This window comes from Serratia sp. CY76391, assembly GCF_052166695.1.
Taxonomy (GTDB): domain Bacteria; phylum Pseudomonadota; class Gammaproteobacteria; order Enterobacterales; family Enterobacteriaceae; genus Serratia; species Serratia nematodiphila.
On record NZ_JBJNOJ010000009.1, the window covers coordinates 56,430 to 171,772 of the forward strand.

Genomic DNA, 115,343 nt, shown 5'->3' on the forward strand with positions numbered 1-115,343 from the left:
GATGGAGCTGGTGCCGGAAGATGCGCTGCTGCTGCAAGGCACGGAACGCAAACGCGTGCCGGTCGCCAGCCTGCGCCCCGGCGACGTGATTGAAATCGCGCCCGGTGGGCGCCTGCCGGCCGACGCCGAGCTGCTCAATCCGTTCGCCAGCTTCGATGAAAGCGCCCTGACCGGCGAATCGGTGCCGGTCGAGCGCCAACAGGGGGAGAAAGTGGCCGCCGGCAGCCTGTCCGTCGATCAGGCGGCGCAGATGAAGGTGATATCCGAGCCCGGCAAAAACGCCATCGACCGCATCCTGCAGCTGATTGAAGAGGCCGAGGAGCGCCGCGCGCCGATCGAACGCTTCCTCGATCGCTTCAGCCGCTATTACACCCCGGCCATTATGCTGCTGGCCGTCGCGGTGATCCTGGTGCCACCGCTGCTGTTCTCACAGCCGTGGGATACCTGGATCTATCGCGGCCTGACGCTGCTGCTGATCGGCTGCCCATGTGCGCTGGTGATCTCAACGCCGGCGGCCATCACATCCGGACTGGCGGCCGCCACGCGGCGCGGCGCGCTGATTAAAGGCGGCGCGGCGCTGGAGCAACTGGGCCAGATCCAAACCATCGCCTTCGATAAAACCGGCACCCTGACCGAAGGCAAGCCGACGGTGACCGACGTGCTGCCGATCGGCGCGCTCACCGAACAGCGGCTGCTGCAGCTTGCCGCCGCGGTGGAAGCCGGTTCACATCACCCGCTGGCGCAGGCGATCATCAACCGCGCCGCCGCAAGCGGGGCTGAGTTGCCGCTGGCGCAGGCGCGCCGCGCGCTGGCCGGCGTCGGTGTGGAAGGGATCGTGGACGGCAAGACCGTGCTGATCAGCGCGCCGGGCAAACTGGCGCCGGGCCTGCTCGACGCCCAATGGCAGAGCCAGGTAGACAAGCTGGAAAACGCCGGCAAAACGGCGGTGGTGGTGCTGGAAGACGGCGCGCCCATCGGCTTGCTGGCGCTGCGCGATACGCTGCGCGGCGACGCCAAGCAGGCGATAGCCGAACTGAACGCGCTGGGCATTCGCGGCGTGATGCTGACCGGCGACAACCCGCGCGCCGCCGCGGCGATCGCCGGCGAGCTGGGCCTCGACTATCGCGCCGGTCTGCTGCCGGAAGATAAGGTCAAAGCGGTCACCGAGCTGAGCGAACTGCGCCCGACGGCGATGATCGGCGACGGCATCAACGACGCCCCGGCGATGAAAGCCTCCAACATCGGCATCGCCATGGGCAGCGGCACCGACGTGGCGCTGGAAACCGCCGACGCCGCCCTGACCCACAACCGGCTGCTGGGCGTCGCGGAGATGATCCGCATCTCACGCGCCACCCACGCCAATATCCGGCAAAACATCACCATCGCATTGGGGTTGAAGGGGGTCTTCCTGATCACCAGCCTGCTGGGGCTGACCGGTTTGTGGCTGGCGGTACTGGCTGACTCCGGCGCCACCGCGCTGGTCACCGCCAACGCGCTGCGGCTATTGAGAAAGCGCAGCTAAGCTCTGAAACAAACACGGGCGCGGCATACCGCGCCCGTTATCATTTGGGGGAGGGAACTTTTAACTCGGCCGCGCCGCCGTTAGACGCCTTTACGCAGCAGATAACGGTATGGCACCTGTTCGGTCTCCTGCGCCACCAGCGTGTGCTCCATAAAGCGGCAGAACCCCGGGATATCGCGGGTGGTGGCCGGATCGTCGGCGATAATCAGCAGCGTTTCGCCGTTGTCCATATGGCGCACGGTTTTACGCACCATCATCACCGGTTCCGGACAGCGCAGCCCCAGCGCGTCGAGCGTCTGGTCTGCCTGGGCAAATAAGTCAGTCATGCAATTTTTCTCGTTCAAAAACGATCGGCGAACGCTCGCCGCATCTCATTAGCGCCTAGTTTACGCCGGTAGTTTTTCTGCGCAAGATGCGTTAACGTTTGCGTTAAATTTAACCATTGCATTGGTTGCGCAAACGCGTATCATGCCGCCGCGCAGCGTTTTTTGCTGTTTTGACAAGACACACTGGGTTCCCTCACCCCACTGCTAAAAAGGCTACAACATGTATTCGTTTACCGCACAGCAGCGCTTTACCGCGTTGGTCTGGCTTTCGCTGTTTCATATCGCCATCATTACCTCCAGCAACTACCTGGTGCAGCTGCCGATCACCGTTTTCGGCTTCCATACCACCTGGGGCGCCTTTACTTTCCCGTTTATCTTCCTGGCGACCGATCTGACCGTGCGCATCTTCGGCGCGCCGCTGGCGCGGCGCATCATCCTGGCGGTGATGGTGCCGGCGCTGTTCATCTCTTATGTGATCTCCACCGTCACCTATCAGGGAGAATGGCAGGGCTTTGCGGCGCTGAACAGTTTTAACCTGTTCGTGGCGCGCATCGCCGTCGCCAGCTTTATGGCCTATGTGCTCGGCCAGATCCTCGACGTACACGTCTTCAACCGCCTGCGTCAACGCAGCGCCTGGTGGGTGGCGCCGGCGGCGGCGATGTTCCTCGGCAACATCAGCGATACACTGGCGTTCTTCTTCATCGCCTTTTATAAGAGCAGCGATCCCTTCATGGCCAACAACTGGGTGGAGATCGCGCTGGTGGATTACAGCTTCAAGGTGATGATCTGCCTGCTGTTCTTCCTGCCGATGTACGGCGTATTACTGAACATGCTGCTCAAACGCATCGCAGCGCGCAGCGGCGGCCTGCAGCCGGGCTGAGTCGTGTTATTCTGGGCGGCCCTATCCTTTGGAGGCCGCTCATGACCCCAATCGTCCGCACCGCCACGCTTGAAGACATCCACCGCCTTTACCAACGCATCCCCGAATTCGGCGGCCTGCATAGCCTGGCCGATCTGCAGCGGCGCATCGGCGCCGCCCCCGCCAGCCTGTTGATCGCCGAGATAGCCGGGCAACCGGCCGGTTTCAAACTCGGTTATCAACGGCAGGAAACGGTGTTTTACAGCTGGCTGGGCGGCGTGTTGCCGGCATTTCGTCGCCACGGCGTGGCGCAGGCCTTGTTGGCCGAACAAGAGCGCTGGGCGCGGGCGCAGGGCTATCGCCAACTGACGGTCAAAACCCGTAACCGGTTCCGCGCCATGCTGACGATGCTGATCGCCCACCACTATCAGATTGTTCAGCTGGAAAAGAAAGGCGAAGTGGCTGATTATCGGCTATTACTGGAAAAAAACTTGTGACAACATCTGCCTTGCATTTCAACCTGGAATAGGTTGCGATACGACAGTGAATCCCTACCGGAAAGGAAGAAGGAAGCCCGATGCGTAAAGTAGCGAAATTGATGGGTATCAGCCTGCTGGCGCTTGGCCTCGCGGCCTGCGACGGCGAAACCAAAGACACCAAGGCGGCAACGGACGGCACGGCGGCCAGCGCGCCGGCCGGGCAGCAGGTGAGCCTGCTGGACGGTAAACTGGCGTTCACCCTGCCGGTCGGCATGGCGGATCAGAGCGGCAAGCTGGGCAACCAGGCCAACAACATGCATGTTTACGCAGACAGCACCGGCCAGCGCGCGGTGATTGTGATCCTGGGTGACAAGACCGCCGACAGCCTGGAGACCCTGGCCAAGCGCCTGGAGAATACCCAACGCGCACGTGACGCCAACCTGCAGGTGATCACCAACAAAGCGCTCGACGTCAACGGTGTGCCGCTGCGTCAGCTGGACAGCATCATCACCAGCGGCGGCGAGAAAGCCTATTCTTCCGTCCTGATCGGCTCACTGAACAACAACATGCTGACCATTCAGGTAACGCTGCCGGCGGACAATCAGCAGCAGGCGCAGACCGAAGCCGAAGGCATCATCTCCACCCTGAAGCTGAAGCAGTAATCCCACAAAGGGCCGGCTTGCCGGCCCTTTCGTTTTATGCCAGCGCCTGCGCCAGCAGGGTGATCGGATGTTCGCAGCGTTTGCTGGTGGACATTTCTATCTGCCATTTGCAGGTCTCGCAGTCGGTCACCACCAGATCCACCCCGCTCTCTTCTATCTGCCGGAACAGCGGCGCGCCGATGCCCTGCGACGTGGCGTAGTTCTCCGATTTGAACCCGTAGGTGCCGGCGATGCCGCAGCACTGCGAATCCAGCACCACCAGCTCCAGCCCCGGTATCTGCCGCAGCAGCTCCAGGGTGTAGGCGGTCCAGCCCATCTTCTCCATATGGCAAGGCGTGTGATAAGCCACCCGCAGCGGCGTGCGTTTCAGCGGCAGGCTGCGCCCCTGATTGATCAGGCGATAGAGATAGCGCGTCGCCAGCTCCACCCGATCGCGCACCGGGGTGGTGTCTACGTCCAGCAGATGAGGGTATTCGTCACGCAGGGTGAAGGTGCAACTCGACGAAGTGGCCACCACCGGAATGCCGCGTTCCAGCACCGTTTCATGCAGCGATTCGGCATTGACCCTGGCCTGCTTTTTGGCCTGCTCGATAAACCCGTTGGCGATCAGCGGCACGCCGCAGCATTTCTCGCGTTTCAGCAGCTGCACGCCGATATCCAGCGCGTTGAACACCCGGACCAAATCCTTGCCCAGCTGCGGGTGGTTATAGTTGACGAAGCAGCCGTGGAAGAACGCCACCTGCTCGGCGTAACGCTGCTGCGCCTGCGCCTGTTGTCGGTACCAGCGGCGGAAGGTGCCGAACGAGTATTTCGGCAGTTCACGCCGGTGATCGATCTTCAGCGCCTTGTCCAGCAGCTTGCGCACCGGTTTCAGCCCGGTGGCGGCGTTGACGATCGGCGCGAACGGCGTCGACAGCGATCCCATGATATCGGTGTGGCTGAGGATGGCGTCACGCAGCGTCGGCTTGCTCTGGGCAAAGTCGGCGCGGGCGCGCTGAATGATGTCGCCGATTTTGACATCGGACGGGCAGGCCACTTCACAACGCTTGCAGTTGGTGCAATATTTCAACGCCTCGTCGTACAGCGCCGGGTCTTTCAGCCGCAGCCGCTCGCCATCCGGCCCCGCCTGTTTCGGCCCCGGGTAGAGCGGGTTCACTTTGGCCACCGGGCAGTAGGTGGTGCAGACGGTGCATTTGATGCAGCTTTCAAAGCTGTGATCCTGATGCAGACTCATGCGTTTTCCTCCGCGGCGATCTGCTGCGCAACGTGCAGCGCACCGATCAATGACACGCCGGCGCCGCAGCCCTGCTGCAGCGGATCGTAGCCGCCGGCGACCGCACCGATGGCATACAGATTGTCGAACGGCATTCCCTGCTTCATCGCCCGCAGCCTGCCGTCGGTACGCACGCCAAACTGCAGATAAGGCTGTGGCGCGAACAGCTCGCGCCGGCTCCAGTCGGCGCGATCGGCGCGGCTGTGCACGTCCAGCCCGAAGATCGGTTCACGCACTTCATCGAAACCCGCCACCAGCCCGTTGCTGAAGAAGCTGCCGCTGGCCAGCACCACCTGCTGCGCCCCCAGCGGAATATCGCCGTGGTTGCGGGTATACAGGCCGGTGACGCGGCCGGCTTCACACTCGGCGCGCAGCACGCTGTCGCCAGGCATGAAAACGCCGCCCAGCTGCTGGAAACGCCGCCGCAGCGCCTGATGCAAGCGCATGCCGGGCACCGAAGGCGGCAACGTCGGCAGCAGCCGGATCGGCTTGCCGACCGCATCCTGCAGCACCGCCAGCGACGCGTCGTCCTCCAGGCCCAGACAGGCCGGCAGGAAGAGCGCCTCGGCCTCGCCCGCCAGCCGCCGCAGCTCTTCGGCCATCGGCGGCAGGCTTTCCATCAAATCCAGTACCCGGGCGATGTTCACCGCGCGGAACTCGCTGGGGTTATTGCGCAATCTGTCCAGCGCCGGCATGTGCAGATAGGCCACATCCGCCTCTACGCCGAGCTCCCGGCTCAGAGAGTCGGCGGCCATCTGCGGTTGGAAGTCGAGGAACCCTTCGATGCCGATCACCGCAATGCGCCGCCAGGGCAGTTGGCCGGTCAGCGGCAGCGTCGGGATCGCCTGCGGGCTGAGCCAGGTAGCGCGGCGCGTGCCGAGCGGCGTGATACGCAGATGGTTGTTCACCCCCTCGCCCTGCAGATTCAGCCCGCAGCGTTCCAGCAGCCGCTGCGCGGCGGCGGACAGCGCCGCCACCCGGCCGGGGCCAATCAGAGAATACGGATGCTGCGGCGCCTGTTGCGCCAGCTGCGGCAGCGCCGCCAGCGGCATCTCGACCGGCGTGCCGTCCGGCAATCTCGCCAGCAGATCGAGCGAGCCGGAGGAGAAGTAGAGCGCGCTCTGGCCGGAACTGACCACCGCACAGCGTTTGCCCTGTTCGGCCACGGCAATGGCGCAGCTCAGGCCCGCCAGGCCGCCGCCAATCACCACTACGTCAAATCGCATCATCCGCCTCCTGCTCTTTGTCTGCCTGGGCCTCAAGCCCGCATAATCCCTGATAAACCCAACTGGTAAATTCGCTCTCGCGCAGCGCATCGCCCCAGGCGATCGGCCGCACGCCTTTCCAGCGTTCGTTGAGGAACTGCGACAGCTGCGTGATGGATTGCTGCGGCGTGCTGACCTTGAAGCGCGTCAGCAGTCCGGCGGCGCGGCAGGCGCAGAGTTCACCCTGGCAGGTGCCCATGCCGACGCGGGTGCGGCGGCGCAGATCCACCAAGTTATTGACGGTCAGCGAATTGACCGCATAGCGCACTTCCCCGGCGGTCACCGCCTCGCACTCGCACACCAGGCTGGTGTCGAGCCGATCGGCCGCCGGCACCTGGCTGGCGCGATCGCCGTGCCGGTAAATCGCCGAGCCGCGGATGCTGGCGGGCAGAGAAACCACGCTGCGCACCGTTTCCTCCGCCGACTGACGGGATCCGGGCAGCGCGTCCTGCGCGGTGGTGCACGGACTATTTACGCCGAGCTTTTCACATACCTTGTCGGTGGCCCACTCCGCCATCAGGCGGTAGGTCATCAGCTTGCCGCCGGTGATGGTGATAAACCCTTCCAGCCCGTCGCGGGCGGCATGATCGAGCAGCACGATGCCGCGGCTGACATTGCGCCCGCTGGGATCGTCGTCGCTGGCCACCAGCGGCCGCACCCCGGCATAGGCGCGCAGAATGCGGGTCTGCGCCAGGGTGGGCGCCAGCAGCGCCCCCTCGCGGATCAGAATGTCCACCTCCTGCGGGGTCACCAGCATGTTGTCAATTTGGTCGTAGTCGATATGGGTCGAGGTGGTGCCGATCAGCGAGATGGTGTCGCCCGGCACCAGGATGTCGGCGTCCGCCGGTTTGCGGCAACGGTTGATCACCATGTTGTTGATGCGGTGACCGAGGATCAGCAGCGCTCCCTTGGCCGGGAACATGCGGATACGCAAATCGGCGTATTCGGCGATCTGCTGGCCCCAGATGCCGGCGGCGTTGACCACCACCGCTGCGTGCAGCTCATAGCGCCGCTGATTCTGATGGTCGTAAACGCGCACGCCCGTCACCCGATCGCCGCTGCGCAACAACCCGACCACCTGGTGGTAAGTCAGGATCTGCGCGCCGTGTTCGCGCGCATCCAGCATGTTGGCGGCGGTCAGCCGGAAAGGATCGACGGTGCCGTCCGGCACCCGCACCGCGCCAATCAGCGCCGGATTAGCCGCCGGCTCCAGCCGCAGCGCCAGCTGCGGGTCGATCGCTTCGGCGTCGATGTCGGCCTGGCGACAGGCGGCGATAAACTGTTGCTGATACTCCAGCGAGTCCTGCGGCAGGGTGATGAACAGCCCATCGGTGCGCTCGATACAGTGATGCGCGATGCGTTTCAGGATGCGGTTCTCTTCGATGCACTCGCGCGCCGACTCCCCGTCGGTCACCGCATAGCGCGCGCCGCTGTGCAGCAAGCCGTGGTTGCGGCCGGTGGCGCCGGTGGCGATGTCGTGACGCTCCAGCAAAATGCAGCGCAAGCCGCGCCGCGCACAATCGCGGGCAATGCCTGCGCCGGTGGCGCCGCCGCCGATGATGATCACATCCGTTTCGCCGCCGTCAAAATAGCTGCTCATGTCGCTCCCTCAGGATCGGTAGTTATGAGCCTATTGAGCCACGGTTATTAGGGTCTTTGTTTGATAAGGAACAAGAACGAACATGAAACGAAATAAAAATGTCCACAAAAAACCATCAATGTGATCATAATCACGATTTTTGGACGTTTTTCTATTTCATAACGTTAACGAATCGCTCAAAATCCGCCGTGGTTTCATGAAAGTGTAACAATTGCGCCATTCGTCACAGCGACACCAGGCGTATTTGTCGACAATGGCGCTCGTTATGGAACACAAAAACACCACATTCGATATCCGCTCAATCATCAAATGAACGTAAAAGGTCATATTGATGTGATAACAGATAAAGCCATCGGAGGCGCTCATGTTGAGTATTTTTAAGCCGGCCGCACACATCGCCCGTGTGCCGAGCGATAAGGTAGACCCGCTCTACCGTAAGCTGCGCTGGCAAATTTTCCTGGGGATCTTCTTCGGTTACGCCGCTTACTATCTGGTGCGTAAGAACTTCACCCTGGCCATGCCTTACCTGATCGAACAAGGCTTCAGCCGCGGCGACCTCGGCTTCGCGCTGTCGGGCATCTCCATCGCCTACGGCTTCTCCAAATTCATCATGGGTTCGGTCTCCGACCGTTCCAACCCGCGAGTGTTCCTGCCTGCCGGCCTGATCCTGGCGGCGGCGGTGATGTTGTTCATGGGCTTCGTGCCGTGGGCCACCTCCAGCATCGCCATCATGTTCGTCCTGCTGTTCCTGTGCGGCTGGTTCCAGGGCATGGGTTGGCCGCCGTGCGGCCGTACCATGGTGCACTGGTGGTCGCAGAAAGAACGCGGCGGCATCGTTTCCATCTGGAACTGCGCCCACAACGTGGGTGGCGGCCTGCCGCCGCTGCTGTTCCTGCTGGGCATGGCCTGGTTCAACGACTGGCACGCGGCGCTGTACATGCCGGCCTTCGGCGCCATCCTGGTGGCCCTGATCGCCTTCGCCCTGATGCGCGACACCCCGCAATCCTGCGGCCTGCCGCCGATTGAAGAGTACAAAAACGACTATCCGGACGACTACAGCGAAAAAGACGAAGAAGAGCTGACCGCCAAGCAGATCTTCATGCAGTACATCCTGCCGAACAAGCTGCTGTGGTACATCGCGGTCGCCAACGTGTTCGTCTACCTGCTGCGTTACGGCATTCTGGACTGGTCGCCGACCTACCTGAAAGAAGTGAAGCACTTCGCGCTGGACAAGTCTTCCTGGGCCTACTTCCTGTATGAATACGCCGGTATCCCGGGCACTCTGCTGTGCGGCTGGATGTCGGACAAAGTGTTCAAAGGTAACCGCGGCGCCACCGGCGTGTTCTTCATGACGCTGGTGACCATCGCCACCGTGGTGTTCTGGATGAACCCGGCCGGCAACCCGACCGTGGACATGATCTGTATGCTGGTCATCGGCTTCCTGATCTACGGCCCGGTGATGCTGATCGGCCTGCACGCGCTGGAGCTGGCGCCGAAGAAAGCCGCCGGCACCGCCGCGGGCTTCACCGGCCTGTTCGGCTACCTGGGCGGCTCGGTCGCGGCCAGCGCCATCGTCGGTTACACCGTGGACTTCTTCGGTTGGGACGGCGGCTTCATGGTGATGATCGGCGGCAGCATCGCAGCGGTCATCCTGCTGCTGCTGACCATGCTGAACGAGAAGAAACACCACGCGGAAATCGCCGCCAAGCGCGGTTAAGCGTCACACGACTTTTGCATGATTTAAAGGCCGCCCTGCGGCCTTTTTACTACCCTGCCCCCAACAACACGGAGAAAACGGAATGCGGACTCAAGTCAAAGCCCTGCTGACAGGGATCATTCTCGCCACCTCGATGGTCAGCGCCGCGCAGGCGGCGGACAAAGTGGTCATCGCCCACCGCGGCGCCAGCGGCTACCTGCCGGAACACACCCTGCCGGCGAAGGCGATGGCCTACGCGCAGGGCGCCGATTATCTCGAACAAGATCTGGTGATGACCAAGGACAACGAGCTGGTGGTGCTGCACGACCATTACCTCGATCGCGTCACCGACGTCGCCGAACGCTTCCCGGACCGCGCGCGTAAAGACGGCCGTTATTACGCCATCGACTTTACGCTGGCGGAGATCAAATCGCTGAAGTTCACCGAAGGCTTTGAAATCGAAAACGGCAAGAAGGTGCAGGGCTACCCTGGCCGCTTCCCGATGGGCAAATCCGACTTCCGCGTGCACACCTTCCAGGAGGAGATCGAGTTCGTGCAGGGTCTGAACCATTCGACCGGCAAGAACATCGGCATCTACCCTGAAATCAAGGCGCCGTGGTTCCACAAACAGGAAGGCAAAGACATCTCCAGCAAAGTGCTGGCGGTGCTCAAGCAGTACGGCTACACCGGCAAGAACGACAACGTCTACCTGCAGTGCTTCGACGCCAACGAGCTCAAGCGCATCAAGAACGAGCTGGAGCCGAAGCTGGGCATGGATCTGAAGCTGGTGCAGCTGATCGCCTATAACGACTGGCAGGAAACCTACGAGCAGAAAGCCGACGGCAAGTGGGCGGAATACGACTACGACTGGATGTTCAAACCGGGCGCGATGAAGAAAATCGCTCAGTATGCCGACGGCATCGGGCCGGACTACCACATGCTGGTGGTGGCGGATCAATCCAAGCCGGGTCACATCGTGCTGACCGACATGGTGAAAGAAGCGCACGCCAGCAAGCTGGCGGTGCATCCGTTCACCATCCGCGCCGATGCGCTGCCGAAGTACGTGACCGACGTGAACCAACTGTATGACGTGATTTACAACCAGGCCGGCGTCGACGGCGTGTTCACCGACTTCCCGGACAAGGGCGTGCAGTTCCTGCAGAAGCAGGGCCAGCACAAGTAATGCCAAGGGCGCCGCGAGGCGCCCTTATTATTTAATGGTTATTTCAGAGGAACATCTTGCGCAGGTAGTGCGGTACCGCATTATCGACGTTGGAGCCGATCACTTCCAGCTCCGGCAGCATGTCCTTCAGGCGCTGATGCGCGTCGCGCATGATGCAGCCCTTGCCGGCCATCGACAACATCTCCAGATCGTTCATGCCGTCGCCGAAGGCGATGCACTCTTGCAGCGTATAGCCGATGATCTTGGCCACTTCTTCCAGCGCATGCCCTTTCGACACGCCGCCCGCCATCACTTCCAGGCAGGTCGGGAACGAGAAGCTGACGTTGACCCTATCGCCCCAGCGCGCGTTGATGGCGTCTTCCACCTGCAGCAACCGCTCGTGATCTTCACAGGTGAAGTAAACCTTGCAGACGCCGTCGGTTTCCAGCAGGCCCGGCTCAAACAGCTGATATTTGAACACCGACTCCTGGAAGAACTCTTCCTGCTCCGGGCTTTCGCGGTTGGTAAACCAATCGTCGTTACGGTAGACGTTGGTGGTGATATCCGGATCGTCGTGCAGCATGCCGTACAGATCGCGGGCGATATCTCCGTCCAGGTTGTGGCTGAAAATCAGTTCGCCGGCGGTGTTGTGCACCCGTGCGCCGTTGGAGGTGATCATAAAGGCGCTGATCTCCAGGCTGTCGCGGATCTGCGCCACGTCGATATGGTGGCGGCCGGTGGCGAACACGAAATGCACGCCGCGCTGAGTCAGCAACTTCAGCGTTTCTTTAGCGTACGGCGACAGGGTATGGTCGGGAGACAGCAGCGTGCCATCTAAATCGGAAGCGACGACGTGATACATAGCGTTATGTTCTAACCTCTGATGGAGTTGTCGGCGGCAGCGCGCCGCCTAAGTGTTGAGCAAAGAAGCGCAGAATTGCGTTCAGTGCTTCGGCGCGCAGCGCGTCCCGCTCGAACAGGATCTCATGGCGTGCGCCGTTGATAACCCACGGGAGCCCCCCTTCGCAAGGGCGCCCCGCGTCTGACAGAGCCTGACAAAAAGCCTGGTGCGAACGGTTGTCGACTACCCGTTCTTCACCGGCCTGCAAAAGCAACAGCGGCGTGGTGATCTTCCCGGCCTGCGCGATAATCTGCCGGCCGGCGCGGATGCTCTCCCGCACCCAATGGTAGGTCGGCCCGCCCACCTGCAGCTCGGGGTAATCGGCATAATAACGCAGGCTGCGCCGGTAGCGCTCGCGGCTATGGGTCAACACGTTGACCACATAGGGCAACGGACGCCACTGGCCGGTGCCCACCGCGTAATAGTCGCGGATCGCCGGGCGGGTCTCCGCCCAGTCGAGAATGCGATCGGCCAGCCAACCCGGCATCGGCAACCGGATGCCGAACATCGGCGCGCAAAACGCCGCCGCGTCGAACGCCTGCGGCCGGCACTGCAGGAACTGCGCCAGGATCGCGCCGCCCATCGAATGCGCCAGCGCGAAGCGCTGCCGATAACCGCGCGATTCGACCTCGCGCAGCCACAGCTGTTCGAAATCATCCACGTAGTCGGCGAAGTTTACCACATGACCGCGGTGCGTATCCGCCAGTAAACGCCCGGAACGCCCCTGGCCGCGATGATCGACGATCACCACATCGTAGCCGCAGTGGAACAGATCGTAGGCCACCTCAGGGTATTTCACGTAGCTTTCGATGCGGCCGGGGCTGACCACCACCACCCGCTGATGTCGCGCAGAACTGAAGCGCACAAAGCGGATCGGCACGCCGTCCACGCCGCTGAATTCGCCTTCTTCGCGCTGCCGCCAGAAATCCAGCAGCGGCCCGGTGGCGAAGGCAGCGAACTGCGTTTCACGCGTTAACCAGTCATCGGAACTGAGAGTGAACGAGGTCATCGAGAGCGTTTTCCCTGTGGGGCCGGCGGAAAATGTGACCGCTGGCACAAGAAATCATACTAGCGTATTGTGATTCAATTCTGACAAAAACGGCGCCGCCTCGGCGCATTGTGGCACAAAACGACACTTTCAGGGAGCCGAAGCACCATGACCTTGGACTGGTGGTTAACCTATCTGCTGACCACGCTTATCCTGAGCCTTTCCCCCGGCTCAGGCGCCATCAATACCATGAGCACCGGCATCAGCCACGGCTATCGCGGCGCCGCCGCCTCGATCGCCGGGCTGCAGGTCGGGCTGAGCGCGCACATCGTGCTGGTGGGCATCGGTCTCGGCGCGCTGATATCGCAATCGCTGCTGGCGTTCGAACTGTTGAAATGGCTGGGCGCCGCCTACCTGGTGTGGCTCGGCATCCAGCAGTGGCGCGCCGCCGGCGCGCTGGATCTGCATGCGCTGGCGGGCAGCATGCCGCGCCGCCGTCTGTTCCGCCGCGCGGTGCTGGTCAACCTGACCAACCCGAAAAGCATCGTGTTCCTCGCCGCGCTGTTCCCGCAGTTCATCTTGCCCAATCAGCCGCAGGCCGAGCAGTATCTGGTGCTCGGCGTCACCACCGTGGTGGTGGATATTCTGGTGATGATCGGTTACGCCACCCTGGCGACGCGCATCGCCGGCTGGCTGAAGACCCCGCGCCAGATGCAGTTGCTCAACCGACTGTTCGGTTCGCTGTTCATTCTGGTGGCGGGGCTGCTGGCGACCGCCCGCAAAGCCTGACAAAAAAGGCCGGGCATCGCTGCTCGGCCTTGGGCATTTCACTGCGGTTAGCGGGTAAATATCAGATGTAACCCGAAGCCGGTAAACAGCACGCCCGCCACCCCGTCTATCCACTTGGCCAACCGCTGATAGCCGCGGCGCATCGCCGGCAGCGCAAACACCACCGCCACCAGGCTGAACCAGACGAAGGTCTCGGCGACGATCAGCAAGAACAGCCCCCAGCGCGCTCCGGCGCCGACGCTGTCGCCGACGAACAGCGAGAACACGCTGCCGAAATAGATCACCGCTTTCGGGTTGGACAGATTGGTCAGGAAGCCGCGAATAAAGCTGCGCCCGGCCTTCGGCAACGCCACCTGGGCCTCCGCCACCGGCGAAGCTTGCTGCGCCCGCGCGGAACGCAGCAGTTGCCACCCCATCCAGCACAGGTAAATGCCGCCGCCAACCATGATGATCTGATGCAACCAGGCCATCTTCTGCAGGATCAGGTGCAGCCCCATCAACGCCACGCCGGCCCACACCACGATGCCGAGCGAAATGCCGACCACGCCCATCATCGCCTCGCGGCGCGAGCGGCTGGCGGCGGTTTGCGACACGAAAAAGAAGTCCGGCCCCGGGCTCATCAGCGCAATCAGATGCACCAGCGCCACGGTGAGAAACAGCATCAGCATGATATATCGCCCTCAGTCTTCGTCATTGTCGAGATGGTCGCGGATCATCGCCATAAAGGGCGCGCCGAAACGCTCCAGTTTGCGCTGGCCGACACCGTTGACGCTCAGCAGATCGCCGGCCTTGATCGGCATCTGTTCGGCCATTTCCAGCAGCGTGGCGTCGTTGAACACCACGTAAGGCGGAATGTTTTCTTCGTCGGCGATCGATTTGCGCAGTTTGCGCAGCTTGGCGAACAGCTTGCGATCGTAATTGCCGCCGTAGGATTTCTGGTTGGCGCTGCTGCGCGACTTCAGGCTCTGAATGCGCGGCACCGCCAGCTGCAGCGCCACCTCGCCGCGCAACACCGGGCGCGCCGCCTCGGTCAATTGCAGCGCCGAGTGCATGGCGATGTTCTGGGTGATAAAACCCAGGTGGATCAGCTGACGCAGCACGCTGGTCCAGTGTTCGGTGGTCTGATCGCGGCCGATGCCATACACCGGCAGCTTGTCGTGGCCATATTCGCGAATACGCTGGTTGTTGGCGCCGCGCAGCACTTCCACGATGTACCCAAGGCCAAAGCGCTGGCCGACGCGATACACGCAGGACAGCGCCTTGCGCGCGTCCTCCAGCCCGTCGTAGCGCTTGGGCGGATCGAGGCAGATATCGCAGTTGCCGCAGTTCTCGTGCTTGCCTTCGCCGAAGTAGTTGAGCAGCACCAGGCGGCGGCAGGTTTGTGCCTCGGCGAACGCCCCCATGGCGTTCAGCTTGTGGCGCTCGATGTCCAATTGCTGCCCGGCGGGTTTCTCCTCCAGACAGCGGCGCAGCCAGGCCATGTCGGCCGGATCGTACAGCAGGATGGCTTCGGCCGGCAGGCCGTCGCGCCCGGCGCGGCCGGTCTCCTGATAATAGGATTCGATATTGCGCGGGATGTCGAAATGCACCACGAAACGCACGTTGGGTTTGTTGATGCCCATGCCGAAGGCGACGGTGGCCACCACCACCTGCAGATCGTCACGCTGGAACGCTTCCTGCACCTGGGCGCGGCGATCGTTGTCCAGCCCGGCGTGATAAGCGCCGACGCTCAGCCCGCGGCTTTGCAGGCGCGCGGTGGTGTCTTCCACCTTAGCGCGGCTGTTGCAATAGATAATGCCGCTCTTGCCGCGCTGATCCTGCACGAAGCGCCACAGCTGATCGAGCGGTTTGAATTTTTCCACCAGCGTGTAGCGGATGTTCGGCCGGTCGAAGCTGCTGACCTGCACCAGCGGGTCCTGCAGCGACAGCAGGCGCACGATGTCGCCGCGGGTGGCCTCGTCGGCGGTGGCAGTCAACGCGATCACCGGCATCGACGGGAAGCGCTGTTTCAGCTGACCCAGCGCGCGGTATTCCGGCCGGAAGTCGTGGCCCCACTGCGAGATGCAGTGCGCCTCATCCACCGCCAGCATCGCCGGCGGGCAGTGATCGAGCAGGTTGAGGAAGCTTTCCATCATCAGCCGTTCCGGCGCGATGTACAGCATCTTGATGGTGCCGTTGCGGCAACCAGCCATGACGTCCAACTGCTCCTCGCGAGTTTGCGTCGAGTTGTAGCAGGCGGCGGAAACGCCGTAGGCCAACAGCTGGTCGACCTGGTCCTTCATCAGCGAGATCAGCGGGGAAACCACCAGGGTCAGGCCGTCCATCACCAGCGCAGGGATTTGGTAGCACAACGACTTGCCGCCGCCGGTCGGCATCACCACCAGGCAATCCTGCCCGCCGATCGCGGCGTTGATAATCGTTTGTTGGCCCGGACGGAATTGCTGGTAGCCGAAGGTATCGCGCAATACCTGCTCGGCCAGCAACTCTCTGTTAATCACTGCTGCGGTTGACACACACTTCCCCATTTTTTCATCGGTACACACCCACCGGGTATGATTACATAATATCGTTCAGCATGACACCAACGCCCACCCGTGTCTGCCGGAAGTTGTAGTCGATCAGCGATTCGCCGTAGCCGCTGAACACCTGGGTATAGAAACGCACGTTGCGGGTGATCGGGTAACTCCAGCCCAGTTCCGCGCCGCCGTAGCCGCTGTTCCAGTTGTAGTGGCTGTCGACGCTGAACACGCTGTCGCCCCAGGCGTAACCGACCTTCAACCGGTAGTATCCCATGTATTTGGTGATGTCCGGGTTGTCGTCGTTGCTCGAGCTCTCCGAGAAGCGGAACCAGGGCTTGAGATCCACCTGCCAGTTGCCATTTTGCGCCATCAGCCGCGCATAGCCGCGATTCCAGCTGCGCGACGTAGGATCCGAGCGGCCGTTAGAGTGATGGTTAACGCCGATTTCAACATCGCGCAGCGTCCAGCCGGCAAAGCGGTAATCGGTCGCCCACCCCACGAACAGCTGCGGCTCGTAGTTGGTCTCGCGGAACGGCGAAGACTCGCCGCGGTTGGACAATTGCCACCAGGAGCGCTGAGTATAAGACGCGCCGAGCACCGAGTTGTCGCCGGCAATGCCCCGCCACAGCGGAAACGCCAGGCTAAGCTGGTATTTCACCTCGTCCTTGCGCGCCTTATCGGCCCAGTTGTACGTCTTGATGGCTTCTTTGTTGATATCGCTGGTGTCGGTGTACAGCAGGTAATTGGGATCGTAAGGATACAGCGTGAATGGATTATCGTGCTCCTGCAGCAGGTTGGCGATAATGCTGCCGCGCACCGCCGGCTTATCGTGAATCTGCTGCTCTTTGGCTTCCTCAGCCAATGCCAGCGCCGGCATCAGCAGCGTGGCGGAAACGATCCCTGACAAAATGCGCATAACCTCTCCTTACTCCAACGAAAAAGGGCAAGCCCGGAAAAAATCAGGCCATTTTACACACAAAGGAGGATTTACCGCAGCGCAGTCCGGTTTTATTGGAATAGTCTGGAAAGCAACAAAGGTTAAGCATAAAATCAACATTCCATTAACCTGGACTGACCAGTTAGCTCCCTTAAAACACAAAAGAAAAACGGAAACCCGCTATGTCGACCACTGCTCTGACCCTGGAAGCCGCCCGCCGCAAGATCGGCGAAATCTTTGTCTACCACATGCCGTTCAACCGCGAGCTTGGCCTGGAGCTGCGCCGCTTCGACGATGACTACGTCGAGCTGAGCTTCACCAACCAGCGCAAGCTGGTGGGCAATGCCGCGCAGGAAATTCTGCACGGCGGCGTGATCGCCGCGGTGCTCGACGTCGCCGCCGGGCTGGCTTGTGCCGGCGGCGTGCTGACGCGCATGGAACCGCTGATCGAAGAAGAGATCGCCGCCAAACTGTCGCGCATGGGCACCATCGATCTGCGCGTCGACTATCTGCGCCCCGGCCGCGGCGAACACTTCGTCGCCTCCGCCAGCGTGCTGCGCAGCGGCAACAAGGTCGCCGTCGCGCGCGTAGAACTGCATAACCACGACGGCCTGCATATCGCCACCGCTACCGCCACCTATCTGGTCGGCTGATGATTGTGTGCGGTGAGCGACTTCAGTACACTCACCGCATCTTACGTTCCCCACCAGAGTGACGTCATGGACGCAAAGCAAACGCGTCAGGGCATTTTCTTCGCCCTGGCCGCCTATTTTATGTGGGGCATCGCCCCGGCCTATTTCAAACTGATCCAGCAAGTATCCGCGGACGAGATCCTCACCCACCGGATCATCTGGTCGTTTTTCTTCATGCTGGCGCTGATCACGCTGGGCCGCAACTGGCCGAAAGTGCGCGCCGCCTGCCACAACCGCAAACGGCTGCTGTTGCTGGCGGTCACCGCGCTGTTGATCGGCGGCAACTGGCTGCTGTTCATCTGGGCGGTGAACAACCACCATATGCTGGAAGCCAGCCTGGGCTACTTCATCAACCCGCTGGTTAACGTGCTGTTGGGGATGCTGTTTCTCGGCGAACGTTTCCGACGCATGCAGTGGGTGGCGGTGGCGCTGGCGTTCACCGGGGTGCTGGTGCAGCTCTGGCAGTTCGGTTCGTTGCCGATCATCGGTCTGGGCTTGGCGTTCAGCTTTGCCTTCTACGGCCTGCTGCGCAAGAAAATCGCCATCGACGCGCAGACCGGCATGCTGATTGAAACGCTGTGGCTGCTGCCGGTGGCGGCGGGCTACCTGTTCCTGTTCGCCGACAGCCCCACCAGCCACCTGAGCGCCAACCCGTGGTCGCTGAATCTGCTGCTGGTCGCCGCCGGCATCGTCACCACCGTGCCGCTGCTGTGCTTCACCGCGGCGGCTACCCGGCTGCGCCTGTCGACGCTCGGTTTCTTCCAGTATCTCGGCCCGACGCTGATGTTCCTGCTGGCGGTCACCTTCTACGGCGAGACCGTCGGCCAGGACAAGCTGGTGACCTTCGGCTTTATCTGGGCGGCGCTGATCCTGTTCACCCTCGACGCGCTCTATACCCAGCGCAAGCTGCGCTGAGCCCGGCGCCGCCGGGTTACAGCCAGTTCTTGCGCTTGAAGTACAGGTAAGGGGCCAGGCCCGCCAGGATCATCAAGGTGATGGCGCCCGGGTAGCCGAACGACCATTTCAGTTCCGGCATGAATTCAAAGTTCATGCCGTAGCTGGAGGCCACCAGCGTAGGCGGCAGGAACACCACCGACACCACCGAGAAGATCTTGATGATGCGGTTCTGTTCGATATTGATGAAGCCCATCGCCGCCTGCATCAGGAAGTTCACCTTCTGGAACAGCGATTCGTTGTGCGGCAGCAGGGATTCGATGTCGCGCAGCACTTCACGCGCCTGCTCCAGCTGGCCGGTCGGCAAACGCGCCTTGCGCACCAGGAAGTTGAGCGCGCGCTGGGTATCCATCAGACACAAACGCACCTTCCAGCCGATATCTTCCAGCTCCGCCAGCGTCGACAGCGCGGCGTCGTATTCGTCGCCCTGATGCCCTTCCATGATCACCCGGCTGAGCTGTTCCAGATCGCTGTAGATGTTCTCTATCTCGTCCGCCAGCTGTTCAATCTTGGTTTCGAACAAATCCAGCAGCAGTTCGTAGGCGTTGCCTTCGAGCATGGTCTGGTTGCGGGCGCGCATGCGGTACAGGCGAAACGCCGGCAGTTCACGCTCGCGCAGGGTATACAGGCGGCCGTCACGGATGGTGAAGGCCACCGTGGAGTTGCCGGCGTGATCTTCCGCATCTTCAAAGTAGAAGAAGGAGTGGATATGCAGACCGTCTTCGTCTTCGAAGAAACGGGCGGAGGCTTCGATGTCGTCCAGTTCGGGACGCGTCGCCAGGCTTTGTCCCAGCTCATTCTGCACGCGCTCACGCTCGCCCTCTTCCGGCTCGACCAGATCAACCCACAGCGATGACGTGAGATCATCCGAGTCGTCCAGTTCCAGACGGGACAAGCGGCGGTTATCTAATTTAAAAGCGCTCAGCATGTGCCAAAACTCCGTGAAGGTAACGGGTGCGGACAACGCGTTGAAGCACAGAAACAGAGGGGATGCGTATCACCGATTTGTTTCAGACCATGAAGAGATCTGACTCATAGCGACGCTTTGCGGGGTCGCCGACAACCACGAAGGCTATCAGCAAAAACGGAGAGCCTTAGAAGTTATACCTGCGGCGCAGGTCAGTGAGCCAGTATCTACTGGGTGTGTCCAAGGCGTCTGTCCTCTATGATAATAGTGCGCGCATGTTACGCCGAGAAGAAAAAGCCTGTCAACACGTTAGGCGGGATAATTGCGCAACAAATCATCACGATGATCAATGGCAGAAATGGCGCTTAAACCGTACTGAAAAAGTCGCGGCGATCGCTTACCACCTCCCAGAATGTTGCTAAGATGACATCACCCTAATGGTACGACAAGCATGCGGATTTAAACGATGAAACAGATTACCGCCCATGAACTGACCGCGATGAGCGAACAGGCCGCCAGCGTGGCCCGCCTGCGCGCGCACCGCACCCTACACGAAGAGCTGAGCGACCCGGTGCAACGCCTGGCGATCGCCATGGAACCCGGCACCTATATCCGCCCGCACCGCCACCCGCAAACCTGGGAGCTGCTGACGCCGCTGCGCGGCCGTTTTGTCGTGTTACAGTTCAACGATGACGGCGTCGTGACGCAGCGCACCCTGCTCGGCGAAGAAACCAAAGTGCTGGAGATGCCGGCCTTTACCTGGCATGCGGTGCTGTCGGTCGATGCCGGCGGCGTGGTGTTCGAAGTGAAGCAGGGGCCGTATCAGGCGCTGACCGAAGAAGACTGCATGCCGTGGGCGCCGCAGGAAGGCGGCGAAGGCACCGAAGCGGTGATGCGCTGGTACGCCACCGCACAGGTCGGCGACCGCTACCCTCACTGATGGTGAACGATTGCAGGGGCTTGCCCCTGCAACGCCTCTCTCGTTAGACCGTTTCCAAACGCGCGTAGGCCGCCACCAGCCATTTGATGCCCTCGCCCGGGAAGGCGATCTGCAGCCGGCTGTGCTCGCCGCTGCCCTCCAGATTGACGATGGTGCCTTCGCCAAACTTGGGATGGCGCACGCGCTGGCCCAGCTTGTAACCGGTGTCGTTCTCGCTGATCGGCGTGCCCATGCGGCGGTGATTGACCGGGCGCGATACGCTGGCGCGCAGGCGCACTTCTTCCACGCACTCCTCCGGCAGTTCGCCGATAAAGCGCGACGGCCGATGGTAAACCTCTTTGCCGTACAGACGGCGCGTTTCGGCATAGGTCAGCGTCAGCTTCTGCATAGCGCGCGTTACGCCCACATAGGCCAGACGGCGCTCCTCCTCCAGACGGCCGCCTTCATCCAGCGACATCTGGCTCGGGAACATGCCCTCTTCCATGCCGACGATAAACACCAGCGGGAACTCCAGCCCCTTGGCCGAGTGCAGAGTCATCAGCTGCACCGCGTCCTGATAGGCGTCGGCCTGGCCTTCGCCCGCTTCCAGCGCCGCATGCGACAGGAACGCCTGCAGCGGCATCAGATCCTGATCTTCGTCCTGATAGCTGAACTGGCGCGTCGCCGTCACCAGTTCCTCGAGGTTTTCGATACGCGCCTGCCCCTTCTCGCCCTTCTCCTGTTCATACATGATGAACAGCCCGGAGTCGCGGATCACCCTGTCGGTCTGCACATGCAGCGGCATGTCGGCGGTTTCATGGGCCAACGATTCCACCAGTTCGATGAAACGCTGCAGCGCCGACGCGGCGCGGCCGGCCAACACCTTGTCCTGCATCAGCTCGCGCGTCGCCTGCCACAGCGTCAGCTGGCGATCGCGCGCCGCCTGGCGCACCACGTCGAGGGTGCGATCGCCGATGCCGCGCGTCGGGGTGTTGACCACGCGCTCGAAGGCTGCGTCGTCGTTGCGGTTGGAAATGAGGCGCAGGTAAGCCAGCGCATCCTTGATTTCCTGGCGTTCGAAGAAGCGCTGGCCGCCGTAGATGCGGTACGGCATCGCCGTCTGCAGCAGCGCCTCTTCCAGCACGCGCGACTGGGCGTTGCTGCGGTACAGGATAGCGCAGTCGTTCAGCGCCCCGCCGTTGTCTTGCCAGGTCTTGATGCGGTTGACCACGAAGCGCGCTTCGTCGAGTTCGTTGAAGGCGCAGTAGAGGGAAATCGGTTCACCTTCGCCGCCTTCGGTCCACAGGTTTTTGCCCATGCGCCCGTCGTTGTTGGCGATCAGGGTGTTGGCCGCTTTCAGGATGTTGCTGGTGGAACGGTAGTTCTGCTCCAGGCGGATGGTTTCCGCGCCGGGGAAATCTTTCAGGAAGCGCTGGATGTTTTCCACCTGCGCGCCGCGCCAGCCGTAGATCGACTGGTCATCGTCACCGACGATCATCACGCTGCTGTTGCCGCCCGCCAGCAAACGGATCCAGGCGTACTGGATGCTGTTGGTATCCTGGAATTCGTCCACCAGCACGTTGGTGAAACGTTCGCGGTAGTGGTTGAGGATATGCGGCTTGTTCAGCCACAGCTCGTGCGCGCGCAGCAGCAGCTCGGCGAAATCCACCAGCCCCGCGCGATCGCAGGCTTCCTGATAGGCCTGGTAGATGCGCAGCCAGGTGGCCTCCACCGGGTTGTTGTAAGTTTCGACGTGCTGCGGGCGCAGGCCCTCATCTTTCTTGCCGTTGATGTACCACATCGCCTGACGCGGCGGCCACTGCTTCTCGTCGACGTTCAGCGCCTTGATGATGCGCTTGAGCAACCGCAGTTGGTCATCGCTGTCGAGGATCTGGAAATCCTGCGGCAGGTTGGCCTCCAGGTGATGGGCGCGCAACAGACGATGCGCCAGGCCGTGGAAGGTGCCGATCCACATGCCGCCCTGGCTGGTGCCGATCAGATGTTCGATTCGGTGACGCATTTCCGCCGCCGCCTTGTTGGTGAAGGTCACCGCCATGATCGAATACGGCGAGCAGTTCTCCACCGACAGCAGCCAGGCGATGCGATGCACCAGCACCCGCGTCTTGCCGCTGCCCGCTCCGGCCAGAACCAACAGGTTGCTGCGCGGCGCCGCCACGGCTTCACGTTGTTTTTCATTCAGGCTGTCGAGCAGATCGGAGACGTCCATAGGCACCACTAATGGTTAAGGGAAAACCCGCCGGTGACGGGTTTTTCACTGGAAATTTATACAGAGTTCTGGCAGGGATTATAACAATGCTGTCAGCGATGCCAACTGCGAAATCTCAATATGCGGCAGCAGGCGGCTGTCGGCGGCCTGCATCAGACAGCGTTGCCGATCGTTGATCCAACAGGCCTGCAGCCCCGCGCGCAGCGCACCGGCGACGTCGGTAGTCAGATCGTCGCCCACGTGCAGGATCTGCCCGGGCTCCACGCCCAGCCGTTCGACGGCCAGGTGATACATGTCCTGGTACGGTTTGGCGCGCCCGTCCGGCCCGGATCGCAACACGAACTGGAAGTAACCGTCCAGGCCGCACTGTGCCGGATCGGCGTTGCCGTTGGTGATCGCCACCAGCGGGTAGCGCGCGGCCAGCGCCTTCAGCGTGGCGTGGGTCGCTTCCGGCACCTCGATGCGGCTGCGCCACAGCGCGAAGTTTTGCATCGCCGCATCGGCCCCGATTGCCGCTTCAGCGTCGCGCAGCCCCTGCCGGCTCAGCGCCAGATGAATGGCGCGCCAGCGCCACTGGGTGACGTCGTGGTAGATCTCCGGATCCTGCTCGCGCAGCTCCTGGCGCAGACGGTGGAAATCCGCCGACTGGAAGCCATTCAGGCCGGGATGGTAGCTCTGCAGGAAGGCCACCGACTGCTGCTCGGTTTGCCGGATCACCGGACGGTTGTCATACAGCGTGTCGTCCAGATCGAAAGTCAGCGCCGCCAGCGGGCGCAGCGGGCGATAAAAATGCATCAGGATTTCCCCCGTTTGGCGCGCGGATGCGCGGCATCGTACACGTTCGCCAGATGTTGAAAGTCGAGGTGGGTATAAATTTGCGTGGTGGTCAGGTTGGCGTGGCCGAGCAGCTCCTGCACCGCGCGCAGGTCGCCACTCGACTCCAGCATGTGGGTCGCGAAGGAGTGACGCAGTTTGTGCGGGTGAATATGGCTGTTGACGCCCTGTTTCACGCCCCATTCGGCGAACCGCTTTTGCACGTTGCGCGTCGAGATGCGCCGCCCCTGATTGGACAGAAACATCGCGTCATCCTGCGGCCCAAACAGATCGCGCATCGCCAACCAGTGTTCCAGCCAGGTGACGGCGGTGCGTCCGATCGGCAGTTTACGCTCTTTGCTGCCTTTCCCCATCACCCACACCTCGCCGGCCGCCATATCGACATGGCGGCAATCCAGCCCCACCAGCTCGGAGAGACGCAGGCCGGCGCCGTACATCACCTCCAGCATAGCGCGATCGCGTACCGCCAGCGGATCGTTGAGATCGATCTCCAGCAGTTGGTTCATTTCATCGACGTCGATATTTTTCGGCAGATGGCGACCGCTGCGCGGCGTGCGGATGCCTTTGGCCGGGTTGGCGTGCAGCACACCCTGGCTGACCAGCCAGTCGAGGAAACTGCGCAACGAAGAGAGCCGCAGCGCCAGGCTGGCGGACTGCAGGCCGGCGCGTTTGCTGCGCGCCGCCAGCATGCGCACCCGGGCGGCGTCCAGCGCCGCCCAGTCGGTGACGCCGATCTCCTGCGCCAGGCGCATCAGCGCCGCCAGCTGGCGCGAATAGCTGAGCTGCGTCAGTGTGCTGAGTTGCCGTTCTACCTTGAGATAACGCAGAAAAGCGTCCACCGGCTGCTGCAGGCTGGGCGCAATCGGCGTCATGCGCGTTCGATCCAGCGTTCCAGCAGTTCCGGCAGCATGCGCGCCAGTTGATTGAGCATTACCGTGCCCATGCCCTGCTGATAATGTTGCGTATCACGACTGCTGAAGATCACCATGCCCAGCTCGCCATCGTCGCCCAGCATCGACAGCGCTACCGAACCAATCTGGCCGATCTGTTTGGCCTGCGGCAACAGCAGCAGCAGTTCGGGGCCGTTCAGGCCGCCGAGGTAGTGTTGTTCGCTGCCCAGCCGCTGGATGCGGAACGGCTCGAACGCCGAACGCGTCAGCGCCAGATGGGTGAAATCGGAAGGCGCGCCGATATTCCAGCGCTCGGCGAACAGGCGCACCGTGGCGCCGGCCAAACCGAAGCCGCGCGCCCAGCGCTGCAGCCGGTTGAGCATGTCCTGCAAGCTGTCGGCGGTGGCCAGATCGGCCTGCAGGTGCAGCAGCCTGGCGAACAGCCCTTCGTTGGCGCTGGCCTGCTCCATCAGCAGCGTGATCTCTTCTTCCAGCCGTTCGATATGATTGCGCTGGCGGGCCAGATGCCATTCCACCAGCGAAACGGTGCCGCGCACCGGGTGAGGCACGCGCATCTGCTCAACCTGGCGCGCGTTGCGAATAAAGAAATCCGGGTTCTGCAGCAGGTACTGCATCACGGTGTCGTCATCCAGCGCCAGGCCGGCGACGCTCTGTTCTTCTACGCTTTTCATAGATGAATAAATCCGTCATAGACATGGGTTGCCGGACCGGTCATAAACAGCGGGTTGCCCGGCCCTTTCCAGCGAATATGCAGGCTGCCGCCCGGCAGTTCTACATGCACTTCTTCTGACAGCAATTCCTGTTGGATCCCCACCGCCACCGCCGCACAGGCGCCGCTGCCGCAGGCCTGCGTTTCACCGGCGCCGCGCTCATAAACGCGCAGCTTGATGTGATCGCGGCTGACCACCTGCATAAAGCCGATGTTGGCCCGTTCCGGGAAGCGTTCATGCCCTTCCAGCACCGGCCCGAGCAGCTCCACCTTGGCGGTTTTTACGTCGTCCACCTGCAAAACACAATGCGGGTTGCCCATCGACACCACGCCGCACAACACGGTATGTTCCGCCGCGCGCATGATGTAGGTCTTTTCAGCCTTGGCGGCGCGGAACGGCACCGCCTGCGGGTCGAAATTCGGCTCACCCATGTTGACGCACACCAGATCGTCGTCGGTGACGCTGAGCACCATGCGCCCGGTTTGGGTGCTGACGCGGATGTCGCGTTTGTTGGTTAGCCCTTTCAGCCGCACGAAACGCGCGAAGCAACGCGCGCCGTTGCCGCACTGCGCCACTTCGCTGCCGTCGGCGTTAAAAATTCGGTAGTGAAAATCCAGTTCGGGATCGTAAGGCGGTTCTACCACCAGCATCTGGTCAAAGCCGACGCCCAGGTGCCGATCGGCCAGCCGGCGGATCAGCTCAGGTGAAAAATAGACATTCTGTGTAACGGCATCGACCACCATAAAGTCGTTGCCCAGACCGTGCATTTTGGAGAACTGCATATCATACTCCGCTATCTGGACGCGCTATCCGTCTTGATTTTACGGCGGCGCTCGCCACCGCAAACAGGGTGTTACTGGTCAACCATCGACGGTTTTTGCTGAGAGCCAGACTGCTCCTGCTGGTTCTTTTGCACCTGATCGCCCGTTTGCACCGGCGGCTTGGCCGGTTTCTGGCTGGCGGGGTCGGCAGGCGGGAAGTAAAGCGGGCCTTTCAGACCACAGCCGGCGAGGCCGGTAACCAGAACTGCCATCAGCGCATAGCGTAGTTGTTTTTTCATTTGCATTAATGCCTGTAATTCATGCGTCCAAGGTCTCTATAATCGCAGGTGGATCATGAAAAGCAATAGGAATTGAATATGAACGACAGCGAGTTTCACCAGTTGGCCGACCAGCTGATGCTGAATATTGAAGAGACACTGGACGATTTTGACGGCGATGCGGACATCGATTACGAAACCAATGGCGGCGTGATGACGCTGAGCTTCGAAAACGGCACCAAAATCGTCATCAACCGCCAGGAGCCGCTGCACCAGGTGTGGCTCGCCACCAAGGCCGGCGGCTACCACTTCAACTACCGCGACGGCGTCTGGTTATGCGATCGCAGCGGGCAGCCGTTTTACCAACTGCTCAGCGAAGCGGCCAGCGCGCAGGCCGGTGAGGAACTGCATTTTTCCTGAGGCAATGCGGGGCTCGGCCACCGAGCCCTTGCGGCGTCAATGCAGCTGGAACTGCTGCTTCAGCGGCTGCGCGGCGCCGTCGGCCACCGTCACGCACAGGCTGGACAGCACGTTGCTGCGGAACGGGATCACCTGCGTGCGCCCGTCGAGCTGCACGATTTGATAGAACTGCGGCAGGTTGAAGTTGATGAAGCTCGAGCCGTAGGTGAAACGATCGTGCGATGAAGAGTAGAAGCGGCTGACGTCGCGCACCAGCTCCTCTTTACTGCCCTCGCAGTGGTGATACACCTCCACCCGATTCGACTCATCCAGAATATAGATGTTGAAACCCTTGTCGTCCGAGGTGTCTTCGAAGAAGAACTGGATGATCCCCTCGCTGGCGAAGCCATCCACCACCGGCGGCAGATGCACCTGATCGGTTTCCACCTTGATAGACAGGCCGTGCAGCTTGTTGTTGGAGATGGCGCCGTAAAACTCCACCGCATTCTCCAGCTTTTGCACCGATACGCTCAGGCGCTCGAAGAACAGCCCCCAGGTCTGCCCGGCGACGCGCACCGCCTTGAAGCGGCCGGGTTCCAGCCGGGTGCTGGACAGGCGCAGCTCGATGCACTCCGACACCAACTGCTGGATACGGGTGCGGATCAGGCCGCGCAGGTGCTGGCTGTAGCAGAACACTTCCACCGACTCCGGCGGCGCGGCGTCCTGATGCATTTTGCCGAGAATGGTTTTCAGCGCTTCCAGCACCGACTGCTCGCCGCTGAAATGCAGGGTGCGCACCTCGTTCCAGGAGTTGCGGTACAGCAGATCGATGCTGCCGACCAAGCATTGCTGTTGCTGACCGAAGCTGAACACGTCCAGCTTGCGGAAATCGAAGTGCACCACCTGATTGCGGAAGGCGGCGGTCGGATCGTTTTCCAGATTGACGATGATCGCCAGATGGCGAATTTCGCACGGGCTGTACAGCGCTTTCGGCGTCGGCGCCGGCAGGCGCAGCGGGAAGTGATGGGAAACGTCGGCCACCAGCTCCTGCAGCTTGGCGGTATCGCACAGGTTGCCGCTCTTGATGTGCAGGCGGGTCTGCGGCGTCAGCAGGCCATTAAAATAGGCCCAGGCCACCAGCTTGTTCAGGTAGCGGTTATATTCCAGCGGCTGATGGCTGACGATCGAATCCATAGCCGGCGCCTGATTGTACAGGTACCAGCCGGTGCGGTTGGCGCGGCCAACCGGCACGTGAATAAAGGTTAAATCGTTTTCCGACAGGTCCGGCGAAATCTGCGGGTTCACCAGCGTCACCTTGCCGGGCAGCGCTTCGAACGCCGCATACAGTTTGCGGGTCAGCACGCCGATATCCTGCGGGCTGGCGCTGACGCTGAGGTTATTGCGGCGGGCGAAACGGATCAGGTTGCGGTAGCTCTGCATCATCGCATCGAGCAACTCGTTATGCGCTTCGCGCACCCGCTCGATCTTCCAGTTGGCGCGATTGTCCAGCATCGCCAGACGCTCGTCGCTCCAGCCCCACTCGCTGACCAACTGGCTGAGGATCTCGCGCCGCCAGCCGACGCAGGCCTTGGCCAGCGACAGCTTTTCACACACTTTCAGGTAGAAACAGCGGCGGGCCAGATCGAGGCGGGTGGTGTCGTTGATGTCGGTCAGATAGCGAGTGACGCGCTCAAGCATCATGCAGTAGGCGTCGAGCCCGAAGCTGACGATCTCGCCCTGATGCAGGCGATGTTTGATGTCCGTCGCCAGCAGCTGGGTATTGGGGTATTCCCAGGAATAGGCTTCCAGCAGCAGGGTCTTCAGCACCGCCTTATAAGGCGAATCGATGCTCTTGTACAGCTGCCACAGGCTGGCGCCGAAGTACTCTTCCGCCGACAGCGAACTCAGGCCGCCGAGATCCAGCCACTCGTTCGGCGTCAGCGCGCCCTGCGCGTACAGCGACAGCACGTATTCATCGTAGTGCGCTTCTTCTTCGCCCGGCACCATGTTCCACAGGATACGTTTGCCAGCCAGGCGCACCGCGGTGCGGTAGAACTCGTCGAGCAACAGGATGTGCTGCGTCGAGCCGCAGTCTTCGCCGCCCAGGCTGCCACTTTCATTATGGCGGAAACGGTTTTCGTCGATCAGGAAGAAGCTGACTTCCACCCCCATCGAGGCGGCCCACTTCTCAAGCAGGCTGCATTTTTGCTGCAGGCGGGTGCGTTCTTCGTTGTCCAGCCAGGACTGGTGGCAGACCCAGATGTCGAGATCCGAGCTGCAGCTTTGGCCGATAGACGAGGTGCTGCCCATCGAATAGACGCCGGTGATCGGCAGCTCGCCGCTGGCCGGCTTATCAAACGGGCTGCCCCATTTGTCTTCTAAATCGTTCAGGTATTCTTGTTGAGTTTCATCAGGCGTGTAGAGGCAAATGCCGTGGGGAACGTTACCGTTCAGGTAACCCGGCATCAGCGGGTGGTGGTGGTGCAGTAAGGTGGGCAGCAGACTGTATACCCGTTGAAACGCGGGCTTCATAGCCGCCAGGGCGCGATCGACGCGTAGCTGATTGATCGCATCCAGTCTCTGCTTCAATGTCTCGATGTAGAGGTACAAGACGTCTCGCCTGATTATCCCGGTGTTTAGAAAAAAACCCGTATTCCATAAGCGCCGTTAGTGTAAGAAGAATATTTGGCGACTTATTGCTGGAAACGTGATCAATTTAACACCTTGCTGATTGACCGTAAAGGAGGTAACGCTTCACAATTATTGTAGCGCTTCCCTAAACGATTTACCCGCAGTGTTAACTGCCCCAAAGCACATCACACGTCCCTTTGATTCCGTTGTCCTTTTTCCGCCTCCGGCTTCTTGCACTGACAGTATTGGCTCTCAGTGGTAGGATGGATGGCGAAATATAAAAACGGTAACAAGCATGTTAGACAAAATTATTCGAATTGCCACCCGACAAAGCCCGCTTGCACTTTGGCAAGCACATTATGTGCAGCAACGTCTGATGGCCTGCCATCCCGGCCTGCAGGTCGAGTTGGTGCCGATGGTCACCCGCGGCGACGTTATTCTGGATACGCCGCTGGCGAAAGTCGGCGGTAAAGGCCTGTTTGTTAAAGAACTCGAGCTGGCGCTGCTGGAAGGCCGCGCCGACATCGCCGTGCATTCGATGAAGGACGTTCCGGTCGATTTCCCTGCCGGGCTCGGTTTGACCACCATTTGCGAACGCGAAGATCCGCGCGACGCTTTTGTTTCCAATCGTTTCGCCTCGCTCGATCAGCTGCCGCAGGGCAGCGTGGTCGGCACCTCCAGCCTACGCCGCCAGTGCCAGCTGCGTGAACGCCGCCCGGATCTGATCGTGCGCGACCTGCGCGGCAACGTCGGCACTCGCCTGGCCAAGCTGGACAACGGCGACTACGACGCGATTATCCTGGCGGTGGCCGGCCTGAAGCGTTTAGGTCTGGAGCAACGCATCCGCAGCCCGCTGAGCGCCGAAGAGTGTCTGCCGGCGGTCGGCCAGGGTGCGGTTGGCATTGAATGCCGTCTCGACGACAGCGTCACCCGCGCGCTGCTGGCGCCGCTGAACCATGCGGCCACCGAAACCCGCGTACGCGCCGAGCGGGCGATGAACACTCGCCTGGAAGGCGGCTGCCAGGTACCGATCGGCAGTTATGCCGAACTGGATGGCGACAGCCTGTGGCTGCGCGCCCTGGTCGGCGCGCCGGACGGCAGCCAGATGGTGCGCGGCGAACGCCGCGGCCCGGCCGCCGAAGCCGAGCGGATGGGCGTTGAGCTGGCGGAAGAGCTGCTGGCGCGCGGCGCGCGCGAGATCCTGAGCGAAGTTTATCAGGGAAATCCGCCGGCATGACCATTCTGGTAACCCGCCCATCGCCTTCGGGGGAGCTGTTAGTGAGCCGGCTGCGCGCACTCGGCCGGGTTGCCTATCATGCACCGCTGATCGACTTCGCCCCCGGCGGCGATCTGCCGAAGCTGCCGCAGGCGTTGCAGCAGCTTAGCGCCGGCGATCTGGTGTTCGTGCTGTCGCAGCATTCGGTGAGTTATGCCGATTCGGTTATCGGCCGCGCCGGGCTGAGCTGGCCCGCGCACCTGACTTATTACGCCATCGGCCGCACCACCGGGCTGGCGCTGCACCGCATCAGCAGCTTGCCGGTGGAATACCCGCGCGAACGCGAGATCAGCGAAACGCTGCTGCTGTTGCCGGCGCTGCAAAAGCTGGCGGGCAAACGCGCGCTGATTTTACGCGGCAACGGCGGCCGCGAACTGTTGGGGTCGACGCTGAGCGAGCGCGGCGCCGACGTCAGCTATTATGAATGCTATCAACGTAGCCCGGTGCACTATGACGGCAGCGAGCAAAGCGCCCACTGGCAGCGCGCCGGTGTGGATACGCTGGTGGTGACCAGCGGTGAAATGTTACAACAGCTCTATACTTTAGTTCCTGATTACTATCGTTCTTCATGGCTGCTGCGTTGCCGCCTGGTAGTAGTGAGCGAACGCCTGGCTACCCTCGCCCGGGACTTGGGCTGGCGTACGATTCGGGTAGCTGACAACGCCGATAATGACGCGCTGATCCGCGCGCTACAATAATCTGACTATGGGATGTGCCACTATGACGGAACAAAATACCCCATCCGCCCCGGTTGAAGAGCCAACCACCGCGGTTGAGAGCTCCCAGCAGCCAGCCGCTGCCAGCCGCAAAGGCAAGAACACCGGCCCGGTGCTCGGCGCGATCGCTATCGTGCTGGTCATCGCCCTCGGCGCGGGCGGCTATTACCACACGCACAAGCAGGCGCAACAGCTGATCGCCGCCAATCAGGCTCTGCAACAGCAGCTTGAAGGCGTAAAGCAGAGCCAACAGCAGGAAAGAAATGCGCTGGAAGGCCTGCTGCAGCAGCAGGGTAAAACCCTGGACGCCGCCGATCGCGAGCAGGCGAATCTGGCGCGCCAACTGAGCGAGCTGCAGGAAAAAGTGGCGACCATCTCCGGCAGCGACGCCAAAACCTGGCTGCTGGCGCAGGCCGATTTCCTGGTGAAAATGGCCGGCCGCAAGCTGTGGAGCGATCAGGACGTGACCAGCGCCGCCGCGCTGCTGAAAAGCGCCGACGCCAGCCTGGCGGACATGAACGATCCGAGCCTGCTCGACGTGCGCCGCGCCATTACCGAAGACATCAGCACGCTTTCCACGCTGACCCAGGTCGATTACGACGGCATCATCCTCAAGGTCAATCAGCTGTCCAATCAGGTGGATAACCTGCGCCTGGCGGACAACGACACCGACGAAGCGCCGATGGATCAAAACAGCAGCGAGCTCTCCGGCTCGATCGGCGAATGGCGGCAGAACCTGGCCAAGAGCTGGCGCAATTTCATGGCCGACTTCATCACCATCCGCCGCCGCGACACCAGCGCCGAACCGCTGCTGGCGCCGAACCAGGACATCTACCTGCGCGAGAACATTCGTTCGCGCCTGCTGGTGGCCGCACAGGCCATCCCGCGCCATCAGAACGAGACCTACAAGCAGTCGCTGGAAACCGTCTCCACCTGGGTGCGCGCCTATTTCGACACCACCGATCCGGCGACCAAGGCCTTCCTGGAAGAGCTGGACAGCCTGAGCCAACAGTCGATCTCGATGGATGTGCCGGATCAGCTGAAGAGCCAGCCGCTGCTGGAAAAAGTGATGCAGACCCGGGTGCGCAACCTGATGACCCAGTCCCCTGCCGCTCACCAGGAGGGTTAAGCCATGTTACGCGTGCTATTTCTGTTCCTGGTGGTGATCGCCAGCGTGGTGCTCGGGCCGATGTTGGCCGGGCATCAGGGCTATGTGCTGATCCAGACCGATAATTACAATATTGAAACCAGCGTCACCGGCCTGGTGATCATGCTGGTGCTGCTGTTCGTGGTGCTGCTAGCGATCGAATGGATCCTGCGCCGCACCTTCCGTACCGGCGCCCGCACGCGCGGCTGGTTTATCGGCCGCAAGCGCACCCGCGCGCGCCAGCAAACCAAAGCCGCGCTGATCAAACTGGCGGAAGGCGACTACAAGCAGGTTGAAAAGCTGATGACGCGCAACGCCGATCACGCCGAACAGCCGGTGGTGAACTACCTGCTGGCCGCCGAGGCCGCGCAGCAACGCGGCGATGACTTCCGTACCAATCAGTATCTGGAGCGGGCCGCCGAAGCCGCCGATACCGATCAGCTGCCGGTGGATATCACCCGGGTTCGCATCCAGCTGGCGCAGGGCGAGAACCATGCCGCGCGCCACGGCGTCGATCGCCTGCTGAACCAGGCGCCACGCCATCCGGAAGTGTTGCGCCTGGCGGAACAAGCCTATCTGCGCACCGGCGCCTATGCGTCGCTGCTGGAAGTGCTGCCGTCGATGCGTAAAATCGAACTGCACAGCGAAGAGCAGCTGCAGGCGTTGCAGCAACAGGCTTACATCGGGCTGATGAATCAGGCGATGGCGGACGAAGGCAGCGAAGGCCTGAAGCGCTGGTGGAAAGATCAGAGCCGCAAGACGCGTCACGAAGTGCCGCTGCAAATCGCGATGGTGGAGCACCTGATCGAATGCAACGACCACGAACTGGCGCAGGAGATTGTGCTCGATAGCCTGAAGCGCCAATATGACGAGCGCCTGGTGCTGTTGCTGCCGCGGTTGAAGTCCGGCAACCCCGAGCAGCTTGAGAAAGCGCTGCGTCAGCAGATGAAGCAGCACGGCGCGACGCCGCTGCTGAACAGCACGCTGGGGCAACTGCTGATGAAGCACGGCGAGTGGCAGCAAGCGGCCGACGCCTTCCGCGAAGCGTTGAAACAGCGCCCGGATGCTTACGACTACGCCTGGCTGGCCGATACGCTGGAAAAACTGCATCGTTCGGATGAAGCGGCGCAGATGCGGCGTGAGGGACTGATGTTGACGCTGAAACAGAACGGCGGCGAATAACGGCCCGCCCGGTAGAGAAAGCGTGGCCCCGGTGCCGCGCTTTTTTTGCCCGTTAGCTTGCTGAAGCGCAAAAAAAAACACTTGCCGCATGGCAAGTGTATAAAGAAGCAATCAGGTCTAGGACAACAGGGGCGGTGCCTCACTCAACGTTTTGCCCTGAGCGTGATGACGGGTTAGTCATCGTTCTCGTGGGCGATAGGCACCCTAAATCGGCTCTGCGTCATTCCCAGGGTTTATGAAGCCTAAGGCGAACATAAGAAATGGAATGAGCATCTACGCTATAGGTAATGCACTTGGCGTGCCAACTTTTATATCCAGGAAGGTCGCTATAAAAAAATCACCCAATTGATTGAAAATATTTAATTTTTATTTACCCCCTAGCTTTCTCTCAGCATGCCGTCCCCTGTCGTTCTTTACCCACGGCCGATCTGATGCTGTCGCCGCAAAACGACGACTTAAGCCAAAGCCACTTTTAATGTTTAAAATCAATGGATTATTTGTCTCAAACTGGCGACAACGTCGAACCACATTGTCGCTGAAAACCTACACACTTGCCGGTTGAGACAAAATGCCAATGTTCAGATACGCACAAACCCATGCAATGCTGCACGGGTTGGTCGCTATGCGTTTCGTCGCGGCGGGAAGAACTTACCCTCATAAACGGCGGACGTAAAAAAACCGACTTGCGTCGGTTTTTTTGAAAATGGTCAGCGAGAGAAAAATTACGCACATCCTGGATACGCGCTCTGCGGGCCGTTGCTAAAGCAACGTCGTCTCGCTTCGCGAGGCTCGAACCTCCTGCGGAGGTACTCATCCTCATAAACTGCAGGCGTAAAAAAACCGACTTGCGTCGGTTTCTTTGAAAGTGGTCGGCGAGAGAGGATTCGAACCTCCGACCCACTGGTCCCAAACCAGTTGCGCTACCAAGCTGCGCTACTCGCCGATTTGTGTTGCTCATACTACCCGATTTATCAGACCGTTGTCCATATAAATCTTATATTTATCATATATTTTGCGTGGTGCGAAGAGAGGGACTTGAACCCTCACGTCCGTAAGAACACTAACACCTGAAGCTAGCGCGTCTACCAATTCCGCCACCTTCGCACTGTCACAAAATACTGCTAAATCTTCACTTCATCAGGAAGTGGGGTGGCTAATGGGACTCGAACCCACGACAACTGGAATCACAATCCAGGGCTCTACCAACTGAGCTATAGCCACCATTACTACTTCTTCTTACTCACGCGGTAATATTACCACCGCAGCTCCTGCGCACAAACTTAATGGCGCGCCCGACAGGATTCGAACCTGAGACCTCTGCCTCCGGAGGGCAGCGCTCTATCCAGCTGAGCTACGGGCGCGTAGCGCCGTTGCGGGAGGGGATACTACGGATTTACGCCAATCCTGTCTAGTGCTTTTTCGCAGAAATGTTGCGTTTGATTACGCTTTGCTCACTCCTGCGCAGGAAAGCGCACTCCGTAGCCCCTTTTCACCGTTTATTGCCGTGTTTCTACCCGATTTTCAGCCGGATGACGTTTCTTATGCATGCCGAAAGCGAAGTAGCACAGGCTGACGCCCGCTAAGAAAATCGCCCCGACCAGCAGGGAAATCCGCGTATCCGGGTTGATTCCCATGCCGACCAGCACGCACACCAGAAAAGCGATGGTCAGATAGTTCACATACGGGAACATGATCGACTTAAAGCTGTGGTTTTTGATCGCTTCCTTGTGCGCGCGGCGGAAATAGAGCTGGCTTATCAGCACCACGAACCACGGCACCATGCCCGGCAGCACGCTGGCGCTGTAGACATAGACGAACACCTGCTCCGGATTCGGGATAATGTAGTTCAGCGCAGACCCCACCAGCAGGCAGCCGATGGTGACGGCGATGCAATTCACCGGCACGCCGCTGGCGGAAAGCTTAGTCAACGCCGCCGGCAGTTGGCGATTCTTGGCCAGGGCGTACAGCATGCGGCCGCCGCTGTACATGCCGCTGTTGCAGCCGGAGAGCGCGGCGGTCAAGACCACGAAGTTGATGATGCCGGCGGCGGCAACGATGCCGATCTTGGCGAAGGTCAGCACGAACGGGCTGCCGGCAGTGCCGATGCCGTTCCAAGGGAAAATGGTGACGATGACGAAGATCGCGCCGACATAGAAGATCAGGATGCGCCACAGGATATTGTTGATCGCGCGTTTCAGCGTCACCTGCGGGTTCTTGGCTTCCCCGGCGGTGATGCCCACCAGCTCAACCCCCTGATAGGACGCCACCACGATGCACAGCGCAAACAGGAAGCCTTTCCAGCCGCCGGCAAAGAAACCGCCGTGCGCCGTCAAATTGGCGAACCCGATAGGTTCACCGCCGTTGCCGAAGCCGAAGAAGATCACCCCCAGCCCCACCAGAATCATCACGATGATAGTGGTGACCTTGATCATGGCGAACCAGAACTCCAGCTCCCCATACAGGCGCACCGCCGCCAGGTTGGCCAGCGCCACCATCGCCACGGCAATCAGCGCCGGCACCCACTGCGGTATTTCCGGGAACCAGAACTGCACATACACCCCGATGGCGGTGATCTCAGAAATGCCGACGGCAATCCACATAAACCAGTAGCCCCAGGCGGTCAGATAACCGAAGTAGGGATTCATGTACTTATGCGCGTAAACGGCAAACGACCCGGCGACCGGCTCAAGGAACAGCATTTCTCCCATCGAACGCATAATGAAGAATACGAACAGCCCGGCGATGATGTAAGCCAGCAGCACCGATGGCCCCGCCCACTTCAGCGTACTGGCCGAGCCCATAAACAGGCCGACGCCGATGGTGCCCCCCAGAGCGATAAGCTCGATGTGCCGTGCCTCAAGACCCCGGTGTAGCCCTTGCGGTTTCTCTTTGTGTGCCATAAATCCTCAATAATTTTTCTCGGGTTGTGTTTGCCTGCCGGCCGCTGCCGGTCGTTATTGTCATTATTAAAAGAATAAATCATCCCCTGCCGATCGGACTGGCATCAACGGGTAGTCGGAGCGAAGTTACCGTGAGAAGGACATCGTTCAGCGCTGTCGCATCAGGCTTCAGCGGCCAGGGATAATTTCCGGGCGGTATCGTTTCGCATTTCGCCGCTATAAGCAAACCGCAATTTAAAACTTTATGGAATAAATGCAGCGGCGTTTAGGGCCGAGGGTTATAGATATGCGGGAGAAACGCGCAAAAGCAGATTATTGGTACAGCAGTCCGGAGCGGAACAGCACTTTCCACCCCGGATGATAGGTTACATCTTGCCGCTGTAGTAGTAGCCGACAAACTTCAACAGCTTCAACTGCCTGCCGATGCGGCTGGGTTGGCTGAGCAGGCGGTAGAGCCATTCCAGACCAAGGTTCTGCCACACCTTGGGCGCACGCTTCACATGCCCGGTAAAAACGTCGTAGGTGCCGCCCACGCCCATATACAGCGCCTGCGGATGCACCTTGCGGCAATCGCGCATCAGGATCTCCTGCTTCGGCGATCCCATCGCCACCGTCACGATAGCGGCGCCGCTGGCACGAATACGCTCGAACAGCGCCTCTCGCTGATCCGGTTTGAAATAGCCGTCCTGGCTGCCCACCAGGTTGACATTCCACTGGCTGCGCAGCTTTTGCTCGGTTTCCGCCAAGACTTCCGGCTTGCCGCCGACCAAGAAGACCGGCGTGCCTTCGCGGCCGGCGCGCTGCATCAACGCTTCCCACAGATCGGCGCCCGCGACGCGCGACACATCCGCCGCCGGGTATTTGCGGCGGATTGAGCGCACCATACTGATGCCGTCGGCGTACTTGTACTCCGCTTCATCCAGCAACGCATGCAGCGCCGGGTCCTCTTCCGCCTTCAGGATCTTTTCCGCATTCATCGCCACCAGCGTGCCCTGTTTGACCCGGCCGCCGTCGAACAGAAAGTCCATGCAATGCGCCATATCGCGAAAGCCCCACAGGCTGAAACCGCGCAGCTCATACTGCGGCACCGAAATCTTTGTTTCCATCGTTCTCATTACCCTTACAAAAGACCGTTGGCCCGAGGCGGAGACGCCAGCGCGCGGGCACGCGTCACTCTGGCCTTGATCAGCCCGGCGGTATCGAACAGCCAATACAGCAACTTCGCCAGCACCAGACAGGCGCCGAAAATGATGCAGAAGAACACCACGCGCGACACGAATGAGTCCACCCCTTCACGCGCCAACACGATCATGTTGAACACCGCGCCGAAGCAGAACCCCTGCAGAATGGCCGCCTTATAGCGGTTCGGCTCTGTTTTGCCCAGCTCATACAGCCAGTCGAACCACTTGATGATCATGCCCACCAGAATCGCGCCGAGCGGGATAAACAGCGCGCCGCCCATCACCACCAGCGAACCAATCAGCGTCGGCGAAATCGCCAGCCCGGAGTGGTTGTTCAGCACTTCCCAGGTGAAATAGTTGGCCGAGTTCAGCACCACGTCCGGCCGGCTCGGCCATAGCCAGGTTGGGATAAAGACGTAGAAATCACGCAAGATCGGCGCCAGGCCTTGGAAATCGATCTTGTCGTAATTTTGCAGCAGCAGCGCCAGGTTTTCCCACGGCGAGAAGGTATCGCGGGTCAGGTAGAGGAAGGTATAAAACGCTTCCGCGCCGCTGACGTCCAGGCTATAGCGCTTCAACGCCAGCCAGAACATGCCGACCACGCCGAATATGCCCGCCGCCGCCAGCATCCACAGCGTGATCCAGCCGCGCACGATGCCGATAAACAGGAACAACGCGAAAGCGATGATGATATTGGCACGGGTGCCGCCGACGATCACGTAGGTCAGAATACCGAACGCCACCGTCGCCACCAGGAACAAAAACCAGGCGCGCAGATCCTGCCGCAGGAAATAGACCACCAGCATCGCCGGAATGAAGAAGTAGAAGAACCGCTTGAGCGCTACGCCGGACACATCGCTGGAGAAGATCTGGCTGTAGGAATTGAGCTTGAACAGCAGGAAGCCGTTCTGCATGAAGAAGATCCCAACGGTACCGATCGCCACCAGCGCCAGCAGCACCCAGGTCATATGAGTCTCTACCCGGTTCATGGTAAACAGCGCCGCGCGCGGCTGAGTGCGGCGCTTGCGCAGCCGGGTCTTGTAGGTGACGTAATAGATGGCGTAAAACGCCGTCGCCGACAGCAGGGCGTACAGCAGAAACTCCACCGGCACCACCTCGACGTCAAACTGAAACACCAGCAGGCAGGTTAACGGGAAGCCGAAATAGAACGTCAACAAATACAGCAGCGAGAAGAAGACGTTGAAGTTAAAGCGCACGCGCCGAAACTCCTGGTAGGTCAGCGTCAGGATAAACGTCAGGCTGACCAGATAGACGACAAACAGGCCGCCGAATTGCGCCAACGTCATGAATGTTCTCCCGCCGCCAACGCCAGGGCTTGCTGCCAGCCGTCAACATAGTTCGGATTGAAGAAGGCGATCGCCTGTTTATCCACCGCCGCCAGCTGACGCTGCGCTTCGCGCACCACCGCCTCGTCCAGCGAATCGCCGTAGAACAGCACCGGCAGGTGCTGTTCCGCCAAATCCTGCCAGAACGGGTTTTGCCGGCTGAGCACAAAAGGCACGCCGAACTGAATCAGCAGGCACAGGGTGCCAATCCCCTGCTGGCGATTGAAAATGAAATAGCCCAGATCGCAGGCGCGCAGAATATTGAGGTAGTCCTCGAATGCCACCTGCTGCGTGAGCAGCTGCAGGTTTTTCTCGCCGAACAGCGGCAACCCGGCGGCGCGCACCTGCTCGATGTAAGCATCGTTATTGGCCGGATAACCCATCGGCAGGATCACGCGCACGTCGGCGCCGAACTGCTGATGAATCGCCTGCAGCGCTTCGATATGCCGATTGCTGCGATCGCCGGAGTTGCCCACCAGAATCGTCATCGGCCCGGCCAGGTTTTTCTCGACGTGAACGTCGGTCAGCGCCGGATCCATGCGGGTCGGGAAGTACAGCAGCGAGGCCGGCACCCGCGCATGGCGCTGCTGGTAGTGAATCACGTCGCCGCGAGTAGCAAACACATTCCCTACCCGCCCCTGCGCAATGCGGCGCAGCAGATAGAACAGCCGGAATTTCCAGCTGGTGGCGTCCTCATACAGATCGGCGCCCCAAATATGCCAACTGACCTGACGCGCCTTGATCTTGCCGCTCAGCAGCGCCAGCCACAGCCCCGGGTTGAACTGGCCGTGCAGGAAGAAACGCGTATCCCGATCGGCCTGGGCGCGCGCGATCACCGCCGCCGCCAGGCTTTTCTTGTCCGCGTAGGGCTCAATGTTCAGGGCGGGGAAATCTCCCAGTGTCGCCACATCCTTGGCCGCCACCATAAAATGCCGCGTCTGCTCAGCCGGCAGACGCGGCGCCAGCACGTCATTGAAGAAGCGCAGCACCGTCTGGTTATGATGCGGGATATCGGATCCCAGAACGTGAATCAGTGTGGTCATACTCGTCTACGATAGATAAGAAACACGCAGCTACAGAGCGTGAAATACACGATGTAGGTTGCCATATAGGCCTGAGCCGCCCCCAGCGCGCCGTGCCGCGGGATCAGCCAGTGTGAGAACAGCGTCAGCAGCAGAAACTGGCTGACTTCCGTCAGGATATAAAAGCGCAGCGACGCTTTGGCGATCACCAAATAGCCGAACACATAGGCCCCGACTTTCAGCACGTCGCCCACCAACTGCCAGGCAAACAGATCGCGCATGGCGACGAATTTGTCCGAGAACAACAGCCAGATGGCGAAATCACGCAGCAGCCATACCGTAAAGCTTGCCGCCGCTACCGCCGGCAGCACGAATTTCAGCGAGCGCACGATCTCCCGCGAGATGGCGCCCTTGTCCGTCAGCCGCGACAGCGTCGGCAGCAGATAGACGGTAAACGAGGCGGTGATGAACTGCAGATAGGCATCGGAAATGCTGCTGACGCCCTGCCAAATCCCCACCTCATCCCAACCGTAATGCGCAGCCAGCAGGTTACGCATCATCACGTAAGCCACCGGCAGCGTCACCGAGGTGATCAACGCCATGAGGGTGAATTTGCCAAGGTTGCCGGCCACGAGTTTGTCCCAACGCGGCGCCAGATAGCGCAGCGGCAGCGTTTTGCGCCGCCACAGCATCAGCCCGGCCGGCAACACCACCAACGCCGGCACCAGCGCCAGCCCCGCCAGCGCGCCTTCATAGCCCCCCAGCTTGAAGCACAGGTAATAAGCCACCACGCCAATCAGGCTGCCGCCGATCACCGCCAGCGCATTGCCCATCGCGTCGCGATAGCCTTTCAGCACCGCCATGAACAGGTTGGCGTAGGCGATGCCCATCTGAATGAAAGCGACGGCGCGCACCACATCGACGTAATCGGCATGCCCGAACAACCCGACGCTGATCGGTTCGGCGGCGAACAAAAACACCAGCGCCAGCAAGGTCGAAAAACCCAGCACGATGCTCGACGCGGTGCCCACCGCCAGGCGTAAACGCTGCGGATCCTGGTGGTACTCCGCCACGTATTTGGTGATACCGTTAAAAATGCCCGCGCCGGACAGCACGCCCAACACGGTGATCAACTGGCGGAAGTTACCCGCCTGCCCCACCCCGCTGGGACCAAACGCCACCGCCAGCAGTTTCACCACCAACAGCCCCACGCCGATTTTGATCAGCGTGGAGCCGGCGGTCCATATCGATGCTTTTGCCAACGACATATCAGGCAAAGAAGCTCAGGATGGTATTGATTACCGTACGCTGATTGACATCAGACATATTGTAAAACAGCGGCAAGCGCACCAGGCGCGCGCTTTCCTGCGTGGTGTAACGATCTTCGCCGGCAAAGCGGCCAAAGCGTTCACCGGCCGGGCAGTCATGCAGCGGAATATAGTGGAACACCGCCATGATTTCGGCTTCCTTCAGGTAGTCGATAAAGGCCGTGCGCTCTTCAATATCACGCAGCTTGATATAGAACATGTGCGCGTTATGCACGCAGTCGGCCGGGATTACCGGCAGTTCGATGCGGCCTGACCGGGCCAACGGCTGGAAGCTGTCGTAGTACTTCTGCCACAGAGCCAAACGGCGCTGGTTGATGCGTTCCGCCACTTCCAGCTGGCCCCACAGGTAGGCGGCCTGCAGGTCAGACATCAGATAGCTGGAACCGATGTCGCGCCAGGTATATTTGTCGACCTGGCCACGGAAGAACTGACTGCGGTTAGTGCCCTTCTCGCGGATGACTTCCGCCCGATCGACCAGGGCCGGATCGTTCACCAGCGTCGCGCCGCCTTCGCCGCCGGCGGTGTAGTTTTTGGTTTCATGGAAGCTGAAGCAGCCGATATGGCCGATGGTGCCCAATGCCTTGCCTTTGTAGGTCGACATCACGCCCTGCGCGGCATCTTCCACCACGAATAGGTTATATTTCTTCGCCAGCGCCATGATGGTATCCATCTCGCAGGCAACGCCGGCATAGTGCACCGGTACAATCGCGCGGGTTTTATCGGTGATCGCCGCTTCGATTTTGGTTTCGTCGATGTTCATGGTGTCCGGACGCAGGTCGACGAACACCACTTTGGCACCGCGCAGCACAAAGGCATTGGCGGTGGAAACGAAGGTAAAGCTCGGCATGATCACTTCATCACCCGGCTGGATATCCAGCAGGATGGCGGCCATTTCCAACGACGCGGTGCAGGAAGGCGTCAACAACACTTTCGCGCTGCCGAAACGCTGTTCCATCCACTGCTGGCAGCGACGGGTGAAACCGCCATCGCCGCACAATTTTCCGCTGCCCATGGCAGCCTGCATATATTCCAGTTCAGTGCCAACAACCGGTGGAGCGTTAAATGGAATCATGTCTACCTCTGTATAGCCAGTACGCGGTGCTTTCAATCACGGCACCCTGTCGTTGATAGAGTCGTAATGCGGCGATATTGCCTATCTGGGTCGCGACCCGCAGGCGCTGCATTCCTTGCCGCCGACACTCGGCGATCGCCGCCGTCATCAGCCTGGCGCCCACGCCCCGGCCGGATGCGCCGGGGAAAGCCGCCAACAGGCCGATGCGCGTTTCCTGGCCGCCAATGTCACGCAGGCTGACAAATCCCTCTGGCCGCCCCTGTTCGTCCAGCGCCAACAGGCACTGATGATCGAAAGTGCCCAAAACGGCCTTTTCGATCCACAAAGCATAAAACCGGCCGCTGTCATCAGGTTGATACCAGGGCGTACGAAAGCGGCTGACGGTGAACGCCTGAGCCGCCGCGGCACGCAATGCCGGGATATCGGCCTTTGTCGCCAGGCGGGAAGTCTGGGCGACGGAACCCGGTTCAACCGCGTGATCGTGCTCAAGAGCCAGAACCAGATCGACTTCGCCCTCAACCAGGCGAAATCCCAAATCAGCCAGGCCGTCCGCCAACGCAAGGTGCTGCGCGGGGACTTTGGCCTGCACCAGGGTATAAGCCGCCAGATCGGCTTCGGCAAGCGCCGGAGCCGAGGAGGAAAAGCTGAGTTTCGCGCTGTCTAGCGCGAAAAACTCGCTTTCCCACGACAAAGGCTCAATAGTGGCGTGGACGCGCATGCAGCAGATCCAGCAAATACTTGCCGTAGCCCGTTTTGGACAATGAAGTGGCGGCGCGTTTCAGCCCCTTGTCATCCAGCCAACCGTTGCGCCAGGCAATCTCTTCCAGGCAGGCGATTTTAAAGCCCTGGCGTTTTTCTACCGTCTGCACGAAGCTGCTGGCTTCCAGCAAGCTGTCGTGAGTCCCGGTGTCCAACCAGGCGAAACCGCGCCCCAACAGTTCGACGGTCAGTTCACCGCGCTCCAGATACATCTGGTTGATGCTGGTGATTTCCAGCTCGCCGCGCTCGGAAGGCTTCACCTGCTTGGCAAACTCCACCACCTGATTATCGTAGAAGTACAGGCCGGTCACCGCCCAATCGGATTTCGGTTTCTTCGGTTTCTCTTCGATCGACAGCGCACGGAAATTGTCGTCAAACTCCACGACGCCAAAGCGTTCAGGATCCATGACCTGATAACCGAACACGGTGGCCCCTTCGGTGCGAGCCGCGACGGTTTTTAATTTCGGGCTGAAAGACTGGCCGAAGAAGATGTTATCTCCCAATACCAGGCAGCAAGAATCGCCGTTGATAAACTCCTCGCCGATCAGGAACGCCTGCGCCAACCCTTCCGGCTTAGGCTGCGCAGCGTAGCTGAGATTGACGCCGAACTGTTCGCCGTTACCCAACAAACGCTCGAAGGACGGCAGATCTTCCGGGGTCGAGATGATCAAAATGTCGCGGATCCCCGCCAGCATCAGTACCGACATCGGGTAATAGATCATCGGCTTGTCATAAATCGGCAGCAGTTGTTTTGACACGCCGCGCGTGATCGGATGCAGACGCGTACCGGAACCGCCGGCCAGAATAATACCTTTCATACTTACTCCAAAACCCGCCGCACCGCCACAAAGCGACGCGGCGTTAAATTAATCTGACAACCCCAAACGCTCACCGGCATAAGAACCGTCTTGCACCCGGCGCCACCAGGTTTCGTTAGCCAAATACCAGGCTACCGTCTTGCGAATGCCGCTTTCGAACGTTTCCTGCGGCCGCCAGCCCAACTCGCGATCGATCTTGCCGGCGTCGATGGCGTAACGCATATCGTGGCCGGGGCGATCCTTCACGTAAGTGATCAGATCGCGGTAGTGCGCCACGCCCTGCGGTTTGTTTGGCGCCAGTTCTTCCAGCAGATCGCAGATGGTCTGCACCACTTCGATATTCTTGCGCTCGTTATGGCCGCCGATATTGTAAGTTTCGCCCACCACGCCTTCGGTCACGACCTGATAAAGCGCGCGCGCGTGATCTTCAACATACAACCAGTCACGCACCTGCGCGCCGTTACCGTATACCGGCAGCGGTTTGCCGGCTACCGCATTCAGGATCACCAACGGAATCAACTTCTCCGGGAAGTGATAAGGGCCGTAGTTGTTCGAGCAGTTGGTCACGAGGGTCGGCAAACCGTAGGTGCGCAACCAGGCACGTACCAGATGATCGCTCGACGCCTTGGAGGCGGAATAAGGACTGCTCGGCGCATATGGCGTGGTTTCGGTGAACAGATCGTCGGTGCCGTGCAGATCGCCGTACACTTCGTCGGTGGAGATATGATGGAAGCGGAAAGCCTGCTTCTTCTCCGCCGCCAACGGCTGCCAGTAATGGCGCGCCGCTTCCAGCATCGTGTAAGTGCCAACCACGTTGGTCTCGATAAAGGCCGCCGGGCCGTCGATAGAACGATCGACGTGGCTTTCCGCCGCCAGGTGCATCACCACGTCCGGCTGATAGCGGGCAAATACCCGATCCAGCTCGGCACGATCGCAGATGTCGACCTGCTCGAAAGCATAGCGCTCGCTGTCGGCCACCACCGCCAGCGACTCGAGGTTACCGGCATAGGTCAGCTTATCCACCACCACCACGCTGTCGCCGGTGGCCTCGATGATGTGCCGCACAACTGCGGAGCCAATGAAACCGGCACCACCGGTAACTAAAATACGTTTCAACGCCATACTCCTTTGGTATCAACAACCCATGTTTGTTTTACATCTTCCGGCCGGATGGCCTTGAACTGTTGGTGATCGACCAACATCACGATCACATCGGCCTGCTGCAACGCCTCAGCGATTGGCGTCAACGTCACATGGCCCGCCAGCGACTTCGGCAACTGTTCGACATTCGGTTCCACCGCCAGCGTTTCGCCGACGTGCCATTCGGCGATCAGGTGCGCCACTTCCACCGCCGGGCTTTCACGCAAATCGTCGATATTCGGCTTGAAGGCCAGCCCGAAGCAGGCAATTTTCACCTCGGACGCGCGCTTGTCGGTGGCGGCCAGGCAATCGGCCACCGCCGCTTTCACCCGGTCGACCACCCACAACGGTTTGCCGTCGTTCACCAGACGTGCGGTGTGGATCAGACGCGCCTGCTGCGGGTTTTGCGCCACGATAAACCACGGATCGACGGCAATGCAGTGGCCGCCTACGCCCGGCCCCGGCTGCAGAATATTCACCCGCGGATGGCGGTTCGCCAGGCGGATCAGTTCCCAGACGTTGATCCCCTGTTCGGCGCAAATCAACGACAATTCGTTGGCAAAGGCGATATTCACGTCGCGGAAGCTGTTTTCCGTCAGCTTGCACATCTCGGCAGTGCGTGAGTTGGTGACTACGCATTCCCCCTCGAGGAAAATCTTGTACAGCGCGCTGGCTCGTTCCGAGCACTTCGGCGTCATGCCGCCGATCACGCGGTCGTTTTGAATCAGCTCTACCATCACCTGCCCCGGCAACACGCGCTCCGGGCAGTAGGCGATATTCACGTCCGCCGCTTCGCCCGCTTGCTGCGGGAAGCTGAGATCGCTGCGCGCCTGCGCCAACCAGTCCGCCATTTGTTCAGTGGCGCCCACCGGCGAGGTGGACTCCAGGATCACCAGATCGCCTTTTTTCAGCACCGGCGCCAGCGATTTCGCCGCGGCTTCGACATAGGCCAGATCCGGCTCGTGATCGCCCTTGAACGGCGTAGGCACCGCGATCAGGAACGCATCGGCCGCCAGCGGTTTGGTCACCGCCCGCAGGAAACCGCCGTCGACGGCGTCCTTGACCACTTTGTCCAGATCCGGCTCGATGATATGGATCGCGCCGCGGTTAATGGTATCTACCGCATGTTGGTTAACATCTACACCCACCACTTTTTTCTTGCGGGAAGCAAACGCCGCCGCCGTTGGCAAGCCGATATAACCCAGGCCGATAACCGAAATAGTGTCAAAACTCATAGTGTCACCTGATGATTCTTTAAAGCTTCGAGGATACGCTGACAGGCATGCCCGTCGCCGTATGGGTTGTGCGCCCGGCTCATCGCGTGATATTCGCTTTCGTCCGTCAACAGCCGGGTCACCGCTTCAACAATTTTGGCCACATCGGTGCCGACCAGGCGCACCGTGCCCGCATCTACCGCCTCCGGGCGCTCGGTGGTGTCGCGCATCACCAGCACCGGCTTGCCTAACGAGGGCGCCTCTTCCTGAATGCCGCCGGAGTCGGTCAGGATCATGTAAGCGTGGGTCATCAAATAGACAAACGGCAAATAATCCTGCGGCTCGATCAGCATGACGTTGTCGATGCCTTTCAAAATGCGATTCACCGGCTCGCTGACATTCGGATTGAGATGTACCGGGTACACTACCTGCACTTCCGGGTGGCTGCGGGCGATCTCCGCCAGCGCACTGCAAATCCGCTCAAAACCGCCGCCAAAACTTTCCCGGCGATGGCCGGTGACCAGAATCAGTTTTTTGTCGGCGTCGAGGAACGGGTAACGCTGCGCCAGGCTGGCGCGCAGCGCAGCATCGCTCATCACGCGATCGCGCACCCAGAACAGCGCGTCGATCACCGTATTGCCGGTCACAAAAATACGGTTGTCCGGCAGCAGCTCGCGCAGCAGGTTTTGGCGCGAGTTCTCGGTCGGCGCGAAGTGGTACATCGCCAGATGGCCGGTCAGTTTGCGGTTGGCCTCTTCCGGCCAGGGAGAATACAGATTGCCGGTACGCAGCCCGGCCTCGACATGCCCGACGGGGATGCGTTGATAGAACGCTGCCAGACTGGTCGCCAGCGTGGTGGTGGTATCGCCGTGCACCAGCACCACGTCCGGTTTGAAGTCTTCCAGCACCCCTTTCAGCCCTTCCAGGATGCGGCAGGTGATTTCCGTTAGCCCCTGACCGGGTTTCATGATGTTCAGGTCGTAATCCGGCGTGATCTCGAACAACCGCAATACCTGATCCAACATCTCACGATGCTGTGCCGTTACGCAGACTCTTGCTTCAAAGGCCTCATCCTGGGCCAGTGCATGTACCAGCGGCGCCATTTTAATGGCTTCAGGTCTGGTGCCGAAAACAGTCAACACTTTCACAGCGAATCTCTTTTGGTCGGTTAATCGCAGGCCCCGCCTGCGAATGGGGCGCTCACGCGCCCTGCATCAGATTATTATATTATTTTTTAACTACGCGGCCGACGCGCCAAGGCAACACCCGCGCCAACCAAAGCGCCCATCGCGCCCCATAGAATCAGCCAGAATACCCGGCGCGGGCTGTCGCGTTTTACCGGCTCTTCCGGCGTACGCAAATAACGATAGGTCTGGAACTTCTCATCCAACGTCGGACCAACGTTCAGCGTCGCCAACATTGCACGATTCTGATCGTAATCCAGGTCGTAGGTCGGGCCGGAGGCCTGCAGGCCTTCCAGACGCGCCTGCAGCATTGGCCGGCCCAGCAGGAACAGATCCGAATCCGGCAACTGTTCTGCCGGGGTGTCGGTTTGCGTGCGGCTGATCCCCTGGCTTTCGGCGATTTTCAGCGCCTGCTGCGTGGTGTTCAGCTCGCGCTTGTAAACCGACTCCGCCACCGCTTCCTGACGCTTGACCTGCGCCTTCATTGAGGTGGTACGGGCGGCCCACGCCCCCTGAATCTCTTCGTTCAGGTGCAGAGCAGCGCGGTGGCTGGCGAAGGCCACGTATTGACGCAGCAGGCGATTGGCGTCCGCTGCGGTTTCCGCCGTCAGCTTCACGCCGTCGTTCGGGACTTTCTTGTCGTCGCGCGGCGTGAACAGAATGTTATTGATCAGCTCGTCGAGCAATGCCGCATCGGCACGGGCATCCCCTTCCTGACGCTGTTTGTAGTAATCGCTCTGCAGCCAAAAATCGCGACGCGTGTCGTAAGCCGCCAGCTGCATGATGAACTCATTGTACGCTTCATCCGCGATGCTCGGCTGATCGCCGGCCGTCGCCGGCAACGTGCGCACGTCCAGATTGCGCAGGAACTGCTGCTGGGAATAGTAACCGCCCAGCGCATTCACCGTGGGTTTGTCGGTGATTGCGGTCGCGCTCCACTCTTGCTTAACCAGGTAAGAAACGATCAGCGCGACCGCCGCGAACAGCACCGCAATGCCGATAATCCACGGTTTGCCGCGCCACAGGGTGCAGCACAGGCCGCGAATATCGAGTTCGTTATCCACCGCCGGGGTATGCTTGTCAGACGTTGTTTCTGGATTCATCACAGCCAAAAAGCCTCTGGTTAAGATACTTGCTTGTTATCGCTCGAACGCCGCAGCCGGCGCTTGATACGCTTAATGTACCGCGCAACCCGCCAGGCGCGCTTGATGCAGTAACCGTACAGGAAGAAAGCAAGCAAGAATAATGCCAACATAACCCACTCAGGGATAAAAGTCAGGCGTTCGCCGATCACGCCCACCGCCGCCAGCAATGCGGCCGCCAGGGTGATCAACACGAAAGCCTGCCGCGGCGTAAAGCCGGCGCGCATGATCAGGTGGTGAATATGTTGACGATCGGGAGAGAAGGGGCTCATCCCCTTGCGTAAACGACGGTACATGATTGCTATCATGTCCATCAGCGGAATAGCGATGATCCACAGCGCGGTCACCGGGTTGATCGAGTGTGCCTTACCCTGCGAGCTTTGCAGCAGCAGCCAAATGGCGGTAAAGCCGATCAGGGTGCTGCCGGCGTCCCCCATAAACACCTTATAACGTCGGCCGAGGATGCCGAGGTTGAGCAAAATATAGGGAACGATGGTGGCGATCATCGCAAAGCACCAGAACGCCAGCTCATGATGGCCGCTCAGGTACAGCAGCAGGCCCAGCGCCCCGAAGGAGACGCACGACAGCCCACCCAGCAGGCCATCAATACCGTCGACCATGTTGAAGGCGTTGATCGCCGCCCATACCGCGAACAGCGTCACCAGATAGCCGAACGGCCCCAGCAGCATCTCCCAGTCACCCAGCACATGACCGAAGCTGCGCAGATACAGACCGGCGAACACCATCATGGCGATGCCGACTAATGCCTGCACCAAGGCGCGGATTTTAACGCTGATGTCGAAACGATCGTCGAGCGCGCCCACAAACACCAGAATGCCGGCGCAGGTGAGATAAAGCTTGGCGTGCGCGATAGGTTGTTCGGAAATCCAAAACGCGAAGCACAACCCGGCATAAACGGAAATACCGCCGACCAGCGGAATCAACCCCTGATGGCGTTTGCGATAATTGGGTTTATCTACCAGACCAATACGTTTTGCCGCCTTGCGGGCAACAAAGAGAAAAGCCAAAGAAAACAGGAAAACAAATAGAATTTCAGTACTCATAGTGAGTAAGTTCACAGTTAACAGATCTCTGTAGAAGATAAGGCAGCTTACCACGGGCAATAGCTTGTGCCATCGACCCCCGCCACCTTTCGGTCATTTCCTATGACAACGGTGATTCATGCCTATTTTCTTCGCATCGGCTGACAAAACGACAGCAGCAAAGCCGACCGGCACCGGGCCGACCGACAAACAAGATGAATTCTCAATAAGTCGAGGAAACAACTTACTTTTCCATTACTGCTACTTATCGTATCCGCCAAAAGCGAAAAACGCCACGACTAGGCGTGGCGTTCAGCGAATTTTTTAACGAATTATGAGCGTTTCATCATATCGAAGAATTCATCGTTGGTTTTAGTCATCGCCAACTTATTAATGAGGAACTCCATCGCGTCAATCTCACCCATCGGGTGAATGATTTTGCGCAGGATCCACATTTTTTGCAGCTCTTCGGAAGTGGTGAGCAGCTCTTCTTTACGGGTACCGGAGCGGTTGTAATCGATAGCCGGGAATACGCGTTTCTCGGCGATTTTACGCGCCAGATGCAATTCCATGTTGCCGGTACCTTTAAATTCTTCGTAGATCACTTCGTCCATCTTCGAACCGGTATCAACCAGCGCAGTCGCGATGATGGTCAGGCTGCCGCCCTCTTCCACGTTACGTGCCGCACCGAAGAAACGCTTCGGACGATGCAGGGCGTTGGCGTCCACACCACCGGTCAGCACCTTGCCCGAGGCCGGTACCACGGTGTTGTAGGCACGCGCCAGACGGGTGATGGAGTCGAGCAGAATGATCACGTCTTTCTTGTGCTCAACCAGGCGCTTGGCCTTCTCGATCACCATTTCGGCCACTTGCACGTGACGCGAAGCCGGCTCGTCGAAGGTCGAGGCGATCACTTCGCCTTTCACCAGGCGCTGCATCTCGGTCACTTCTTCCGGACGTTCGTCGATCAGCAGCACCATCAGCACGCAGTCTGGGTGGTTGTAGGCAATGCTCTGCGCGATATTCTGCAGCAGCATGGTTTTACCGGCTTTCGGCGGTGCCACGATCAGGCCACGCTGGCCACGGCCAATTGGCGCCGCCAGATCGAGTACGCGCGCCGTCAGGTCTTCGGTCGAGCCGTTGCCGCGCTCCATCCGCAGACGGGAATTGGCGTGCAGCGGCGTCAAGTTCTCGAACAGGATCTTGCTGCGGGCGTTTTCCGGCTTGTCGTAGTTGACTTCGTTGACTTTCAACAGGGCAAAATAGCGCTCGCCTTCTTTTGGCGGACGAATCTTACCGGAAATGGTGTCACCAGTGCGGAGGTTGAAGCGGCGGATTTGGCTAGGGGATACGTAGATGTCGTCGGGACCGGCGAGGTAGGAACTGTCTCCAGAGCGGAGGAAACCGAATCCATCCTGCAATATCTCGAGCACGCCGTCGCCGAAGATATCTTCTCCGCTTTTCGCATGTTGCTTCAGAATGGAGAAGATAATGTCCTGCTTGCGCATGCGGGCAAGGTTTTCCAGCCCCATATTTTCGCCGAGAGTAATCAGCTCAGAAACCGGCGTATTCTTTAATTCGGTAAGATTCATAGTGGTGGGTTCTTAAACTCGGGGTATGTCTCGAACTTGTATCGTGAATGGTATGGCAGCGAAATGCGTGCCTGTTTACTGGACGTTCGATCACCGGGCGCAGAGCCGTCGCGGTAAGAAATGGCTTACATCGGGCGCACGCATTGACGGTTGAAGATCGAAGGTACCTTAAAAATGATTTTTGCAAAACCGTTTGATTGCCAAAACACGGGCTGAGTTCAGTTTACTTTCAACGCCAGTGATTCGACACAGAGTATAGCTTTAGATTCAAACTCTTTAGATTTAAAACTTCGGGCAAGTTCTATATGCAGTGTGGTTAAACTTAACACGCTTCTTGGCAGGCGTCTAGCGGTGAATTGAACATCACCGCCAGGCGCCTGATACTGGGCTTCCCGCCCGATTACAGATTCGCGTTCAGGAAATCTTTGAGCTGACCTTTGGACAACGCGCCAACCTTGGTCGCGGCCACTTCACCGTTCTTGAACAGCAACAGCGTAGGGATGCCACGGATACCGTACTTAGGCGCGGTAGCCGGGTTCTGATCGATATTCAGCTTGGTGATGGTCAGTTTGCCTTCGAACTCTTCGGCAATCTCATCCAGAATCGGAGCAATCATCTTGCACGGCCCACACCATTCAGCCCAGAAATCGACCAGGATCGGCCCTTCCGCTTTCAGCACGTCAGCTTCGAAGCTGCTGTCAGTCAGGTGAATAATTTTATCGCTCATGTTCTACTCCACAGGATTATGTCTACCTTGTTGGTGTAGCATTAACCAACTCAAGGTGATTTTATTGCACCGCGTTTATTTCAACGGATGTGCTTTCGTAAAGCAATAGTTAGCTGATATTCTACCACACTATGAGCAAAACACACTTGACCGAACAGAAGTTTTCCGACTTCGCCCTGCACCCGTTAGTCCTTGAAGCCCTTGAGAAAAAAGGGTTTCACAATTGCACGCCCATCCAGGCGTTAGCATTGCCGCTCACGCTCTCCGGGCGTGACGTTGCAGGTCAGGCGCAAACCGGTACCGGAAAGACGCTGGCGTTTTTGGCGTCTACTTTTCACTATTTGCTGACTCACCCGGCGAAACAGGATCGCCAGACCAATCAGCCGCGCGCCTTGATCATGGCGCCTACGCGTGAACTGGCGGTGCAAATCCACTCCGATGCGGAAGCGCTCTCCCAGAGCACCGGCCTGAAACTGGGCCTGGCCTACGGCGGCGACGGCTACGACAAACAGCTGAAAGTGCTGGAAAGCGGCGTGGACATTCTGATTGGCACCACCGGCCGTTTAATCGATTACACCAAACAGAACTATGTCGATCTCGGCGCGATGCAGGTCGTCGTGCTGGATGAAGCCGATCGCATGTACGATCTTGGCTTTATCAAAGACATCCGTTGGCTGTTCCGCCGCATGCCCGCGGCCGATCAACGCCTGAACATGCTGTTCTCCGCTACCCTGTCCTATCGCGTACGCGAACTGGCCTTCGAGCAGATGAACAACGCCGAATATGTTGAAGTGGAACCGGAACAGAAAACCGGCCACCGCATTAAAGAAGAGCTGTTCTACCCGTCCAACGAAGAAAAAATGCGTCTGCTGCAGACGCTGATCGAAGAAGAGTGGCCGGATCGCGCCATCATCTTTGCCAACACCAAGCACCGCTGCGAAGACATCTGGGGCCATCTGGCCGCCGACGGTCACCGCGTGGGCCTGCTGACCGGTGACGTGGCGCAGAAAAAACGCCTGCGCATCCTCGACGACTTCACCAAAGGCAATCTCGATATTCTGGTCGCCACCGACGTCGCCGCGCGCGGTCTGCACATCCCTTCCGTCACGCACGTCTTCAACTACGATCTGCCTGACGACTGCGAAGACTACGTGCACCGCATCGGCCGTACCGGCCGCGCAGGCGCCAGCGGCCACTCCATCAGCCTGGCGTGTGAAGAGTATGCGCTCAACCTGCCGGCGATCGAGACCTATATCGACCACAGCATTCCGGTGAGCAAGTACAACAGCGATGCGCTGCTGACCGATTTGCCGGCGCCGAAGCGCCTGTCGCGCCCGCGCGGCGGCAACGGCCCACGTCGCAACTCCGCGCCTCGTCGCGGCGGCGCGCCGCGCAACAACCGTAAACGTTCGAGCTGATCGCCATGCTCAGTTCCAGCACGCTTTATGCTGCCATCGATCTCGGCTCCAACAGCTTCCACATGTTGGTAGTGCGCGAGGTGGCCGGCAGCATTCAGACTCTGGCGCGGATCAAGCGCAAAGTGCGCCTGGCGGCCGGGCTGGATCAGAACAATCACCTGTCGCATGAGGCCATGCAACGCGGCTGGCAGTGCCTGCGGCTGTTCTCCGAACGCCTGCAGGACATTCCACGCGAGCAGATCCGCGTCGTCGCCACCGCCACGCTGCGTCTGGCGTCCAACGCCGATGAGTTCCTGCAGGCCGCCGAGCAAATCCTCGGCTGCCCGGTACAGGTGATCAGCGGCGAAGAAGAGGCACGGCTGATCTATCACGGCGTCGCGCACACCACCGGCGGGCCGGATCGTCGGCTGGTCGTCGACATCGGCGGCGGCAGCACCGAACTGGTCACCGGCACCGGCGCACAGGCAACGCAGCTGTACAGCCTGTCGATGGGCTGCGTCACCTGGCTGGAACGCTACTTCAGCGATCGCAACCTTGGGCAAGAAAACTTCGAGCGTGCCGAACAGGCCGCGCGCGAAATGGTGCGGCCGATCGCACCGCAATTGCGCCAGCAAGGTTGGCAGATCTGCGTCGGCGCTTCCGGCACCGTGCAAGCGCTGCAGGAGATCATGGTGGCGCAGGGCATGGATGAGCGCATCACCCTGCCCAAACTGCGCCAGCTGAAACAGCGCGCCATTCAGTGCGGCAAGCTGGAAGAGCTGGAGATCGAAGGGTTGACGCTGGAGCGCGCGCTGGTGTTCCCGAGCGGCCTGTCCATCCTGTTGGCCATCTTCCAGGAGCTGGGCATCGAGAGCATGATGCTGGCCGGCGGGGCGCTGCGTGAAGGTCTGGTTTACGGCATGCTGCATCTGCCGGTGGAGCAGGATATTCGCATCCGCACCATCCGCAACCTGCAGCGCCGCTACCTGATCGACACCGAGCAGGCCGAACGCGTCAGCCAGCTCGCCGCCAACTTCTCCCAGCAGGTCGCCAACGAGTGGCAGCTGGATGCGCGATGTCGCGAGCTGTTGCACAGCGCCAGTCTGATTCACGAACTCGGCCTCAGCGTCGATTTCAAGCAGGCGCCGCAACACGCCGCCTACCTGATCCGCCACCTGGACTTACCCGGCTTTACCCCGGCGCAGAAAAAACTGCTGGCCACCCTGCTGCAAAATCAGAGCAACACCCTCGACCTGTCGCTGTTGAACCAGCAAAACGCCCTGCCGCCGCGCACTGCGCAGCGCCTGTGCCGCATTTTGCGCCTGGCGATCATCTTCGCCAGCCGCCGCCGCGACGACACGCTGCCGGCGGTGCGGTTACGCGCCAATCAGGACGATGAACTGACGGTGATCTTGCCGCCGGGCTGGCTGGAACAGCATCCGCTGCGCGCCGAGGCGCTGGAGCAGGAAAGCCACTGGCAGAGCTACGTCCACTGGACGCTGCGGTTGGAAGAACAACGTTGACATGACCAGGGCGCGAACCGCGCCCTTTCTTTTTAATTCCCGCCTTTGGCCTTGGCCAGCTGGGCGCGGATATTGGCCAGATGGCTCTGCCCCTTCTGCATCCGCTCCTGCGGGCTCACCACTTTGCGCTCGGTTTCCCACGCCAAATCGTCCTGCGGCAGCTCCAGCAGGAACCGGCTCGGCTCCGGCCGCACCAGCTCGCCGTACTGACGGCGCTCGCGGCACAGGGTGAAGATCAGCTCTTTTTGCGCGCGGGTGATCCCTACATAGGCCAGACGCCGCTCTTCATCGACATTGTCTTCGTCGATGCTGCTCTGGTGCGGCAGCAGCCCCTCCTCCATGCCCACCAGGAACACGTAGGGGAACTCCAGTCCCTTTGAGGCGTGCAGCGTCATCAGCTGCACCTGATCCAGCTCCTCTTCGCTTTCGCCGCGCTCCATCATGTCACGCAGGGTGAAACGCGTTACGACCTGGGTCAGCGTCATCGGCTCGTCCAGATCGTTGCCTTCCAGCATTTCCGTCATCCAACCGAACAGCGTGTTGACGTTTTTCATCCGCATTTCGGCGGCCTTCGGGCTGGTCGAGGTTTCAAACAGCCAGCTCTCATAATCCACGCCGCGGATCAGATCGCGCACCGCCGCCACCGGCTCACGTTCCGCCTGCTGGGCGATGCCGCCCAGCCAATGGGTGAAGCGCTGCAGCGATTCCAGCCCGCGCCCGGTCAGGTGCTGGCTCAGCCCCAGATCGAAGCTGGCATGGAACAAACTTTTGTTGCGCTGGTTGGCCCACTCGCCAAGCTTCTGCAGCGTTGCCGGGCCGATCTCGCGCTTGGGGGTATTGACGATGCGCAGAAAGGCGCTGTCGTCTTCCGGGTTGGTCAGCACGCGCAGGTAAGCCAGCAGATCCTTGATCTCGGGGCGGGAGAAGAACGAGGTGCCGCCGGAAATCTTGTACGGGATACGGTTCTGCATCAGCATCTTTTCAAACACCCGCGACTGGTGGTTGCCGCGGTACAGGATCGCATAGTCGCCGTAATTGGTCTTTTTCACGAAGTGGTGGGCGATAAGCTCCCCCACCACCCGCTCGGCTTCGTGATCCTCATTGTTGGCGGTCACCACCTTCAGCTCTTCGCCATACCCCAATTCGGAAAACAGCCGTTTTTCAAACACGTGCGGGTTATTGGCGATCAGGATATTGGCCGCCTTCAAAATGCGCTCGCTGGAACGGTAGTTTTGCTCCAGCTTGATCACCTGCAGCGCCGGGAAATCTTCCTTCAGCAGCACCAGATTCTGCGGCCGCGCGCCGCGCCAGGAGTAAATCGACTGGTCGTCGTCACCCACCACGGTAAAGCGCGCGCGGTTGCCCACCAACAGCTTCACCAGCTCGTATTGGCTGGTGTTGGTATCCTGGTACTCATCCACCAGCAGATAGCGGATGCGCTGCTGCCAGCGTTCTCGCACCTCTTCGTTGCGTTGCAGCAGCAGCGTCGGCAGCAGGATCAAGTCATCGAAGTCCAGCACATTGCACGCCCGCATATGGGCGTGGTAAAGACCGTAGCAATGGGCGAACAGTTTATCGCGCTCCGAGCGCGCCAACTCTGCCGCCCGCTGGGGATCGATCAGGTCGTTTTTCCAGTTGGAGATGGTCGAAATCAGCTGCGCCACCAGCGTTTTGTCGCTTTCCAGCCACTTTTCGGTCAGCTCTTTCAGTAGCGCCAGCTGATCCTGATCGTCGAACAGCGAGAAGTTGGACTTCATCCCCAACGCCACGTATTCCCGCTTGATGATCTCCAGCCCCAGGGTATGGAAGGTGGAAATCATCAGCCCGCGCGCCTCTTTGCGCCCCAGGGTTTGCGACACGCGCTCTTTCATCTCGCGTGCGGCCTTGTTGGTAAAGGTCACGGCGGCGATATGCCGCGCCTGATAGCCGCAGTGGTGGATCAGGTGAGCTATCTTGTTGGTGATAACGCGCGTCTTGCCGGAACCGGCGCCGGCCAACACCAGGCAGGGCCCGGTAACGAATTCGACGGCTTGTTGTTGGCTGGGGTTTAATCGCATGGTGCTGGCTTGCTCGACTGTAAAACGTGGAAGGGAATTGTAGCAGAAAGCGCCGATGAGATTTAGCGGGTATAATCAGCGCAATTTTCGCATCGACAAAGGCAATACCATGGCAAAAACGGCGTGCGCCCTGCACATTCTGGTAGACAATGAAAAGCTGGCCAACGAGCTGCTGGCCAAGCTGAAACGCGGCGTCAGCTTCGACACGCTGGCACGCAAATATTCGAGCTGCCCGTCAAAACGCAACGGCGGCTCGCTGGGCGAATTCAACAAGGGCGCGATGGTGCCGGCGTTCGATAAAGCGGTGTTCAGCATCCCGCTGCTCAAACCTTACGGCCCGGTCAAAACCCAGTTCGGTTACCACATCATCAAGGTGCTGTACCGCAACTAGGGGGCCTGCGCCCCCTGCTGCGAATTACTGCGCGCCGGCGTCCGTCGCCGGCGCAGCCACCGCGGTGTCGGCCGGTTTGGCTTCTTCCGTCACCACCGCCGGCGCCGGCATCATAATGCCGTCATAGGTTTCCTGCAGCTGCTTCATGCTCATTTCCGGCTCGCCCTTCGGCTGCATCAGCACCAGGGTCGCCTCCTGAGACAGCTGCAGCTTCAGCGCCTGATTCAGCGTCTCCAGCGTCAGGCTGGACAGGAATTCCTGGCGCAGTTTCTGATACAGCTCCGGCGCGATATCCACCACCCCGCTCTGCTGCGAACGCAGGCGCTGGCTCATCAGCACGTCGGTGTCGGTGCGGGCGTAGGTGGCGAACAGCTTGCTCAGCTGATCGTTTTTCTGCGCCAGCAGCGCATCGAATTCCTCTTTCGACAGGCCGTTGTCACGCACGTTGGCCAGCTCGCGGGCGATAAAGCCCAGGCTGCCGTTCAGATTGTTGTTCGGCGTATCCAGATGGATGGCGCACTGCCCCCGCTGGTACTGCACGCGGCAGTCAAAGCCCAGATGCAGGCTCTTCTGGTCGCTTTTTTCCAGCGTCTGCTGAAGATGCCAGAACAGCGCCTCGCGGGCGAGATCGCCACGCCAGTAACGGAGCAGGCTCTGCGAATCGCGAATCGGGTGCCACGGCGAATCCCACATGATCGACAGCGTATCCTGTTTCACCTGCTCGCTGATCAGGCTCACCGGCTGCTGCGGCAGCGGCGTCAGGGTCGGCATCGGGGCCGGGGTTTCGCGTTTGCCCTGCAGCGGCGAGAACGCCTTGTTGATCTGCTCGCCCAGGCTGCGGCTGTCGACCTTGCCGACCACGAACAGCGTCATGGCGTCCGGGGTATACCATTGCTGATAGAATTTCTTCAGCTGCTCGAGATTGACCGGCCGTTTCGCCGGCTGCGCCGGATCGTGCGCCAGCAGCGTCGAGCCTTTCAGGCGGTAACGCCACCAGGCGTCTTGGGTATTGGGCGGGAAAGTGCCGACCGGATTGATGCTGGAATTCATCACCGCGTGCACCGTATGCTCGTCGATCGCCAGTTTGCCGGTGGTGTCCGCCAGCCAGGCCAGCGCTTCTTTCAGCAGGTCGGGCCGGTTGTTCGGCAGGCTGAGGTTATACATGGTGAAATCATACGAGATGATCGCCGGCGGCAGCGGCCGCTCGTTATCCACGCTCTGTTGCCACAGGGCGCGCAGCTGCGGCGCGGTAAAGCTTTCGCTGCGCGCCAACGCCAGCCGGGGCAGCAGATGGGCGAAACCGGTCTGCTGCGAAGACTCCACCAGAGAGCCGGTATTGACGATCAGCCGCAGTTCCACGCGGTCGCTTGGCCGCTGCGGCGTATCGAGAATCTGCCATGAAAACCCGTTGGCCAGCGCCCCCTGCTGCCAGGCAGGATCGGGTTGTAGTGCTTCAGCCTGCACGCTGCTACTGGCTGCCGCCAGAAGCAGCCCACCAACTATAAGATGAATTCTGGTGCCCTGCATGTGAACCCCTACTTAATGACTATCCAATTTCTTATGCAAATGCGTGTATTCCATTCAATGGAATCATAAAAATACGCCCTGAGTTTCACAGTGGGGCGGAAAGCAGAAAGTGTACCATCGTGTTAGACCGCGCGCCTTTGCGGATGTCACTCATTAGAGTGAAAAATAATAGATTGCGGGGTTTTTAATGCAAAAAATCGTTACGAGGCAGGGGAAGAAGCTCACCGGCCGCGGCTGCGGCCGGTGATTTACCGCCGAAATCAGGCGGAAGGCAGCGTTTTGTCCGCGCCGGTGTTTTTGTTGTTCAGGGTGTCTTTCAGCTGTTTCTCATCCAGTTGATTACACCATTTGGCCACGACCACGGTCGCCACGCCATTGCCCACCAGGTTGGTCAGCGCGCGGGCTTCCGACATAAAGCGGTCGATGCCGAGGATCAGCGCCAGGCCGGCCAGCGGCAGGTGGCCTACGGCGGAGATGGTGGCGGCCAACACGATAAAGCCGCTGCCGGTCACGCCCGCCGCCCCTTTGGAGGAGAGCAGCAACACCACCAGCAGGGTAATCTGATGCATGATATCCATGTGAGTGTTGGTCGCCTGAGCGATAAACACCGCAGCCATGGTCAGGTAGATAGAGGTGCCATCCAGGTTGAAGGAGTATCCGGTCGGGATCACCAGACCCACCACCGATTTCTTGCAGCCCAACTTCTCCATTTTATCCAGCATGCGCGGCAGCGCGGATTCGGACGACGAGGTTCCCAGCACGATCAGCAGCTCTTCTTTGATGTAGTTGACGAATTTGAAGATGCTGAAGCCGTTGGCGCGGGCGATGCTGCCCAACACCACCACCACGAACAGGATGCAGGTGATATAGAAGCACACGATCAGCTGGCCGAGTTGCACCAGCGTGCCGACGCCGTATTTACCGATGGTAAACGCCATGGCGCCGAAGGCCCCCAGCGGCGCCAGGCGCATGATCATGTTGATGATGCCGAAAATCACCCGCGAGAAGCTGTCGATCACGTTGTAGATCAGCTGCCCTTTGTCGCCCAGACGATGCAGGGCGAAGCCGAACAGTACCGCGAACAGCAGCACCTGAAGAATGTTGCCGCTGGCGAACGCGCCGATCACGCTGCCGGGGATGATGTCCAGCAGGAACGGAATGATGCCCTGCTGCTGCGCCTGCTCGGCGTAGATCGCCACCGCTTTGGCATCCAGCGTGCCGGGATCGACGTTCATGCCGGCGCCCGGTTGCACCAGGTTGACGATCACCAGGCCGATAATCAGCGCAATGGTGCTGACGATTTCAAAATACAGCAGCGCGATGGCGCCGGTGCGCCCCACCGCCTTCATGCTTTCCATGCCGGCGATGCCGGTCACCACGGTGCAGAAGATCACCGGCGCGATGATCATCTTGATCAGTTTGACGAAGCCATCGCCCAGGGGTTTCATTTGGGCGCCAAGATCAGGGTAGAAGTGGCCAAGCAGGATACCCAGCGTGATCGCCGTCAGCACCTGAAAATAGAGGCTCTTAAAAATTGTTGTTTTCATATGAACATCCTATGGGGGGAAGACACGCACCAGGCGGCAGTCTAAAAATCCAGCCTGTTCATTGCTTGCGCGGAAAATAACACCCACTTAACAACATGGAAATAATTTGTTGCACCCACCGTGTGGGGTTGATGTGAATTTAAGAGCTGAAACGCGTCAGTCGGGGTGCAAAGCTGAAAATTGCGTAAGCCTTTGTTTGCACTAACGCAAAAGAGGTAGATAAAGAATGGCGATTTTCGGACGAGGAAAAGTACCGGAAAGGTATCGCGACGCTCACGGCGCCACGCGGCAAAACTCGGCTTCGAACGCTTCGCGCGGCAGCGGCCGGGCGAACAGGAATCCTTGCCCACTGCGAATGCCGTGCTGCAGCAGCCAGTCGCGCTGTTCGGCGTTTTCCACGCCTTCGGCCATCACCGGCAACGCCAGCACTTCGGAGATCGAACTGACGATGCGCACCATCGCATCGTCGCCCGGCAGCCCCTGAATGAAACTGCGGTCGATCTTAATCAAATCGATCGGCAGGGATTTCAAGCGGTTGAGGTACTCCAGGCTGGAGTAGCCCATGCCGAAGTCGTCCAGCGCGATCGACAGCCCCAGGTCGTGCAACTCGCGCAGCAGTGCCAGGGCGCGATCGAGATCGTCGATGCGTACCGTCTCGGTGATCTCCAGCAGCAGCTTGCGCGGATCGATCCGATACTGCGCCAGCAGGTTTTTCAAATGCGGGACGAACGCTTCATCCTGCATTTGAATACCGGAAACGTTAACCGCCAGCGGTAGCGCAATGCCGCGTTGCTGCCAGTCCGCCAGGATACGGCAAGACTCTTCCAGCACCCAGTTGCCGAGAGGCACGATCACGCCCAGCTCTTCCGCGAGCGGGATAACGTCGGCCGGCAGGGTATAGCTGCCGTCATACTGCTGCCAACGCAGCAGCGCTTCGGCGCCGATCACCTCGTTGGACTGCATGTCGATCTGCGGCTGCAGGAACAGCGTGAAATGCCGCTGCTCGATGCCGTGCAGGATCTCGCTCTCCTGCGTCAGCCGCTTCTGCGTGCGTTCCGTCAGGCTGGGTTCGAAGAACAGGATCTGATTTTTTCCTTCGCGGTGCGCGGACATCATCGCCGAGGTGGCGCTGCGCAGCAGCTGTTCCGCGCTCTCCCCCTGATTGAGGTAGTGCGCGATGCCGATGCTGGCGTTGGGCCGCAGCGCCAGACCTTCCAGCGTCAACGGCGCATTGATCTCCGCCATGATACGCCGCGCCAGCTGCATGGCGTGGAACGGCCGCTCAATGCCCTTGGCCAGAATGGCGAATTCGGTATTGCTCAGCTGTGCCAGCACACCGTTTTCGTCGATGCAGCCGCGCAGCTTCTTCGCCAGCGCCAGCAGCAGCGCTTCACGCATCGCCGGGCTCATCACGCCAGACGCTTCATGCAGCGTCTCGATGCCGATCACCAGCAGGTTAAAACGCTCAGGGCGCAGACTGGAGGCGATATGCTGTTCCAGCAACGCGTTCAGCAATGCAGGATTCGGCAGTTCGGTCACCGGGTGGCGGGTGCTCAGGCGGCTCATATCGGCATGCGCCTTGGCCAGCGTCTGTTGATTGCGGTTGTAATTGCGCACCAGCAGGCCGAGCTCGTCGTCCTGGTGCAGCGCCGGCAGCATCAGCTGGTGATAGGGCGCTTCGTCCTGCGAGATGTTCTCCAGCTCTTTGGCCATCGCGCGCAGCGGATGCACCATCAACCGGTTCATGCACCAGGTGATGGCCACCGACAGGATCAGCGCCAGCAGCAGGTAGGTCGACAGCATGGTCGACAAAATGCTGAGGATAAACTGGTACATGCGGAACGAATCGGCCTGCAGCACCAGATAGGCCAGCGGCTGCTGGTTGGCGGGCACCCGCTCCAGCGAATAGAGCGGCACGGAAATTTGGATAGGCAGCTCAAACAGCCGGGCGATCAGCGTCGGCACCGGCCGCTCCGGCGGGAAATTGGCGTGCAGCGCCTGAAACTCGTTCGGCAACACGATATCCGCCCGGCTGAGAATGCCGACCGGCAACAGCGTGTTCAGCACCCTTTTGGCTTCCGGCACGTCCATGCGCAGCACCGCTTCAGCCAGCGGCTGGCGCACGGAGTGAGCGATATTCTCCAGTTGCTGGGCGTAGTCATCCCTGCGCTGCTGCACAAAGTGGAATAACTGGATCACGATAAAAATGCAGATCGTGACCAGCGCCACGCCGGACACTGTCGCCATCTGCTTAATCGTTAACGAACGCCTGACCCGCAAACCTGCTCTCCGTGAAATCGGGCTGAAACAAAAAAGGGGGCTGACTCTCACCCGCCCCCTCGAACCGGGCTGAGTATACTCGATCATCGGCTGTTTTTATCTGGCTATGCCGCAGGCAAAACCAAGAAAATCGCGGGTTTCAGTCTTTTCCTAAAGCGAACAAACGCGACCCGGACACAGGGTAACAAAACTCCCCGGCGTCCGACACTCCGAATCTTTCCCCTTCCGGCTACTTGAAGTCGGCGTAAGGCGTCAGCGGCTGCGGCGGCAAATCGAGATCCCCTTGCCAGCCGGCCAGGGAATAACGCAGATAAATCAACGCGTGGCTCGGCGTATAGTCCTTCGCCTGTTGAATATCGATGCCGGCGCCGAGCGTCCAGTGCGAACTGAGACGGCGTTCGACGATCGCCCGCAGGGTATAACCGACGCCGCTCGAAGAGCTGCCGTCCTCGACGGCGAACTTATCGGGCAACGAATCCGGGATCAGCCCCTGCAGCGGATAGCGGCGCTGGCTGTCGGTTTTCGAATGGGACAGCGAAACCGAACCGCCCAGCTCCCACGACCAGTTCTCGGTGCGCTGACGGTAGTTGACCGGCAGCGACAGCGACAGATATTGCTGCGGGCTGTAATAGCCGCCCTGCCCCAGCGAATAGCCGCTCAAATCCTTCTGGTAGTGCCACAGCATGGTATTAAGCCCGACGCTCAGGCGGCGATTGTCTTCGTTGATCAGCTTGTAGTAGTAACCGGCCATCAACCGCTGCCGCTGGTTGTCCGCCACGTTTTTGCCGGTAATCTGGTGCGCGCTGAGATCGGCCCAGACGCCGTTCGCCTCGCCGCGATCATAGCTGGCGCTCAGGCTGACGCCGGTGGCACGCACGCCGCCCCAGGTGATGCCGGTATTCGGGTCTTTGGCGCCGCCGAACGCCAGCAGCGAGCTGGAGATCGGCCGTCGCGAAGCCGCCAGCGTCCAACCAATGTGGTTCCAGTCGCCGCTGTAGGCCAGGCCGCCGGTCCAGTCGACCACCTCAAAGCCCATCGGCGTCGTGCCGATGTCGGCGGCCCAGCGATCGTTTTTCCAGCCGGCCGCCACGCTGGTGCCGGTGGTTTTCTGGTGTTCATCGCCGCGGCACCCTTGCGTGTGGCAGGTGCCGAAGGTCTCGTAGTATTTGCCGCTGCCGTCGGTCGAAAAGCGGCCGGCATCCAGCTGCACGGTGTCGGTGCGCAAGAAGGCACGCCCGTCATACAGCGGCATGTCCACCTGCAGCATGGTGTCGTGCGCGTTGAAGTCGGAGATGCCGCCGGTGCCGCTCGAGCGCCAGTAATCGTGATCGAGGGTGACGTTCACGTCTTGCTGTCGATACAGGTCCGCGGCGTCGGAGCGGATGCCGCGTTTCAGCCAGTCGTCGCTCGGATTATTGCGCGTCAAATAGGTGTAGCTGTCATTATCCTGCGGCAGCGTCGGCGTGATGCCGCTGGCCACCATCGCCTGGCGGTAATCCTGCTGCGCCCGCTCAGGCTGTTGCTGAGCCCGCTCCAGCCGGGCGGCGTCACGGTAAACCAGCGCCTTGGTCTGTCCGACGGGCTCCGAAACAGCCGCCGTTTTCAGTCGGTCGAAGATAGCTTCGGCCTGCTGCGGATCGCCGACCGCCCCCCAGGCGTTGGCGACTCGCCGCTGGCTGTTGAGCGAAGCGTCTTGTGGCTGCGGTTCGGTTTTAAGCCGTTGACGCGCCGCGTCCAGATCCCCCTGCGCCACATAGGCTTCGATCTCGCCCAGCTGCGCATCCGGGTTATTCGGCTCACGCCGTTTCACCCGCTGATAGTCGTCCAGCGCCGCCGCATACTCCCCGCGCGCCAGTGCCCAGTCGGCCAGCAGCAAATCGATGCGCGTGTCCGCCGGCTGCCGGCGCAGATAGGCTTCCGCCGCCGGTTCGTCACCGGCCGCCCGCAGCCGTTCGGCATGCTCGATTACCGCCTGCATTTTCAGCCGCTGCGCCAGCTCGCGCATGTTGTCGTTCCACTGTGCCGCAGGCAGCGTATTGAGTTGTGCCAGCGCCTGCCTGTCGCGATCGCTGCCGGAAAGATAGAGCGCATAGGCGTAGGTCAGCTGCGGATTGGCATGTTGGCGCTGCGCCAGCTGCCGGAACAGAGCGTCTGCCTGCTGCGGCTGCCCGGCCTGACGCAGCGCCTGCGCATAGCGATAGGTCAGCCAGACGTCGTCGGGATCCATCGGCTGAGCGCGGCGATAGATTTCCGCCGCCTGCTGCCACTGCTGCTGTGCCGCCAGCGTCTCCGCCTGCTGCTTCAACATATCGAGCCGCAGTCCGTCGAGGGTGCTGCGCAGCTTGGCCTGTTGGCTGCGCGGCAGGCCGTTGAGGTAGGCCAGCGCTTTTTCCGGCGACTGGCGCTGATAGAGATTCACCAGGCCGCGCAGCGCGCTGCCGTTGCCGGGATCGCGTCGCAACGCCTGCTGATAAAACCCTTCCGCCGCGGCGTCATCCTTGCTCGCCACCGCCACATCGCCCAGGCCGATAAACGCATCGCCGTCGCCGTCGTCGAGCTGGCGCGCCTGCTGATATTTCTGCCGGGCCAGCGAGAGATTGCCGGCCTTCAGCGCCTTGTCGCCCTCGTCGATCGCCAGCCAGTAGCCGGTGCTCTTGATCAGGCTCTGCCACTTGCCGCTGTCGTAGCCGTTCTTGTCGGCCGCCAGCGCCTGGCGAAACAGCTTCAGCGCCTGTGGGCGATTGCCGGCGCGCGAATAGGCCTGGCCGAGCGCCCCCAGCACCTCGGCGTCGTTCGGCGTCGCCGCCAGCGCCTTTTGCAATTCCGGAATAGCCGCCCGGCTGCCGCCTTTATCCACCTGCGCCAGGCCGCGCACCCGCGCCTGATAGGCCGGATCGGCCAGCAGCTTCTGCTGTCTGGCCAGCTCTTCGCGGGCGCTGGTCGCCTGATCGCCGGTGTCGAACACGCCGAGGAAGCGGTTGAGCGCCGCCACGCTCTGCGCGCTGACCGGCATCGCTTTGACCTTGTCCAGCCACAGATCGGCGGCATCGCCGCGCCCGGCCGGATCGGCAGCGATCTTCTGCAGCAGTTCATAAGCCTGCGCGTCCTGATTCTGACTGAACAGCATACGCGCCAGCGACATGCGCAGCGCCACATTGCCTGAATATTGCTGATCCAGCGCCTGCAGCTGCTTTAACGCCTTCGCCTCCTGCCCCGGCAAACGCGCCACCAGCCGCCAGTATTCCACCGCCAGATCGAGCGTCGGCGGCTCGCCGTGAAACAGCGCATCGTACTGCGCCTTGGCTTCCGGCAACCGGCCGGCGGTCGCCATCAGGCGCGCCTGCTGCAGCTTTTGCCGGGTTTCCGGCTGGGTCAGCAGCATGTTCATTTGCGCCTGGCGATAGGCGCTGGACTGCGGCGCGAGGGTTTTCAGCTTGTCCAGCTGCTGCTGCGCCAGCGCCATGTTGCCCTGCCGCAGCGCCAAACGCATGCGCGCGGCGATCACGTCCGGGTTGTTCGGATCCATCAGCTCGAGCCGGTACAGCGACTGGCGCACCAGATCGTCCTTGTTGCCGGCCTCGCCAATGCGCACCTGTTCCAGCAGCCACTGTTCCGGGGCCACGGCCTCCGCAGCGCGCGCCTGCGGCAGCATCGCCAGGCTCAGCGGAATCAAATTCAGCCAGTTTATTTTGAAGTTGTGCATTGGCCGTCCCACGAGGGTTGCAATTCACCCTGACGATTAAAGCGATAACGTTGTTGATCCCACCCCTGACCGAACAGCGTCAGCGAAGCGCTGAAATAGGCGTCGTCACCCGGCGGGTGCTCGCTGATGCGCTGCCGCTGCACCGCCAGCGCTTCAGCCTGCGTCGCCAGCATCGGCAGCACAGAAGCGGAGAAACCGACCGGGCCGTCGCCGGTGGTTTTGCCGCTGGCGGTATCGGTTTTCTCCGGCGGCACGCCCTGTTTGGCGGTGAGCTGCGCCATCGGCTGGAAGCGTGCGAGCAGCGCCGCCTTGTGCTCATCGTCGTCCGCCAGCATGCCGGCCCACAGATAAACCCGAATGGCGTCGTAGCTGCCGACGTTCGGCTTGACGGTGTCCGGCTGCCAACCGGCGCCGACCCGCCACACCACCCAATCCGGTGAGAAACCGTGCGGCGCGGTGTCCAGCCACAGCCGTTGATTGACCTCGCGCATCGCGCGCCATGGGCCGTTCAGCGCCGCAAAACGCGCCAACAGCTGCGGCGGCAGGTAGCTGGGATTCAGCCGCCAGCGATCTTCCGCCACGAACCCGACTTTGCCCGGCAGCAGCATCAGGCCCAGGCCGGGAATGTCGGCCACTTCCTCGCGGCCGATGCGTTGCAGCAGCAGCGTCCCCAGGGTTTGATAACGCCGGCTTTTCCACAGGCGGCCGGCTTCGAGCAGGTTGTAGGCGATCCACAGATCGGCGTCCGACGCCGAGTTGGCGTCCAGCACCTTCCACTGCTTATCGTCGCTCTCGCCCCACAGCCAGGCGGGCAAACGGGCGCTGAGATCGCCCGCCGCCAGATTGTTCTCCGTCCAGGTCAACAGCTGGTCGAAGGCCGGCCGGTCGTTGGCCACCAGGGCGAAGAACAGGCCGTAACTCTGGCCCTCCGACGTGGTGATTTTGTTCGGGCTGCTCGGATCGATCACCCGCCCCTGCGGGCTGATGTAGAACTGCTTGTACTGTTGCCAGCCCGGCCATTCGCAGGCCGCCGCCGCGCTGAAAGCGCACAACAGCAGCATGCCGAGCGACAGGCGTTGCAGTATCGCGTTCACCGCCGTCAATCCCGATCTTCAGGCGCCAGACGCCGCCGGCTGAAGGCCTTCAGGCCACGCCACAGCATCAGCCCCAGGATCACCACCAGCACCACCGCGAGCACCGCCAACAGAACAGGGTGGGTGGAGAGGGCATACCACAGCCGCTCCCACCACGGCAGGTGGCCGACATAGTAAACATCGCCGACGCGCAAGCTGTTGACCCCCGATTCGCGGATCACCGCCACCGAGCCGAACACCGCGGCGCGTTTGCCGCTGTCCAGCAGGGCATTGTTCAGCAACTCATAGCCGCGCGGGCTGTCCGCCAGCAGCGCCACGATGCTGCGCTGATCGTTGAACGGCGATTGCACGCCGATGATCGCCGACATTGCGCCCTCGGAGCTGACGGTGGTCTTGCTGTCCGGCTTGGCGTCCTCCGCCAGCAATTCCGCGCTCGGCAACGGCGGTTGGCGCGTCGGCTGCTTCACCCAGCTTTGAGTGGCGTCCACCAGCAGGCTGATTTTCTTGTCGTCGCGCAACGCCGGTGGAATGGTGCCGATCATCAGGATATCGTCGTCACGATCCTTGGCCTGCGACCAGTCGTCGCTCAGCGTAAAGGCCAGCGCCGGGTAGCCGGTTTGCGCGCCGATCACGCCGAGCGCGTTCAGCAGCGCGCTGACCTGCGCCGGCTGCGGTTTCTGGTTCACCAACACCAGCGTTTGCGACAGATCCGCCAGGCGGCTGAACGGGAAGCCGGCGTTGGCGAAGGCGCGCAAATCCGGCATCGCCATAAAGTGGCGATAGCCGGAGAAATCGATGGTGGACGCGCCGTCGATCACCGCGTGGTTTTGTGTGAAGGAGTAGGTTTCGCAGCGCCCTTCCGCGCCGCTGGCCAGCAGCGTGGTGTAGTCAAAGTCAAAGCGCAGCTGGTTGGTGGCGCCCAGCCGCAACGCCGGGATGCTGACGTTCCTGTCGGAGTCGAGCAGCCCCTGCGTCAGCGGCAGGCGCAGCAGCTGCGCGCCCTGCTCGTGTTCCGGCACCAGCGAGTAAGCCTGCACGAACTGGTTGTTCAGGCTGACGCTCAGCCGCGAACCGTCCTGAATGCGCGGCGCGGTATAACGGTATTTCAGGTGCATGTCGATGCCGGTGCTGCGGATCAGGAACAGATCCGGCGGCAGGTTCATGGTCAGCGAAATCGGGCCGGGTTCGATGCCGCTGGTTTGCAGCTGTTCGGCATATTGCTGCAGCTCGGCGAAGGTCATCGGCCGATCGGTGCGCACCCAGTTCGGCGCGTCGTAAGGCTGGCGCGCCGCGAGCTGTTCCACCTTGTCCACCGTCACGTTCTGGCCGCGGAACAGGATGTTACCCTGCGCGATACCCTTCACCGCAGTGATCAAATCGTTGTCGTCACGCCCCTGAATCAACAGCAGTTTGACGTACGGATTGTCGGGGTGGCTGATCATCTCCACCGTCGGGCCGTTGACCGCCGGATAATCGCGCAGGAAATCCGGGCGCTGCGAGTTGGTGGCGAACACCACCGCGTGCTGCGCCGGCAGCGCATTGTACAGCGTCGGGAAGGATTGCCCGCGCCACTGCGCCTTGCTGCCGAACCAGGAGGCCAGAATGCCCGCCGCGCGCTGCTGGGCGAGATCTGGCTGGCCGGCGAATACCATCGGCAGCGTCAGCGGCCGATTGTCGCGGCTGTCGAAGAACGGCTCAGGGAAGTGCGACAGCTCGTTTTTCACCGGCAGCGTCTGGAAACGCAGCTTCAGCGCGCTGGACTTGCTGACGTCGAGCCACAGCGAAGTGCTGGCCGGGTTTTCGCAGATGTTCTGATAATGGCCGACAAACACCAGCCGGACGCGGTTAAAATCGGTGATATAGCGCGGATCGATCGCCATCTGGATGCGATTGGGCTTGCCCAGCTGCTCCTTGGCGATCGTGGTTACGCCCATCAGCTCGTCGTTCAGGTAGACCTTGACGTGCGACTCGACCGGGATCAGCGCCGGCGACGGCGTAAATTCCAGGTCGAGCATCGCCTGCGAGACCACCTCATCGCTGCGCACGCCGAATTCGATCTGCCCGTCCGGCCGGGTGCCGCGCAGAACAAAGGTGCCCGGCGGCGGCGCTATCTGCGCGAACGGCAGCGACACGTCGCGCACCGGCGCATTCGGATCCTGCGGCGCGGTCGCCGTATCGGCCGCCGCGGCGATCGGCGGCTGGGCCGCCACGGTCGGCGCGGTGGCGGTTTCGGCCTGCGACAGGGTACTGATGCCTAAGGCCAGAGCAGTTAACCAGGTTATTTTTCGCGTCATCGTATCATCATCAATGTTGGAGCCTGTTCACCGGGCGAGTGAGCGGGCGGTTGAACTCGCAGCTAACCCACTGTTTCTTGTTGACCCAAGATCGGATCCCTGCCGACGCCGCGCGGAATAAACGACACGACCCAGGCGGTCAGCGAAGTGACCCCGACCAGCAGGCCGCGCACCAGCGGCGGCGCGTAGTCCGCCATGCGCACATAGCCGCGGAAGCCCAACGCCAGCACGTCGCGCAGGCTTTCGATCGGCCGGTCTTCAGGGAACCCGTCCTGCCACAGCGCCCAGGTATCGGCGCGGGCGAAGGTGCACTGAATGAAATCGATGTGTTCACGGGTGGAGAGACTGACCAGACGCACCCCCACCTTGTTGCCGAAGGCGCGCGTCACCACACAGGGAAAGCTGTACTCCTGCTGGCCGCGCTTGAGCAACAGCGAGGCCTTGTCGCCGTCTTTCAACGCGTTTTCCACTCGCATCTCAATGCCCACGCCGCCGTCGGAGTAATCGCGCAGCGTGCAGGGGTAGAGGTGGCCATCGGCACGCGCGATCGCCGCCGGCATGGCGATCTCCACGCGGTGCGCCTGGCGCACCTGCTTGGCCTCCACCGCCACCGCCACCGCGCCGCCGAGAATGGTCATGTTGTACAGCACCCACACCAGGCTGATGATCACCGTCATCACCTCGTCCGTCGGGCCATAGGCCAGCCGCCAGGCGCCGAACGCCAGCCCAGCCAGGTTAAGCACCACCAGGAACATGTAAGGCCGGGTGATCACCCAGTCGACGTGCTCCTCCTCCACCAGCCCGCCCTTGGCGGTCACGTTGAATTTGCCCTTGTGCGGATTGAACAGCGCCACCGTTGTCGGCCGCGCGATATACCAGGCCAGCACCGTTTCATAGATTTCGCTCCAGAACGAATGGCGGTATTTCCCCTGGATGCGCGAGTTGGTCAGGCTGGCGTGGATCATGTGCGGCAGCACATAAAGCGCGATCGCCAGCGCCGGTGCGAAGATGATGTAGGCATGCAGCAGTAAAAACGCCAGCGGCGCGGTGAGGAAGATCAGCCGCGGAATGCCCGACAGGAAGTGCAGCATGGCGTTGGCGTAGCACAGACGCTGCGCTAGTTTCAGCCCTTTGCCCAGCAGCGGGTTGTCGAGCCGGAAGATCTGCACCATGCCGCGCGCCCAGCGAATGCGCTGACCGATGTGCGCCGACAGGCTTTCGGTCGCCAGCCCGGCGGCCTGCGGAATGCGGATATAGGCCGAGGTGTGCCCGCGCCGGTGCAAACGCAGCGAGGTATGGGCGTCTTCGGTGACGGTTTCCACCGCGATGCCGCCGATTTCGTCCAGCGCGCTGCGGCGCAGAATGGCGCAAGAACCGCAGAAGAAGGTGGCGTCCCACATGTCGTTGCCGTCCTGCACCAGCCCGTAGAACAAAGTGCCCTCGTTGGGCGTCTGACGGAAGCGGCCAAGGTTGCGCTCGAACGGATCCGGCGAGAAGAAGTGGTGCGGGGTCTGCAGCATCGCCAGCTTTTTGTCTTTGAAGAACCAGCCCATGGTCAGCTGCAGGAAGGAGCGCGTCGGCACGTGGTCGCAGTCGAAAATCGCCACGAACTCGCCGGTGGCCTGCTTCAGCGCATTGTTGATGTTGCCGGCCTTGGCGTGTTCGTGGGTCGGCCTGGCGATGTATTTCACCCCCACTTCGGCGGCGAACGCCCGGAATTCGGGGCGATTGCCGTCGTCGAGGATATAGATGTTCACTTTCTCTTTCGGCCAGTCGATGCCCAACGCCGCATAGAGGGTGGGCTTCACCACCCCGAGATCTTCGTTGTAGGTCGGCACCATCAGATCGATGGTCGGCCAGGTGGCGCTGTCTTCGGGCAACGGCACCGGCTGGCGGTTAAGCGGCCAGATGGTCTGGAAATAGCCCAGCACCAGCACCACCCAGGCGTAGGTTTCCGCCACCAGCAGCAACAGGCCGCACACCAGGCTGAGCGGATCGTCCCAGTTCAGCGTGGCGGTATAACGCCACCACAGGTAACGACAGGACACGGTCAGCGACAGCACGATCAGCATCAGCGCAGGCAAACGCCCCGGCACCCGGCGCACCACCATCGCGATCCCCCACAGCAGCACGACGAACACGAACTGCGCCGACAGATCGAACGGCTGTGAAATGCACAGTATGGCGAGGATCGCCGCCAGCACGCCGACCAGAATAAACAGCGCGCGTCGCATGCCGCGGTTCATGCGGCCGAGGCGCTCTACCGAACGCTGTTCCACGCCGGCGTTTTTCAGCCGTTGCGGCAGGCTCTGCAGCCAGTCGGCATAGCGCTGCTGCAGCCGCCGCCACCCGGCGAAATAGTCGCGCGGCACCGGCGCGCGACCGCTGCGAAACAGCAGCAGCCACAGGCCCTGCAGCAGATAGCGCAGCGCATCCGCCGGGCGCGGGCGTTCGGCGGACAGATGCGGGAACCAGTAAGCGCGGCCGACGCGCACGCGCTGCCAGGCCGGTGACTCGAAGCGCAGCAGCATCCACCCCAGCGCCACCAGCAGCGTGGCGAAAAAGGCGGTCAGCGCCGACGCGCCGTTACGGCGATAGCCGCGGTAGCGCGCCTGTACCGCCTGACGCACCGGCGGTACCAGCAGCAGGCTCAGCACCCGGCTCATGGCGCAACGCCCCGTTTGAGGTTGATCAGGCACCAGTTGGCCAGCGTCAGCACTTCATCCGCCGCCAGGCTCTCGGGGCGATACTCGCCCAACGGCTGTTTGACCGCCAGCGCTTCCGCCAACGCTTCGTCGCGGTGGATCACCACCGGCAGCAGGCCGCTCAGGGTTTGCAGCCACAGCTGATGCAGATCCTGCTGCAACTGGCTGGCGGAGGAGTAGTGATTGACCAGGAAACGGCAGTCATTCGGCAGCGTCTGTTGATGGAGCCGCACCTGACAGTTGGCATCGGGGTTCAACAGCACGAACACGCTGTCGGCAAGCTGCAGCGCCTGCTGCGCCAGCACGCCGTCCCCGACCGGGACATCCAGCAGGATCCAGCGCTGCGGATCGCCGGCGATCAGTTGGCGCAGGTTGTCGCGCCAGCGTTCCGGCTGTTGCCGACACTGGCGCTGCACTTCCAGCCGTTCCGCCCCATTCAGGCGGCCAAAAGGCAGAAAGTCGAGGTTTTCACAATAGCGCAGCGCGCCTTCCTGCCAAACGCCGCCATCCCGCTCCGCGCGGGCCCAGCCGCGCGCCAGCTCGAACGGGGTGTTGAAATGCAAGCGCAGCAGATTATCCGGCGTGAAGTCGATCGCCAGCACCGACTCGCCCAGCTGCTGCAACGCCCAGGCGAGCGCCGCCGTGACCGAGGTCGTCCCCATTCCACCCCGCAACCCTTGCAGCGCGAGCACCGGCATAGATCAGTGGCTCCCCGTGGTCTGCGCCAATTCGGCCAACAGTGGCCAGCGCGTCATCATTTGCGTTAACCGCTCCTGCCGCGAAATATCGACATAGCGTAATTTCGGCAATGAAAAAGCCTGGCTGAGCGCCTGCAGGTCATCCTGGCTCTCCCCAGGCGCCGCTGCACGAAAATGGGTGGGTGCGTTATTCATTCTTCCGCCTTGGCGAAAATAGGCTATGTTAATTAACTATAGCAACGATAAAAAAAGAGAGAGGCAATAAGATGATTCTCAACAAATATTGTTGAAGAGCGTCGGAGATTTGTTATTGCCAGCGTAAAAATGGCTATCTTTAAATATAAACGCCTTTAGTCGGCTTTCAACGAAAGTAGAACACATCCTATGGCGCACTCTTTTTCTCTAGGCATTCGGCAGATTTGGGAAGAGCTGTCGGTGATGCAGGCCCCCGGGCTTTATTGGATCAATATCGACAGGCAAAGCGACGCCGCGCTGCTGTGTCGCCAGGTCATCGCCGCTCAACCGGCCACCCACAAAGCCGCCCTGATCTGCAGCGGAGACAAACCCGAGCGCCTGCTGGCCGAGCTGGCTGCGCCCGCGTTGCAGAAGCTGCCGCTGTATCAATTACCGGAGAAAAAAGCCGCGCTGACACAGTTGAACGACGATCTGATGCGCGCCCTGCGGCCGCAAAATCGCTTACTTATCCTGCTGGCCCACGCCAGCCTGTGGCAAACCTTCACCACCGAAGAGCTGCGCGAGTGGACGCGCACCCTCGCTGCCTGGCTGCGGCGGCAGGGCTGTACGCTGTTGATCCTCAGCCACGGCGGCGGCATCAATAAGCTCAAAGGGCAGCTCAGCGCACAGCACCGCATCCTGAACGGCCTGTCCAGCCTGCAATGGCAGCAGGACAGCGCGCAATACCTGGTGAACTGGTGGAGCACCGAAAACGGCATCAACGCCAACCAGCTGCTGACCTTGTATGCGGCGGAAGGCGGCTGGCAGGGCGAGGATGAAAATAGCCAACCCTCCCCCACCGCCTTACGCAGCGACGAAAGCCAGTATCTGGCCGAGCGCAGCATCCTGGAAGGCGCGCCGCCGCTGTCCGCCAACTGGCAACTGCTGGAGAGCAACGACGAACTGGCGCAGCACGGCATGCTGAGACTCTCGGCGACGTTGATTTTCGCGTTGTATCAAAGCGACCAAATCGATCATCTGGCGCACCAGATCCACACCCTGCGCCGCAGCCGCGGCAACGGCCTGAAAATCGCGGTGCGCGAGATGAGCGCCAGCCTGCGCTACAGCGACGAACGGCTGCTGCTGGCCTGCGGCGCCAACCTGATCGTGCCGCACGTCGCGCCGCTGTCGCGTTTTCTGACCATGCTCGAGGGCATCCAGGGGCAGCGCTTCTCACGGCATGTGCCCGCCGACATCGATGCGCTGCTGGCCGGGCTGCGTCCGCTGCAGCTCAAAGGCTACATGCGGCCGGAAGCGTTCAGCCAAGCGGTGCTTTCGCTGATGGGCAACACGCTGCTGCCCGAGGACGGCAAAGGCGTGATGGTGGCGCTGCGCCCGGCCACCGGTCTGCGCGCCGAACAGGCGATGACCCTGTGCCACCTGCGGCGGTTCGGCGACGTGATGACCGTGGTGCAGGGGCGGCTGGTGCTGTTCCTTTCCACCTGCCGCATCAACGATCTGGATACCGCGCTGAAGTTCATCTTCCGCCTGCCGGTGGATGAAGCCTTCAGCAACCGGGTGGTGTGGCACCAGGACGTCGATATCATTTCGGAAATCAAACGCATGGCCCAGGGGCGCTGGCAGATTTCGGCCACCGGCACCACCGGTGCCGCGCCGCGCTCCCGCGTGGCAGCGGCCGAGGTGCCCGCGGAACGGCGGCAGCCGGTCGCCTTCACGCTGCCGCTTGGCCCGCAGGAGGAACCGCATGCTGAACCTTAACGACATCGTGCAACTGATCCTGCTGTGCGCGCTGATCTTCATTCCGCTGGGCTACGCCTTTCACCGGCGTTTTCCGCATTTGCGTCAATACTGGCAAAACCTGTTGTTATCGCCGCGCTATTTGAAATCCGCCGGTTTATGGGTGCGCACAGGCTCCTCATCTCAGATTAAACGTAAGAAGCAGCCATGAATCCAAACTCGAAGACGCAATCTGATAACGCTCTGTGGCGCTACTGGCGCGGGCTGGGCGGCTGGAACCTCTACTTTCTGGCCAAATTCGCCCTGCTGTGGTTCGGCTACCTGAATTTCCACGCGCTGCCGAACCTGGTGTTCATGGCGTTTCTGCTGATGCCGATCCCTTCGCAACGCCTGCATCGCTGGCGCCATTACCTCGCTATCCCGATCGGCATCGCGCTGTTCTACCACGACACCTGGCTGCCGGGCATCAACAGCATCCTCAGCCAGGGCTCGCAGTTGGCCGGCTTCAGCGCCCAGTATCTGCTGGAGCTGATCAACCGCTTTATCAACTGGCAGATGATCGGCGCGGCCTTCGTGCTGTTTATCGCCTACCTGTTTGTCGCACAGTGGGTGCGCGTCACGGTGTTCACCGTGGCGGCGCTGGCGTGGCTCAATATCGTCAACATCGCCGGGCCGGCGGTTTCACTGCTGCCCGCCACTTCCACGGCTGCCGCCGGCGGCGCCAATCCCCCAGCCACATCAGCGCCGGCGGCGGGGGACGCTGCGCCGGCAGACAGCCTGCCGCCGACCAGCGCCAACCTGACGGCCTACCTGAACCAGTTCTACGAGCGGGAAAAAGGCCGCGCCACCGCGTTCCCGGCCACTTTGCCCGCCGACGCCCAACCGTTCGATCTGCTGGTGATCAACATCTGTTCGCTGGCCTGGGCCGATATGGAGGCGGTCAACCTGCAGAATCATCCGCTGTGGTCGAAGATGGACATCATGTTCGACAGCTTCAACTCGGCCACTGCCTACAGCGGCCCGGCCTCGATACGGTTGCTGCGCGCCAGCTGCGGCCAACTTTCGCATCATGATTTGTACCAGCCGGTGAACCAGCAGTGTTACCTGTTCGACAACCTGGCGAAGCTCGGCTTCAAGCAACAGCTGATGCTCGATCACTCCGGAGTGTTCGGCAACTACCTGAAAGAGCTGCGTGAACAGGGCGACATGCAGGCGCCGTTAATGTCGCAGGCCGGCATCGGCAACGAGCTGACGTCGTTCGACGGTGAGCCGATTTATAACGATCTGGAATTGCTGACCCGCTGGCTGGATCAGCAGCAAAAAACCGGAGACGCCCGCACCGCCACCTTCTTCAACGTCATCCCGCTGCACGACGGCAACCGCTTCGTCGGCTCCAACAAGAGCGCCGACTATCAGCCGCGCGCGCAGAAGCTGTTCGATCAGCTGAACACCTTCCTCGATCAGCTGGAAAAATCCGGCCGCAAAGTGGTAGTGGTGATCGTGCCGGAGCACGGCGCGGCGTTGGTGGGTGACAAGATGCAAATGTCCGGCCTGCGCGATATCCCCAGCCCGAACATCACCCATACGCCGGTCGGCATCAAACTGGTGGGCATGAAGGCGCCGCATCAGGGCAGCCCGCTGCAGATCAAAACGCCGAGCAGCTATCTGGCACTGTCGGAGCTGGTATCACGTCTGGTGGACGGCAAAGTCTTCAGCGAATCCAGCGTCGACTGGCAGGCGCTGACCCAGGGGCTGCCGCAGACGCCGGTCATCTCCGAAAACGACAACGCCATCGTGATGCAATATCAGGGGAAACCTTACATTCGCCTGAACGGCGGCGACTGGGTGCCTTATCCGCAATAAGCGCGGCCTCATCACCCTAAAGCGCGCCGCCGGCGCGTTTTTTTTGGGGCTTTTATAATAAAAATGGTGAAGCCGATAGACCGATATAATGTTATTAACAACAACCCGTTGAATTCCATAATTCTATTATTATTTTCATGCGAAGATTCTTAGAAAAATAACTCTTATCAGAACTTAATTAGGGAGGTAATTAAAATGGCGGACTGTGGTAGTTTTCTACTTATTAACCCTTTGATTGAGTAATAAAAAACGCCGGCGTGATGCCGGCGTGAATTTAAGCGATGACGTTCGACGCTTTACGCCCCCGGATGTTCGTCCTGATCGACCGCAAAGCAGGCCACCATCTGCTCACCGTACTGTTTTAGCTGCGGCTGCAGCTGCACACAGGTGCCGAAAGCGCGGCGGCAGCGGGCATTGAACGCACAGCCCGGCGGTGGATTCATCGGGCTGGGCAGTTCGCCGGTCAGCTTGATGCGCTCGCGGCGCATATCCGGGTTCAACCGTGGCGTCGCCGACAGCAGCGCCTGGGTGTACGGATGGCGCGGGTTGTTGAAGATCGCCTCTTTGCTGCCCTTTTCCACGCAGCGGCCGAGGTACATCACCATCACCTCGTCGGCGATGTGTTCCACCACCGACAGATCGTGCGAGATGAACACATAGGACAGCCCCAGCTCCTGCTGCAGATCCATCATCAGATTCAGCACCTGCGCGCGCACCGACACGTCTAATGCCGACACCGGTTCATCGGCGATCACCACGTCCGGATTCAACATCAGCCCGCGGGCGATAGCGATACGCTGGCGCTGGCCGCCGGAGAACATGTGCGGGTAGCGGTCGTAATGCTCGGTCTTCAGGCCGACCTTCGCCATCATCTCCAGCGCTTTTTCCCGCCGTTCGGCGGCGCTGAGCGACGTGTTGATCAACAGCGGCTCCTCGAGGATCTGCCCGACCTTCTTGCGCGGGTTGAGCGATCCGTAAGGATTCTGGAACACGATTTGGATCTTCTGGCGCCGCAGTTTCTCGGCCGAGACGTCCGGCTTCAGCAGATCCTGCCCCTGGTAATACAGCTCGCCGCCGGTCGGCACTTCAATCATCGTCAGCAGGCGGCCGAGCGTTGATTTGCCGCAGCCCGACTCACCGACCACCGCCAGCGTTTTGCCGCGCTCCAGGGTGAAGGACACGCCGTCGAGCGCCTTGACCAGCCGCTCCGGCGCGAACAGGCCCTTTTTCACCGGGTAATGCTTTTTCAGGTCAATCGCCTGCAGTAAAGGTTGATTCTGGCTCATACGGTCGGCCTCCCCGCATCATCCAGCGGTGTGTGACATTTAACCTGACGGCCGGGAATGCTGCGCAGTTCCGGCTCCTCGTTACGGCAGCGCTCGTTGGCGTACGGACAACGCGGGTTGAGCAGGCAACCGGTCGGGCGATCGTATTTGCCCGGCACCACGCCCGGCAGCGAAGCCAGCCGCGCCTTGTCGGCGGCGAACTCCGGCAGCGCGCGCAGCAGCGCCTGGGTGTACGGGTGGCGCGGCGCGCGGAAAATCTCCGCCGCCTTGCCGGATTCCACCACCTGGCCGGCGTACATCACGATGATGTGATGCGCCGCTTCCGCCACCAGCGCCAGATCGTGAGTGATCAGCAGCAGCGCCATGTTTTCGCGCTGCTGCAGATCCAGCAGCAGTTCGATGATCTGCGCCTGGATAGTCACATCGAGCGCGGTCGTCGGCTCGTCGGCGATCAGCAGCTTCGGCCGACAGGCGATGGCCATGGCGATCATCACGCGCTGGCTCATGCCGCCGGAAAGCTGGTGCGGGTATACGTCCAGCCGCGAAGCCGGATCGGGAATGCCCACCTGCGTCAGCAGGTCGATAGCGCGCTGACGGCGGGTGCGGCGGTTGCCGCCCTGATGCACCTTCAGCGCCTCCATGATCTGGTAACCGACGGTATAGCACGGGTTCAGGCTGGTCATCGGATCCTGGAAGATCATCGCCACTTCGGAGCCCACCAGCTGGCGGCGCTCTTTTTCGGAGATCTTGCGCAGATCCTGGCCGTTGAACTCCAGCTTGTCGGCCATCACCTTGCCGGGGAAATCGATCAGGCCCATGATCGCCAGCGAGCTGACGGATTTTCCGGAGCCGGATTCACCGACGATGCCGACCACCTGACCTTGCTCCACGCTGTAACTGATGCGGTCTACCGCGCGGAACGGGGTGCCTTCGTCACCGAAGTGCACCGAAAGCTTGTCTACATTCAATAACGCCATCTCTCTCGTCCTCTGTTACTGCTTGAGTTTGGGGTCGAGAGCGTCACGCAAACCGTCCCCCATCAGGTTAAATGCCAGCACCGTCAGCAGGATCGCCAGGCCGGGGAAGGTCACCACCCACCAGGCGCTTTGCGCGAACTGCAGCACGTCGGAGAGCATGGTGCCCCACTCCGGCGTCGGCGGCTGCGCACCCATGCCCAGAAAGCCGAGAGCGGCCATGTCCAGAATGGCGTTCGAGAAACCGAGAGAAGCCTGCACGATCAAAGGCGCCAGGCAGTTAGGCAGAATATTGACGAACATCTGGCGCAGCGCGCCGGCGCCCGCCACCCGCGAAGCGGTGACGTAGTCGCGGTTGACCTCCACCAGCACCGCCGCGCGCGTCAGACGCACATAGTGCGGCAGGGCGACGAAGGTCAGCGCCAGCGAGGCGTTGACGATCGACGGCCCGAATACCGCCACCAGCACCAGCGCCAGCAACAGGCTCGGCAGAGCCAGCATGATGTCGACGATGCGCATGATAATCGCGTCCACCACGCCGCCGAAGTAACCGGCCAGCAGGCCGAATATCACGCCCATGATCAGCGACAGCACCACCACCAGACAGCCGACCAACAGCGACAGCCGTGCACCGTACATCAGGCGCGACAGCACGTCGCGGCCCACGTCGTCGGTGCCGAGGATATATTGCCAGCTGCCGCCTTCTTGCCACACCGGCGGCTTGAGCAGCGCGTCGCGGAACTGGTCCGCCGGCGCATGCGGCGCCAGCACGCCGGCGCCGAGCGCGATCACCAGCATCAGAACGATGTACACCAGGCCGACCACGGCCCCTTTATTGCGCTTGAAATAGTGCCAAAACTCCTGAAACGGGGTCATCGGCTTCGGCGCACCTTTAACTGCAGACTCAGTGATTTGAGACATGAGAGCGCCCCTTATTTCTTGTGGCGAATACGCGGGTTGACCACGCCGTAGAGCACGTCTACCAGCAGGTTAACCAGAATGATCATACAGGCGACCAGCAATACCCCGCCCTGCACCACCGGGTAATCGCGGCGCTGCAGCGCGTCGATCAGCCAGCGGCCCAGCCCCGGCCAGGAGAAGATGGTTTCCGTCAGAATAGCGCCGGCCAGCATGGTGCCAACCTGCAGCCCGATCACCGTAACCACCGGCAGCAGCGCGTTGCGCAGCGCGTGGACGACGATCACTCGCATGCGGCTCACGCCCTTGGCGCGCGCGGTGCGGATATAGTCTTCGCCCAACACTTCCAGCATCGAGGAACGGGTCATGCGCACGATCACCGCCAGCGGGATGGTGCCCAGTACGATAGCCGGCAGGATCATGTGCATCACCGCGTCGACGAAGTCGCCAGGCTCGCCCCAGATCAGGGTGTCTATCAGCATGAAGCCGGTCAGCGGCTGGCTGTCGTCGAGGAATACCGTGTCGCTGATGCGCCCCGACACCGGCGTCAGGTTAAGCTGCACCGACACCAGCATGATCAGCATCATGCCCCACCAGAAAATCGGCATCGAATAGCCGGTCAGCGAGATGCCCACCGCGGTGTGATCGAAGACCGAACCGCGTTTGACCGCCGCCAGCACCCCGACCGGGATGCCCACCAGCACCGCGAAAAGCATCGCGCAGAAACCCAGCTCCAGCGTGGCCTGGAAGCGCGGAACGAACTCGCTCCAGACGGAGATGCGGCTTTTGAGTGAGGTGCCCAGATCGCCGTGCAGCACGTTGGACACGTAGGAGAAATATTGTTGATAGAGCGGCTTGTCCAGCCCCATTTCCGCCATCAGCTGCGCGTGGCGCTCGGCGGAGATACCGCGTTCCCCGGCCATGATGGTCACCGGGTCACCGGGGATCATATGGACGAATGCAAAAGTCAGCAACGTAATGCCGATAAACGTTGGGATAACTAACCCCAAACGTCGGAGTATGAACTGCAACATATCCCGAACTCTCTGTATCAATGCCCGGCAGCTCATCGTCCGCCAGGCTTATTAACGCTCACATGCCTTTGAACGATTCGACGGCCATACGCCGGAGACTGGTCAGCAGAGGCGCAAACCTGTTGCGCCCCTGCAAGTCCATTCGTGCGTCTCCGGTAAAGCGGTCGAAATCAGTCTACAGAGACATTCTCGAAGTGATGCTTACCGAGCGGATCCACGACGTAGCCTTTCACTTCCTTACGCACAGGCTCATACACGGTGGAGTGTGCGACAATCAGCGCCGGAGCCTGATCGTGCATCACCACCTGCGCCTGTTTGTACAGTTCGATACGCTTGTCGTGGTTGGATTCGGCGCGCGCCGGTTGAATCAGATCTTCAAACGGCTTGTAGCACCAGCGGGAGTAGTTGGAGCCGTCTTTCGCCGCCGCGCAGCTGAACAGCGTGGCGAAGAAGTTGTCCGGATCCCCGTTGTCGCCGGTCCAGCCCATCATCACCGTCTGGTGCTCGCCCGCTTTGGCGCGCTTGAGGTATTCACCCCACTCATAGGTCACGATTTTGGCTTTCACGCCGATCTTGGCCCAGTCGGCCTGGATCATTTCCGCCATGCGGCGCGCGTTCGGGTTGTAAGGACGCTGTACCGGCATCGCCCACAGATCGATGCTGAAACCGTCGGCCATGCCCGCTTCTTTCAGCAGCTCTTTCGCCTTGGCCGGATCGTAAGCGTAATCCTGCACCGCGTCGTTATAGCCCCACATGGTCGGCGGGATCAGGTTCTTGGCCGCCTGGCCCGCGCCCTGATAAACCGCGTCGATGATCGCCTGCTTGTTGACCGCCATGGTCAACGCCTGACGCACCTTCACGTTATCCAGCGGTTTTTTCTCGGTGTTGAACGACAGGTAACCCACGTTCAGCCCCGGCTGCTCCATCAGGTTGATGGATTTGTCCTGCTTCATGCGGGCGATATCGGCCGGGTTCGGGAACGGCATCACCTGGCATTCGTTTTTCTGCAGCTTGGCGTAACGCACGGAAGCGTCAGGCGTGATGGAGAACACCAGACGATCGATCTTCGGCTTGGTGCCCCAGAAACCGTCGAACGCCTTGTACAGGATTTTGGAGTCTTTCTGGTATTGCAGCAGCTGGAACGGGCCGGTGCCGATCGGGTTCAGGTCGACTTTTTCCGGCGTACCGGCTTTCATCATGACGTCAGCGTATTCGGCGGACAGGATGGACGCGAAGTCCATGCCCAGGTCAGCCAGGAACGGCGCCTCCGGGCGGTTCAGCACGAAACGCACGGTGTTGTCGTCTACTTTTTCGATCTTGGCGATCAGCTTCGGCATGTCCATGCCTTCAAAGTATTCGTAACTGCCGCCGGACACTTTGTGGTAGGCGTTATTGGCATCCAACTGGCGTTCGAAGGAGAACACCACGTCGTCGGCGTTGAAGTCGCGCGTCGGTTTGAAATCTTTGCTGCTCTGCCACTTCACGCCTTTGCGCAGGTGGAAGGTATAGGTTTTGCCGTCTTCGCTGACGTCCCACTTCTCAGCCAGGCCCGGCTGCAGTTCGGTGGTGCCGACTTTGAATTCGACCAGGCGGTTGTAGATCGGTACCGAACTGGCGTCGTAGGTGGTGCCGGAGGTGAACAGCTGCGGGTTGAACCCTTCCGGGGAACCTTCAGAACAGTAAACCAACGTCTTGGCCTGTACGCTGGCCGCCACGGTCAGCGCGATCAGCCCAATGCCGAATTTCAGAACCCCCGATTTACCCAAGGAACGTGTCATCGTTAGTGCTCCATTGTGTGATGTGATGTGTGTAATTGCCGCCAGACCTGTATTTTTTATTGCGTGGCCTGTGCGGTCAGCGCCCGAAGGCAGAAGGCGTACGATGAGAGGATGCCGGATGGAACGCATCGCGACGGGGACGTCTGAGCGCGTGGAATTCACTCAAACAACTCTCGCTCTTACCCCTGAGGCTATCAAGTTGCCAACTGTTTGGGGTGTCGTCAATATAACCAGTGGGGATTTACGCAGACTGTGAGAAACAGCAAACAAACATAAAAAAAACCTTTTGTTAACAGTTCCAGCATGAAAATTTATGCTAAGCGGTCATTTTTAGCGCATTGGTCTGACCCTGATAAATTTACTGGTTTTAAACTCCGCTAAAAAACCCCAAAACTTTGTTGCTGAACGATGAATATCTGAACGGTTATTTTTGTGATCGCCGTTAAAGACAGAAGGAAATGCTGAAGGATTACCCAAAAGGGTGAGTCCGATGAGCGCATTTTTCGCCGGGCAGGCCCACAATCTGTGCGGCGTAAAAAAACTTTCGGCGGTGAAAAAGCCGGGGGCGAAAGGATATCCCCCGGCAACGCACTGCAACCGATTATTGAACGCCGGCGCTGTTGCCCAGGCTGGCGTTCATGCTGTTGAGAATATCGCCGTTGTCCGCGTCGATCTCCCAGGAGAACAGGCCGCCCAGCTGCTTATCCAACACGTACTTGCCTTTGGCCTGCACCGAGCGGGCATCGTCAAAGGTGATCAGATCGCCGGTGGAAGGTTTGAACACGTAAGGCGCTTCCGCCGTGGCGTCGTAGGTGTACTGCCACTCGCCGCTCATGAACTGGCTGGCGATCTGGCGGTAGTCCACGATGCCGTTCTCCCAGGTGCCTTTGACCGGCCCGGTGGCGGTGCCGGTGAACGGAATGTTGTTCTGGTAGCCGTTCACCCCGGTCCAACCGCGGCCATACATGGCGGTGCCGACGACGATCTTGCCCGGCTTGACGCCCTGCGCCAGCAGCGCATTCACGCCGTTCACCGTGGTGTAGGCGGTGTCCGGTTTCCAGGCCGGCGCATTCAGCGCGGTCTGATGCCCCAGGTTTTTCAGATCGAAGGCGCCGTAGAAGTCGTAGCTCATCAGGAAGATGTGATCCATCGAGTTCTGCGCGACGTTGTATGCCACCTTGTCGATCTTGTCCTTGCCGGCGCTGATGGCGGAGGTCAGCTCATACTTGCGGCCGGTTTCCGCCGACAGCTGATCCAGCATCGCCCGCAGTTCTTTCATCAGCAGCACATAAGTTTCCCCGTCCTGAGGGCTGCCCAGATTCGGGTTGGCGCCTTTGCCGCCCGGGAATTCCCAGTCGATATCCACGCCGTCGAAGAACTTCCAGGTCTGCAGGAACTCTTTCACCGAGCCGACGAAGCGATCGCGCTTCACCTTGTCGCCCATGAAGAAGAACGGGTCGGACAGCGTCCAGCCGCCGATCGACGGCAGGATTTTCAGATCGGGACGCGCCTGCTTCAGCGCCATCAGCTGGCCAAAGTTGCCCTTGTAGGGGTCATCCCAGGCGGTGACGCCCTTCTGCGCTTTTTGCAGCGCGGCGAACGGATCGTGGATGGAGACTTTGAAATCCTCGCGGCCCTGGCAGGAGCGCTGCAGCGCCTGGAAGCTGCCTTCAATCTCTTTCAGGCTGTCGTTAATGCCGTTGCCGCCGCAGATCGGGATAAAGCCGTACAGCAGGTGGGTCAGGTTCTGCGCCGGGATCTTGTCGACGGTGAAATTGCGCCCGTAAACGCCCCACTCGACGAAATAAGAACCCACCACTTTGCCGGAATTCTGTTTATACGGTTTATTCTTTTCCAGCAGCGGCTCTTTCAACGGCGCCAAATGGCTGCCGTCGGTGTCGGCCACCACAATTTCAGTGGCGTCGCTGGCGGTGCAGCCGTCGGCATTGCACAATGCCACCTGCATTTGATAACGGCCGCCTTTATTCACTTTAAAATTCGCCGTACCGGAAGAACCGGTTGAAGGGCCGCTCCACGCCTCTTTGCCATTTAATAAAATCTTGGCCGTCGTGCCCGCGTCGCCATTCCATAAATTCCAGGAGACGGAAACATCGGCGGCATTTTTTACCTTCACCAGATTATTATAAGCGGTAGCCGCCTGGTCAACTTCAACGATAGCGAACTTGGTGTTACCCCAGGCGATGGTCGGCTTGCCCGGCGCGGCGGCCTGCGCCGCGGAACACAGCGTGCTGCCGATCAACAGCGCCAACAGCGGTTTATTAAATTTGCGCATAACTGATTCCTTTATTCCGAGAGGATAAACATAAAAGAGTTAATCGTCGCGATGCATTGCCGAAGCGAAATGATTCCGCAATAATCCACGAAGATTAAAATCAATAAATAGCAACAGCGTCTTTCCACGTGGCGAAATAATCATTCCCACCGCGTACATTCAGACTATAAATAAAAAAGGCGTGAAAACAAGAGCGCTATCAACGGGGTTTTATTCAGCAAGCGTGAATTTATTTAAATATGAGAAAAAGAGCCCAATGGGAATAAGGAGTGTGAATTAATTAAGCGTAAAGGATAAATATATTTCAGGAGGATGGTGGATTGACGCACGCCATAAAGCGAAGCCGACCGTATCGGAGGAGGTACTCATCCTCATAAACCGCAGACGAAAAAAAACCTGCTTTAAAAGCAGGTTTTTCGAATGGTGGTCGGCGAGAGAGGATTACGCGCATCGTTGATGCGCGCCCTGCGGGCCGTTGCTAAAGCAACGTTGTCTCGCTTCGCGAGGCTCGAACCTCCTGCGGAGGTGCTCATCCTCATAAACGACAGACGAAAAAAAACCTGCTTTAAAAAGCAGGTTTTTCAAATGGTGGTCGGCGAGAGAGGATTCGAACCTCCGACCCACTGGTCCCAAACCAGTTGCGCTACCAAGCTGCGCTACTCGCCGATGCGGGGCGCATCTTACTGCTGGCGGTTATAGGCGTCAATCACTTTTTTTCCCCTGCATTTCAAGTGGTGATAAAAGCGCCACAATACGCTGCGCCGGGGGCTGCGCAGCGTATTTTACTCAGGCGTTGGCCGGTTTCAGCGCCGGCGTCTGCGCGCGCAGGAATGGCAGCAGGAACAGCGCCGACAGGCAGGCGGCGATGGAAATCACCACGAAGAAGCCGTTCCAGTGCCAGATCTCCATCACCCGCGCGATCGGGTAGCCGGACAGCGCCGCGCCCAGGTAGGCGAACAGGCCGACGAAACCGGTCGCGGCGCCCGCCGCATCCTTGTGCGAGCACTCCGCCGCCGCCATGCCGATCAGCATCTGCGGACCGAAGATAAAGAAGCCGATGGCGAAGAAACAGCAGGCCTGCAGCAGGTAAGTCACGCCCGGCATCAGCCACAGCGCCGCCACCGACAGGAAGATACCGATAGCGAAGATCAGGTTCATCGGGCCGCGGTTGCCGCGGAACAGCTTGTCGGAACCCCAACCGGCCACCAGCGAACCGATAAAGCCACCCACTTCAAACAGCGAGATAGCCGAGTTGGCGGTCATCAGCGAATAGCCCTTTTCCTGCGTCAGGTAGAGGTTGCCCCAGTCGTTGATCGCGGTACGCACGATATACACCAGCACGTAAGAGACCGCCAGCAGCCAGATGTACTTGTTGGTCAGCACGTAGCGCTTGATGATCTCGCGGTTGCTCAGCCCCTGGCCTTCCGATTCCTGCACCAGCTCCATGGCGTCGTTGCGCCATTTGCCGACGCTCGGCAGCCCCAGGGTGGATGGCTTGTCACGCAGGCGCCAGCACATCAGCAGGCCGAGCACCACGCCGATGATGCCGGGAATGATCATGCCGTAACGCCAGCTGAAGTGCAGCGAGATAAAGCCGACCAACAGCGGGATCAGCGCGCCGCCGACGTTGTGCGAGGTGTTCCAGATCGCCCACCAGCTGCCGCGCTCGGAGCGCGAATACCAGCTGGTGAGGATTTTGGAGCACGGCGGCCAGCCCCAGCCCTGGAAGAAGGCGTTGAGGATCCACAGCGTGCCCAGCATCAGCAACGATGAGCTGAGGCCGAAGAAAATATTCAGCACCCCGGTCATGATCAGACCCAGCCCCATAAAGTAACGCGGGTTGGAGCGATCGCTGATCATGCCGGATATGAATTTCGAGCAGCCGTAGGTGATGTAGAACAGCGTGCCGAGGATGCCGACGTCGGACATCGTCAGACCCAGATCGCTCAGCATCGCCGGCATGATGAAGTTGAAGCTTTTGCGCGTGAAGTAAAACGCGGCATAACCGATGTACATGGTGCACATCAGCTGAATGCGCCAGTATTTGTAGCTGGCGTCGATCTGCCGTTGATCGGTGACCTGCGGCGCATCCGGGCGGCTTTTAAGGAAAGACCACATGTGGAACCTCAGAGGATTGAATTAAAGTGCCGCTATGATGCTCCTCGCGCGCGCAGGGGGCTTACGCCGGATTCTCGAGGCGGTTAGGAGTTTTTCCTAGTTTTGCGTTTGCGCCGGTGAAACTGTGGGCAAGATCACACTCAAACAGGCGCCCCGCTCAGCGGTGAACCGCAGGCTGCCGCCGAGGGCGCTGATGCGCTCCTGCATGCCGCGCAGGCCGTACCCCGGCTGATGGTTTTCCGCATCGAAGCCCACGCCGTTGTCGCGGATGGTCAGGGCGATCTGCGGCGCGGCGCCTTTGCGCGGCTGCAGGCGCGCATCCAGCTCCAGGCGACTGGCGCCGGCGTGGCGGCACACATTGGTCACCCCTTCCTGACACACCCGGTACAGCGTGATTTTCAGCGTTTCATCCAGCAGCTCGTCGGGCACCTGCCACTGCATGCTGCTCACCAACGAGGCGTCCTGCGGCAGCGACTCCCGCAGCATCGCCGCCACCGCCGCCGACAGCGGCAGGTTGTTCAGCGCCGCCGGCCACAGCTGGGTCAGCACATCGTGCACCCCGTCGTAGACCCGCAGCGCCAACGCATCGATGGTGTCGGCGCAGCCGATCACCGCCGGCTCCGGCGCCAGACGTTTGACGATGCTGGCCTGAGTGCGGATCACGGTGATGGTCTGCCCCACTTCATCGTGCAGCTCGCGCGCCACCTCGCGCCGGGTTTGCTCCTCCGCCGTCACCAGCGCCCGCGCCAGCTGCCGATTCTCCGCCAGCCGCAGCCGCAGTTGCTGATTCAGCTCGCGCTGGCGCTGAATGCCGGCGCCCAGCAGCAGCCCAGTCAGGCTTTGGGCCAGCAGCGACAGCAGCAGATCGCGGTGCGACTCCGGCTGCGGCGGCTCGTTGACCATCAGCGCCACGCCGTTGAGCAGCGTCGCCAACAGCGCGCCCTGCCAGCCATAGCGATAAGACATGAACACGATGGGGATCGCCAGGCAGAACGGCGCGAAACGGCGCAGCTCGGCGGCGTTAACCTGTTGCTGCAGCCAGATGCTGAACGCAAACAGCAACAGATAGCTGGCCAGGTGGCCCAGACGCAGCTCCACCGGCTTGTGGATCAGCCCCGGCTCCAGCGGCACCCAGATTTGGCGCGCCAGATAGTGCCACAACAGCAGGCAGGTTGGCGCGATGGTGAAACCGCCGGTCAGGCCGAGCAGCAGCGCGCGGGCGCCTTCGCCGCTCACCAGCTGCCAGACCAACGCCTGCAGCAAGGCGGCGATGGCGACCACCGCGCCCTGCAACAGCGGCCAGCGCCATTCGCTGTCGCTCTGCTGATGGCGCAACAGCCACGGCGAGGCCAGCAGGCTGAGCAGCACCGTCAACACCAGCACCGCCACCGACGCCCACAGCGCCGGGCCGTAGCCGAACTGATCCGCCAGCAACGCCATCAGCAGCAGGTCAGCCAGCAGGATCCCCGGCCAGAAACGGTACGGGCTCTGCAGCAAAATGCCCATGCGCAGGCCGAACGGGAACAGCAGCAGCGCCTGCCAGGGGGGGTCGATCAGCGCGGTGCCGATGCCCCACAGGCAAAACGCGCTGGCGGCGTAGATGAAAAACAGCGCCAGCTGGGTGATCAGGCGCTGCGTCACAGGTTCAGCATCCGTCTGGCCAGTTCGACGTTGTTGTTGATGCCCAGCTTGGCGAACAGGTTGGCGCGATGCACATGCACCGTCTTCGGCGACAGCCCCAAGGCGGCGGCGATCTCACGCACCTCCTGCCCCTGCGCCAACAGCAGCGCGATCTCGCGCTCGCGGCGGGTGAGCGGATCCACCTTCACCCGCGCCAGCTGCTGCGCGATTTCCGGCATCAGGTAGACACCGCCGCCGGCGACGGTGCGCACCGCGGTGATCAGATCTTCCGGCTTGCAGCGCTTGGAGAGAAAGCCGCTGGCGCCGCGTTCCAGCGCCATTTCCACCAGCGCCGGGTTATCGTGCATCGACAGCATCACCACGCGGATGCCGGAGGGAATGTCCGCCAGCAGATCCAGCCCGCTGCCGTCCGGCATCGAAATGTCGCAAATGCAGATTTCCGCCTCCAGCCCCGGCAGGCCGGCGCGCGCCTGCGCCGCGCTGCTGAACTCGCCCACCACCTGAATATCGGCCTCCAGCGACAGCAGTTGCACAAAGCCCGAACGCACAATGTCATGATCGTCGATAAACGCCACGCGCAGGGTCATGGAAATCTCCGGTTAGCAGGGGAAGTGCGCAAGTATACCGTATGCGCACACCGGAATAATTGATGAAGAGAATGTATTGGGTGAAATTACCGGGTGCGCAAGGCAGGCACCCGGCGGGAGGGATCACAGGCGGGCAGGCGCCGTTTTATCCTGCGGCAGATGGCACCAGTTGTTTTTATCCACGATGCCGCCATCAGGAGAGGTGTAGCCGAGGCAGCCGAGGATGGTGTCAAACAGCTCGACGTGGCGATGCGTTTTGCCGATGCGCTGCTGCGCCTGCAGCTGCTCAAAAGCGCCGAGGTGCTGCGGGTTTTCGAGGAACTTGTCCGACGCCCACACCATCATCGGCACGCGGAATTGCTCCGGCGGCGCCATTTCGCGCGGCGTGCCGTGCAGGTGCGTATTCTCGCCGATCGACTCGCCGTGATCGGCGGCATAGAACACGATCGCTTTCTTGTCGCGCACCTGGTCGATCACATTACTGATAAAGCTGTCGGTATACAGCACCGTATTGTCGAACGCATTGATCAGCTGCGCCTTGGTGCAGGAATCGTCCACCCCCATGCACTCCGGCTGATAACGCGCATAGCTGCGCGGATAACGCTGCGAGTACAGGTAGTGCGAGCCTTTGGTATGCAGGATCACCAGGTGCTTGCCCTTCGGATAGCGCGCCAGCGACTCCTTCATTTCGTCCACCAGCAGCATATCGTCGACCGCCTTGCCGTCGTTGCGCTTCTCGGACGCGATCATCTCGCGGAACGAATAGTTGTTCACCTCGGTGTTGTTGTAGAACCACACCTCGCTCTGCATGGCGAACAGCTCGGAAGAGAAACCCAGATCCTTCAGCACCGCGAACACGTTCTGCTCTTTCAGCGTGCGCTGCGGATTGTCTTCGGTGCCGCCTTCACGCACGAACATGCAGCGCAGCGACAGCTTAGTGGCGGTATCGCACGACTCGCCGCGGAACGCCACCAGATTCTTCTCTTTAGACAGCCGCGGCGTGGTATCGCGCTCGTAGCCCAGCATGCCCATGTGATCCCAGCGCGTGGTCTCGCCGATGATGAACACCACGTAGGTGTCGTCGATGTCCGCCGGCGGTACGTAGGTGAAGTGTTTGCCCGGATCGAACATCGTGCTCTGATCCTGGCTTTCGTCATAGCGGGTGTAGGCAAACAGCCCCAGCGCCGACAGCCAGTTGGACGGCAGATACGAGTGAGCCACCACGCCGCCGTAGCTCGGCAAATCGACGTTGGAAAGCTTCTCTTGCACGCTCTGCTCGTCGTCCAGCATGCGCAGCGGCAGCCAGACCAGCGCCACCACCGCCAGCAATACCAGCAGCGGCTTGATGCGATGACCAGGGGTTTTCAGCTGCTCTATCAGGGTATAGCGCAGGTTGTTTTTCCAGATCAGCAGCAGCGGCAAGGCGCTGAGCGCCACCATCCACAGCACGAAGTGCAGGCCAACCACCTCTTTCGACAGATCGATATCGGTGGTCATCACCGACACCACGATGCCGTAGCCGATCACCACATTGAAAAACGTCATGTAGTAGCTGGCGGCAACCGAAATCAACACCAGCAGCGAGGCGACGATGCGATAAAACAGCCGGCCGCCGAGCGATACCAGCCGCATAATGAAGAACGTAAACAGGACGATAGCGATGACTTCCGTCACCGCCGAAATAAGCTTAATTCCCTGAATGCCGTGCGCCAGCGAATCAAAACGGCGATAAAAAACGGACAGGTTTAGAAAGATGCCGATATAGATCGCTAACAATAACGATAAATTCTGCTGTGATAGCGATTTAACTTTGTTCATGTAACGCGGTGGCTCCGGGGACGGTGTAGCGGTTCTGACTCAGTCAGACACTGATTGCGGCTTCTGGTTCAGCCAACCGGCAATAAGCGTTATTTTGCGGGTAATAATCAAGAGAATTCTCACAAAACGGACAAAATTTACCGTTTTTTTGAGCGGTTTTCAGACAGGGCACGCAAGAAAATGGAGGGATAAACCCTCCATTTTTTCCAGATATCGGCAAAAATCTTACTTAACGTTCAGAGTTACATCGATATTTCCACGGGTGGCGTTGGAGTATGGGCACACCACATGCGCCTTTTTCACCAGATCTTCCGCCACGCTGCGCTCGATGCCCGGCAGCGAGATATCCAGCTGCACTTCGATGCCGAAGCCATTCGGGATTTCACCGATGCCGACGGTGCCGTCGATCTTGGCTTCGGCCGGAATTTTGACCTTTTCTTTCGCCGCGACAAACTTCAACGCGCCGAGGAAGCAGGCCGAGTAACCGGCGGCGAACAGCTGTTCGGGGTTGGTGACTTCGCCGCCGGCGCCGCCCATCTCTTTCGGCACGCCCAGTTTCACGTCCAACACGCCGTCGGAGGAGGTCGCACGGCCGTCGCGGCCGCCGGTTGCGGTGGCGTGAGCGCGGTAAACCACTTTCTCAATAGACATCGTTCATTCCTTCTTGCTGGTTGGCGAGATGACTACGGCTTCCACGAGGTAAAGCCGGTCACATATTTATCTTTTGCGATTAAATCGCGCACTACTTATTTTTGACACTTATTAACCAGTGTAGACCACCCCTGCCGTTCTTGCGTCCGGCGCTGGAGGATCAAATCTGATCGATCAGGCTGCCGCGCAGCTTTTCCAACTGCTGTTTGAGCGAGACGATCTCGTCCAGGCTGCAGTCGGTGGCGCACATCACCGCCTCGGGCACCGATTGCGCCCGCTCACGCAGCGCGCGGCCGGCTTCGGTGAGGGCAATGATCACCTGCCGCTCGTCGGTGGTGGCGCGATAGCGCACCAGCAAACCGGCGGTTTCCAGCCGCTTCAGCAGCGGCGTCAGCGTGGCGGAATCGAGGAACAGCCGCTCGCCGATATCCGATACCGTCACCCGATCGCGCTCCCACAGCACCATCATCACCAGGTATTGCGGGTAGGTGAGTTCGAGCTGATTCAACAGCTTGCGGTAGACTTTGTGCAGCGCCAGGTTGGCGGAGTACAGCGCGAAACAGAGCTGCTGATCGAGCTGCAGCAGGTTCTTCGCGTTGGGTTGTGCGGTATCGGTGCTTTTCATGTTTGTGAATATAGATAGTGCACGATGTAATCGCAAGCTATTTCTTGTGAGGTATGCTACCTTTTTTTCATGCAGAGGATGCTCGGAGGGAAAGGAAATGACGAATACGCTTGCAGAACGCGCGCGCCGCTACGCCACCAAGGCGCATGCGGCCATCGATCAGCGCCGCAAATACACCGACGATCCGTACATCGTCCACCCACAGGCGGTGATGGAGCTGGTGCGCAGCGTGCCGCACACCGAAGAGATGCTGGCGGCCGCCTGGCTGCATGACACGGTGGAAGATACGCCCACCACCCTCGGCGATATCGAAAGCCACTTTGGGCCAAAAGTGGCGGAACTGGTGCGGATGTTGACCAACGTCAGCCGCGCCGAGGACGGTAACCGCTTCGAGCGTAAAAACCGCGATCGGCGCCACAGCGCCGGCGCGTCGCCGCAGGCCAAAACCATCAAGCTGGCGGATCTGATCGACAACACCCGCTCGCTGCTGGACTACGACAGCCACTTTGCCCAAACCTATCTGATTGAGAAACAGCGCCTGCTGGAAGTGCTGACCGAAGGCGACCCGACGCTGTGGCGCCAGGCCAGCCATATCGTCGAACAGGGGCTGCTCAGATTGCAGCAGCCGCCGCACAACGTGCCGGCCAGCTGGTTTGAGCACGCCCGCCGGCGCTACCGCGAGAGCGACGCGGCCTGATCAGAAGGTCACCACCGTTTTCAACGCCGTCACCCAGGCGTCCTGCGTCTCGCTGACGCCCGCCGGGTGATGCCAGTATTGCAGGCCCGGCTGCAGCTGCAGCCACGGCGTGACGTTAACGCGATAATAGAGCTCCGCCGTCACCGAGTGGCCCGGCACCGGCCGATAGTTCGGATCGTGATAATCGCTGATGCCGCTCATCTGGTTGAGATAATGCTGATTGTCTTTGTAGCGGTCGCTCAGCTTCACCACCGAGACGCCGAGCCCCAGCCAGTCGTCCGGCCGCGCATCGAACAGCCCGCGATAGCGGATGCCGGTCGAGGTGGACCAATGCAGGTAGTTGCTGCGCTGATCCCCCAGCCCCAGGCTGTAAAACACACTCAGACCGCGGTTGACGTCGTCCGCATGGCGCGTCACCTGCTGGTTGAAACCGGTATACAGGAACCAGGTGCGATCGTGGCTGCGATAGCCCTGCGGATCGCTGGCGCCCGGCCCGCCGGACACCCCTTCATAAAGATCGCTCTGGCGCGCGTTGGTGAACAGCACGCCTAGGTTATACACCCCCGGCAGCTGGTTGACGGCGTGGGTTTTCAGCTCCAGCTCCATCGGCAACAGGAAGCCTTTGCTGCCCTTGGTGGACCAGCTCCAGGCGTGGCTGCGGCTGGGGGCGCTCGGGTTCTGTTCCATCACGCCGCCCTTGAGCGTCAGGCCATCGGTCAGTTTGTATTGCAACGTGGTGCCCCAGTAATGCACGTTCCAGTTGTACCAGGTCAACGAGTTGGCGGACTTGCCGCCGCACAGCGTCAGCGTCTGAAAATCGCAGGGGATGATCTGATCGAAATCCTGCACCTTGTTCATCATGCCGATGCGCCACTGCAGCCGGCGATCGAGGAAGGAGCGGCTAAAGGTCAACCAACCCAGCCGGGTAATCGACTGCCCGCCAAAGCTCTCCTGCGACAGATCGGTCAGGCCGACGCGCGGATCCTGCAAGCGATCGCGGGTCAGGTTGTTGTCATGGTTGCGGTTGACGATATTGCCTTCGATCGCCGCGTCCGGAATGCCGGTCAGCGCCTGCAAATCCTGGCTGAAGGTCAGCGAAAACTGGTCGATATACGACGCCTGTTTATCGTGGTTGTAACCGCCACCGGCGTTATACGACAGCTGGCTGAGGTAGCCGAGATTATAGTGGAAGCCGTGATCCTCCAGGATCGGCCTGATCCCCAGCATATCCCCCAACAGCCCGGGCTGCGGCGGCTCAAAGCCGAGCGCCACCCCTTCCCATTTGGCGGTGGGGGCTTCAACGTCCTTGCCGGTTTGCAGCGTTTCCGCCTGTGCCTGGCTACAGAGCAGCGCCAGCGCCGCCAGGGTCATGGAACGAGGTAATAAGCTTTTCATCATTATTATATTTCTCCGCATAACGGCTGACTGCGGGCAACAGCATTCCCTGGGAGAGAATTTCCCATCATGAACAGCAGCGAATAACGTTAGGTTAACGCCCGGCGCTTGCCGCCGGGCTGAAGGGTTAGCGTCGGTCTTTCAGGCTGGCGCCGTTGCTGTGGATCACATCGCGGTACCAGTAGAAACTCTTCTTGCGGCGGCGCTCGAGGCTACCGTTGCCGGCATCGTCCCTGTCGACGTGAATGAAGCCGTAGCGCTTCGACATTTCGGCCTTCGAAGCGCTGACCAGATCGATCGGTCCCCAGCTGGTGTAGCCCATCACCTCGACGCCGTCGTCGATCGCTTCCGCCACCTGCACCAGATGATCATTGAGGTAGTTGATGCGGTAATCGTCGTTGATGCTGCCGTCGGCCTCGACGCGGTCTTTGGCGCCCAGCCCATTTTCGACGATGAACAGCGGTTTCTGATAGCGGTCGTACAGCACGTTGAGCAGGTAGCGCAGCCCGATCGGATCGATTTGCCATCCCCACTCCGAGCTGGCCAGATGCGGGTTCGGCACCATATCGAGAATGTTGCCGCGCGCCGTCTCATACTGCTCCGGGTCGGCGGTGACACAGCCGCTCATGTAGTAGCTGAACGAGATGAAATCGATGGTTTCACGCAGCGTTCGCCGATCTTCCTCGGTGATCGCCACCTGAATGCCGTTTTCACGGAAGAAGCGCTGCATATAGGCCGGATAATAGCCGCGCGCCTGCACGTCGCCGAAGAACAGCCAGTCGCGGTTTTGCCGCTGGGTTTCCAGCAGATCTTCCGGCTTGCAGCTCAGCGGATACAGAATGCCGCCCAGCAGCATGTTGCCGATTTTGCCCTCCGGCACGATCTCGTGGCAGGCCTTCACCGCTTTGGCGCTGGCCACCAGCTGATGGTGGATCGCCTGATAGATGGCACTCCGGTCGCTCTCCGGCGGCAGACCGACGCCGGTGAAAGGCGCGTGCAGCGACATGTTGATCTCGTTGAAGGTCAGCCAGTGTTTGACCTTGTGCTTGTAACGTTCGAACACCGTGCGCGCGTAGCGCTCGAAGAAGTCGATGGTGCGGCGATCGCCCCAGCCGCCGTAGCGCTTCACCAGGCCGTAAGGCATTTCATAGTGCGACAGCGTGATCAGCGGCTGAATGCCGTACTTCGCCATCTCGTCGAACAGCCGATCGTAAAACGCCAGCCCGGCTTCGTTCGGCGTCTCTTCATCGCCCTGCGGGAAAATGCGCGTCCAGGCGATCGAGGTGCGCAGGCATTTGAAGCCCATTTCGGCGAACAGCGCGATGTCTTCCGGATAGCGATGATAGAAATCGATCGCCACGTCCTTGATGCCGCTGTCGCCCGCCGCGCGCGGCGTGATGGCGCCGAAGATGCCCTGCGGCTGCAGATCGGAGGTCGACAGCCCCTTGCCGTCGGCCTGATACGCGCCTTCAACCTGGTTCGCCGCTACCGCGCCGCCCCACAGAAAATGTTGCGGAAACTTGCCGTTCATCGCTTGCTCCTCAATTAGCGTAATAAAGTCAGCAGCGGCGCCTGTTCCTGCACCGGAGACAGGCCGCTGGTCAACACGTCCACGTAATCATCGCTGTTGCTGATGATGATCGGCGTGGTGGTGTCATAGCCGGCGGCTTGGATCGCCGCCTGGTCGAACTCGATCAGCAGATCGCCCGGGGCGACCCGCTCGCCTTCCCGCACGTGGGCGGTGAAATGCGCCCCGTCCAGCTTCACGGTATCGATGCCGACGTGAATAAGAATCTCCGCGCCGTCGTCCGATTCGATGCCGATGGCGTGTTTGGTTTTGAACAGCGACGCCACGCTGCCACTGACCGGCGCCACCACGCGCCCCTGCTGCGGCGCGATCGCCACGCCTTTCCCCAGCAGACCGCTGGCGAAGGTCGCGTCGTTCACCTGATCCAGCGGCACGATGTCGCCGGCGATCGGGCTGAGGATGGCCTGCTTACGGTTAAGCGGCGCGGCGGCTTCAGGCTGCGCCGCGTCTTCCGCCGGCGCAACGCCGAACAGATAGCTGGCCAGCGCGGCGAACACGAACGACAGCAGGGTGCCACCGATCGCGCCCCATACCGTGGCGTCAATGCCGCCGCCGGGGATAATCTGCGCGAAGGTGAACACGCTCACCAGGCCGAACGAGTAAACCGAAGTATGGAAGTAGCCGATCACCGCGCCGCCCAGCGCGCCGCCGATGCAGCCGAAGATGAATGGGCGTTTGTTCGGCAGCGTGACGCCATACACCGCCGGCTCAGTGATGCCGAAAATCCCGGCGCCGATGGCCGAGGCGGACAGCGCCCGCAGTTTGGCGTCGCGGGTGCGCAGCATCACGCCCAGCGTGGCGCCGACCTGCCCCATCACCGCCGGCAACAGCAGCGGCACCATGGTGTCGCGCCCCAGCACGCTCAGGTTGTTGATCATCAACGGCACCAATCCCCAATGCAGGCCGAAGATCACGCATACCTGCCACATCGCCCCCATAAAGGCGCCAGCGATGATCGGGTTAAAGGCGTAAATGCTCTGATAGCCGTTGGCCAGCAGGTGGCTGAGCCAGGTTGCCGCCGGGCCGATCAGCAGGAAGGTCAACGGCACGGTGATCGCCAGGCACAGCAGCGGCGTGATGAAATTGCGCAGCGCGCTGTGGATCACCCGGTTAAACAGCGGCTCCAGGCGGCAGGACACCCAGGCCGCGAAGATGATCGGGATCACCGACGAGCTGTAGTTGATGAAGGTCAGCGGAATGCCGAAGAAATACTCGCGCACCGCGCCCGGCTGCTGCGCCGCTTCGAAGGCCGCTATCATCAGCGGATGCGTCAACGCGCCGCCGATCGCCATGGTAACGAAGGGGTTGCCGCCGAATTTTTTCCCGGCGGTGTAGCCGAGCATGATCGGGAAGAAGTAGAACAGCGCGTCGCTGGCGGCGAACAGCATTTTGAAGGTGCCGCCGCTCTCCAGCAGCCAGCCGCAGGCCAGGCTCAGCGCCAGGAAGCCTTTCAGGATCCCCGAAGCAGCCATCACCCCGAGCAGCGGGGTAAAAATGCCGGACACCAGATCGATAAAGCGGCTGAGCAGGTTGTCTTTTTTGCCGCCCGCGTCGTCGCTCGGTGCGCCTTCGGCCAACCCGCCGACCCGATTGACAGCGTCGAACACCTCCGCCACGTGGTTGCCCACCACCACCTGGAACTGGCCGCCACTCTCCACCACCATGATAACGCCCGGATTTTTCTTCAGCGCTGCCGCGTTGGCGCGATTGTCGTCGCGCAGCTTGAAACGCAGGCGGGTAGCACAATGCACCAGGCTTTTCACATTGTCGCGGCCACCGACGCCGGCCAAAATCTCACTGGCTAATGTGTCATATTTCATACAGTTATCCTTAGACTTCGCGTTCTGCCGCTCCCCGCCCCGCGCTGGCCTGGCGCTGAGGCGAAATTCGGCGCAAAAAAAAACCTAAACCTCGCGGCCTCTGCCCCATCGGGGAACAGAAACGCGAGGTTTAGGTTTTGCCTGCCGTAGCAGTAACAACCCTAAATCGGTTGAGTTATGACGTTAACACCGCGGATTTTGCCGGGGCAAGGCTTTGCGTCGGCAAATTGCCGAACTGTGATCGCAAAGGCAAAACGGCCTCAAATGCGCGAAATAATGCATGCCGCCCTCTACCGGGATCACTGCGCCGATGATATATCGCGCGAGCGATAGAGAGGGATTAGAGGGTATCGCCCGGCTTTACGCCAAAAAAACATAAGATTAACTAACCTAATAATTCACTATCAAGCTAAAGCGAAACACGTATTTTCCAGCGGCCAATCGGCTTTTCTGGCAGTATCCGCAGCCATTAAGGCAAATACATCGCCAAACCTCATCGAATATTGTTAGCATCCCACGATATTCACCCACGCAAAAATCACCGTGCGCAATTGAATACGGCGAATAAACATCAGAATAACTAATTAAAACAACTAGACAAAAATCACACGGGGGATTATTACTGGTCAACGCTTAATCGAGAGTAGGGATGACAGTCACCATGGTGTTGCGTACTGATGTAGGACGGATTTTGATTACCGGCGCCGGCGGCCGAGTCGCCACCGCGTTTCGCCAGGCAGTGGGCGATCGCTATGCATTGCGGCTGGCGGAACGAGATCTCGCTCTGTTGCGCGATCGCCGGCCCGGCGATGAGGTCATCAGCTTCAACATCGCCGATCTCGACGCCTGCCGTGAGGCCTGCGCCAATATCGACACCGTGTTGCACCTGGCCGCCGATCCGGCTCCCGACGCCGATTTTTGCGGTTCGCTGATGGACAACAACATTCTCGGCACCTTCAATATCTTCCGCGCGGCGAAAGACGCCGGCTGCCGCCGGGTGGTGTTCGCCAGCAGCGCGCAGGCGGTGGAAGGCTACCCGCTCGATTATCAAATCCGCCCGGATGACGCGCCGAAGCCGAAAAATCTGTACGGCGCCAGCAAGGCGTTCGGCGAAGGCATCGCCGCCTATTTCGCCCATCAGGAGGGGCTTTCCGCCCTGTCGGTGCGCATCGCCAACTTCACCACTCTGAGCCGGGGCGAACAGCTTAGCGCCCGCGACATGAGCGCGTTTCTCAGCCATCGCGACGCCGCCGATCTGCTGGATCGCTGCATTCGTATCGCAGGGGTGCAATATGCGGTGGTGCACGGGGTTTCCAATAACCGCTATACGCGTTTGTCGCTGGAAGAGACCCGTCGCCTGCTCGGCTACGCCCCGCAGGACGATGCGTTCAGCCTGCTCGGCTTTGAGTGAGCGCGGCGGGGAACCCCGCCGCACGTTATCGTTTAACCGTTGGCGTAGGCCACTTTTTCGGCCTGACGGTGGGTGAACAGCACCAGCAACAGCGCCAATCCGGCAATAATCGCCCCCATCACCGGCACGAAGCTGTATCCCAGCCCGGCGGAGACTACCGCGCCACCGGCAGCGGCGCCCAGCGCATTGCCCAGGTTAAAGGCACCGATATTGACCGAAGACGACAGCCCCGGCGCTTCGCTGGCGACACGCATCACGCGCATCTGCAGCGGCGGCACCACGGCAAAGGTCGCCGCGCCCCAAATCACCATGCTGACTGCGGCGCCGATTTCACTGCGCGCCAGGAACGGGATCACCAGCATAATGACCACCAGCAGCAACAGGAAACCTTTCAGCGTCGCGCTTTCGGAGCGGTCGGCGAACTTGCCGCCGAGGTAGTTGCCGATGGAGAAACCGACGCCGATCAACACCAGCATGACCGTCACGAACAGCGGTGTCGCATCGGTGATGTGCTGCAACACCGGCGAGATATAGGTATAGAGCGTGAACATCGCGCCCGCGCCCAGCACGGTCGTCAGCAAGGCAGACAGCACCTGCGGGCGCACCAATACCGACAGCTCGCGTTTCACATCCGGACGCGCGCCGGCGCTGCCTTGCGGCAACGAGAACCACAGCCCCAGCATGGCGATCACGCCCAGCCCGGCCGTCGCCAGGAACGACATGCGCCAGCCGATGGTTTCACCCAGCCAGGTCGCGGCGGGCACCCCGCCGATATTGGCGATGGTCAGGCCCATAAACATGGTCGCCACAGCGCTGGCCTGTTTCTCCTTCGGCACCACGCTGGCGGCCACCACCGAACCGAGGCCAAAGAACGCGCCGTGGTTCAGGCTGGTGATGATGCGCGACAGCATCAGGGTGGTGTAGTCAGGCGCAACCGCCGACAGCACGTTACCCAGAGTAAAGATCGCCATCAGGAAGATCAGCGCGCTTCTGCGTGCCCGGTGAGAAAGCAGCAACGTCATCAGCGGTGCGCCGACCATCACGCCAACGGCGTAGGCGCTGATCAACATGCCGGCCATCGGGATGGAGACGTCCACCCCTTTGGCGATGGTCGGCAGCAACCCCATCGGGGAAAACTCGGTCGTGCCGATGCCGAACGCCCCCACCGCCAGGGCTAATAAGGGAAAGTTAATTTTCATTCAACAACTCCGGTTAACCGCTGCCGAAGCGCGGGAAAGTTAAGATGCCAAAAGTATGACATTGATCACACCAAAGATAAGCAGGCGGGAGGCTAAAAGACTTTTGCGATTTTGTTAAAAATCGTGGGGAAAAACAGCTGCCGACTCTATCTCAACCACGCGCCGACAGGCAATAGCCGCCGTCGCCCGAGCGCACATCGGGTTCATTCCCGCCACCTGCGGCAAGCCGGCCGCTACCGCAACTATTGAACACAGAGCAAAAGTGTTTTGTTATTGTGCGCGTTTTTAGAATTAAACGACGAAATATAATGGCCTCAGTAAAACATCAATGCCCTACGGCCCCATTCACACAGAGGGAAGCGCCATGCTTTTTGACTCGTATTCTTTAAACGGTTTATCGCTGAACAATCGCATCGTCATGCCGCCCATGACCCGCTCTCGGGCCGGCGCCGGCGACGTCGCCACCGACATGATGGCTGAATATTATGCCCAGCGCGCCAGCGCCGGGCTGATCGTCAGCGAAGGCACGCAGATCAGCCAGCAGGGCCAGGGTTATGCCTGGACGCCCGGCATTTACACCCCGGAACACATCGCCGGTTGGAAAAAAGTCACCGACGCCGTACATCAGGCCGGCGGCAAGATCTTCGCGCAGCTTTGGCACGTCGGCCGCGTGTCGCATACCATTTTACAGCCTGGCCACGCCGCGCCGGTCTCCTCCTCCGCCATCCAGGCCGACGGGGTCAAGGTGTTCGTGGATGTCGAAGGCCGCGGGCCGGAACATGGCGTGGGTGAAATGGTGCAACACTCCGCACCGCGCGCCTTAACGCGGGAAGAAATTCCGGCGATCGTCAATGACTACGCTCAGGCGGCCCGCAACGCCATCGCCGCCGGTTTCGACGGCGTAGAGCTGCACGGCGCGAATGGCTATCTGATCAATCAGTTTATCGACTCGCGGGAAAACCAGCGCGACGACGAATACGGCGGTTCACTGCAAAATCGCCTGCGTTTCCTGCGGGAAGTGGCGCAGGCGGTAGCGGACGCCATCGGCAAAGAGAAACTGGGCGTGCGCCTGGCGCCGCTGACCACCCTGATGGGCTCGCAGGACGATACCCCGGAAGCCACCTATCTGGCGGCGGCCAGCGTGCTGAACGATATCGGCACCGCTTATATTCACATCGCCGAAGCGGACTGGGATGACGCCCCGGTGATGCCGGCGGCGTTCAAAGAATCACTGCGCCTGATTTTCCGCGGCACGCTGATTTACTCGGGCAAATACACGCGTGAACGCGCTGAAGAAGCGCTGGCCAAAGGCTGGGCGGATCTGATCGGCTTCGGCCGCCCGTTCATCGCCAACCCGGATCTGCCTCACCGTTTGCAACACGGGCTGGCGCTGAATGCCCCCATCAAAGAGAAATTCTTCGGCGGCAGCCGGGAAGGCTACACCGATTACCCGGCGATCGGGTAAATATGTTCAGCCCCCCGAGCCTGCAAGTGCGGGGGGCTTCGCTGGCTTGGTAAACAGCGCTCTTCTGAATAAGCGACATAACCCAGGTTTTCAGTGTCCGCACGATAAATAAAAAAAGAAATCTAAAACCTTAAATATAAAATAATAAATTAAATATTTTCATTGCAATTTTTTATTAGAATACAAAAAAACAAAACATACAAAAACAATATAAGTTGAAATAAAAACAATGAAAAAAAAAGAAAATGAAAACGTAAAAAACAATATTAAGTGGAGATTTAAACACATAGTCTGTATTGACCGAATAGGGTTGAATATATACACGAACGTGTAAATATCTTTCTGAACAGCGCTACTGTGGCGCTGCATTGATTAAGGAAAGATCTTATGTCTAAATCACCTATTGGCACTACAGCCACGACAGGACAGAAATGCCCGGAAAGCGGCGTTTGGGAAGTGGTTGGCAAACCCTCAACTACAGCGCCAATCGCTAAAGGCAATATCATGCCGCCTTATGGCGGTAAAGGAGTCACCTGGAAATTGATCCAATACGCATAACCCGTCATCTTCAGGCCTCTTTTTCCAAAAGGGGCCTCGCAGAAAAATCCTCTTGACTCCTTATTTCATGCCCTCCCATTGCGCACCTTGCCCGCACGCATTTCGATGTTCCGCTGCAGTTCGCGCAGCCCGCCGGCCAGGAAGCAGGCTTCCGCCAGCACGAACAGCGGGCCGATGAGAAGGCCCGTCACGTCGTCCATAAACGCCGGTTTTCGCCCCTCCCAGAAATGCCCGACAAACTGAAACAGCCAGCCGATGACGAAGCCGCCGATGCCGATGCTCAACCACGCCGCCGTCGACAGCGACGCCACCCAGGCGCCGAACACGAGGCACAGCAGCAGCAACGCCAGCATCATGATGCCAAGGCGCAGGTTCAGCCGCAGGTAATAGAGCGCCGAGACGATAACCGCCGCGCAGGCCGGCGAAAATGGCAGCCCTCCCGCGCCCCACGCCGGCCGGGAGAGCAGTGCCAGCAGGCTGATGACGATCAGCGGGATGCCGATAAAATGCGTGGCGATATTGCGCGCATCGCGGTGATAGGCGGCATAAGCGGCAAGGTGATCTTCCAGACTTCGCATGTTGACCTCCGGTATGTGCGGCCTTCGTCGCCGAACGCGCGCAGCCGCAACGAGCCCAGTGCTTAGATCATAGACGATACGAATGGCAGCAAGCGCCACCGAAACGCGCTCGGCGAAAATGTTGGCTGTGACGTAAACCATTACCCTCTACTGCTGGCGCCCCCCCGCGCCGGCAGGGGCAAGTTTATGGTGATTAACAGCCCTTTGCCGGCCGGCAGACTGGCTGTTATCGTTCCGTGATGGGCAGCGCAAATCGCCTTCGCAATGGAGAGCCCGAGGCCGCTGCCGCCGGAATCGCGCGCGCGGGACGTTTCACCACGAGTGAAACGCTCAAACATCTGCGGCAAATAATCCTGTGCAACGCCAGGCCCCGTATCTTGAAACGCCAACACGATTTCCTGCGCGGTCTGTTCGAGACGAATGCACATTCGATCGCCCTGGCTGCAATAACGAAGCATATTCTCGATTAGTATGCTGAATACTTGGCCGAGTCTGAATTCATCCCCAATAAAATGAAGCGGCCCGCCCTCCTCGATAGAGATGGACATGCCCGCAGCCTCCAACTGAGGTTTGAGCCAAGCCACCCTCTCCTTTAACACGCTATTGATAGTAAAAACGTTTTTACTTAATTTCAGTTGGCCCGCACTGGCCAGAGAGAGGAAATACAGATCGTCGGTAAGGTAACTCAGATTTTTTAATTGCGTCATCACCATATTCAGCTGTTCCTGACTCGCAGGAAAAACGTCGTCTATCATGCCCTGAAGGCGGCCCATAGCCCCGGTCAACGGTGAACGCAACTCATGGGCCAACGCCACATGCGACGCTTTTATTTCGCGTTCGTATAAAGCGAGCTTATTGACCATCTCATTGAAGTTTATCGAGAACCTGATGATTTCATCAGGACACGCCTGAACCAGCTCGGCTTCGTGCTTAAAATTTCCCCGAGCCACGGTTTCCGCAACGTCGGTGAGATTGCGAAATTGGGCAGTAAGAGGGCGTGCGATGCGCACGCACATTAACGTTATCAATGGAACGACGACGATCAGAAAAATAAGCAGCCATCCCCAATTTAAAGAAGTCAGCGAAGGCGTGCTGTAATCCAGCCCCCAATACGTATCGACGATCTGATGGAACGCCTCTATGTCCAGGCTGGGGTTCTCTCGCAGCACCAAGAATCTTTCGTAAACCGATGCCGGCATTTCATGAATGACGTAAAAATACTGGGCAGCAAAAATGCCCCACATCGCCAGAATAATGGTAAAAAGCGTCACGATGGCGACGATGACGATGCGAACAGACACCCAAAACAAAAGAGATTTATTTTTCCTTTTCATGATTTGCAAAACCTATAGCCGACGCCGCGCACATTAAAAATCACGTTATCAACGCCTGCCGCTTCAAGCTTCCGTCTTAAATTATAAACATGCGTATCCACCACTCTTTCGAGCGCATCGCTTTCAGGTAAACATTTTTCAAGCAAAAACTGACGGCTTAACGGCCTCGTTGAGGCTTTCATCAACGTGCCGAGCAGGGAAAACTCGGTTAATGTTAAATCCAGCGTGAGAGCGCCGCTCGCGCTCGTTGCCACCCTCGCCACCATATTAGCGATATCCAGTTCGAGCCTTTCCCAGCGCAATATTTCTTCGCCAGCCAGCTGACTTCCGCCGCTTCGCCTTAACACCGCCTGCACGCGAGCCATAACTTCGCCAGGATTATAAGGCTTAACAATATAATCATCCGCACCATAGCGAAGAGCGCCAATTTTATCATGAGGCTCCCCCATCGCCGTGATCATGATAACCGGCGTATTCACCTTGCGCCTGAGCGCCGCCAGGATTTCAGTTCCATTCATATCAGGCAACATCACATCTAATAATATGAGATCGGGCTTCCAGCTCAACGCCGTATTTAAACCCATCAGCCCATTTCCCACCACCGCGACCTGATAACCTTCACGCTTAAGATAAGCCTCCAGCACATTTGCCGCATCGACATCGTCTTCGATGACTAGAACCCGTTTATTTTGCATCTCATCCCCCTGAAGGATCTTCGCTATTTATTGATTATTCGTTGACGGTTAATTGACAAATCATCGGCATACTCCGCCTTGCGTGAACAGTCTTATCATACCGATACACATAATAAAGAGGCTCATAATGTTAGAAAGTAAAATGATTAAAAATACGTTGGCTCTGCTGATAATATCCAGTATTTCCCCCAGCTATGCAAGTGATAACGAGAAAAGTGGAACGGCATTTACCGTAAGTTTTGGTGCGGTATCATCGCCAAAATACAGTGGTTCAAATGAACAAACCTGGGGAGCCGCACCGCAATTTCATTTCCAACAGGATAACTTTTTTGTCGATTCAATGAATGGTGCTGGTTTTCGTTTCCAAAGCGAGAACGGTTTATATTTCATTCCAACGATAGGCTATGATTCTGGGCGAACCGATGAAGATTCAGGTTGGCGTAAAGGCTCTGACGCGCTGAAAGGCATGGGAGATATTTCAGCAACCGTTAACACTGGCTTAGCCTTGGGATGGGCGGTAACGCCATGGTTGGTCTTAGAGGGAAAAGCCACCCTGCCGCTGAGTGATGGCCAAGGGATATCTTACGCGACCTCCGTCGATTTCATTCCTGTTCTGGATGAGGAGGATACCGTCGCGCTAAAAATCAGCGCATTATTTGCAGACTCTCGCTATATGAACACCTGGTACGGCGTGACCAGCACGCAAAGCGCTAATTCGGGTTACTCTCCTTATAACAGCTCGGGCGGTTATTACGGCACCGACGTAAGCCTGACGTGGGCGCATCAATTTAACGAAAACTGGGGTGGATGGGTTGGTATTAACCATACCTGGCTGGGGGATAATGCCGCTGATAGCCCTATCGTAAAACAAAAGGAGGGGACAACGGGCGTCGTGGCAATAAGCTACACGTTCTAAGCCAGTGCAAAAAACCTGAAGCCGCAAAGTGATGTTCAGAAGAGTAATGGGACTTTAAATATTCCCCACTCAACAGCTTGCTGTAATTAAAGTTTCATTACTCTTCAACCGACGATTCAAGGAAATTTGACTGATGAAGTTAAAAACTGGGGTTTTAACGCGGCTTTCAAACGTTTTAGTAACGGTTTGAATATATAAAACCTGGGGGCATTAACGCATTGCGGTAGATCATGAGAAGAGCATGACTTGAAATCACAGGTTATTGCTCCTGCTCCGTTGCCGAGTATGGCAATACCGCTTTGAATGCCGGAGCATGGCCTTTCATGACAATGAATCGCGGTGATGAATATTGATACCAGTAAAAAAATTAACGACATGGTTTTCACGATGGCCTTCCTCATTACAGCTTAACTGTCTTGAATGGTTTATTCACCAAAAAGGAAAGCATGCCAAAAAATCATCAACCCACTGTCAATCCACTGCAAAGAAACGCTCAACATGGCGCCAAAGTGAAAATACTCCGGTCTTTCACACCCGGATAGCCGGATTAAATATCAGCTAGTTATTTTTACAGAACGTAACGAACACAATCAAACCGAAAGTGGTAACCCAGTAAAACAGGATGAATTTATGTTTATAAAGATTGCCTATTACCTTTTAACCCTATCATCAACGCTTGCGTTATCCGGCTGCGTTTCGCTTTTCTAACCGTCAGAGGCCTGAATGAAGTCACTCATTTACATTTCTATTCTGTCATCCATTTTTTTACTCAGCGGCTGTTTATCCATCGGCACACATCTATTCAATAAGTAGTCGCATAATCCCCGCACAGCCAGACAATCCCATTGTCTGGCTGCAAGATCTCATATCCATCTAGGTGGGCGGTCATTTATGCCACAGACCTCGGCTAACACAGAAGAGTAAGAGAGACATTGATTGGCGGAAGATCACAGGAGTCGAACCTGCCCAGGACCGCTGGCGGCCCCAACCGGATTTGAAGTCCGGCCGCCCCACCGGGGACGAGGATCTTCCTTGGAGAAGAGGGAAGCAAGGCGCTGATTATAGCGCAGTTTGTTCGCTGCGCTAAGCGGGAAATGGCGGCCGCCGGCGATTCGGCGGCCGGGGAGCGCTACTTCAGAAAATCCTTCACGTCCAGCAAGATGAACTCGTTGTCATCCGCCATATTGGGCTGGCGGCTGGAGGAGAACGGGAAGTTGTTGTCGTTGCCGACGATGATATGGTTGGCGTCCACCACGTCCACGTTCTCGATGGTGAAGAACGGGAAGGTCAGCACGCCGTCGTTCAGTGGCTTGCGCGCCAGCTTGTTCGGATCCTGAATGTTCATCAGGTCGATATAGCCCAGTTTTTCGACCGGTTTGCCGACGTTGGCGTCCGAGAAAGCGATTTTATACACTCGCTTGAACTTGGCCACCTGGCTGAAGCAGTTGTCGGTTGGCGCGCCGGCGGCGCAGGCTTTATCCGGCGTGCCTTCGCCGTTGTCGCGCTCGATCACCAGCCCGTGGGTGGCGTCGATCATGTTGAAGTCGCCGATGGCGTTCTGGTTGTCTTCCAGCACGTACTGCCAGCTGCGGCCGGTCCAGGCCTGCTGTTTGACGTCGAACTCCAGCACCCGCAGGTAGCGTTTGCCGCCGACGTTCTCGAACTGTTCGCCATCCCACAGCGCCCCTTCCAGCAGCGGGTATAGCTTGCTGCCGTCCGGTGAGGCGGCCATGCCTTCAAAGCCTTTGGAACGCGCCACCTGGAAGTTCTGTTTGCCGTCCGGCGCGCCCGGCAGGGTCAGCGTCGGGTTGTCCGGCGATTTCACCACCTTGCCGTCCACTTTGGTGTCGAACACCGCCAGCACCTTGCCGTTCAGGTCGGCCTTGATCAGGTAAGGCCCGAACTCTTCACCGATCCATAAGGCATCGTCGGCAAACTGGAAGCTTTCCGGATCGAAATCGCTGCCGGTCAGATAGCGCTGCTCGGTGCTCTCGTTGATGATGTGGAACGGCACCTTTTTATCCGGATCGTGCAAGAACACCGTCTTCAGCGGCGCGACCGTGCCGTCTTTGAAATCGATCTTGTAGTGGTTGAGGTACAGCATCGCGTCCGGGGAGTTGGCCTTGCTGCCGAAACCGTTGTCGGTCAGCACCCAGTAAGTGCCGTCGGGCATGTGTTTGATGCCGGAGTGGCCCTGCAGCGGCTGGCCGTTGATCGGCAGGCCGATGCCGGTCAGGCGATCGGCGGATTTACCCGCCACGCTGCCCAGCTCGGTGACGCGTTTGCCGCTGGTGTATTTGCCGCTCTGTTGCAGATCGCTCGGTGCATCTTTCGGCGTGGAAACGGCGGATTTTACCGGCAGCAGCGCATGCCCGGCCAGCGTCGCCGGCACCGGCTGCGCCTCGGCCCACAGGTTGGCGCTCAGCGCCATGCAGCCGACCAGCAGCGCCAGCCGGGTTTTGGTGTTGTGCATGTCATTGTCCCTTTTCGTTGTTATCGCCCAGAAGTAAAAGCAACGTCACTATAGGGAGCGGCAATGACAGAAATATTATTCGGCGAACGCCCGCCGATAGCTGTGCGGGTGGAAGCGCCAGGTAATGGCGATCAACACCACCACCAGCAGCGCGTGGATCTGCCAGTCCAGCACGAAGCCGCCGCTGTAGTCGCGCAGCAGGCCGGAGAGGTAGGGCGTCACGCCCGCCAGCAGGAAGCCGACGCCCTGCATAAAGGCCACCAGCCGCCCGGCCGCCGCCGGCTGGTGCAGATGATCAAGCGCCAGCACCAGGCACAGCGGGAACGCGCCGCCCAGCCCCAGCCCGGAAACCAACACCCACAGCCACGGCAGCGTTTGCGGCAGGTAAATCAGGCCGATAAAGCCGATCAGTTGCATCATCAGCGCCAGCAACAGCAGCGGCCGCCGGTCATGATTGCGCGCCAGCGCCGGCAGCAGCAACGCGCCCAATACCTGGCCGAAGGTCATCAGCGCCAGCAGCGAACCGCTGGCCTGCGGCTGCCAGCCAAGCTGCATGTAATACGGCGGCAGCCAGGCGATCAGGCTGGTATAGCCGCCGTTGATCAGGCCGAAATAGGCGCCGAGCAGCCAGGCGCGCCGGTTGCGCAGCAGGCTTGGGCCACGGTGTTCGCCCGCCGCGCCCAGGCGAGACAGCCCGCGGCTGACCGGCCACCAGACCAATAGCGCCACCAGGGCCGGCAACGCCCACCAGGCCAGCGCGCTGTGCCAGTCATGCCCCGCGCTCATCAGCCATGGGGTGATCGCCGCACCCAGCCCGCCGCCGCCCATCAGCGCCGCCGACCACAGCCCAGCCACCAGCGCCATGCTTTTAAGGAAGTGATGCTTGATGATGCCGGGCATCACCGCCTGGATCACCCCGATGCCAAGCCCGCCCAGCACCGCGCTCATTAACAGTTGCACGCTGCCGGGGGCCAGTTCGCGCCAAAGCGCGCCCAGCCCGATCGCCAGCAGGCTCAACGCCACGGCGCTGCGTTCGCTGAACAGTCGGTTGATGGCGCCGCCCGCCAGCGCCATCAGACCCATCATCAGCACCGGCAGCGTGGTCAACAGCGCCGCGCCGCCAAAACTCAGCCCGGTGGCCTGGCGCAACGTCGGCAGCAACGGGCCGATCGAAGTCAACAGCGGCCGCATGTTCAGGCCGATCAACACCAGCGCCAGCAACAGAGGGTTGAGCCAGCGGCGTGGAGAAGGTGAATTAACAGAATGATTTAACAAGGTATATTCCTGGTACTGCAAAATGAAGAGTGCGGCGTCACAGCGCGATCGCCGCAGCGTTGCGTTACTGTAGGCAACGCCGCTAGTATTGGGAAATTAAATAATAAAATAGCCAACAGTGGGAAAATGAATCGTTACCCGATGTTCAATCCGCAGCTGCTGCTCAGCTTCGTCGCCGTGTGCGACAGCAACAGCTTCACCCGCGCCGCAGAGCGGGTGTTTTTGTCGCAGTCCACCGTCAGCCAGCAGGTGCGCCGGCTGGAAGAGATGCTGGGCAAGCCGCTGTTTGAGCGTTCCTCGCATCAGGTGCTGCTGACCGAAGAAGGCGTCAAGCTGTTGAGCTACGCGCGCCGCATTATCGCGCTGAATGAAGAAGCCCACGATGCGCTGACCGGCATCTGGCGCGACGGCGTACTGCGGATCGGCATGCCGGAGGATTTCGCCGTGCCCACCACCGGGCTGCTGGCGGAATTCAGCCGCGAGCACCCGCACCTGCGGCTGGACGTCGCCAGCGGCCTGAGCGCCGATCTGCACAGCGCCTACGCGCGTGAAGAGCTGGATCTGATCCTGGTGAAGCAGCGCCGCCGGCAACCGCCGCGCGCCGCGCGGCCGGAACCGCTGCTGTGGCTGGACAGCCTGGCCTTCCCGGCCATTGAGCAATCGCCGGTGCCGCTGGCGGTATTTCCACTGAACGGCCTGTACCGCGACGAGCTGTGCCAGGCGCTCGACAACCTCGGCAAACGCTGGCGCATCGGCTACAGCAGCGCCAGCCTGGCGGCGCTGACCGCCGCCTCCGCCGCCGGGCTGGGCGTCACCCTGCTGCCGGCCGGCTGCCGTCTGCCCACGCACCGGGTGCTGGGCGCGGCCGAAGGATTGCCGCCGATAGACAGCTTCGAACTGGCGCTCTACTACCGAGACGGCGCCCCCGCCGCCACGCTGGCGCTGGCCCAGCGGCTGACGGTGTTTTGCGGGTTGATATAAACGCCGGTGGACGCCGGTCATTACCAAATCGAATAGTCACCAGTGGCAAATGTCGCTGCCAACCGGCCGCTTCCTCTCCTAAATTGGGGGATGTTTTCACCCACCTCACCTCTGGATTAAGGAACCGAACGTGGAAAACCCTCAACAACCGGGCCGCAGAGCCTTCCTCAGCCAAACCGGCAAACTTACCACCGCCTGCGCGGTGATCGGCCTGACAGGCGGCATGGCGCAGGCCGCTTCGCCTAGCGGCGAGCCGTGTGCGCCAACGCCGATGACCCTGACCGATCGCCACTACTGCCTGAGCGAGGTGCGGCTGGAAGACGGCTTTGAATACGACGGCGACACGGTGATCGGCACCCGCACCGCGCTGTACACGCTTGAGATCAAAGACGGCAAGATCGCCGCCATTCACGCCGCCAACGCCGCGTTGCCCGCCGGCGTGCCCCGCTATCAGGCGCAGGGCCAGCTGCTGCTGCCGGCGTTTCGCGATATGCACATCCACCTGGACAAAACCTTCTACAGCGGCCCGTGGCAGGCGCCGCGCCCGCGCCAGGGCAAAACCATCATGGACATGATCGCGCTGGAGCAGACGCTGATCCCGAAACTGCTGCCCACCTCGCAGCAGCGGGCGGAAAATCTGATCGCCCTGCTGCAATCCAAAGGCAGCACCGTGGCGCGCAGCCACTGCAATATCGATCCGGTCAGCGGCCTGAAAAGCCTGGAGCACCTGCAGCGCGCGCTGGAAAACCACCGGGCGGACTTCAGCTGTGAAATCGTCGCCTTCCCGCAGCACGGCCTGCTGCACTCCAGGGTCGATGCGCTGATGCGCGAAGCGATGCAGATGGGCGTGCAGTACGTCGGCGGGCTGGATCCGACCAACGTCGACGGCGCGATGGAGAAATCGCTGGACGCCATGTTCCAGATCGCCCTCGATACCGGCAAAGGCGTGGATATCCACCTGCATGAAACCAGCCCGGCCGGGGTCGCCGCCATCAACTACATGATCGCCACCGTGGAGAAAAATCCGGCGCTGCGCGGCAAGGTCACCATCAGCCACGCTTTCGCCCTGACCACGCTGACGCCGGGCGAACTGGCGGAAACCGCCACCCGGCTGGCGGCGCAGCAGATCACCATCGCCTCCACGGTGCCGATCGGCAGCCTGATGATGCCGCTGCCGCAGCTCAGCGAGAAAGGGGTGTTCGTGATGACCGGCACCGACAGCGTGATCGACCACTGGTCGCCGTTCGGCACCGGCGACATCCTGGAGAAGGCCAACCTGTACGCCCAGCTGTACCGCGGCTCCGACGAGTATCACCTGTCGCGCGCCATGGCCATCGCCACCGGCGGCGTGCTGCCGTTGGACGATAAGGGCCAGCGCGCCTGGCCGAAAGCCGGCGATGCCGCCGAGTTCGTGCTGGTCAACGCCAGCTGTTCCGCCGAGGCGGTCGCCCGCCTGCCGGCGCGCAGCGCCACCTTCCATCAGGGGCGCCTGGTGGCCGGCCAGGTGAGCAAAGCTTAAGGCCGGTCCGCTGTTGTCATCATGATGGCCGTTTTTGGCCTTCTGCCAGAGTAATGAGCGGCGCAATATGGTCGCTACACACACTGGCGGAGGGCCGAAAATGTCACAGAGCGCGTTATTGATCATCGATGTCCAGCAATCATTCCAGCACCGTCCATTCTGGCAGGAGGACGATCTGCCGGCGTTTCAACAGGCGCTGACCCGTCTGATCGCGGGCTGTCAGCAACGCGGCGCGGCGCTGGTCGACGTGCTGCACGTCTCGCCGCAGGGGCCGTTCTCGCTGGCTTCGGGCCACGTGCAGCGCCTGCCGTTCCTCACCCACCAGGCGGATATCACCGTGCATAAGCATGTACACAATGCGCTGACCGAATCCGGCCTCGACGCCTGGCTGCGCGAGCGGGATATCAACCACCTGATCATCTCCGGCATCCGCACCGAACAGTGCTGTGAAACTACCACCCGGGTGGCGTCCGATCTCGGTTATCGGGTGACCTTCGTCACCGAGGCGACGCTGACCTTCCCGATGCGCCATCCCGACGGTGAAGTCTTTACCCCCGCGCAGCTGAAGCGGCATACTGAAGCCGTACTGGTCGATCGTTTCGCCCGCATCGCCAGCGTGGATGAGGCGCTGGCGCAACTCGCACAGGAGTAACCATGTCGCAGGCCGTCTATTTTCTGCTGTTGCCCAACGTGCTGTCGCTCGACGTCAGCGGCCCGGCGGAAACCCTGCGCCTCGCCGGGTCGTTCAGCCTGCGTTACCTCAGCCCGGCGCCGCAGGTCGTCTGCTCCATCGGCATGACGCTGAGCGGCCTGCAGCCGTTGCCCGAACGCCTGGAAGACGGCGCCATTCTGGTGTTGCCGGGCGTCGGCGATTCGCAGCGCTATTTCGCCGGTGAAGAGGCCGAGCAGGCCCGCCGCTGGCTGGCGACGCTGCGGCCCGATCTGCAGCGGCAGCGCATCACCCTGGTGTGCATCTGCTCCGGCGCGCTGCTGGCGGCGCAGGCCGGGCTGCTCGACGGCTATCAGTGCACCACCCACCACGACGTCATCGAACGCATCCGCCTGCAGGCGCCGGCGGCGCAGGTGAAAGAGAACCGCATCTTCGTCGAAGACCGCGGCGTCTATACCAGCGCGGGCATCACCACCGGCATCGATTTGGCGCTGCACCTGGTCCACCGCCACTGCGGCTCCGGCCGGGCGCGCGACGTCGCACGCGACATGGTGGTTTATTTCCGCCGCGCCGGCGACGATCCGCAGCTGTCGCCCTGGCTGCGTTACCGCAACCACCTGCACCCGGCGGTGCACCGCGCGCAGGACGTGATGGCCGCCGAGCCGGAAGCCGACTGGCCGGTGCCGCAGGTGGCGGAGAAGGCGCACGTCAGCAGCCGCCATCTGGCGCGGCTGTTTCGCAGCCACGTCGGCATCAGCGTACGGGAATATCATGAGCAGCTGCGGTTGGCGGTGGCGCAACAGCGCCTGCAGCAAGGGTATGGGTTGGAGAAGGCCGCGCTGGCGGCCGGTTTTTCTTCCGGGCGGCAGCTGCGCCGCGCCCAGCAGCGCCAGCGCTCGCCGCTATGACACCAGCCGGCGGGTATCCAGCCGCTGCAGGCCGACAGACAGCAGCAGGCTGCCCCCCAGCGCCACGCCGAACACCCAGAAGATATCCAGCAGCGGGTGGCCGGTAAAATCCAGGTGCCGATTGCGCATCACGTTGACGATAAGGGCGTGAAAACCGTAGATCGCCAGCGAATGGCGGGAAAATACGCTCAGCCAGCCGATCGGCTGCGGCAGACAGTGTTTCACCCACACCAGCAGCGCCACCGCCGCCATAAACACCAGCGGGCCGCTGTAGATGTAGTAGGTATCGGCGAAGTTGCCGTTGATGAACAGCTGATGCTTGGTGCCGCGCGCGATCAGCGCCACGCACAGCGCAAATCCCAACGCCGCCAACCAGCCCACGGCGCGCCCGCGCGCCTCCATCATGCCAATCGCCCGTCCGGCCAACGCATACAGCAGGTAGTAGAAGGTATCGCCGTAGATATACAGGTTAACCGGCAGCAGGTGCGCGTTGCCGAAGGCCAGCTTGTCGGTATTCGGGTTGGCGATCGCCGCCAACACCACCAGCGCGACGGCCAGATAGCGGCGCGACACCGGTTTGACGCTGATCAGCGGCGACAGCAGGTAAATCACTGCGATGGCGTAGAAAAACCACAGGTGGTAAAACACCGGCTTTTGCAGGATGCCGCGCAGCGACGGCCAGAAACCGATCTTGGTGAAGGCCGCGATATAGATCAGCGCGATGGCGCTGTAGAACAGAATGCAGCAGGCGATGCGGGTGAAATGCCGCCGGCCGGCGCTCTTTTCGCCGAAGAACAGGTAGCCGGAAATCATGAAGAACAGCGGCACCGATACGCGCGACAGTGAGTTCAGCACGTTGGCGATATCCCAGTTGTGCAACCCTATCGCCACGCCGTTGGTGACGTAATAGGTGGTGGCGTGGATCATCACCACCATCATGCACGCCATCGCCCGCAGGTTGTCTATCCAGCCGATTTTCTCGCTCAAACGCTCGCCCGATCTTGTGTCATATTGATATGTTAAGAAGAGGTTATCGGGCACGGCGTTCGGCGACAACCCAAAAGCGAAATATCAGAATGCACTTAAACAACACCTTATGATTGCGAAGGTGAACAATTGGCGGCAAAATAGCCGCCA

95 protein-coding genes, 6 tRNA genes and 2 other RNA genes (1 of these 103 only partly in view) are annotated in these 115,343 nt (G+C 60.3%); 30 read left to right on the forward strand and 73 right to left on the reverse strand.

All coding sequences use genetic code 11. The features are described from left to right. On the forward strand, window positions 1–1,522 hold the 3' portion of the coding sequence (locus ACJ8PN_RS17415) for a zinc/cadmium/mercury/lead-transporting ATPase (RefSeq protein WP_442535120.1). 797 nt of this gene lie to the left of the window's left edge; 1,522 of the gene's 2,319 nt are visible here — the last part of the coding sequence; its start codon lies beyond the left edge, outside the window; it ends in the stop codon at window positions 1,520–1,522. A gap of 80 nt (window positions 1,523–1,602) precedes the next feature. Here the strand turns inward: ACJ8PN_RS17415 and tusA are convergent, their stop codons facing one another. Next, window positions 1,603–1,848: a sulfurtransferase TusA gene (gene tusA / locus ACJ8PN_RS17420; RefSeq protein ID WP_004934314.1), complete on the reverse strand. Its 246-nt coding sequence runs from the start codon at window positions 1,846–1,848 to the stop codon at window positions 1,603–1,605. A gap of 220 nt (window positions 1,849–2,068) precedes the next feature. Here tusA and ACJ8PN_RS17425 point away from each other — a divergent pair, with 220 nt between their 5' ends. The 3 genes from ACJ8PN_RS17425 to ACJ8PN_RS17435 all read left to right on the forward strand — a co-directional run bounded on the left by ACJ8PN_RS17425 (window position 2,069) and on the right by ACJ8PN_RS17435 (window position 3,848). Beyond that, complete coding sequence (locus tag ACJ8PN_RS17425) at window positions 2,069–2,728, forward strand: 7-cyano-7-deazaguanine/7-aminomethyl-7-deazaguanine transporter (RefSeq protein WP_004934310.1); 660 nt, start codon at window positions 2,069–2,071, stop codon at window positions 2,726–2,728. A 41-nt stretch (window positions 2,729–2,769) separates the two neighbouring features. Then, window positions 2,770–3,204: a GNAT family N-acetyltransferase gene (locus tag ACJ8PN_RS17430; protein ID WP_004934307.1), complete on the forward strand. Its 435-nt coding sequence runs from the start codon at window positions 2,770–2,772 to the stop codon at window positions 3,202–3,204. A gap of 80 nt (window positions 3,205–3,284) precedes the next feature. After that, window positions 3,285–3,848 carry a DcrB family lipoprotein gene (locus ACJ8PN_RS17435; protein WP_004934304.1) on the forward strand — a complete coding sequence of 188 codons (564 nt, stop codon included), beginning with the start codon at window positions 3,285–3,287 and terminating at the stop codon, window positions 3,846–3,848. A 34-nt stretch (window positions 3,849–3,882) separates the two neighbouring features. Here the strand turns inward: ACJ8PN_RS17435 and glpC are convergent, their stop codons facing one another. The 3 genes from glpC to glpA are packed head-to-tail and all read right to left on the reverse strand — an operon-like array spanning window position 3,883 to window position 7,986. Beyond that, window positions 3,883–5,082, reverse strand: coding sequence for an anaerobic glycerol-3-phosphate dehydrogenase subunit GlpC (glpC, locus tag ACJ8PN_RS17440; protein WP_049186135.1), 1,200 nt, complete (start codon window positions 5,080–5,082; stop codon window positions 3,883–3,885). Then, window positions 5,079–6,347 carry a glycerol-3-phosphate dehydrogenase subunit GlpB gene (glpB, locus tag ACJ8PN_RS17445; RefSeq protein WP_275095957.1) on the reverse strand — a complete coding sequence of 423 codons (1,269 nt, stop codon included), beginning with the start codon at window positions 6,345–6,347 and terminating at the stop codon, window positions 5,079–5,081. The genes glpC and glpB overlap by 4 nt, the downstream gene beginning before the upstream one ends. Further along, on the reverse strand, window positions 6,337–7,986 hold the full coding sequence (gene glpA / locus ACJ8PN_RS17450) for an anaerobic glycerol-3-phosphate dehydrogenase subunit A (RefSeq protein ID WP_442535121.1): 1,650 nt from the start codon (window positions 7,984–7,986) through the stop codon (window positions 6,337–6,339). Before glpA ends, glpB begins: the two co-directional genes overlap by 11 nt. A 364-nt stretch (window positions 7,987–8,350) precedes the next feature. Between glpA and glpT the strand changes: the two genes are divergently transcribed. Continuing rightward, window positions 8,351–9,703 (forward strand): glycerol-3-phosphate transporter, encoded by a 1,353-nt coding sequence (gene glpT, locus ACJ8PN_RS17455; protein ID WP_277496942.1) that lies wholly within the window; start codon window positions 8,351–8,353, stop codon window positions 9,701–9,703. Between the two features lie 82 nt (window positions 9,704–9,785). Further along, entirely contained in the window at window positions 9,786–10,865 is a 1,080-nt protein-coding gene (glpQ, locus tag ACJ8PN_RS17460) for a glycerophosphodiester phosphodiesterase (RefSeq protein WP_442535122.1), read from the forward strand. 43 nt (window positions 10,866–10,908) lie between these two features. On the opposite strand, the gene yigL is transcribed toward glpQ, so the two are convergent. Together yigL and pldB are read right to left on the reverse strand one after the other, a co-directional pair. Next, window positions 10,909–11,706, reverse strand: a complete 798-nt coding sequence (gene yigL / locus ACJ8PN_RS17465) for a sugar/pyridoxal phosphate phosphatase YigL (protein WP_004934290.1) — start codon at window positions 11,704–11,706, stop codon at window positions 10,909–10,911. Window positions 11,707–11,710: 4 nt separating this feature from the next. After that, window positions 11,711–12,754, reverse strand: a complete 1,044-nt coding sequence (gene pldB / locus ACJ8PN_RS17470; protein ID WP_171453157.1) for a lysophospholipase L2 — start codon at window positions 12,752–12,754, stop codon at window positions 11,711–11,713. 147 nt (window positions 12,755–12,901) lie between these two features. Here pldB and rhtB point away from each other — a divergent pair, with 147 nt between their 5' ends. Next, entirely contained in the window at window positions 12,902–13,522 is a 621-nt protein-coding gene (gene rhtB / locus ACJ8PN_RS17475) for a homoserine/homoserine lactone efflux protein (RefSeq protein WP_074027380.1), read from the forward strand. Between the two features lie 47 nt (window positions 13,523–13,569). On the opposite strand, the gene rhtC is transcribed toward rhtB, so the two are convergent. From rhtC to pldA, 3 genes are read right to left on the reverse strand one after another with little or no spacing between them, the layout of a single operon-like run. Next, window positions 13,570–14,190, reverse strand: a complete 621-nt coding sequence (gene rhtC, locus ACJ8PN_RS17480) for a threonine export protein RhtC (RefSeq protein WP_171453156.1) — start codon at window positions 14,188–14,190, stop codon at window positions 13,570–13,572. A 12-nt stretch (window positions 14,191–14,202) separates the two neighbouring features. After that, on the reverse strand, window positions 14,203–16,035 hold the full coding sequence (gene recQ / locus ACJ8PN_RS17485) for an ATP-dependent DNA helicase RecQ (protein WP_171453155.1): 1,833 nt from the start codon (window positions 16,033–16,035) through the stop codon (window positions 14,203–14,205). A gap of 43 nt (window positions 16,036–16,078) precedes the next feature. Next, window positions 16,079–16,957, reverse strand: a complete 879-nt coding sequence (pldA, locus tag ACJ8PN_RS17490; protein ID WP_442535123.1) for a phospholipase A — start codon at window positions 16,955–16,957, stop codon at window positions 16,079–16,081. A gap of 203 nt (window positions 16,958–17,160) precedes the next feature. Here pldA and ACJ8PN_RS17495 point away from each other — a divergent pair, with 203 nt between their 5' ends. Both ACJ8PN_RS17495 and rarD read left to right on the forward strand, forming a co-directional pair. Then, window positions 17,161–17,631 (forward strand): thioesterase family protein, encoded by a 471-nt coding sequence (locus tag ACJ8PN_RS17495; RefSeq protein ID WP_004934267.1) that lies wholly within the window; start codon window positions 17,161–17,163, stop codon window positions 17,629–17,631. A 66-nt stretch (window positions 17,632–17,697) separates the two neighbouring features. Continuing rightward, window positions 17,698–18,585, forward strand: a complete 888-nt coding sequence (gene rarD, locus ACJ8PN_RS17500) for an EamA family transporter RarD (protein ID WP_171453154.1) — start codon at window positions 17,698–17,700, stop codon at window positions 18,583–18,585. A 16-nt stretch (window positions 18,586–18,601) separates the two neighbouring features. Here rarD and corA read toward each other — a convergent pair whose 3' ends face one another. Both corA and ysgD read right to left on the reverse strand, forming a co-directional pair. Continuing rightward, a complete protein-coding gene (gene corA, locus ACJ8PN_RS17505) occupies window positions 18,602–19,552 on the reverse strand; it encodes a magnesium/cobalt transporter CorA (protein ID WP_004934262.1) in 951 nt (316 codons plus the stop codon). A 166-nt stretch (window positions 19,553–19,718) separates the two neighbouring features. Continuing rightward, on the reverse strand, window positions 19,719–19,775 hold the full coding sequence (gene ysgD, locus ACJ8PN_RS17510) for a YsgD/CorL family protein (RefSeq protein WP_351108142.1): 57 nt from the start codon (window positions 19,773–19,775) through the stop codon (window positions 19,719–19,721). Between the two features lie 222 nt (window positions 19,776–19,997). Between ysgD and ACJ8PN_RS17515 the strand changes: the two genes are divergently transcribed. After that, window positions 19,998–20,471, forward strand: coding sequence for a WbuC family cupin fold metalloprotein (locus ACJ8PN_RS17515; protein WP_004934257.1), 474 nt, complete (start codon window positions 19,998–20,000; stop codon window positions 20,469–20,471). A gap of 43 nt (window positions 20,472–20,514) precedes the next feature. On the opposite strand, the gene uvrD is transcribed toward ACJ8PN_RS17515, so the two are convergent. The 6 genes from uvrD to lptM all read right to left on the reverse strand — a co-directional run bounded on the left by uvrD (window position 20,515) and on the right by lptM (window position 26,192). Next, a complete protein-coding gene (gene uvrD / locus ACJ8PN_RS17520) occupies window positions 20,515–22,677 on the reverse strand; it encodes a DNA helicase II (RefSeq protein WP_015376268.1) in 2,163 nt (720 codons plus the stop codon). A gap of 78 nt (window positions 22,678–22,755) precedes the next feature. After that, window positions 22,756–23,472, reverse strand: a complete 717-nt coding sequence (yigB, locus tag ACJ8PN_RS17525; protein WP_351107997.1) for a 5-amino-6-(5-phospho-D-ribitylamino)uracil phosphatase YigB — start codon at window positions 23,470–23,472, stop codon at window positions 22,756–22,758. Beyond that, on the reverse strand, window positions 23,472–24,383 hold the full coding sequence (gene xerC, locus ACJ8PN_RS17530) for a tyrosine recombinase XerC (protein WP_442535124.1): 912 nt from the start codon (window positions 24,381–24,383) through the stop codon (window positions 23,472–23,474). Before xerC ends, yigB begins: the two co-directional genes overlap by 1 nt. Beyond that, complete coding sequence (locus ACJ8PN_RS17535) at window positions 24,380–25,093, reverse strand: DUF484 domain-containing protein (protein ID WP_004934247.1); 714 nt, start codon at window positions 25,091–25,093, stop codon at window positions 24,380–24,382. Before ACJ8PN_RS17535 ends, xerC begins: the two co-directional genes overlap by 4 nt. Next, window positions 25,090–25,914 (reverse strand): diaminopimelate epimerase, encoded by an 825-nt coding sequence (gene dapF / locus ACJ8PN_RS17540; RefSeq protein ID WP_004934244.1) that lies wholly within the window; start codon window positions 25,912–25,914, stop codon window positions 25,090–25,092. Before dapF ends, ACJ8PN_RS17535 begins: the two co-directional genes overlap by 4 nt. Before the next feature lie 71 nt (window positions 25,915–25,985). Beyond that, window positions 25,986–26,192 (reverse strand): LPS translocon maturation chaperone LptM, encoded by a 207-nt coding sequence (gene lptM, locus ACJ8PN_RS17545; protein WP_004934241.1) that lies wholly within the window; start codon window positions 26,190–26,192, stop codon window positions 25,986–25,988. Window positions 26,193–26,270: 78 nt separating this feature from the next. Here lptM and cyaY point away from each other — a divergent pair, with 78 nt between their 5' ends. Then, window positions 26,271–26,591 carry an iron donor protein CyaY gene (cyaY, locus tag ACJ8PN_RS17550; RefSeq protein WP_004934237.1) on the forward strand — a complete coding sequence of 107 codons (321 nt, stop codon included), beginning with the start codon at window positions 26,271–26,273 and terminating at the stop codon, window positions 26,589–26,591. A 36-nt stretch (window positions 26,592–26,627) separates the two neighbouring features. Here cyaY and ACJ8PN_RS17555 read toward each other — a convergent pair whose 3' ends face one another. Further along, complete coding sequence (locus ACJ8PN_RS17555) at window positions 26,628–29,180, reverse strand: class I adenylate cyclase (protein WP_033631486.1); 2,553 nt, start codon at window positions 29,178–29,180, stop codon at window positions 26,628–26,630. A 316-nt stretch (window positions 29,181–29,496) separates the two neighbouring features. Between ACJ8PN_RS17555 and hemC the strand changes: the two genes are divergently transcribed. From hemC to hemY, 4 genes are read left to right on the forward strand one after another with little or no spacing between them, the layout of a single operon-like run. Continuing rightward, a complete protein-coding gene (hemC, locus tag ACJ8PN_RS17560; protein WP_049186147.1) occupies window positions 29,497–30,438 on the forward strand; it encodes a hydroxymethylbilane synthase in 942 nt (313 codons plus the stop codon). Then, on the forward strand, window positions 30,435–31,175 hold the full coding sequence (hemD, locus tag ACJ8PN_RS17565; protein ID WP_015376261.1) for a uroporphyrinogen-III synthase: 741 nt from the start codon (window positions 30,435–30,437) through the stop codon (window positions 31,173–31,175). The genes hemC and hemD overlap by 4 nt, the downstream gene beginning before the upstream one ends. Window positions 31,176–31,197: 22 nt before the next feature. Continuing rightward, on the forward strand, window positions 31,198–32,322 hold the full coding sequence (hemX, locus tag ACJ8PN_RS17570) for a uroporphyrinogen-III C-methyltransferase (protein WP_004934230.1): 1,125 nt from the start codon (window positions 31,198–31,200) through the stop codon (window positions 32,320–32,322). A 3-nt stretch (window positions 32,323–32,325) separates the two neighbouring features. Beyond that, the gene (gene hemY, locus ACJ8PN_RS17575; protein WP_442535125.1) at window positions 32,326–33,522 is read left to right on the forward strand and encodes a protoheme IX biogenesis protein HemY; all 1,197 of its coding nucleotides are present in this window, start codon (window positions 32,326–32,328) and stop codon (window positions 33,520–33,522) included. Between the two features lie 705 nt (window positions 33,523–34,227). On the opposite strand, the gene ACJ8PN_RS17580 is transcribed toward hemY, so the two are convergent. From ACJ8PN_RS17580 to trxA, 20 genes are all read right to left on the reverse strand, one after another. Beyond that, window positions 34,228–34,356: non-coding RNA, RtT sRNA (locus ACJ8PN_RS17580), on the reverse strand. Between the two features lie 32 nt (window positions 34,357–34,388). Continuing rightward, window positions 34,389–34,465, reverse strand: a tRNA-Pro gene (locus ACJ8PN_RS17585). A 74-nt stretch (window positions 34,466–34,539) separates the two neighbouring features. Continuing rightward, window positions 34,540–34,626 (reverse strand) — tRNA-Leu (locus ACJ8PN_RS17590). Window positions 34,627–34,667: 41 nt separating this feature from the next. Further along, window positions 34,668–34,743: transfer RNA gene (locus ACJ8PN_RS17595), tRNA-His, on the reverse strand. Between the two features lie 63 nt (window positions 34,744–34,806). Continuing rightward, a tRNA-Arg gene (locus ACJ8PN_RS17600) sits at window positions 34,807–34,883 on the reverse strand. A 135-nt stretch (window positions 34,884–35,018) separates the two neighbouring features. Then, window positions 35,019–36,422 (reverse strand): bifunctional threonine/serine APC transporter ThrP, encoded by a 1,404-nt coding sequence (gene thrP / locus ACJ8PN_RS17605; protein WP_351108006.1) that lies wholly within the window; start codon window positions 36,420–36,422, stop codon window positions 35,019–35,021. A gap of 365 nt (window positions 36,423–36,787) precedes the next feature. Next, on the reverse strand, window positions 36,788–37,528 hold the full coding sequence (gene wecG / locus ACJ8PN_RS17610) for a lipopolysaccharide N-acetylmannosaminouronosyltransferase (protein ID WP_004934224.1): 741 nt from the start codon (window positions 37,526–37,528) through the stop codon (window positions 36,788–36,790). A 14-nt stretch (window positions 37,529–37,542) separates the two neighbouring features. Then, window positions 37,543–38,910 (reverse strand): ECA oligosaccharide polymerase, encoded by a 1,368-nt coding sequence (gene wzyE / locus ACJ8PN_RS17615; protein WP_346596024.1) that lies wholly within the window; start codon window positions 38,908–38,910, stop codon window positions 37,543–37,545. Next, window positions 38,907–39,992 (reverse strand): TDP-N-acetylfucosamine:lipid II N-acetylfucosaminyltransferase, encoded by a 1,086-nt coding sequence (locus ACJ8PN_RS17620; RefSeq protein ID WP_171453150.1) that lies wholly within the window; start codon window positions 39,990–39,992, stop codon window positions 38,907–38,909. Before ACJ8PN_RS17620 ends, wzyE begins: the two co-directional genes overlap by 4 nt. Next, the gene (wzxE, locus tag ACJ8PN_RS17625; RefSeq protein WP_171453149.1) at window positions 39,989–41,239 is read right to left on the reverse strand and encodes a lipid III flippase WzxE; all 1,251 of its coding nucleotides are present in this window, start codon (window positions 41,237–41,239) and stop codon (window positions 39,989–39,991) included. Before wzxE ends, ACJ8PN_RS17620 begins: the two co-directional genes overlap by 4 nt. A 1-nt stretch (window position 41,240) precedes the next feature. Beyond that, window positions 41,241–42,371, reverse strand: a complete 1,131-nt coding sequence (rffA, locus tag ACJ8PN_RS17630) for a dTDP-4-amino-4,6-dideoxygalactose transaminase (protein WP_171453148.1) — start codon at window positions 42,369–42,371, stop codon at window positions 41,241–41,243. Next, entirely contained in the window at window positions 42,358–43,089 is a 732-nt protein-coding gene (gene rffC / locus ACJ8PN_RS17635) for a dTDP-4-amino-4,6-dideoxy-D-galactose acyltransferase (protein ID WP_171453147.1), read from the reverse strand. Before rffC ends, rffA begins: the two co-directional genes overlap by 14 nt. After that, a complete protein-coding gene (gene rfbA, locus ACJ8PN_RS17640; protein WP_171453146.1) occupies window positions 43,067–43,948 on the reverse strand; it encodes a glucose-1-phosphate thymidylyltransferase RfbA in 882 nt (293 codons plus the stop codon). The genes rffC and rfbA overlap by 23 nt, the downstream gene beginning before the upstream one ends. A 48-nt stretch (window positions 43,949–43,996) precedes the next feature. Further along, the gene (rffG, locus tag ACJ8PN_RS17645; protein ID WP_171453145.1) at window positions 43,997–45,070 is read right to left on the reverse strand and encodes a dTDP-glucose 4,6-dehydratase; all 1,074 of its coding nucleotides are present in this window, start codon (window positions 45,068–45,070) and stop codon (window positions 43,997–43,999) included. Continuing rightward, window positions 45,061–46,323, reverse strand: coding sequence for a UDP-N-acetyl-D-mannosamine dehydrogenase (gene wecC, locus ACJ8PN_RS17650; RefSeq protein WP_171453144.1), 1,263 nt, complete (start codon window positions 46,321–46,323; stop codon window positions 45,061–45,063). Before wecC ends, rffG begins: the two co-directional genes overlap by 10 nt. Beyond that, entirely contained in the window at window positions 46,320–47,450 is a 1,131-nt protein-coding gene (wecB, locus tag ACJ8PN_RS17655; RefSeq protein ID WP_004934198.1) for a non-hydrolyzing UDP-N-acetylglucosamine 2-epimerase, read from the reverse strand. The genes wecC and wecB overlap by 4 nt, the downstream gene beginning before the upstream one ends. Window positions 47,451–47,536: 86 nt before the next feature. Beyond that, window positions 47,537–48,589, reverse strand: coding sequence for an ECA polysaccharide chain length modulation protein (wzzE, locus tag ACJ8PN_RS17660; protein ID WP_033631474.1), 1,053 nt, complete (start codon window positions 48,587–48,589; stop codon window positions 47,537–47,539). Window positions 48,590–48,609: 20 nt separating this feature from the next. Further along, complete coding sequence (gene wecA / locus ACJ8PN_RS17665; RefSeq protein ID WP_004934192.1) at window positions 48,610–49,707, reverse strand: UDP-N-acetylglucosamine--undecaprenyl-phosphate N-acetylglucosaminephosphotransferase; 1,098 nt, start codon at window positions 49,705–49,707, stop codon at window positions 48,610–48,612. Window positions 49,708–50,003: 296 nt separating this feature from the next. After that, the gene (gene rho / locus ACJ8PN_RS17670; RefSeq protein ID WP_004934188.1) at window positions 50,004–51,263 is read right to left on the reverse strand and encodes a transcription termination factor Rho; all 1,260 of its coding nucleotides are present in this window, start codon (window positions 51,261–51,263) and stop codon (window positions 50,004–50,006) included. A gap of 400 nt (window positions 51,264–51,663) precedes the next feature. Next, a complete protein-coding gene (gene trxA, locus ACJ8PN_RS17675) occupies window positions 51,664–51,990 on the reverse strand; it encodes a thioredoxin TrxA (protein ID WP_004934187.1) in 327 nt (108 codons plus the stop codon). Window positions 51,991–52,121: 131 nt separating this feature from the next. On the opposite strand from trxA, the gene rhlB reads away from it, so the two are divergent. Next, window positions 52,122–53,408: an ATP-dependent RNA helicase RhlB gene (rhlB, locus tag ACJ8PN_RS17680; RefSeq protein WP_015376249.1), complete on the forward strand. Its 1,287-nt coding sequence runs from the start codon at window positions 52,122–52,124 to the stop codon at window positions 53,406–53,408. A gap of 5 nt (window positions 53,409–53,413) precedes the next feature. Continuing rightward, window positions 53,414–54,910 carry an exopolyphosphatase gene (ppx, locus tag ACJ8PN_RS17685; protein WP_004934179.1) on the forward strand — a complete coding sequence of 499 codons (1,497 nt, stop codon included), beginning with the start codon at window positions 53,414–53,416 and terminating at the stop codon, window positions 54,908–54,910. Between the two features lie 32 nt (window positions 54,911–54,942). Here the strand turns inward: ppx and rep are convergent, their stop codons facing one another. After that, window positions 54,943–56,967 (reverse strand): DNA helicase Rep, encoded by a 2,025-nt coding sequence (rep, locus tag ACJ8PN_RS17690; RefSeq protein ID WP_004934177.1) that lies wholly within the window; start codon window positions 56,965–56,967, stop codon window positions 54,943–54,945. Window positions 56,968–57,076: 109 nt separating this feature from the next. Here rep and ppiC point away from each other — a divergent pair, with 109 nt between their 5' ends. After that, window positions 57,077–57,358 (forward strand): peptidylprolyl isomerase PpiC, encoded by a 282-nt coding sequence (gene ppiC / locus ACJ8PN_RS17695; protein ID WP_004934175.1) that lies wholly within the window; start codon window positions 57,077–57,079, stop codon window positions 57,356–57,358. Window positions 57,359–57,382: 24 nt separating this feature from the next. Here the strand turns inward: ppiC and ACJ8PN_RS17700 are convergent, their stop codons facing one another. The 9 genes from ACJ8PN_RS17700 to bcsR all read right to left on the reverse strand — a co-directional run bounded on the left by ACJ8PN_RS17700 (window position 57,383) and on the right by bcsR (window position 73,401). Beyond that, on the reverse strand, window positions 57,383–58,885 hold the full coding sequence (locus ACJ8PN_RS17700) for a M16 family metallopeptidase (protein WP_033645700.1): 1,503 nt from the start codon (window positions 58,883–58,885) through the stop codon (window positions 57,383–57,385). Window positions 58,886–59,145: 260 nt separating this feature from the next. Next, window positions 59,146–60,432, reverse strand: a complete 1,287-nt coding sequence (locus ACJ8PN_RS17705; RefSeq protein WP_004934168.1) for a dicarboxylate/amino acid:cation symporter — start codon at window positions 60,430–60,432, stop codon at window positions 59,146–59,148. Between the two features lie 273 nt (window positions 60,433–60,705). Continuing rightward, window positions 60,706–62,712 carry a biofilm formation regulator HmsP gene (gene hmsP, locus ACJ8PN_RS17710; protein WP_049187652.1) on the reverse strand — a complete coding sequence of 669 codons (2,007 nt, stop codon included), beginning with the start codon at window positions 62,710–62,712 and terminating at the stop codon, window positions 60,706–60,708. Between the two features lie 229 nt (window positions 62,713–62,941). Further along, window positions 62,942–66,415: a cellulose synthase complex outer membrane protein BcsC gene (bcsC, locus tag ACJ8PN_RS17715; protein WP_442535126.1), complete on the reverse strand. Its 3,474-nt coding sequence runs from the start codon at window positions 66,413–66,415 to the stop codon at window positions 62,942–62,944. Continuing rightward, the gene (gene bcsZ, locus ACJ8PN_RS17720) at window positions 66,397–67,509 is read right to left on the reverse strand and encodes a cellulose synthase complex periplasmic endoglucanase BcsZ (protein WP_171453140.1); all 1,113 of its coding nucleotides are present in this window, start codon (window positions 67,507–67,509) and stop codon (window positions 66,397–66,399) included. Before bcsZ ends, bcsC begins: the two co-directional genes overlap by 19 nt. A 5-nt stretch (window positions 67,510–67,514) precedes the next feature. Further along, complete coding sequence (gene bcsB, locus ACJ8PN_RS17725; RefSeq protein WP_346596006.1) at window positions 67,515–69,803, reverse strand: cellulose biosynthesis cyclic di-GMP-binding regulatory protein BcsB; 2,289 nt, start codon at window positions 69,801–69,803, stop codon at window positions 67,515–67,517. 62 nt (window positions 69,804–69,865) lie between these two features. Beyond that, complete coding sequence (bcsA, locus tag ACJ8PN_RS17730) at window positions 69,866–72,469, reverse strand: UDP-forming cellulose synthase catalytic subunit (protein WP_411261724.1); 2,604 nt, start codon at window positions 72,467–72,469, stop codon at window positions 69,866–69,868. After that, window positions 72,466–73,206, reverse strand: coding sequence for a cellulose biosynthesis protein BcsQ (bcsQ, locus tag ACJ8PN_RS17735; protein ID WP_049278786.1), 741 nt, complete (start codon window positions 73,204–73,206; stop codon window positions 72,466–72,468). Before bcsQ ends, bcsA begins: the two co-directional genes overlap by 4 nt. A 3-nt stretch (window positions 73,207–73,209) precedes the next feature. After that, window positions 73,210–73,401, reverse strand: a complete 192-nt coding sequence (gene bcsR / locus ACJ8PN_RS17740) for a cellulose biosynthesis protein BcsR (RefSeq protein WP_004934148.1) — start codon at window positions 73,399–73,401, stop codon at window positions 73,210–73,212. 189 nt (window positions 73,402–73,590) lie between these two features. Between bcsR and bcsE the strand changes: the two genes are divergently transcribed. Genes bcsE through bcsG form a run of 3 tightly spaced genes read left to right on the forward strand, consistent with a single transcriptional unit; the run spans window position 73,591 to window position 77,001 of the window. Next, on the forward strand, window positions 73,591–75,159 hold the full coding sequence (bcsE, locus tag ACJ8PN_RS17745; RefSeq protein ID WP_351108027.1) for a cellulose biosynthesis protein BcsE: 1,569 nt from the start codon (window positions 73,591–73,593) through the stop codon (window positions 75,157–75,159). After that, the gene (bcsF, locus tag ACJ8PN_RS17750) at window positions 75,146–75,349 is read left to right on the forward strand and encodes a cellulose biosynthesis protein BcsF (protein ID WP_004934139.1); all 204 of its coding nucleotides are present in this window, start codon (window positions 75,146–75,148) and stop codon (window positions 75,347–75,349) included. Before bcsE ends, bcsF begins: the two co-directional genes overlap by 14 nt. Further along, window positions 75,346–77,001 carry a cellulose biosynthesis protein BcsG gene (bcsG, locus tag ACJ8PN_RS17755; RefSeq protein WP_351108030.1) on the forward strand — a complete coding sequence of 552 codons (1,656 nt, stop codon included), beginning with the start codon at window positions 75,346–75,348 and terminating at the stop codon, window positions 76,999–77,001. Before bcsF ends, bcsG begins: the two co-directional genes overlap by 4 nt. A gap of 296 nt (window positions 77,002–77,297) precedes the next feature. Here the strand turns inward: bcsG and dppF are convergent, their stop codons facing one another. The 14 genes from dppF to ACJ8PN_RS17825 all read right to left on the reverse strand — a co-directional run bounded on the left by dppF (window position 77,298) and on the right by ACJ8PN_RS17825 (window position 92,724). Continuing rightward, window positions 77,298–78,287, reverse strand: coding sequence for a dipeptide ABC transporter ATP-binding subunit DppF (gene dppF, locus ACJ8PN_RS17760; RefSeq protein WP_015376237.1), 990 nt, complete (start codon window positions 78,285–78,287; stop codon window positions 77,298–77,300). Next, window positions 78,284–79,264 (reverse strand): dipeptide ABC transporter ATP-binding protein, encoded by a 981-nt coding sequence (gene dppD, locus ACJ8PN_RS17765; protein WP_004934132.1) that lies wholly within the window; start codon window positions 79,262–79,264, stop codon window positions 78,284–78,286. Before dppD ends, dppF begins: the two co-directional genes overlap by 4 nt. Before the next feature lie 15 nt (window positions 79,265–79,279). Next, entirely contained in the window at window positions 79,280–80,182 is a 903-nt protein-coding gene (gene dppC / locus ACJ8PN_RS17770; protein WP_004934130.1) for a dipeptide ABC transporter permease DppC, read from the reverse strand. A gap of 11 nt (window positions 80,183–80,193) precedes the next feature. Continuing rightward, entirely contained in the window at window positions 80,194–81,213 is a 1,020-nt protein-coding gene (gene dppB, locus ACJ8PN_RS17775; RefSeq protein ID WP_004934128.1) for a dipeptide ABC transporter permease DppB, read from the reverse strand. Between the two features lie 170 nt (window positions 81,214–81,383). After that, window positions 81,384–82,991: a dipeptide ABC transporter periplasmic-binding protein DppA gene (gene dppA, locus ACJ8PN_RS17780; protein WP_042783430.1), complete on the reverse strand. Its 1,608-nt coding sequence runs from the start codon at window positions 82,989–82,991 to the stop codon at window positions 81,384–81,386. Between the two features lie 601 nt (window positions 82,992–83,592). Beyond that, window positions 83,593–85,284 carry a glycosyl hydrolase family 18 protein gene (locus ACJ8PN_RS17785; RefSeq protein WP_033645062.1) on the reverse strand — a complete coding sequence of 564 codons (1,692 nt, stop codon included), beginning with the start codon at window positions 85,282–85,284 and terminating at the stop codon, window positions 83,593–83,595. A gap of 424 nt (window positions 85,285–85,708) precedes the next feature. After that, a non-coding RNA gene (locus tag ACJ8PN_RS17790) (RtT sRNA) lies at window positions 85,709–85,837 on the reverse strand. A 36-nt stretch (window positions 85,838–85,873) separates the two neighbouring features. Beyond that, window positions 85,874–85,950 (reverse strand) — tRNA-Pro (locus tag ACJ8PN_RS17795). Between the two features lie 120 nt (window positions 85,951–86,070). Beyond that, window positions 86,071–87,402, reverse strand: coding sequence for an MFS transporter (locus ACJ8PN_RS17800; protein WP_004934121.1), 1,332 nt, complete (start codon window positions 87,400–87,402; stop codon window positions 86,071–86,073). Between the two features lie 96 nt (window positions 87,403–87,498). Continuing rightward, window positions 87,499–89,043 carry a signal transduction histidine-protein kinase/phosphatase UhpB gene (gene uhpB / locus ACJ8PN_RS17805; protein WP_004934119.1) on the reverse strand — a complete coding sequence of 515 codons (1,545 nt, stop codon included), beginning with the start codon at window positions 89,041–89,043 and terminating at the stop codon, window positions 87,499–87,501. Next, window positions 89,040–89,630 (reverse strand): transcriptional regulator UhpA, encoded by a 591-nt coding sequence (gene uhpA / locus ACJ8PN_RS17810; protein ID WP_019452588.1) that lies wholly within the window; start codon window positions 89,628–89,630, stop codon window positions 89,040–89,042. Before uhpA ends, uhpB begins: the two co-directional genes overlap by 4 nt. 123 nt (window positions 89,631–89,753) lie before the next feature. Next, complete coding sequence (eptB, locus tag ACJ8PN_RS17815; protein WP_442535127.1) at window positions 89,754–91,448, reverse strand: kdo(2)-lipid A phosphoethanolamine 7''-transferase; 1,695 nt, start codon at window positions 91,446–91,448, stop codon at window positions 89,754–89,756. Between the two features lie 225 nt (window positions 91,449–91,673). Continuing rightward, a complete protein-coding gene (locus ACJ8PN_RS17820; RefSeq protein WP_004934114.1) occupies window positions 91,674–92,099 on the reverse strand; it encodes an organic hydroperoxide resistance protein in 426 nt (141 codons plus the stop codon). A 160-nt stretch (window positions 92,100–92,259) separates the two neighbouring features. Continuing rightward, on the reverse strand, window positions 92,260–92,724 hold the full coding sequence (locus tag ACJ8PN_RS17825) for a MarR family winged helix-turn-helix transcriptional regulator (RefSeq protein WP_004934111.1): 465 nt from the start codon (window positions 92,722–92,724) through the stop codon (window positions 92,260–92,262). A 97-nt stretch (window positions 92,725–92,821) separates the two neighbouring features. Here ACJ8PN_RS17825 and ACJ8PN_RS17830 point away from each other — a divergent pair, with 97 nt between their 5' ends. Beyond that, the gene (locus ACJ8PN_RS17830; RefSeq protein WP_015376230.1) at window positions 92,822–93,421 is read left to right on the forward strand and encodes an HD domain-containing protein; all 600 of its coding nucleotides are present in this window, start codon (window positions 92,822–92,824) and stop codon (window positions 93,419–93,421) included. Here ACJ8PN_RS17830 and ACJ8PN_RS17835 read toward each other — a convergent pair whose 3' ends face one another. From ACJ8PN_RS17835 to bglF, 3 genes are all read right to left on the reverse strand, one after another. Next, window positions 93,422–94,792 (reverse strand): carbohydrate porin, encoded by a 1,371-nt coding sequence (locus tag ACJ8PN_RS17835; protein ID WP_411261737.1) that lies wholly within the window; start codon window positions 94,790–94,792, stop codon window positions 93,422–93,424. A 151-nt stretch (window positions 94,793–94,943) separates the two neighbouring features. Further along, complete coding sequence (locus tag ACJ8PN_RS17840) at window positions 94,944–96,347, reverse strand: glycoside hydrolase family 1 protein (RefSeq protein WP_171453132.1); 1,404 nt, start codon at window positions 96,345–96,347, stop codon at window positions 94,944–94,946. Between the two features lie 14 nt (window positions 96,348–96,361). Beyond that, complete coding sequence (gene bglF, locus ACJ8PN_RS17845; protein ID WP_082997377.1) at window positions 96,362–98,224, reverse strand: PTS beta-glucoside transporter subunit IIABC; 1,863 nt, start codon at window positions 98,222–98,224, stop codon at window positions 96,362–96,364. A gap of 661 nt (window positions 98,225–98,885) precedes the next feature. Between bglF and ACJ8PN_RS17850 the strand changes: the two genes are divergently transcribed. Beyond that, on the forward strand, window positions 98,886–99,635 hold the full coding sequence (locus tag ACJ8PN_RS17850; RefSeq protein ID WP_171455012.1) for an NAD-dependent epimerase/dehydratase family protein: 750 nt from the start codon (window positions 98,886–98,888) through the stop codon (window positions 99,633–99,635). Between the two features lie 32 nt (window positions 99,636–99,667). Here the strand turns inward: ACJ8PN_RS17850 and ACJ8PN_RS17855 are convergent, their stop codons facing one another. After that, on the reverse strand, window positions 99,668–100,834 hold the full coding sequence (locus tag ACJ8PN_RS17855; protein WP_351108039.1) for an MFS transporter: 1,167 nt from the start codon (window positions 100,832–100,834) through the stop codon (window positions 99,668–99,670). Window positions 100,835–101,198: 364 nt separating this feature from the next. On the opposite strand from ACJ8PN_RS17855, the gene ACJ8PN_RS17860 reads away from it, so the two are divergent. Then, the gene (locus tag ACJ8PN_RS17860) at window positions 101,199–102,299 is read left to right on the forward strand and encodes an alkene reductase (RefSeq protein ID WP_171453130.1); all 1,101 of its coding nucleotides are present in this window, start codon (window positions 101,199–101,201) and stop codon (window positions 102,297–102,299) included. A gap of 387 nt (window positions 102,300–102,686) precedes the next feature. Further along, window positions 102,687–102,857, forward strand: coding sequence for a hypothetical protein (locus tag ACJ8PN_RS17865; RefSeq protein ID WP_162837995.1), 171 nt, complete (start codon window positions 102,687–102,689; stop codon window positions 102,855–102,857). A 65-nt stretch (window positions 102,858–102,922) separates the two neighbouring features. Here the strand turns inward: ACJ8PN_RS17865 and ACJ8PN_RS17870 are convergent, their stop codons facing one another. The 3 genes from ACJ8PN_RS17870 to ACJ8PN_RS17880 all read right to left on the reverse strand — a co-directional run bounded on the left by ACJ8PN_RS17870 (window position 102,923) and on the right by ACJ8PN_RS17880 (window position 105,464). Then, entirely contained in the window at window positions 102,923–103,435 is a 513-nt protein-coding gene (locus ACJ8PN_RS17870) for an Mpo1 family 2-hydroxy fatty acid dioxygenase (RefSeq protein WP_351108042.1), read from the reverse strand. Between the two features lie 140 nt (window positions 103,436–103,575). Then, a complete protein-coding gene (locus ACJ8PN_RS17875; RefSeq protein WP_351108045.1) occupies window positions 103,576–104,769 on the reverse strand; it encodes a sensor histidine kinase in 1,194 nt (397 codons plus the stop codon). Next, window positions 104,766–105,464 (reverse strand): response regulator, encoded by a 699-nt coding sequence (locus ACJ8PN_RS17880; protein ID WP_351108048.1) that lies wholly within the window; start codon window positions 105,462–105,464, stop codon window positions 104,766–104,768. Before ACJ8PN_RS17880 ends, ACJ8PN_RS17875 begins: the two co-directional genes overlap by 4 nt. A gap of 127 nt (window positions 105,465–105,591) precedes the next feature. On the opposite strand from ACJ8PN_RS17880, the gene ACJ8PN_RS17885 reads away from it, so the two are divergent. After that, window positions 105,592–106,380: a MipA/OmpV family protein gene (locus ACJ8PN_RS17885; RefSeq protein ID WP_253718502.1), complete on the forward strand. Its 789-nt coding sequence runs from the start codon at window positions 105,592–105,594 to the stop codon at window positions 106,378–106,380. Window positions 106,381–107,317: 937 nt separating this feature from the next. Here the strand turns inward: ACJ8PN_RS17885 and ACJ8PN_RS17890 are convergent. From ACJ8PN_RS17890 to ACJ8PN_RS17900, 3 genes are all read right to left on the reverse strand, one after another. Next, window positions 107,318–107,412: transfer RNA gene (locus ACJ8PN_RS17890), tRNA-Sec, on the reverse strand. Between the two features lie 97 nt (window positions 107,413–107,509). Beyond that, complete coding sequence (locus ACJ8PN_RS17895; protein ID WP_351108052.1) at window positions 107,510–108,853, reverse strand: esterase-like activity of phytase family protein; 1,344 nt, start codon at window positions 108,851–108,853, stop codon at window positions 107,510–107,512. 75 nt (window positions 108,854–108,928) lie between these two features. Beyond that, window positions 108,929–110,128 (reverse strand): cyanate transporter, encoded by a 1,200-nt coding sequence (locus ACJ8PN_RS17900; protein WP_434093375.1) that lies wholly within the window; start codon window positions 110,126–110,128, stop codon window positions 108,929–108,931. Window positions 110,129–110,254: 126 nt separating this feature from the next. Here ACJ8PN_RS17900 and ACJ8PN_RS17905 point away from each other — a divergent pair, with 126 nt between their 5' ends. The 4 genes from ACJ8PN_RS17905 to ACJ8PN_RS17920 all read left to right on the forward strand — a co-directional run bounded on the left by ACJ8PN_RS17905 (window position 110,255) and on the right by ACJ8PN_RS17920 (window position 114,206). Beyond that, on the forward strand, window positions 110,255–111,109 hold the full coding sequence (locus tag ACJ8PN_RS17905) for a LysR family transcriptional regulator (RefSeq protein ID WP_171453116.1): 855 nt from the start codon (window positions 110,255–110,257) through the stop codon (window positions 111,107–111,109). Window positions 111,110–111,239: 130 nt separating this feature from the next. Continuing rightward, the gene (locus ACJ8PN_RS17910) at window positions 111,240–112,628 is read left to right on the forward strand and encodes an amidohydrolase family protein (protein ID WP_171453115.1); all 1,389 of its coding nucleotides are present in this window, start codon (window positions 111,240–111,242) and stop codon (window positions 112,626–112,628) included. Between the two features lie 100 nt (window positions 112,629–112,728). Next, window positions 112,729–113,280: an isochorismatase family protein gene (locus ACJ8PN_RS17915; RefSeq protein ID WP_351108057.1), complete on the forward strand. Its 552-nt coding sequence runs from the start codon at window positions 112,729–112,731 to the stop codon at window positions 113,278–113,280. Window positions 113,281–113,282: 2 nt separating this feature from the next. Continuing rightward, complete coding sequence (locus ACJ8PN_RS17920; RefSeq protein WP_351108060.1) at window positions 113,283–114,206, forward strand: GlxA family transcriptional regulator; 924 nt, start codon at window positions 113,283–113,285, stop codon at window positions 114,204–114,206. On the opposite strand, the gene ACJ8PN_RS17925 is transcribed toward ACJ8PN_RS17920, so the two are convergent. Then, window positions 114,201–115,193 (reverse strand): acyltransferase, encoded by a 993-nt coding sequence (locus tag ACJ8PN_RS17925; protein ID WP_171453113.1) that lies wholly within the window; start codon window positions 115,191–115,193, stop codon window positions 114,201–114,203. The genes ACJ8PN_RS17920 and ACJ8PN_RS17925 overlap by 6 nt on opposite strands. Window positions 115,194–115,343 lie beyond the last annotated feature (150 nt).

Coding starts and splice junctions, on each gene's coding strand:
- rarD (WP_171453154.1), top strand. CDS start 17,698: ATGGACGCAAAGCAAACGCGTCAGGGCATTTTCTTCGCCCTGGCCGCC.
- yigB (WP_351107997.1), bottom strand. CDS start 23,472: ATGCATTTTTATCGCCCGCTGCGCCCGCTGGCGGCGCTGACTTTCGAT.
- trxA (WP_004934187.1), bottom strand. CDS start 51,990: ATGAGCGATAAAATTATTCACCTGACTGACAGCAGCTTCGAAGCTGAC.
- hemY (WP_442535125.1), top strand. CDS start 32,326: ATGTTACGCGTGCTATTTCTGTTCCTGGTGGTGATCGCCAGCGTGGTG.
- ACJ8PN_RS17870 (WP_351108042.1), bottom strand. CDS start 103,435: ATGCGAAGTCTGGAAGATCACCTTGCCGCTTATGCCGCCTATCACCGC.
- lptM (WP_004934241.1), bottom strand. CDS start 26,192: ATGAAAAAACAACTACGCTATGCGCTGATGGCAGTTCTGGTTACCGGC.
- ACJ8PN_RS17800 (WP_004934121.1), bottom strand. CDS start 87,402: ATGTGGTCTTTCCTTAAAAGCCGCCCGGATGCGCCGCAGGTCACCGAT.
- rfbA (WP_171453146.1), bottom strand. CDS start 43,948: ATGAAAGGTATTATTCTGGCCGGCGGTTCCGGTACGCGTCTGCATCCG.
- dppC (WP_004934130.1), bottom strand. CDS start 80,182: ATGTCTCAAATCACTGAGTCTGCAGTTAAAGGTGCGCCGAAGCCGATG.
- bcsR (WP_004934148.1), bottom strand. CDS start 73,401: ATGAATAACGCACCCACCCATTTTCGTGCAGCGGCGCCTGGGGAGAGC.
- ACJ8PN_RS17885 (WP_253718502.1), top strand. CDS start 105,592: ATGTTAGAAAGTAAAATGATTAAAAATACGTTGGCTCTGCTGATAATA.
- pldA (WP_442535123.1), bottom strand. CDS start 16,957: ATGCGCATTTTGTCAGGGATCGTTTCCGCCACGCTGCTGATGCCGGCG.
- cyaY (WP_004934237.1), top strand. CDS start 26,271: ATGAACGACAGCGAGTTTCACCAGTTGGCCGACCAGCTGATGCTGAAT.
- ACJ8PN_RS17515 (WP_004934257.1), top strand. CDS start 19,998: ATGAAACAGATTACCGCCCATGAACTGACCGCGATGAGCGAACAGGCC.
- wzyE (WP_346596024.1), bottom strand. CDS start 38,910: ATGACGTTGGCGCAATTCGGCGGCCTGTTTGTCGTCTATCTGGTCAGC.
- rhtB (WP_074027380.1), top strand. CDS start 12,902: ATGACCTTGGACTGGTGGTTAACCTATCTGCTGACCACGCTTATCCTG.
- rffA (WP_171453148.1), bottom strand. CDS start 42,371: ATGATTCCATTTAACGCTCCACCGGTTGTTGGCACTGAACTGGAATAT.
- ACJ8PN_RS17535 (WP_004934247.1), bottom strand. CDS start 25,093: ATGAAAAGCGTAGAAGAACAGAGCGTCGCCGGCCTGGCGCTGGATGAC.
- uvrD (WP_015376268.1), bottom strand. CDS start 22,677: ATGGACGTCTCCGATCTGCTCGACAGCCTGAATGAAAAACAACGTGAA.
- hemX (WP_004934230.1), top strand. CDS start 31,198: ATGACGGAACAAAATACCCCATCCGCCCCGGTTGAAGAGCCAACCACC.
- bcsC (WP_442535126.1), bottom strand. CDS start 66,415: ATGCACAACTTCAAAATAAACTGGCTGAATTTGATTCCGCTGAGCCTG.
- bcsE (WP_351108027.1), top strand. CDS start 73,591: ATGGCGCACTCTTTTTCTCTAGGCATTCGGCAGATTTGGGAAGAGCTG.
- ACJ8PN_RS17880 (WP_351108048.1), bottom strand. CDS start 105,464: ATGCAAAATAAACGGGTTCTAGTCATCGAAGACGATGTCGATGCGGCA.
- thrP (WP_351108006.1), bottom strand. CDS start 36,422: ATGGCACACAAAGAGAAACCGCAAGGGCTACACCGGGGTCTTGAGGCA.
- bcsQ (WP_049278786.1), bottom strand. CDS start 73,206: ATGCCGGTGCTCGCGCTGCAAGGGTTGCGGGGTGGAATGGGGACGACC.
- ACJ8PN_RS17855 (WP_351108039.1), bottom strand. CDS start 100,834: ATGAAAATTAACTTTCCCTTATTAGCCCTGGCGGTGGGGGCGTTCGGC.
- tusA (WP_004934314.1), bottom strand. CDS start 1,848: ATGACTGACTTATTTGCCCAGGCAGACCAGACGCTCGACGCGCTGGGG.
- ACJ8PN_RS17785 (WP_033645062.1), bottom strand. CDS start 85,284: ATGCGCAAATTTAATAAACCGCTGTTGGCGCTGTTGATCGGCAGCACG.
- corA (WP_004934262.1), bottom strand. CDS start 19,552: ATGCTGAGCGCTTTTAAATTAGATAACCGCCGCTTGTCCCGTCTGGAA.
- ACJ8PN_RS17840 (WP_171453132.1), bottom strand. CDS start 96,347: ATGAACGGCAAGTTTCCGCAACATTTTCTGTGGGGCGGCGCGGTAGCG.
- ACJ8PN_RS17920 (WP_351108060.1), top strand. CDS start 113,283: ATGTCGCAGGCCGTCTATTTTCTGCTGTTGCCCAACGTGCTGTCGCTC.
- ACJ8PN_RS17700 (WP_033645700.1), bottom strand. CDS start 58,885: ATGCAGGGCACCAGAATTCATCTTATAGTTGGTGGGCTGCTTCTGGCG.
- xerC (WP_442535124.1), bottom strand. CDS start 24,383: ATGACGCCGATTGCGCCCAGCCTGCAGCAGCCGGTGGACGCTTTTCTG.
- ACJ8PN_RS17875 (WP_351108045.1), bottom strand. CDS start 104,769: ATGAAAAGGAAAAATAAATCTCTTTTGTTTTGGGTGTCTGTTCGCATC.
- dppB (WP_004934128.1), bottom strand. CDS start 81,213: ATGTTGCAGTTCATACTCCGACGTTTGGGGTTAGTTATCCCAACGTTT.
- ACJ8PN_RS17825 (WP_004934111.1), bottom strand. CDS start 92,724: ATGAAAAGCACCGATACCGCACAACCCAACGCGAAGAACCTGCTGCAG.
- ACJ8PN_RS17860 (WP_171453130.1), top strand. CDS start 101,199: ATGCTTTTTGACTCGTATTCTTTAAACGGTTTATCGCTGAACAATCGC.
- ACJ8PN_RS17435 (WP_004934304.1), top strand. CDS start 3,285: ATGCGTAAAGTAGCGAAATTGATGGGTATCAGCCTGCTGGCGCTTGGC.
- yigL (WP_004934290.1), bottom strand. CDS start 11,706: ATGTATCACGTCGTCGCTTCCGATTTAGATGGCACGCTGCTGTCTCCC.
- glpT (WP_277496942.1), top strand. CDS start 8,351: ATGTTGAGTATTTTTAAGCCGGCCGCACACATCGCCCGTGTGCCGAGC.
- glpQ (WP_442535122.1), top strand. CDS start 9,786: ATGCGGACTCAAGTCAAAGCCCTGCTGACAGGGATCATTCTCGCCACC.
- rffC (WP_171453147.1), bottom strand. CDS start 43,089: ATGCGCGTCCACGCCACTATTGAGCCTTTGTCGTGGGAAAGCGAGTTT.
- ACJ8PN_RS17620 (WP_171453150.1), bottom strand. CDS start 39,992: ATGACCACACTGATTCACGTTCTGGGATCCGATATCCCGCATCATAAC.
- wecG (WP_004934224.1), bottom strand. CDS start 37,528: ATGGAAACAAAGATTTCGGTGCCGCAGTATGAGCTGCGCGGTTTCAGC.
- rffG (WP_171453145.1), bottom strand. CDS start 45,070: ATGGCGTTGAAACGTATTTTAGTTACCGGTGGTGCCGGTTTCATTGGC.
- eptB (WP_442535127.1), bottom strand. CDS start 91,448: ATGAACAAAGTTAAATCGCTATCACAGCAGAATTTATCGTTATTGTTA.
- ACJ8PN_RS17835 (WP_411261737.1), bottom strand. CDS start 94,792: ATGACCCTGGCGGCGCTGGCGCTGCTCTGTAGCCAGGCACAGGCGGAA.
- dapF (WP_004934244.1), bottom strand. CDS start 25,914: ATGCAGTTCTCCAAAATGCACGGTCTGGGCAACGACTTTATGGTGGTC.
- wzxE (WP_171453149.1), bottom strand. CDS start 41,239: ATGTCGTTGGCAAAAGCATCGATATGGACCGCCGGCTCCACGCTGATC.
- rep (WP_004934177.1), bottom strand. CDS start 56,967: ATGCGATTAAACCCCAGCCAACAACAAGCCGTCGAATTCGTTACCGGG.
- bglF (WP_082997377.1), bottom strand. CDS start 98,224: ATGAAATATGACACATTAGCCAGTGAGATTTTGGCCGGCGTCGGTGGC.
- ACJ8PN_RS17830 (WP_015376230.1), top strand. CDS start 92,822: ATGACGAATACGCTTGCAGAACGCGCGCGCCGCTACGCCACCAAGGCG.
- glpC (WP_049186135.1), bottom strand. CDS start 5,082: ATGAGTCTGCATCAGGATCACAGCTTTGAAAGCTGCATCAAATGCACC.
- ACJ8PN_RS17425 (WP_004934310.1), top strand. CDS start 2,069: ATGTATTCGTTTACCGCACAGCAGCGCTTTACCGCGTTGGTCTGGCTT.
- hemC (WP_049186147.1), top strand. CDS start 29,497: ATGTTAGACAAAATTATTCGAATTGCCACCCGACAAAGCCCGCTTGCA.
- bcsF (WP_004934139.1), top strand. CDS start 75,146: ATGCTGAACCTTAACGACATCGTGCAACTGATCCTGCTGTGCGCGCTG.
- ACJ8PN_RS17850 (WP_171455012.1), top strand. CDS start 98,886: ATGGTGTTGCGTACTGATGTAGGACGGATTTTGATTACCGGCGCCGGC.
- ACJ8PN_RS17430 (WP_004934307.1), top strand. CDS start 2,770: ATGACCCCAATCGTCCGCACCGCCACGCTTGAAGACATCCACCGCCTT.
- dppD (WP_004934132.1), bottom strand. CDS start 79,264: ATGGCGTTATTGAATGTAGACAAGCTTTCGGTGCACTTCGGTGACGAA.
- ACJ8PN_RS17895 (WP_351108052.1), bottom strand. CDS start 108,853: ATGCACAACACCAAAACCCGGCTGGCGCTGCTGGTCGGCTGCATGGCG.
- ACJ8PN_RS17495 (WP_004934267.1), top strand. CDS start 17,161: ATGTCGACCACTGCTCTGACCCTGGAAGCCGCCCGCCGCAAGATCGGC.
- ACJ8PN_RS17865 (WP_162837995.1), top strand. CDS start 102,687: ATGTCTAAATCACCTATTGGCACTACAGCCACGACAGGACAGAAATGC.
- ACJ8PN_RS17705 (WP_004934168.1), bottom strand. CDS start 60,432: ATGAAAACAACAATTTTTAAGAGCCTCTATTTTCAGGTGCTGACGGCG.
- rhtC (WP_171453156.1), bottom strand. CDS start 14,190: ATGCTGATGCTGTTTCTCACCGTGGCGCTGGTGCATCTGATTGCGCTG.
- ACJ8PN_RS17915 (WP_351108057.1), top strand. CDS start 112,729: ATGTCACAGAGCGCGTTATTGATCATCGATGTCCAGCAATCATTCCAG.
- rho (WP_004934188.1), bottom strand. CDS start 51,263: ATGAATCTTACCGAATTAAAGAATACGCCGGTTTCTGAGCTGATTACT.
- wzzE (WP_033631474.1), bottom strand. CDS start 48,589: ATGAATCCAGAAACAACGTCTGACAAGCATACCCCGGCGGTGGATAAC.
- glpB (WP_275095957.1), bottom strand. CDS start 6,347: ATGCGATTTGACGTAGTGGTGATTGGCGGCGGCCTGGCGGGCCTGAGC.
- ppiC (WP_004934175.1), top strand. CDS start 57,077: ATGGCAAAAACGGCGTGCGCCCTGCACATTCTGGTAGACAATGAAAAG.
- bcsB (WP_346596006.1), bottom strand. CDS start 69,803: ATGACGCGAAAAATAACCTGGTTAACTGCTCTGGCCTTAGGCATCAGT.
- bcsG (WP_351108030.1), top strand. CDS start 75,346: ATGAATCCAAACTCGAAGACGCAATCTGATAACGCTCTGTGGCGCTAC.
- bcsA (WP_411261724.1), bottom strand. CDS start 72,469: ATGAGCCGGGTGCTGAGCCTGCTGCTGGTACCGCCGGTGCGTCAGGCG.
- dppF (WP_015376237.1), bottom strand. CDS start 78,287: ATGAGCCAGAATCAACCTTTACTGCAGGCGATTGACCTGAAAAAGCAT.
- glpA (WP_442535121.1), bottom strand. CDS start 7,986: ATGAGCAGCTATTTTGACGGCGGCGAAACGGATGTGATCATCATCGGC.
- rhlB (WP_015376249.1), top strand. CDS start 52,122: ATGAGCAAAACACACTTGACCGAACAGAAGTTTTCCGACTTCGCCCTG.
- uhpA (WP_019452588.1), bottom strand. CDS start 89,630: ATGACCCTGCGCGTGGCGTTTATCGACGATCATGACATTGTGCGTTCG.
- dppA (WP_042783430.1), bottom strand. CDS start 82,991: ATGACACGTTCCTTGGGTAAATCGGGGGTTCTGAAATTCGGCATTGGG.
- hemD (WP_015376261.1), top strand. CDS start 30,435: ATGACCATTCTGGTAACCCGCCCATCGCCTTCGGGGGAGCTGTTAGTG.
- wecC (WP_171453144.1), bottom strand. CDS start 46,323: ATGAGTTTTGACACTATTTCGGTTATCGGCCTGGGTTATATCGGCTTG.
- ACJ8PN_RS17905 (WP_171453116.1), top strand. CDS start 110,255: ATGAATCGTTACCCGATGTTCAATCCGCAGCTGCTGCTCAGCTTCGTC.
- ACJ8PN_RS17820 (WP_004934114.1), bottom strand. CDS start 92,099: ATGTCTATTGAGAAAGTGGTTTACCGCGCTCACGCCACCGCAACCGGC.
- ppx (WP_004934179.1), top strand. CDS start 53,414: ATGCTCAGTTCCAGCACGCTTTATGCTGCCATCGATCTCGGCTCCAAC.
- pldB (WP_171453157.1), bottom strand. CDS start 12,754: ATGACCTCGTTCACTCTCAGTTCCGATGACTGGTTAACGCGTGAAACG.